Source organism: Pseudomonas sp. QLc11A (assembly GCF_052112305.1).
Classification (GTDB): Bacteria; Pseudomonadota; Gammaproteobacteria; order Pseudomonadales; family Pseudomonadaceae; genus Aquipseudomonas; species Aquipseudomonas laurylsulfatiphila.
Window position 1 is genome coordinate 57268 of record NZ_JAVAJJ010000004.1, and the last position, 110926, is coordinate 168193.

Genomic DNA, 110926 nt, shown 5'->3' on the forward strand with positions numbered 1-110926 from the left:
CTGCTGATTCATTTGTTTCATCAAATTGCGCTGGACCCGAAAACCCGACGCATCAATGAGATTCTTTTTCATAAGTGCGAATTCACCGATGAAATGTGCGACCTGCGCCAACAGCGTGTGTCAGCCAGCCTCGAATGCAACGTGCGACTCGGTCTGGCCCTGAGCAATGCCGTCAATCGAGGGCAGTTGCCGGAAAATCTCGACACCGCCCGCGCCGCGATCAGCTTGCATGCTTACATTGACGGCATCCTGTACCAGTGGTTGCTGGCCCCCGACAGTTTTGAATTGCACACCGAAGCCGAACGATGGGTCGATACCGGGCTGGACATGCTGCGCTTGAGCCCCAGCCTGCGCAAATGAAACAAAATGAAAAACTGGCTCCCGGCAAGTCAACCGTTGAAATCCCCCCGAGGATCATTTTGCTTCATGCGCCTTTTTGTAATGGGGTGCTTTTATATATGGGCTCGTGTCAGGTTGACAGCTATCAAGCTACATAATTTGTAGGGATTTTGTATCGAGCTTGCAGGGGGCATGAACTTCGAACGGATACCACCGCTCGTGAAAAAGAACCCCGGCTTTGCGAGTCGGGGTCTGGAATGTGGCGAAAAAAGACATCAGTAAGCTGGTCTGATACGTTTTTTCATCGGCGTATTTTTGTCTGATTGATATTAACCGATTATCAGGTCGACGCTAAAACTGAAGGGCGCCTCTTCATTCTTTTTCGCGATGTTGGCAGTGACTTTATATGAGCTGCTGCTGTTTCCGGATCGCGTTATTGTTTTTGTCCAGATTGGATTCAGGGTTGGATGCAGGAATCCGTAACCCACTGAAATTGTCAGCTGAATAGCTAGCGTGCAAATTAATCCATCTTCGGTAATGTAAGAGAACTCTTGCAGGATCGGAGGGAACTTCCTTTTTTTGTAATGAATTCCATTACTGGAGAAGTCCCGAAAGTATGGGAGTTCGAGAGTTTGCTCATCGTTCATTTCGATTTCGAAGTCTGACAGCGACGTTCCGGTCAAATCCCAGCCTGCTTTCAAGAGCCGGATCGGGCCATTAGTGTTGTTGGCGATGTTGATGGTCATCACGGTGTACTTATCAGGGTATTTGCTGGCGGAGGCAGAAAAGCTGAAGTCTCCAGCTTCATATTCTGTTTGTGCAATGATGTGGGGCGCGTGTATCGGGCCGTTGTTGTCCATACTGTTAATCCTTTAAAGTTTTTGAGGGGCTTTCCATAGCGCTCGATATGTTGTGGCGAGGCTTTGTGAAGTATTAAGTTGTTTTTTGGGTTTGTCTGGGTTGTAGTTGTAAGTTTGTATGCAGGTGGGTGTGATACTGGTTTGGATGGCAGGTGAGTTGTCAGAAGTTTAAGTCTGGTTAGCGGGTTTTAGCTTATTTAAAGCAAAAAAAGCCCGGCGTCCGAAACGCCGGGCTTTTTGAGTTTGCGCAGTCTTACAATGTTGGATAGTCGATGTAACCAACCGGGCCCTTGGCATAGAACAGCTCCGGGCGCGCTTCGTTCAGCGGCGCGTCGGCCTGCAAGCGTGCCGGCAGGTCAGGGTTGGCAATGAAAGGTACGCCGAAGGCAACTGCATCGGCCTTGCCGCTGGCGAGCAACGCATTAGCGCTGTCCTTGGTGAAACGCTCGTTGGCAATGTAGGGGCCGCCGAAGGCTTCCTTGAGTTGTGGGCCGAGGCTGTCGGCACCTTCTTTCTCGCGCGAGCAGATGAAGGCGATGCCACGCTTGCCCAGTTCGCGAGCGACGTAGGTGAAGGTTTCGGCCAGGTTGTCGTCGCCCATGTCATGCAGGTCGGCGCGTGGCGACAGGTGCACACCTACACGGCCGGCGCCCCAGATTTCGATGGCGGCGTCAGTCACCTCCAGCAGCAGGCGGGCACGGTTTTCCAGGGAGCCGCCATAGTTGTCGGTGCGCTGGTTGGTGCTGCTTTGCAGGAACTGGTCGAGCAGGTAACCGTTGGCGGCGTGGATTTCCACACCGTCGAAGCCGGCGGCCTTGGCGTTCTCGGCACCGACGCGGTAAGCGTCGACGATGTCAGCGATTTCAGCGGTTTCCAGGGCGCGCGGCACCGGGAAGTCGGCCAGCGGACGAACCAGGCTGACGTGGCCTTTGGGCTGGATGGCACTCGGGGCGACCGGGGCTTCATCGTTCAGGTACAAACCGTGGGAAATACGACCCACGTGCCACAACTGCAGGAAGATCTTGCCGCCCGCGCCATGGATGGCCTTGGTCACGTTGGACCAGCCACGTACCTGATCGTTGGACCAGATGCCCGGGGTGTCCGGGTAGCCGACGCCCATCGGTGTCACCGAAGTCGCCTCGCTAAGGATCAGCCCGGCGGACGCACGCTGCACGTAGTACTCGGCCATCAGCGCATTGGGTACGCGGCCTTCGTCGGCGCGGCAGCGGGTCAGCGGTGCCATGATGATGCGGTTGGCCAACTCGAGGTCGCCCAGTTTGATTGGATCGAAAATAGTCGTCATGAAGTACAACCCTCGTGAGGTTTCAGGTGATTAGTTGGTAGCAGGTGCCAGATCGGGGTTGCCGCTCTGGCGGAAAGTAATCAGGGTGACCAGCAGGGCGAGTACTGCCAGTACGGCTGCGGCGAGCGGCACGCTGGTCAGGCCGAAGCCATGGGCGATCACGCTGCCGCCGACCCAGGCACCCAAGGCGTTGCCGATGTTGAAAGCGCCGATGTTCAGGGTCGACACCAGGTTCGGTGCGGCTTTGCCGAAGGTCACCACGTTCACTTGCAGCGCCGGTACGGCGGCGAAGCACGCGGTGGCCCAGAGGAACAGGGTGATTTCGGTCGGGATCAGGGCGACGCTGGTCCAGGTCAGCACGGTGGACACCACGGCCATGGTCACGAACACACCGATCAGGGTCGCGGCCATGCCTTTGTCGGCGAGCTTGCCGCCGATGATGTTGCCTACCGTCAGGCCCAGGCCGATGAGCATCAGGGTCCAGGTCACGCCACGGGGCGAGACCCCAGTGACTTCGCCCAACAGCGGCGCGACGTAGGTGAACAGGGTGAACACCGAGGCGGCGAACAGTGCCGTCATGCTCAGGGACAGCCAGATGCCAGCGCCCTTGAGTGCGGCCAGTTCGGCGCGCATGTCGAGTTTTTCTTCATCGCGCTTGGCCGGCAGGAAGCGGATCAGACCGATCAGTGCAATCACACCAATCACGGTCACGGCCCAGAAGGTCGAACGCCAGCCGGCTTCCTGGCCGAGGGCGGTGCCCAGCGGTACGCCAAGGACGTTGGCCAGGGTCAGGCCGGTGAACATCAGGGCCACGGCCGAGGCACGTTTGTTCGCCGGCACCAGGCCGGCAGCCACCACCGAACCGATGCCGAAGAAGGCACCGTGGCACAGCGCGGTGACCACACGGGCAAACATCAGCACGTTGTAGTCGCCCGCTACTGCGCAGAGCAGGTTGCCGATAATGAAGATGCCCATCAACGCCACCAGGGCGGCCTTGCGCGGCAGCCTGGCGGTGGCCAGCGCCATGAACGGCGCACCGATGGCCACGCCCAGGGCGTAACCGGTCACCAGCCAGCCGGCACCGGGAATCGACACTCCGAGGTCGGCCGCCACGTTGGGCAGCAGGCCCATGATGACGAACTCGGTGGTGCCGATGGCGAAAGCGCTCAAGGCCAGGATGAGTAGCGAGAGGGGCATTGTTTAATTCCTTTTGGCTGACTGACGTGGGGGGCGTTCTCAATTGGTTTTCCCGGCGTTATGTGAAAACCAATTGAGAACGCCCCCACAGGGTCAGAGCTCTTTACTGAAGGTTTTGAGGAACTCCTGAATGGTTTCCTCATTGCGTTTGAAAAAATGCCACTGGCCGACTTTGCGGCTGCTGATCAGGCCGGCGCGTTGCAGGGTCGCCAGGTGTGCCGACACCGTGGACTGCGACAGGCCGCAACGTTGATCGATCTGCCCGGCGCAAACGCCGTGCTCGTTGCTGTGGGACTGGTCGGGAAATTCGACGGTTGGGTCCTTGAGCCAGTGCAGGATTTCTCGCCGTACTGGGTGTGCCAGGGCTTTTATTATTTCGTCGAGATTGATGGTCATGATGTGGGCTCGTGATGTTTAAAACGCTATATCGCGATGAGGCGAACTTTAAATCGGTATTTCGCGATATACAAATATGATTTGGCTCTGACCAGCTCACATTTCGGTATATCGAGTTATAACGATACGTTGAGTGTAACAAGACAAGGGGGCAGTGCTAAGCTGCGCCCATGAACTATCTCGCACATCTTCACCTCGGTGGCCAGCGTCCCGGCCAATTGCTCGGCAGCCTGTATGGCGATTTCGTCAAGGGGCGGCTGCAAGGGCAGTTCGCTCCGGACATCGAGGGGGCTATCCAGTTGCACCGCAGCATCGACGTGTTCACCGATCGCCATCCGCAGGTGGATGTCGCGTTGTCGCGTTTCTCCCTGACCCGTCGTCGCTATGCGGGGATCGTGCTCGACGTGTTTTTCGATCATTGCCTGGCCCGGGACTGGAGGCTGTATGCCGACCGGCCGCTGGAGCTGTTCACCTCGGACGTGTATCGCGTGCTGTCCAGCGAGCGGCAACTGCCGGAGCGGCTGGCGAAGATTGCGCCGCACATGATGGCCAATGACTGGTTGGGCTCGTATCAGGAATTTGAAGTGCTGGAGCAGGTGTTGCGCGGGATCTCGCGGCGCCTGACCCGGCCGGAGGAACTGGCGGCGGCGATGCAGGAGTTGCGACGGTTGTATGAACCGTTGAGCGAGGACTTTCGGTTGTTCTATCCGCAGTTGCAGGATTTTGCGCGGAGCTATCCAGCAACTTAAAACCACTGTGGGAGCGGGCTTGCCCGCGATAGCGGATCAACATTCAACGATGATGCTGAATGACCCACCGCTATCGCGAGCAAGCTCGCTCCCACAGGGCATTTCAGTGAATCAAGGATCGCGTCACGCCGCAATGGCAGGGCGCATCGGTGCTCGCTGAGGTTCAACGACAGTCCCAAACAACGCCTTCTGCACCGCCTGCTGCGCCTCGAACGCCAGTGCCGCGCGCTCCCGACCTTCACAGGCGATTGGCTTGAGCAGATGAATCTCCACGCCGCCACGGTCATTGGCGAACAGGCGCATCAGGTGCGACAGCAGATCATCGTCGCCAATGAACGGCGCCAGCGCGCAAGGCTGGCCGTCACGCACATAACGGATCGCCACCGGCTGCAGCGCCACTTCGGAGTCGATGGCGGCGGACAGCAGGCGACCATGGAAGGTGCGCAGCGAACGGCCATCGGTGGTGGTGCCTTCCGGGAACATCAGCAGTGGGTAGGCTTGTTCCAGATGGCGGGTCATCTGCTTGCGGATCAACTGGCTGTCACCCGAGCCACGACGGATGAACAGGCTGCCGGCCTTGGCCGCCAACCAGCCGGCCACCGGCCAGGTGCGCACTTCGGCCTTGGACAGGAACGACAGCGGCGTGAGCATGCCCAGCAGCGGAATATCGGTCCAGGACACGTGGTTGCTGACCCAGAGCATCGGTGTCTTCGGCAGCTCGCCGTGGACGGTCACGTCAAAGGGCAGGGCGTTGCCCAGGCGGGCCATGAAAAAGCGCGACCAGCGCTGACGGCGCGCCATCGAATGGGCCAGGCCCAGGCGTTCGAACACGCCGAACACACTGGCCATGCCCAGGCCCAGGGTCACTACCATCAGCACCCGCGCGATTCGCGCGTACACCCGCAACCGGCTCATTACACAGCCGCCTTGAAGTGTTTGGCGTAGCGTGGGCAGAGTTCGTCGCGCTTGAGCAGGATGAATACGTCGGCGACCTGGAAGTCTTCGTCCCAGCAAGGCTCGCCGCAGATCTTCGCGCCCAGGCGCATGTAGGCCTTGAGCAGCGGTGGCATTTCGGCAATCACGTTGGACGGGATGTCCAGGCTTGGCAGCGGGTTTTTCGGCTCGGCGCGCAGGTGTTCGGTGCACAGGTAGCGTTCGCGCAGACGCTGCATGATCGCGTGGGCCTGTACGCCGCCATCCTGCATCGGAATGCTCGCGCAACCCATCAGGTAGCTGTAGCCGCCCTGGTTCAGGACTTCGGCCAGTTCGCCCCAGAGCACGGCGATGGTGCCGCCATTGCGGTAGGCCGGGTCGACGCAGGTGCGACCGATTTCCAGGATCGGGCCTTGCAGGTGCACCAGACCGTGGAGGCTGAATTCTTCTTCGCTGTAGAATTTGCCCAGGCTACTGGCAGCCGTGTGGTCGAGCAAACGGGTGGTAGCCACCAGGCGCCCGGTGTTCAGGTCACGCACGCCGATGTGGGCGCAGTGGACGTCGTAGTCATCCATGTCCAGACCCAGTTCAGCACCCTTGAGCTTGGCGTTGAATTCGCCGCTGAACACGTTGAAACGCAAGGCCTGGGCTTCCTGCAGTGCCTCGGCGCCCACCAGGCGTTCGGCTTGCAGGCGGCGTTCGTTGGCGGTGTCGCTGATGCGGGCGATCTGAGTCATGGCGAATCTCCGTGCGGGCTGCTCACCCGTCTTTGGGCTACAGCGAATCGACTTTCTTTGTCTAGCCGTGTTGTGCAAAGTCAGGCTATGTAGCCCCGGTGTCATCGCCATTAAGCTTTGGTGATGCTTATATGACAGCCCACGAGGAGCCTCTTATGCCCTGGCAAACCCTGTTGAACCGCCGTGATCGCTTGCCCGCCAACCCGGACCTGGCCGAAGGTTTCGCGACTTTGTTGCAGCAGTTGGGCACGGTCACACCGTTTGAATTGGCCGTGCTGGGCGGGCGGCTGATGGCAACGCCGGGGCTGGCGTTTCTGATGGGGTATCAGGCGGCATTGCGCATGCTCTGGCCGAGCGCGCCATTGAGCCTCGGCGCCTTGTGCGCCACGGAACAGCGCAGCCTGCGACCGGCCGACATGCAAACCCGCCTGAGCGGTTTGCGTCTGAGCGGACGTAAGGATTTCGTCACTGCCGGCGATGCCGCCGACTGGTTGCTGGTGGCGGCACGCAGCGAGGAGCCAGGCGCCGACCCGCGCTTGAGCCTGGCGGTGATCTATCGCGATGAACCGGGCGTGCGGGTGGAAAAACTGGCGCCGATCCCGTTGATGCCAGATATCAGCCACGGCCGGTTGTTTCTGGATAATGCCTTGTGCGAATTGCTCGCCGGGGACGGCTGGGATGCATACGTCAAACCGTTTCGCACGCTGGAAGACATCTATGTACTGAGCGCCATGACGGCGTGGCTGTATGGGGTCGGTCAGGACTGTGCCTGGCCGCCATCCTTGCAATTGCGTCTGCTGGGGCTGTTGGCAGGGTGCGCGGAGGCCAGCCGCCAGCCACCGACCAGTCTGGCCGGGCATGTGGTGCTTGGCGGGTTGTTCGCGCAGTTTGATGCGCTCAAGACTGAGGTGAATGAGGCCCTGGCCGATGGGCCGCCGGAGTGGGCGGCGATGTGGCAGCGCGATCAAGCGGTGATGGATCTGGCGGCGGGGGCCCGGGGGAAGAGGTTGGCCAAGGCGTTGGCGGCGCATTGACGGGCCTCATCGCTGGCAAGCCAGCTCCCACAAGTTCTGTGTCTTGCATGATTTTGTGTGCGCCAGAGATCCCTGTGGGAGCTGGCTTGCCAGCGAAGACGTCTTTATTGGCGCTACAAATTTCAGACTGTCATCAACCTCGACTAGGCTCGGCAAGTTCAATCTCCGAGCCCCCGCCATGCCCAAAGGCTTGTCCCTGATTTTCCTGATGTTGCTCAGCTTCACGGCCCTGGCCGAGTACTGGCCCGCCGAGCAATGGCCGACCGCCCCGACGCCGACCGGCCCGACGCTTCAAGCCCTGGAGGCCTACGCCTTCCCGTCCCGCGATGACAGCACTCGCCAGGGCATTCGCACCGATGCCTTGCTGGTGATTCGCGACGGCCGGTTGCTCTACGAGCGCTACGCTGGCCCGACAACGGCCGAGACGCCGCACCTGACCTGGTCGATCAGCAAGAGCCTGATGGCCGCCGTCCTCGGGGTGGCCTATGGCGAAGGCTTGTTCAAACTCGGTGACCCGGTGGCGAAGTTTTATCCGCCCCTGCAAAAACATCCCGACATGACAATGGCCGACGTGCTGCACTGGGCCTCAGGCCTGGACTGGCAGGAGGACTACGAATACGCACCGCTGAAATCTTCGGTGGTGGCCATGCTCTACACCCGCGGGCGCCACGACATGGCGGCGTTCACTGCGGCGCATGCTGCGTACGCCGCGCCGGGTCAGGCCTTTCGTTACTCCAGCGGCGACAGCAACCTGTTGTCCGCCGCGCTGAAAACCATCGTCGGCCCCGACCGCTATCCCGACTATCCATGGACTGCGGTGTTCGAACCGCTGGGCATTCGCCACGCCGTTTGGGAAACCGATGACACCGGCACGTTCGTCGCGTCGTCCTATGCCTACCTGACGGCACGGGATCTGGCCCGGGTCGGTCTGTTGATGGCCCGCGAGGGGCGCTGGGGAGACAGGCAGCTGCTGCCCAAAGACTGGGTGGCGTTCAACCGCGAGCCGTTCGCTCACTATCATGCCCGGCAAGACGATGCCGTCCCCGGCGGCCAGTGGTGGCTCAATCGAGCGGTTGAGGGCGCGCCACAACCCTGGCCCGATGCCCCCGCCGATACCTTCGCGGCGCTGGGGCATTGGGGGCAGGCGATGTATGTGATCCCCAGTGAACAGCTGGTAATCGTCCGCTACGGCGATGACCGCGACGGCAGTTACCGGCACAACGAATTGCTCAGGCTCGCGCTCAAGGCCTTTGCCGGGAAGGTGCAGCCATGACCGGTTTCATACGCCGTCGACCGGTCAGTTCCCTGTTGCTGACCCTGCTGATCGCCTTGCTCGGCTGGATCTGGCACGAGCGTGATGCGCTGTGGGCGTTCCCCGACATCATCAGCGCGTACACCGCCAAGGAATACTGTTCGTGCCGCTACGTGATGGGTAACGATACCCAGTACTGCCACGGCTATGTGAAGCAATGGCTGCCCACCAGTGGCTTTATCGATGACCCGAGCGCCAGACGCGTAACGGTCAGCGGCATGGGGCGCAGCAACAGCGCCGTGTGGATCGGCGAGCGCCAGGGTTGTCGCCTGCAACCTTGATCACGCTGAAATGGTGAGGCCAGGCGAGGGCTCTTGTGGCGAGGGGGCTTGCCCCCGTTGGGTCGCGAAGCGGCCCCAAAACCTGCAACTTCGGTGAACCAGAAAAACCGCGATCACCGAGTTTACGACTGCTTCGCAGCCGAACGGGGGCAAGCCCCCTCGCCACAAAAGCGGGTTTGGTGCAGTAGATGGCTTGCAATGCGCTGAGGGCCGGTTAAGGTTCAGCACAGGTTTATCTGCCCCCACGAGTCTCTATGTTCAAGCGCTCCACCCTTCAAACCCTCGCTTTCCTGCTGCTGACCGGTGCCGCGTTGTCGGCCCGTGCCGATTGGTACCTGGATGGCGAGTCTTCACGCCTGTCGTTTGTCAGCACCAAAAACGCCAATGTTTCCGAAGTGCAGCGCTTTCTGGTGCTGCACGGCAAAGTCGATCCCCAGGGGCTGGCGCAGGTGGAAGTCGAGCTGGAGTCGATCAACAGCGGCATCCCGTTGCGCGATGAGCGCATGCGCAAGGAGCTGTTCCAGATCGAGCGGTTCCCCGACGCCTTGATCTCCACGAAAATCGATCTGCGCCCGATCAACGACCTTGCTCCCGGTGCGCAGCTGGAGTTGCGCCTGCCGCTGATGGTCGACCTGCACGGCAAACAACACCAATACCAGGCCGAACTGCTGGCCACCCGTCTCGATGACCGGCGCTTCCAGGTGGTGACCCTCGAACCGCTGGTGATCAACGCCGAGGATTTCGATCTGGCACCGGGTCTGGAAACGTTGCGCAAAATGGCCGGCCTCTCGGCCATCAGTCTTTCGGTGCCGGTGGGTGCGGTGCTGATTTTCACGGCGCGTTGACATGGCCGGAGCGATTTTTCCCTGGCGCGAAGGCAACCACTTCGAACTGCTGATCGATGGCCCGCAGTTTTTCCCGCGCATGCTGGTGGCGATTGCCCGGGCTGAAGAACAGGTGGAGCTGGAGCTGTATCTGGTGGAGGCGGGTGCCTGTGCCGAAGCCATGGTCCAGGCATTGGTGCAGGCCGCCGAGCGCGGTGTGCGGGTGCGCTGCCTGTTCGATGATTACGGCAGCCTCGCCTTCACCCTGGCCTTGCGCCAGCGGCTGATGGCCGCCGGGGTGGAGCTGCGTTTCTACAATCGTCTGAGCTGGCGGCGCTGGGTCGGCAACTTCTACCGCGACCACCGCAAATTGTTGCTGGTGGACCAGAGTCTGGCCGTGGTCGGGGGCACGGGCGTCACCGATGAGTTCTGGACGCCGGGCGAAGACGTCAGCGAATGGCACGAAGTGATGGTGGAAATCACCGGCCCGCTGGTGCTCGATTGGCAGCTGCTGTTCGATCGTCAGTGGATCGCCAACCGCCATCGTCGCGCCTGGCGACCGGCCTCGCATTTCGGCTTGCCGCGCTTACCCCGTGTACCGGCCAGTGGCGAGGGTATGGGCCGGGTGGCCTATGCCGATGCCCGTCAACACCGGGACATTCTGCAATCGCTGGTGCGCGCCCTGAACAGTGGTCACCGACGGATCTGGCTGGCCACGCCGTACTTTCTGCCGACCTGGAAAGTGCGCCGTTCCCTGCGCCGGGCGGCTGCCCGCGGCGTGGATGTGCGCCTGCTGCTGACCGGCCCGCGTACCGATCACCCCTCCGTGCGCTACGCCGGCCATCGCTACTACCCGCGACTGCTCAAGGCCGGGGTGGAGATCTACGAATACCAGCCGTGTTTCCTGCACCTGAAAATGGTCCTGATCGACGACTGGGTGAGCATCGGTTCGTGCAACTTCGATCACTGGAACCTGCGCTTCAACCTGGAAGCCAACCTGGAAGCACTGGACCCCGGATTGACCCGAGCGGTAGCGGCGAGCTTCGAGCACGACTTCGCCCTGAGCCAGCAAGTCAGCCTGGAAGAATGGAAGCGTCGACCGCTGTGGCGGCGGATCAAGCAGCGGGTGTGGGGATGGGTGGATCGGGTGGTGGTGAATCTGCTGGATCGGAGGGGCTGATCTCGGGTTTCTGAACACCACAAACCACTGTGGGAGCGGGCTTGCTCGCGAAGACGGAGTGTCAGTCAACGAAGATTTCGACTGACACTCCGTCTTCGCGAGCAAGACCGCTCCCACATTTGTATTGCGGTGTAACGGGGTTAGAGCAACTCAAAGCTCTGCTGCGTCACGTCCTCTGAATCCAGGCCGATCTGCACGTTGAATTTGCCCGGTTCCGCCGCGTACTTGAGCTGGGTGTTGTAGAACTTCAGGTCGTCCTCGGTGATGGTGAAATGCACGACCTTCTGTTCGCCGGCCTTGATCATCACCTTCTGGAAGTTCTTCAGTTCCTTGATCGGGCGGATCATCGAGCCTGCCACGTCCTGGATGTACAATTGCACCACGGTTTCGCCGTCGCGCTTGCCGGTGTTTTTCACCGTGACACTGGCGTCGAGCTTGCCGGTCTTGTTCAACGTGGTCGACGACAGCGCCATGTCGCTCAGGCTGAACTCGGTGTAGCTCAGGCCGTAACCGAACGGGTACAGCGGGCCTGTGGTGTCATCGAAGTACTGCGAAGTGTAGTTGCCCGGCTTGCCCGGGGTGAACGGCCGGCCAATGGTCAGGTGGTTGTAGTAGGTCGGAATCTGGCCGACCGAACGCGGGATGCTGATCGGCAGTTTGCCCGACGGGTTGTAGTCGCCGAACAGCACGTCGGCGATGGCGTTGCCGCCTTCGGTGCCGGTGAACCAGGTTTCGAGGATCGCGTCGGCCTGTTCTTTCTCCTCGAGGATCGTCAGCGGGCGGCCGTTCATCAACACCAGCACCAGCGGTTTGCCGGTGGCTTTCAGGGCACGGATCAGCTCGCGCTGGTTTTCCGGGATGTTCAGGTCGGTGCGGCTCGACGATTCGTGGGACATGCCACGGGACTCGCCAACGGCGGCAACGACGACATCCGCATCCTTGGCCGCTTTCACCGCTTCGTCGATCAGCACGTTCGCCGGACGCGGATCATCCACCACTTCCGGGGCGTCGAAGTTGAGGAAGTTCAGGTAACCGAGGATTTTCGGGTCGCTGGTGATGTTGGCGCCACGGGCGTAGATCAGCGTCGATTTATCGCCCAGGGCGTTGGTCATGCCGTCGAACAGGGTGACGGACTGCGCAGGCCTGCCCGCGGCGGCCCAGCTGCCCATCATGTCGATGGGCGCCTTGGCCAGCGGACCGACCAGGGCGATTTTCGCGGTCTTCTTCAGCGGCAGGGTCTCGTTCCGGTTCTTCAACAGCACCTGGCTGCGGCGTGCCACATCACGGGCCTCGGCGCGGTGCAGGCGGCTGTCGGCGTAGGTGTCGACCGGATCGTCCTCGGCTTTGCCGATGCGCAGGTACGGGTCCTTGAACAGGCCCATGTCGTATTTGGCTTCGAGCACCGCACGCACGGCGTTGTCGATGTCGCTCTGCTGGATCTCGCCAGACTTCAGCAGCCCTGGCAGCTCTTTGCCGTACAGGGTGTCGTTCATGCTCATGTGGATGCCGGCCTTGATCGCCAGCTTCGCCGCTTCGCGACCGTCGGCGGCAACGCCGTGCTTGATCAGCTCGAAAATCGCCCCGTGGTCGCTGACGGCCAGGCCCTTGAAGCCCCACTCCTTGCGCAGCAGGTCGTTCATCAGCCAGGTGTTGGCGGTGGCCGGCACGCCGTTGACTGAGTTCAGCGCGACCATGACCCCGCCAGCGCCGGCATCGATGGCGGCGCGGTACGGTGGCAGGTAGTCCTGGTACATCTTGACCGGGCTCATGTCGACTATGTTGTAGTCGCGGCCACCCTCGACCGCACCGTACAGGGCGAAGTGCTTGACGCTGGCCATGATGCTGTCGGCCGCGTTCGCGCCAGTACCCTGGAACGCCTTGACCATCACGCCGGCAATGCGCGACACCAGGTAGGTGTCTTCGCCGAAACCTTCGGAGGTGCGGCCCCAGCGGGGGTCGCGGGAGATGTCGACCATCGGCGCGAAGGTGATGTCGAGGCTGTCAGCCGCGGCTTCCTTGGCGGCGATGCGCCCGGACAGGCCGATGGCATCCATGTCCCAACTCGAGGCCAGGGCCAGCGGGATCGGGAAAATGGTGCGGTGGCCGTGGATCACGTCGTAGGCGAAGAACATCGGGATTTTCAGGCGGCTGCGCATGGCGGCGTCCTGCATCGGCCGGTTTTCCGGACGGGTGATCGAGTTGAACGTACCGCCGATGTTGCCCGCCGCGATTTCCTTGCGGATCATTTCGCGAGGCATTTCCGGGCCGATGCTGATCAGGCGCAACTGGCCGATTTTTTCATCGAGGGTCATTTGCTTCATCAGGTTGCTGACGAAGGCTTCCTTGTTCTCCAGGGGTGCGGGCGTCGTGGCGGCCAATACGTTATGACTGGCCAGGCTGACGAACAGGCCCAGCAAACACAGCTTCTTCATGAATAGTTTTCTCAAGGGCCCAAACGGCGATATGCACGCCGGCCAGCCAAAATTTAGGGAGCGTCTATTGTTGTTCGGGTGCCGGCTCAAAAAAACAGAGCCAAAAAACGACAGCCAGGTGGCGGATGCGTTTTCACGCAGGGCCTCTTTTTAGCCCATCGGCCCGTTGCAATCCAGAGGCGCGGGCGATTATGCCCCAAGAGCCGGCCCAGAAGGTTTCACGGTCGGTTTTTTCATGAATGTACAAGGGAGCGACATCCTGATGAATGCAAGTCCAACCTATCGCTCGCGTTTGCAGGTCGTCACGCTGCTGATGCTGGCCACGTTGCTGACCGCCTGCGGCATCAACAACATCCCGACCCTCGACGAACAGGCCAAGGCCGCCTGGGGTCAGGTGCAGAACCAGTATCAGCGGCGCGCCGACCTGATTCCCAACCTGGTGGAAACGGTCAAGGGCTACGCAAAACATGAAGAAGAGACATTGACCGCGGTGATTGAGGCGCGGGCCAAGGCCACGTCGATCCAGGTGGATGCCTCGACCCTGGACAACCCGGAAAAACTCAAGCAGTACCAACAGGCCCAGGATCAGCTCAGTGGCGCCTTGAGTCGTTTGATGGTGGTCTCCGAGCGTTATCCGGACCTCAAGGCCAACCAGAACTTCCTCGCCCTGCAATCGCAGCTCGAAGGCACCGAGAACCGCATCAGCGTGGCTCGGCGCGATTTCATCCTCGCGGTGCAGAAATACAACACCGAGATCCGCACCTTCCCCGGTCGCCTGTGGCACACGGTGATGTACAGCGACCTGCCGGTGCGTGAAACCTTCGAAGCCACGCCGGGTTCGGAAAAGGCCCCTGAGGTCAAGTTCTGAGTACAGCTTGTGCGTCACTACGGAAGAGGTAGCCAATGCGCGTGTTGAAAACGGGCCTGATGCTGTTGTTGTGGATGGTGGCGATCACGGCCCGGGCCGAACTGAGTTTTCCGGCGCTGACCGGGCGCGTGGTCGACAACGCGCAGATGATCGAACCTGTGGTGCGCGATCAGCTCAGCCAACAGCTTCAGGCCCATGAACAGGCCACCGGCGAGCAGCTTGTGGTCGTGACGTTGCCGGACTTGCAGGGCACCGACATCGCCGATTTCGGTTACCAGCTCGGTCGCCACTGGGGTATCGGGCAGAAGGACAAGAACAACGGCGCCCTGCTGATCATCGCCCGAAACGAGCGCCGGTTGCGTATCGAAGTCGGCTATGGCCTGGAGGATCGCCTGACCGACGCCCAGAGTTCAGTGATCATCAACCAGGTCATCACCCCGGCTTTCAAGACCGGTAACTTCAGTAAAGGCATCAGCGACGGCGTGGCGGCGATGCTGGTGGTGCTGGGCGGCAACCCCTTGGACGAACCCTCCACGGCGTATGAGTCCAGAGGCGATCCAGGGGACGATTTCGTCTCGCGACATCCCGGATTGTTGGTGTTTTTGGTGATGCTGTTCATCCTGACTGTTTTTGTGTGTCAGATGCTCGGTATCCTTCCCGCCGGCCGGGGCGGCTCCGGAGGATCCGGGGGCGGTTTTGGCGGTGGTGGATTTGGCGGCGGCGGTGGAGGCGGAGGCTTCAGCGGCGGTGGAGGCAGTTTCGGCGGCGGCGGTTCGTCCGGCGGCTGGTGATCATAAAAATGAGCAGGCAATTCACGACATGGCATTACTGACCGAACACGAACAACGCAAAGTCGCCGAGGCAATCGCCCGGGTCGAGCGCGACACCGACGCAGAACTGGTGACCGTGCTCGCGGCCCGCGCCGACGACTATGCGTACATCCCGTTGCTGTGGGCCAGCCTGCTGGCGCTGCTGGTGCCGGGCATCGTGCATTACCTCACCGGTTGGCTGACCTTGCACAGCCTGCTGCTGGTGCAATGGGCCATCTTCATCGTCCTGTGCCTGGTGTTCCGTCTGCCGAAAGTCACTACCCATCTGGTCCCGCGCTCGGTGCGCCACTGGCGCGCCTCGAACCTGGCGCGACGGCAGTTCCTGGAGCAGAACCTGCACCACACCGAAGGCAGCACCGGTGTACTGATTTTCGTCTCCGAAGCCGAGCGTTATGTGGAGATTCTGGTGGATGAAGGCATTTCCAGTCGCCTGGACAACAAGAACTGGGATGCCATCGTCGCCACCTTCACCCAGCAGGTGAAGCAGGGGCAGACGTTGCAAGGGTTTGTCAGCTGCGTCGAAGCCTGCGGCGAGCTGCTCAAGGTGCACGTGCCCGTGACCCATGTGCGCAATGAACTGCCGAATCGCCTGGTGGTACTCGGCTAAGTCCTCCCTGGCGTTGTGTAGCGCTTGCCGCTACAACTCCCGTCAATTGTCCGGGTTCAGCCTTGTCGTCAGTATTTCTCTCCAACAGTGGACGTCCAGCGACGGGCGTTCCCGCGAAGAGGGATTCTTATGGCAACCCGACAATCGATTGACTCTTTGGCACGTGCAGCCAATGGCGCTGAGGGAAGCAAGCCCAAGGCGAAATTGACGGCCAAAGAAACGCAAGTCCTGATGTGGTGTTTCAAGGGCAAAACTTCCTGGGAAATCGCCAGGATCGAGAATTGCACGGAATCTACCGTCAATTTTCACTTCGCCAATATTCGTCGAAAGTTCGACGTCAGCTCCCGCACTTGCGCACTGCTCAGGGCGATCGAGTCGGGAGCGATCCAGGTGGATTCGGTCGTTGCGCGAGGTGCGCATGAGCCTGACTGATTCGGCATACAACGGCATCAATGGGCTCATGTTGGGAATGGGGATTGCAACGCTGCCAGTGGTCAATGGCGAGGTACTGTTCGGTGCGATGCTCGGCGCGTGGCTGGTCACCACCACTCGCACCAGCTTCAAGGCCTGGCAGCGCATCGGTTCCTGGTTGCTGTCTGCGGGTGTCGGTTACCTCTTTACGCCTGTTGCACATCCGCTAGCGCCATTTCTGACCGAAGGTGTAACGGCCTTTCTTTGCGCGCTGATCGTTATTCCCATCAGCATCAAGCTCATGCAATGGGTCGATGGTGCCGGTATCGGTGAAATCATTCGACACCTGAGAGGACGAAGATGATGGTCCGTGAATGGGTTGTCTTGATATCCGGAACGGGAAGCCATGCAACTTCGGATGACACAGTTCATCAGGTTTCATTCGAAGGTTTGAGTGTTGCCAGGATGGTGGCCATTTCGGAAAGCCTGAGTTCCATATCGCGCAGTCGTTGCTTTTCCTCGAGTGCGTTTTGTATGGCGCAGCGATCGTTTTCGTCGAGCAACCGCCAGAGCGCGAGAATGGTGTTTTCCCGTGTGGTGTTTTCCTGACCAGTCTGCGAAGAATCAGTAATTGTTTGTCTCAAAACCGGCCCTTCGCCCAGCAACAGCCAGTCAAGGGATATTCCCCGGGCTTGCGCGATTTCTACGCATAATGAGTAAGGTGTGCTGTCGCGGCCTCGCCAGCTACTAAGGGTTTGCGGGCTGATCTGTAGCACGGAAGATAAAGAAGCATCGGTTTTTGTACCGGTGACTTGCTTTAGACGAGCCAGAACAGCTTGTGATTTTTTGCTACGCAATTTGAGCCGCTTCCTTTTGACATATGCTTTTTGAGTGCCTAATTTATGCGTAATGAGTACTTTTTTTCTTGTAAGTAATCAATCATCAAAGATGAGTCAGAAGAATACGATGTCGAAACTTCCTAATGGTATCAGGGGGATTTCCTACGAGCATGGCTCGACCCCATTACGCGTCTGCCCGATGCACTTCCTTATGCCTGGCAGACACTGTTCGCAAGCCCGGAGCGCCGCGATGAACGCCTCAAGCAGTATTGCGTTTGATCAGGTTGATTGCCACCCAATGACCCTCGGGATTCAAGCATGAGTACTTATAAAATGGTGTGCCCGCACTGCTTGAGCCGGATGCGCATCCGCACCAGCGAAGGCCGTCATATTTTCCTGCGGGTGGCGTATCTGCAATGCACGTCGGAAGCTTGCGGTTGGTCCGTGCGTGCCGAATTTGAAATGACCCATGAGCTTTCGCCCAGTGGCATGCCTAATCCGGCCGTACGCCTGCCTTGCGCCGGACCCGATTTGCGCCGTGCTTCCCGGCCTGTTGCCGTCGGTCCTGACACGTCAGAAGTGCCACAGGAGACTTGAGCATGAAGATTACCGATGAAAATGCAGGTCTGAATGAGGAGTTATTGGCTATTGCCCAGGCGTTTCTGGGGCGTCATGAAAGTGAAGGGGGGATCGATGATCAAGTCCTGTTCTGTCGCGCGGTGAAGCATCTGCAGAGTATGGATGTACCGATGTTCCTGGCCGAAAGGCTGGTTAGCCGTGCCTATGGCTTACTCAAGTCGTGCAATGATCGTCGGCGCCTGGACATCGATGCAAGTTCCGAAACGGTCGCCGTGGTGACCGACCCTGCCAATGGCCTGACCTGGGCAGTGCCAGTGGGACTGATCGTCAAACACATCATTAATTCACCGAACAATCGCAAGCTTCGTCTGGTGGAACCCTGAGGCTTCAACGTTTGTATCGAGGTCCTGGGCTGCGTGACTGGGACCTGCCACAAAATAACCCCGTGCCCAAAGTCCTCGTCCCCCTTAAAATACCGGCATTCTCCGATTTGCATCGCCTGAGGCCGTTTTTCCATGTCCGTCACCGCCACTCCCGCCAGCCTCGCGCCGGATCATCACGCCCAGTTCATCGAGCTGCTGCAAGCCAGCCTCGAGCACAATGCGTTCATCAAACTGGTGCTGGCCAAGTACGCGGGCGATGAAACGGACCTGCAGCGGATCATCATCAAGCCGGTGACGGTCAAGGCGCAGCCTTGCCTGTCTTTCGTCTATCGCTACAAGACCCGCGATATCACCAAGAACCTGCCGCTGGCCGAAGGCGTGGCGAGCATTGCCGGGTTGCTGCCGGCGTCGTTCAAAAATGCGCATTTGTTGTCGTTGACCGACGAAGCCCAGCTCGAATACAGCAAAAAGGGCAAGTCATCGCTGTTCAAGAGCAAACCTCAACAATTGCGCGAAGTGCCATCGGCCGAGCACAACCGTGAAAAAAACCGTTTTCTTGACCTGAGCCGGCCGTTTCTCGCCGACCTGGGGGTGACCAACAAGCAGCATGAACTGATCCCGGCGATGTCGCGCAAGTGGAAGCAGATCAACAAGTTCATCGAAGTGTTCAGCCATGCACTGACTTCGTCACCCCTGGCGCTGGACAAACCGGTGCGTGTGGCGGACTTCGGCTCGGGCAAGGGGTATCTGACCTTCGCCATCCACGATTACCTGCGCAACACCTTGAAGGCCGAAGGCGAGGTGACCGGTGTCGAGCTGCGTGAAGACATGGTCACCCTGTGCAACACTGCGGCCGCCAGGCTTGAGCACCCCGGCCTGGTGTTCAAGTGCGGTGACGTACGCAGCGTGGCACCGAGCGAGCTGGACGTGATGATCGCCCTGCATGCCTGCGATATCGCCACCGACTATGCGATCCACACCGGCATCCGTTCCGGCGCGTCGATCATCATGTGCTCGCCTTGTTGCCACAAACAGATCCGCCTGCAAATCCAGAGCCCGGCGCTGCTCAAGCCGATGCTGCAATACGGCTTGCACCTGGGCCAGCAGGCGGAGATGGTCACCGACAGTTTGCGCGCGTTGTTCCTTGAGGCCTGCGGCTACGAGACCAAGGTGTTCGAGTTCATCTCGCTGGACCACACCAACAAGAACAAGATGATCCTGGCGGTCAAGCGCGCCGAGCCGGTGGAACCGGCCCAGCTATTGGCGAAGATTCAGGAGCTGAAGGATTTTTACCACATCAGCGAGCATTGCCTGGAAACGTTGCTGCGCGCTGACGGCTACCTCTGATCCTGTGGGAGCGGGCTTGCTCGCGAAGGCGTTGGGTCAGTCAATATTAGTGTTGAATGTGGAGCCGCATTCGCGAGCAAGCCCGCTCCCACACTGGGTTTGATTGCGGTCTTGCGCCCCAGCATCACCGTCACAATGACCCCGGCGGCAAACAGCCAGGTAATCGGCTCCACCTGTTCACCGAAGAACAACGCCGAGAAGGCGATGGTGAAGAAGATCTGCAGCAGCTGAATCTGGCTGACCCGGGCAATGCCGCCCATGGCCAGCCCGGCGTACCAGGCGAAGAAGCCGATGAACTGCGAAAACAGCGAGACATAACCGAAGGCCCACCAGGTCCTGGCGGAAATCCCGCCCTGGTGTTGCAGCGCCAGATACACCACCGGGCCGATCAACAGCGGCGTCGACAGTACCAGCGCCCAGCAGATCACCTGCCAGCCACCCATCTCCCTGGCGAGTCGGCCTCCCTCGGCGTAGCCCAATCCGCCCACCGCAATGGCGCCAAGCATCAGCAGGTCACCGGCCTGAATGCTGCCGGCACCGCTGATCAGCGCATAACCGAGTACCAGCGCACTGCCCAATGCGGCGCAGGCCCAGAACGCTTTCGAAGGCCGTTCATGTGATAACCACGCGGCGTACAGCGCCACGCACAGTGGCTGCAAACCATTGACCAGAGCGCCGTGGGACGCCGGCAAGGTTTGCATGGCCCAGGCCGACAGCACCGGGAAACCGAGAATCACCCCGGCCATCACCAGCGTCAGGCCTTTGACCTGTTTCCAGGTCGGCCACTTTTCCCGGTGCCACAGCAACAGCAACGCCGCCGGAACCGCCGCAAACAGTGCCCGGCCCAGGCCGTTGAGCAGCGGGTGGAGTTCCTGCACGACGATCCGCGTGAAGGGCAGGGTGAGGCTGAAGATCACGACGCCGAGCAGGCCCAGGGCCATGCCGGTGTTTTCGCGCGAGGACATGATGGCAACCAGAATCGTGGGTGATGGGAGATGTGGTTATCTAGCCATAAACCTGGGGCTTTGGCGCTTACAGCTGGCCACAGAAATATCCGTACAGTTTTCGCGCCCCTGTGGCGAGGGAGCTCGCTCCCGTTCGGCTGCGAAGCAGTCGTAAAACCTGTCGACGCGGTGTAACCCAAAGGCCATCGGGGCTGCTGCGCAGCCCAACGGGGGCAAGCCCCCTCGCCACAAGGTAGTAGCCGGTTGTTACCCGCCCCACCAGATAAGGACTACCTTGAATACTCCTGCACGCCCACTTCCAGAGGAGTCCTCCCCATGGCTGCGAAAAAAATTCTGATGCTGGTTGGTGATTACGTCGAAGACTATGAGGTGATGGTGCCGTTCCAGGCGCTGCTGATGGTCGGCCACACGGTGCACGCCGTTTGCCCGGACAAGTCTGCGGGCCAGACCGTGCGCACGGCGATCCATGACTTTGAAGGCGACCAGACCTACAGTGAAAAGCCCGGTCACCTGTTTGCCCTGAACTTCGATTTCGCCAAGGTCAATGCCGCCGATTATGACGCCGTGCTGATTCCGGGTGGCCGCGCGCCGGAGTATCTGCGCCTGAACGAAAAGGTCCTGGAGCTGGTGCGCGCATTCGACAAGGCCGGCAAGCCGATCGCCGCCGTGTGCCATGGCGCGCAGTTGCTGGCGGCAGCGGGTATTCTCGAAGGCCGCGAATGCAGCGCTTATCCGGCCTGCGCTCCGGAGGTGCGCCTGGCGGGCGGTACGTATATCGACATTCCGGTGACGGACGGCCATGTTCAGGGCAATCTGGCCACGGCGCCGGCCTGGCCTGCGCACCCGAACTGGCTGGCCGGTTTCCTGGGGTTGCTGGGTACCAAAATCACGCTGTAACGAGGGACATGTCCATGTGCGAGCTGTACGTCAAAGCCGACCCGATTCTTTACGAATCGCGCTCCCGCTCGCTGCGCATCTGCGGGGTGGTCACCACCCTGCGGCTGGAAAATCAGTTTTGGGACATCCTCAGCGAAATCGCCGAGGTCGACGGCATGACCACCAACCAGTTGATCGCCAAGCTGTATGAAGAGGTGATGGACTATCGCGGCGAGGTGGTCAATTTCGCTTCGTTCCTGCGGGTGAGTTGTACGCGGTATCTGAGCCAGCGGCGGACGCAGGCGCCGGAGTTGTCGGTGGTGCGGGCAGTGGCGAAGTAGTCAAAACTGCGTCGACCCCTTCGCGGGCAAGCCCGCTCCCACAGGGATTACGCTGATCCTGTGGGAGCGGGCTTGCTCGCGAAGGGGCCGGTACAGGCGACAGAAACATTTGGCTGGTCTTTACTGTGAAGCGCACAACCTCTCAATCGCCAAGGAGAAACAGCATGTCCGGATGGTATGAAGTGAGCAAAAGCAGCAATGGCCAGTTCAGGTTCGTCCTCAAGGCGGCCAACGCCGAGACCATTCTGACCAGCGAGCTGTACACCACCCACGCCGCCGCCGACAAAGGCATAGCCTCGGTCCAGGCCAACAGCCCGCTGGATGAGCGCTACGAGAAGAAAACTACCAAGGATGGCCATCCGTATTTCAACCTCAAGGCCGGTAATCACGAAATCATCGGCAGCAGCGAGACCTATTCCTCCGATGTCGCCATGGAGAAAGGCATCGCCAGTGTGAAAGTCAATGGCCCGAGCAAGGTGGTCAAGGACAAGACCCTGCCGGTGCTTTGATCACTACTTTCAAATCCAGTACAAATCCCTGTGGGAGCGAGCTTGCTCGCGATGGCGGTCTGACAGTCAACATCTGTGTTGAATGTAATGGCCTCATCGCGAGCAAGCTCGCTCCCACAGGGGGGTGTTTAACCTGAATTCAGCGTAAGGCTTCGAGTAGGCCTTGAAGCTGACTAACCCCCGCCTCACCCAACGGGAACACCGGCAGCCGCGGATCCCCCGCCTCCAGACCTGTCGCCCGCAAACCCGCCTTGATCGTCGCCGGCAAGCCACCCTTGAGAATGAAGTCCAGCAGCGGCAACTGGCGGTAGAACAGCCCGCGGGCCTTGGCCAAATCATTGGCCAGCACCGCTTCATACAAATCCAGGTTGAGTTGCGGGATCAGGTTCGGCGCGGCGGTGCACCAGCCTTTCGCGCCAGCGGCAAAGGCCTCCAGGGCCAGCGGATTGCAGCCGTTGTAGAACGGCACCTGGCCGTCGCCGAGACGTTGCAGTTGATGCATGCGCTGGATGTCGCCGGTGCTCTCCTTGACCATGGTCACGTTTTCCACGGCCTTGACGATGCGCAGGATCAGATCCACCGACATGTCGGTGCCGCTGGTGGCCGGGTTGTTGTAGAGCATGATCGGCACGCCGATGCTGTCGCCGATGGCGCGGTAATGAGCGAGGATTTCCGCTTCACTGAGTTTCCAGTAGGACGCAGGCAGCACCATCACCACATCGGCACCATAGGCTTCGGCGAAGCGCGCGCGACGCACCGCTTTGGCGGTAGTCAGGTCGGACACGCTGACGATGGTCGGCACGCGTTTGGCCACGTGCTTGATACTGAATTCGCTGACCTGATCCCACTCCGCGTCGCTCAGGTAGGCACCTTCACCGGTGCTGCCCAGCGGGGCGATAGCGTGCACGCCGCCCTCGATCAGGCGGTCGATGGAGCGCCCGAGGGCGTCCAGGTCAACGCCTTCGCCATGGACGGTGAAAGGGGTGATGGTGTAGCCGATGATGCCGTGAATGTTGGCGGTGGACATGGTGTCTCTCCGTTCAAAAAGGTCTGGGGTCAGTTCAGGCAATCGGCGTGTTGGCGCAGGCTCTGCCGGGCGTAGTAGTTGAAAGCGGCGGCGTGACGTTTCGGCCGGGCAATCCAGTCATGGGCTTCACGGCCCAGCGCAGGGATGATCGGCTTGATGGTCCCGGCACTCATCGCCAACAGTTGCAGCTTCGCGGCACGTTCGATCAGTTGCGCGATGACACAGGCTTCCTCGATGGTATTGCCGGTGGACAATTGGCCGTGGTGCGAAAGCAGGATCGCCCGCTTGTCGCCCAACGCCCCGGCAATCAACTCGCCTTCCTCGTTGCCCACCGGCACACCTGGCCAGCCTTCGAGAAACGCACAGTCTTCATAGAGCGGGCAGAGGTCCATGTGGGAAATCTGCAACGGTACTTCCAGCATCGACAAGGCTGCAACGTGGGTCGGATGGGTGTGGATGATGCAGTTCACATCCGGACGGGCGCGGTATACCCAACTGTGAAAACGATTGGCCGGGTTGGGCATGCCGTGGCCTTCTAGCACCTCCAGGTCTTCGTTGACGAGCAGCAGGTTGCCCGCGGTGATTTCGTCGAAACCCAGGCCCAGTTGTTGAGTGTAGTAAGTGCCGGGCTGCGGGCCACGGGCGGTGATTTGCCCGGCAAGACCGGAATCGTGACCGTGCTCGAACAGAATGCGGCAGGTCAGGGCCAGCTTTTGCCGGGCGGTCCACGTATTATCCGCCAGGGTATTTTGCATTTGGCTCAGCGCGTGCTTGACCAGTTGCTCTTTGGGCAGTGCTAATGTCTTGGCCATATCGGTGTCCTTTGGGTGATTCAATGGACGTCGGGTTTGCCGCTCACCGGTTCCTCGCAAAGTCGTCGGTGAGCGCAAATGACACTAAAGAGCCTAAATGACACAATGTGTCATTGGCAAGGACAAATCGTTGCCTCCTTGATGGATTAATCGCTCCACATGTCTATCCGTTTGAAATTACTAAGAAAAAAACTTGGCGTGACGTTGGAAGCGCTGGCCGAACAATCCGGCATGACCAAGAGTTACCTGTCGAAAGTCGAGCGCGGGTTGAACACGCCATCGATTGCGGCGGCGTTGAAACTGGCCAAGGCGCTGAATGTGAAGGTCGAGGAATTGTTCTCTGAAGACAACGCCAGCCTCGACAGCTACAGCCTGGTGCGCAGCCACGAGCGGCAACCTTTGGGGGCCAGCGGCAACAATCCGGGTTACGCGGTGCTGGCCCATCAGGTCAGTGAACGCAGCCTGCTGCCGTTCATCATTTACCCGCCGGCGGAGTTCACCGACAAAACCTTCAAGGAGCATCTGGGCGAGGAGTTTCTGTTCGTCCACGAGGGGCGGGTGGAAGTGGACTTCATGAGCGAGCGCGTGCTGCTCGATCGTGGGGATGCGCTGCACTTCAATGCGCAAAAACCGCACCGGATTCGTTCGGTGGGTGAGGTACAGGCGCAGTTGCTGGTGGTGGTGCACAGCACCGAGGAATGAGTTGACTGCAAAAGCTTCGCGAGCAAGCCCGCTCCCACATGGGATTTGTGAACGACACAGATCCCATGTGGGAGCGGGCTTGCTCGCGAAAGCGTCAGATCGGCCAGTACTAAACTTCGACTGGAACCGATAACTTGGGGCCACCCAACGCATGGCTCTTGGAATCAAAAAACCGCAACTCAACCCCCGTCCCCTCAAACACCTTCGCGTAATGCCGCTTCTGGTGCTGGATGAAGGCCTTGCTGCGCGGGTAAATCGAGATCGCCAGCACCTGCGGTTTCGCCAGGCGCAAAGCATGGATGATGTGGCTGTCCTGCTCCCCCAGCGCATGGCCGAAGATGCACAGCGCCTGGCCGTGACCGAGCAATTGCTCGTAGCAGAACGACAGATAGTCCGAACTGCGAATGGTCTTGAGCTTGTCCGCACTCGGCCCTTCGTTGACGAACAGCGGCACGTCGTCGAGGGTCTTGATCGTGTTATTGATCGCGAAGTTGCCCAGCAAGGTGCCCTCGGTCGACATCAGCTTGCGCGCCGTGCCGTCCTGGTTGCGCACCAGGTGCAGACCGCCGTGCAGGTACAGCAAACGGGTTTTGTCGGTGGCCGTGTCGCTCAGGTCGAAAGCGGGTTCGGCCCCCTGGAACAGATCGGTGATCGCCTCGGGCTGGTGTTGCACCGCCCAGTAGTTGATCAGGTCGTAATTGGTGGTGAATACCGTGCGGTAGCTGGCCAGTTCCTGATTGATCGTCGCCAGCGTCGAAGGCACCACCAGCCGCCACGGGATATGCACCGCATGCACGGTGTTGATCAGCGCTTCCTTGATCGCGTAATAGCGATTGCGCGGGGCGGCGGAGCTGACGGCCAGCGCCTTGTTGACCCGGCTGGTGGTTTTCAACGCGCTCAGTACCTGCTCGAAACTGCGGGTCTGCATCGCGTCGAACACGCTCAGCTCGGATGGGCTCAAGGGTTTTTCTTCAACGGTGCGGGCATTTTCGAACAGCGACTCGTAGCCGAAATCGTCCCATACCGCGCGACTGGCACCGTTGCCCACCAGCAAACCACTGAACGAAGCGCTGCTGCGCAAGGCGTTCCAGTCTTCAAGTTGGGCGTCGACATCCTGGAAATCGGTCATTGCGGTCTTCGTCTCACGGCAAAAGGTCTTCGGGCGGCGACTTTATCACGACCGGCTGCCGGACCACGGCACGACGCGGGCGAAGAACGTTATGCTGCGACTTCGCCCGAGCCGACTTCGCCGAGTACCCGATGCTGCAAAAAAGCCTGATCCGCCGTCTCGACCTGATCACTCTGCAACTGTTCGTCGCCGTCCATGAAGAGGGCACGCTGACCCGTGCCGCGTCGCGCGAGGCGATTGCTGTCTCGGCGGCGAGCAAGCGCCTGATGGAGCTGGAGGAGGCGCTGGGCATCAGCCTGTTCGTGCGCCAGGCCAAGGGCATGTCCCTGACACCGGCCGGTGAAACCCTGCTGCACCATGCCCGGCAGATGCTGTTCAACGTCGAGAAAATGGGCCTCGAACTGGGCGAGCACAGCCATGGTGTGCGCGGCTATGTGCGAATGCTCGCCAACCTGTCGGCGATCATTCAGTTTTTGCCAGAGGACTTGCGGGACTTTTCCGAACGTCACCCACAGGTCAAGACCGACCTCGAAGAACGTCCCAGCGCCGGGGTGATTCAGGGCGTGCTCGACGGGGTGGCCGACTTCGGCATCTGTTCCATCGACAGCGACATCAAGGGCCTGCACAGCGTGCTGTATCGCCAGGACAAACTGGTGGTGCTGATGCCGCCGCACCATCCCTTGGCGAACCGGTCGAGCGTGGCGTTCGCCGATACGCTAGACAGCGATTACGTTGGGCTGCATGCCGCCAGTTCGATCAACATGCGTACCCATGCAGCGGCCCGCGAAACCGGCAAGGTGTTGCGGGTGCGCATTCATGTGCCAGGGTTCGATGCCATGTGCCGCATGGTCCAGGCCAACATGGGGGTCGGCATCCTTCCGCAGCGGGCCTATGAATTGTTTGGCCGGGCGCTGGGTTTGCGCGCGGTGCCGTTGACGGACGAATGGTCCGATCGGGCGCTGATTCTGGTGGTGCGCGATGAGGCGCTACTGTCGCCGGTGAGCCGGATGTTGTTTGAGCATTTGCGGGGTTGAGCCTGAAAGTTCTTCGCTGACTGTGCCGGCCTCATCGCGAGCAAGCTCGCTCCCACAGGGGATGTGTGAGTGCCGAAGATCCAGTGTGGGAGCGAGCTTGCTCGCGATGGCGGACTACAGGTCACGATAATCTCCCCGAGCGTTCGCATTTCGCGAACGCCCGTTGCCAACTGAAGGTTGGATTCCTCAGGCATCACTCCTCTAGCCTTGGCTCATATTCCAAGAACAAGAGGTACCCCGCGATGACTGCCCCCCTGAGTGCAATCAAGGTGATCGAGATCGGCACGCTGATCGCTGCGCCGTTTGCCGCGCGCATGCTGGCCGAGTTCGGCGCCGAGGTGATCAAGATCGAAGCCATGGGGCAGGGCGATCCCCTGCGCAAATGGCGCAAGCTGCACGAAGGCACCTCGCTGTGGTGGTACCTGCAATCGCGCAACAAGAAGTCCCTGGCGCTGAATCTCAAATCCCCCGAAGGCATCGAACTGGTCAAGCAACTGGCCACCAGCGCCGATGTGCTGATTGAAAACCTGCGCCCCGGCACCCTGGAGAAACTGGGCCTGGGTTGGGACGTGTTGCACGCCCTCAACCCCAACCTGACCCTGGTGCGGATTTCCGGTTACGGCCAGACCGGCCCGTACCGCGATCGCCCGGGTTTCGGTGCCATAGGCGAGGCCATGGGCGGGATTCGCTACACCACCGGCACCCCCGGTTCGCCGCCGGCTCGGGTCGGCGTGAGCCTCGGTGATTCCCTGGCTTCGCTGCATGCGGTGATCGGTGCGCTGATGTCATTGCTGCGGGTCAAGACCGGGCAGGGCGGCGGGCAGATCGTCGATGTGTCCCTGGCCGAAAGCGTGTTCAACGTCATGGAAAGCCTGGTGCCGGAATACGACATGCTCGGCCATGTGCGTGAACGCAGCGGCGGTGCCTTGCCGGGGATCGCACCATCCAACACCTATTTGACCGCCGACGGCGCCTATGTGGTGATTGCCGGCAACAGCGATCCGATCTTCAAGCGGCTGATGCACACCATCGGCCGCGCCGATCTGGCCGAGGCGCCGGAATTCGCCCACAACGACGGGCGTGCCGCCAAAAGCAATCAGCTTGACGCCGCCATCACTCACTGGACCAGCAGCCTGCCCATCGACGAGGTACTGGCCGCGCTGGAAGCCGCCGAAGTCCCGGCCGGACGCATCTACTCAGTGGCTGACATCGTCGCCGATCCGCACTATCAGGCACGGGACATGCTGCTCAATGCCGAACTTCCCGGAGGCGCCACGGTAAAAATGCCGGGCATCGTGCCGAAACTCTCCGAGACACCCGGCGGCGTGAACTGGTCCGGCCCCGGACTGGGCCAGCACACCGACGGCATCCTCGCGCAATTGGGCCTCACCGCGATGGACATCGAACGCCTGAAAGTCGAAGGAGTGGTGCAATGATCAGCGATTATTCCGACAGCCTGATCGTGCAGGAAGTGTCCCCGCGCGACGGTTTGCAAATCGAGCCGACCTGGGTTGAAACCCACGACAAGATTGCCCTGATCGATCAATTGTCGCTGGCCGGGTTCAGCCGCATCGAAGCCGGTTCGTTCGTGTCGCCCAAGGCCATTCCTGCGCTGCGCGATGGCGAGCTGGTGTTCAAGGGCATTACCCGGCAGCCGGGGGTGATCTACGTCGCCTTGATCCCCAACCTCAAGGGGGCGCAACGGGCGTTGGCGTGCAGTGCCGATGAGCTGAACCTGGTGATGTCCGCCAGCCAAACCCACAACCTGGCGAACATGCGCATGCGTTGTGAGGATTCATTGGCAGCGTTCGGCGAGATCGTGCGGTTCGTTGGCGAAAGCCCGGTGCGTCTCAACGGCAGCATCGCCACCACCTTCGGCTGCCCGTTCGAGGGCACGATCGATGAGGACCGCGTCCTGCAAATCGTCGAGGCCTATCAGGAACTCGGCATCCAGGGCATCACCCTCGCCGACACCACGGGCATGGCCAATCCGCGCCAGGTCGAGCGACTGGTGCGCCGGGTGCTGCAGCGGGTGTCCCCGGCGGATTTGACCCTGCATTTCCACAACACCCGTGGCCTTGGTCTGTGCAATGTGCTGGCCGCCTACGAGGCCGGTGCCCGGCGTTTCGACGCCGCATTGGGCGGCCTCGGCGGCTGCCCGTTTGCACCGGGAGCGTCGGGCAACATCTGTACAGAAGACCTGGTGAACCTGTGCGATGAAGTCGGCATTCACACCGGCATCGATCTGCCGCTGCTGCTGAAACTGTCCCGAGGACTGTCGGCGTTGCTCGGCCACGAAGTACCGGGGCAACTGGCCAAGGCCGGGCGCAACTGTGACCTGCATCCAATCCCCTCCTGATCCACCACGACCCCCTGTGGGAGCGAGCTTGCTCGCGATGGCGGTGTGTCAGCAGACATCATTGTTGGATATGACTCAGTCATCGCGAGCAAGCTCGCTCCCACAGAAAAGCACCCAAATAAATCGCCACAACCAGACAACAAAAACAATCGGACACCCACGGGAAGTCCGCCTGGAGAACCGCAATGAGCCTGAATGCACTGGAGGCGAGCGCGAGCCCGTCTGTTAGCCACGACACCGAAAAAACCCTGGTCAGCAAAGTCGCCTGGCGCCTGATGCCGCTGATCATGGTCTGCTACCTGTTCGCCTTTTTCGACCGTATCAACATCAGCTTCGCCAAGTTTCAACTGCAGGCTGACCTGAGCCTGAGCGACACCGCGTACGGCCTGGGTGCCGGGTTGTTCGTGGTCGGTTATGTGATTTTCGAAGTGCCGAGCAACATGATGCTGTACAAGGTCGGCGCCCGGCGCTGGATCGCCCGGATCATGATGTCCTGGGGCTTGGCCACGGCAGCCATGGTGTTCGTCAACAGCGAATGGCAGTTCTACGTGCTGCGCTTCGTGATCGGCGCGATGGAGGCGGGATTCGCCCCGGGCGTGCTGTATTACCTGACCCTGTGGTTCCCGCAGCACTATCGCGGGCGCATCACCTCGATGCTGTTCCTGTCGTCGGCGTTCGCAGGCCTGGTGGGCGCGCCGTTCTCGGGCCTGGTGCTGCAACACCTCGACGGTGTGCTGCAAATGCGCGGCTGGCACTGGCTGTTCCTGCTCGGCGGCGTGCCGTGCATCGGCCTCGGTTTGCTGGTGCTGACCCTGCTCAAGGACCGCATCGAAGACGCCCATTGGCTGACGCCTTCGGAGAAGACCTTGCTGGCCAGCCGCATCGCCCAGCATGAGCCGCACAAGAGCGGTGGCTCGTTGCTCGCCGCACTGCGGATTCCGGGTTTCCTGACACTGGGGCTGATCTACTTCCTGATCCAGGTGGCGTCCTACGGCCTGAATTTCTGGGCGCCGCAACTGATCCGCAGTGCCGGCACCGAAAGTCCGGTGATGATCGGCCTGCTGACCGCCATCCCGTACATCTGCGGTGCCATCAGCATGGTGGTGATCGGACGCCTGTCCGATGCTTCCGGTGAGCGACGCAAGTTTGTCGCCGGTCTGGTGGCCGTTGGTGCAGTCGGGTTCTTCTGTGCGGGGATCTTCGCCAGCCACACGACCTTCCTGATCGTCGCGCTGGGCCTGCTCGGCGCCGGGATCATCGCCTCCATCCCGAGCTTCTGGACCCTGCCGCCGAAACTGCTGGCCGGTGCCGGCGCGGGTGCGGCGGGCGGGATTGCGGTGATCAACACCCTGGGCCAGTTCGGTGGCATCGTCAGCCCGGTGATGGTCGGCCGGATCAAGGACCTGACCGGCAGCACCACGCCAGCGCTGTATGTCATTGGTGTCTGTGCACTGATCGCGGTGGCGCTGTTGCTGTGGGGGTTGCCGCAGAAGTTGCGCACACTCGACAAGTTTTAAAAGATCGCAGCCTTCGGCAGCACCTGCCCGGACCACGCATCCCCGTAGGCGCTGCCGGAGGCTGCGATCTTTTGATCTTCAAGACGTCGCTGTCATCGCTTTTTCCGCAGCGTCACTAAACTGAATCAACACCACCCCGCCCATCAACAGCACCACCCCAAGCACCTTGGGCAAGGTGACCTGCCGCTCCATCAATCCAAACCAGCCGAAGTGATCCAGCAACAACGACGCCACCACTTGCCCCGCCAGCGCCAATGCCATGAACCCCGCGGCACCGAGCTTGGGCAGCAGCACCAAAGCCAAAGAAATAAAGCACACCCCAAAAGCGCCACCGGCCCACATCCAAAGCGGCGCCTTGCTGATGAATGACAGTGAAGGCAACGGCAAGCGCAGCGCAACGATGATCGGCAACAACACCACAACGCTCACCAGCAACGAGGCGAGCGTCGCCCACAACGGATGGCCCAACCCGCGCCCGAGGTTGACGTTGATCGCGCTCTGAAACGGCACCACCGCCCCGGCAATCATTGCCAGCACCACCAGGCCGGCCCAATGCAACGTACTCATGATCGTTCTCCAACAGGTTTTGCTGGACTCTAGAGTATTCGTCGCGCAGATTTAAATTCCGTTTTGTTATCTAGAACATGCAGCAAATGAATGATCTTCGACGTATCGACCTCAACCTGCTGGTGATCCTCGACGCCTTGCTCACCGAGCAACACGTGACCCGGGCGGCTGAGCGTTTGCACTTGAGCCAGCCTGCGGTCAGTCATGCGCTGGCGCGATTGCGCGACCTGCTCGGCGATCCGCTGCTGGTGCGCGCCGGAGCCGGCCTTGTGCCGACGCCGCGAGCGCTGGAGCTGGTGGCACCGCTGGCCGAAATCCTGGCCCAGGTGCAAGCGCTGCTGGCGCCGAACGCGTTTGATCCGGCTACCGCCAGGCGCACCTTCCGCCTGGCGATGTCCGACTATGGCGCCGCCATTGTCCTGCCGGGACTGATTCGGACCTTGCGCCGCGATGCGCCGGGCATCGACCTGCAAATCAGCCATGGCAGCCGCGAAAGCATGCTCGACGGCGTGCTCAACGGTGATATTGACGTCGCCATTGGTGTGTTCCCGGAAATGCCCAACGAATTGCGCAGCACACCGCTGTTCGAAGAGCACTACGCCTGCCTGGTGGACCGCAGAAGCCTGCCCGCCTACGGTGTGCTCGACCTGCCCACCTACCTGGCTCGACCCCATGTGCTGCTGGAAATGCGCGGCAGCGGCACCCCGGAAATCGAGCGCGCGTTGACCGCAATGCGTGAACGTCGTCGTGTGGCTGTCAGCCTGCCGCACTGGAGCGTGGCCCCGGAATGCATCAGCGGCACCGACCTGATCCTCACCGTCGCCTCGCGCGGCTTGCGCGATATCGATGAACAGTCGCTGATTGTCGTCCCGCCGCCCTTTCACATCCCGTCGTTTACCTTTGTACTGGTCTGGCACAAGCGGCGGGGCGGGGATCAGGCGTTGAACTGGCTGAATGAGCAGATTGGTGCAGGGGCCGATGAGTTTTATCTTCGGCGGTGATGCTCGCTGAAATCACCAAAGGACGGGAGGTAGCCTCGTTCGTTTGTCGTAACAAAATGGTATGCGGTAGTGTTGAGTCCTTTCATCTGCCGTGTGCAGATTCAGACGTTTTTCGTTGTCAGCCCCATAAGTGAAACCTGCATCGCACCTGAAAACCTCAAAGGTCTTTAACCCCCATGCTCACAGGCCTCAACCACCTGACCTTCGCCGTCACCGACCTGAACCGCAGCGTGGCGTTCTACCAGAACCTCCTGCAACTGCACCTCGACGCCACTTGGGATACCGGCGCCTACCTGTCGCTGCCGGGGTTGTGGTTGTGCCTCTCCCTAGACCCGTTACGCGATCCCGAGCCCGCCGCCGACTACACCCATTACGCTTTCAGCCTCGATGCGGCGGATTTTCCGCGTTTCGTCGAGCGCCTGCGATCCGCCCGGGTGCAGGAGTGGCGCGACAACCGCAGCGAGGGCGCATCGTTCTACTTCCTCGACCCGGATGGCCACAAGCTGGAAGCCCATGTAGGTGATCTGGCTTCGCGGCTGACGGCCTGCCGGCAGCGGCCGTATGCGGGGATGAAGTTCTTCGACGATCTGTAAGTCGATGTTGCGGGGCCTGATATAGACTGGCCACCATTCACCCAGCAGTACAAAAGGACGCCCCATGACCCCATCGCTACTAATGGCCGTGCTTGCCTCGGGATTTATCTACGGCATCACCCCGGGACCGGGCGTGCTGGCGGTGTTCGGCATTGGCGCAGCCCATGGGCGACGGGCCGGGGCGGGGTTTCTGTGCGGGCATTTACTCGGCGATGTGGTGTGGTGCAGCACCGCGTTGATCGCGATTGTCGGTGCGCGGGAGATCGGCAGCACCGCGTTCGACGTGCTGGGTGTGCTCAGCGGCCTGTACCTGTTCTGGCTCGGCTGGCGTGCGGTGCGCGCCAGGCGCAGCAATGGCGATGCGCCACAGGGTCCGGCGCGGCAGCCGTTCTGGCATGGCATTCTGTTCGGCCTGACCAATCCCAAGGCTTATCCGGTGGCGGTGGCGACATTCACGGCGCTGTTGTCGAGCCGCGCGGAACTGCTCAACTGGTCAATGCTGCCAGCACTGATCGGTCTGAGCTTTGTCGGTGGATTGCTCGCCTACGCTATCCTCATCGGCATCGTTGGGGCTCGGCGGGTGCGCACTTTGTATCAACGTCATGAACTGGCGATCACCCGGTTGTGCGGGGTAATGTTCATCGGCTTTGCCATCAACGCGCTGGTCCATGCGTTGCCGGGGCTGATGCCGAACAAGGCTTGAATGTGATCACAAGGAAGCAAGGCCGACCGGGCAGGGATGATTGATGAGCGCTGCATTATCGGGACACCCACGCTGAACCATGGAAAACCGTAATTCCGCGCCACTGGCGAGCTATATCGATCTGTTGCTGGACGCCGTTTGTGCAGTGGACAAGCAGGGCCGCTTCGTCTTTGTCAGTGCGGCGTGCGAGCGCATTTTCGGCTACTGCGCCGATGAAATGATCGGTCAATTGATGATCGACATGGTGCACCCCGCAGATCGCTTGCGTACCCTTGATGCCGCCCGGGAAATCATGGGCGGCGAGCCCAAGCTCAACTTCGAAAACCGCTACCTGCGCAAGGATGGCCAGGTGGTGCACATCCTCTGGTCGGCACGTTGGTCCGAGGTCGACCAGTTGCGCATTGCCGTGGCACGCGACATCACCGAACGCAAGCAGGCCGAATCCCGGCAGGCCGCGTTGTATGCGATATCCGAAGCGGCCCACGCGGCGGAGGATCTGCTGGCGTTGTTCAGGCGCATCCACATGATCATCGGCGAGTGGCTGCCGGCGCTGAATTTTTCCGTGGCGCTGTACGACGAGCATTGTGCGCAGCTGAATTTCCCTTATCACGTCGATGACCAGGAGCCGCAACCCGAACTGCCCGGGACCATGACCGGGCGGGTGTGCACCGAAGTGATCCGCACGGGGCAGCCGATCCTTTTGACCCCGAACCCGAACCCGTGCACGCCGCCTGCCGGCTTCGAAGCGCTGATGACCGGGCAGAACGCACCCTGCTGGCTGGGTGTGCCGCTGAACTCGCAGAACGGCACCATCGGCGCGTTGATCGTCAAAAGCGTTCCGGGCGGCGAGCGCTACACCGAGCAGGACAAGGAGTTGCTGCAGTACGTCTGCGCCCAGGTCGCGACGGCCATCGAGCGCAAGCAGTTGCACGCCCGCCTGCAACATTTGGCCCAGTACGACCAACTGACTCAGTTACCCAACCGTGAACTGTTGCGCGACCGCCTCAAGGCGTCACTGCAATTGGCCCGCATGGACGGCGGGCGCATGGCCCTGTTGTACGTCGACCTCGACCGCTTCAAGCAAGTCAATGACACCCATGGCCATGCGGTCGGCGACATGCTGCTGCAATCGGTGGCCAACCGGCTCAAGGGCTGTGTGCGGGAAACCGACACCGTGGCCCGCATTGGCGGTGATGAATTCGTGGTGTTGCTGCACAGCATTCATGCCGCAGACGATACCGACATCGTGGTTGGAAAAATCCGTCAGGTCCTGGCCCGGCCCCTGCGTCTGGACGGGCACAACCTGAGCATCCATCCAAGCATCGGCGTCGCCCGATACCCCGATCACGGCACCGAAGAGAAGCAGTTGTTCCGGCATGCCGACGAGGCGATGTACTGCGCCAAACGTGAGCATCACCTACGAATGGTCTGATAGTCCGTACACCGTTCGTCGTGCTATCCACGCATTTTTCTAAACCTTTTGCGACGCGCAAATTCAGATTCTATGCGGGCGCCAGCTCGCCGCGACTATCACCAAGAGGAAGAGAATCATGCCTAATTCAAGAAACTCGAACTCGGGAAACTTCGCCAACGATCGAACGAAGGCGTCTGAAGCCGGTCGCAAGGGTGGGAAAACCACCACCACGACTGTCGATAAAGAACCTGCGAAACCCGATATGGGCCGCAAACCCGGACAGAAATCCAAGTAATGGATGCAGGTGGTTTTGATTGAGAAGCGGGAGCGCAAGCTCCCGTTTGAATTTGAAAAAGGAGGGCGCGACCATGAAACGGATGGCCACCCGATTATGTAATGCCAGTATTGCCACGTTACTGGGCCTGTTTGCCAGCAACGTCTTCGCCCAATCCCCTGCCGAATTCATCGACGATGCGTCGGCCCAAGGCATGGCCGATATCGAGGCCAGTCGCCTGGCACACCAGAAGTCCGAGTCCAAAGAGGTCAAGGACTACACCATCGTCGTCATCAACGACCGCACCACGGCGAACCAGCACCTGGCGAAAATCGCCAGACAACTGGATTTACCGGTAGCGCCGCGCGAAGAAATTGTCGAAAAGGCCAAAGCCCTGATGCCACAAGTCATGGACGGGGCAACCTTCGATGAGGCCTATACGGCCAGCCAGGTGAAGACCACGCAGCAAGCCATCGAACGGTTGCAGCAGGAAGCGCAGACCACCGACGTGCCGCAAATCAAGGCGTTCGCCGAAGAAACCCTGCCAAAACTGCAAAATCATCTGCAAATGGCCAAGGCCCTGCAAGCCAGAAGCTGATCATCAGCAATTATTCAGGTTTTGCTGACCTTTTTCCTGGACGACGGTGCCGTCCAGGTCAATGGTCAGGCCTTCGCCGAGGCTGCGGTAGTGCTTCCTCAGCTTCTCCAGCTCCTTGAGGTCCAGCGCTTCAAGCCCGAGCATCGCGTTCTGCGCCTCTTTCGTCACCCTAAGCAACTCATCGACCTTCAAATGCAAAATGTCCGTGTCACGGTTCTGTGTGTTCTGGATCAGGAACACCATCAGAAACGTGATGATGGTGGTCGAGGTATTGATGATCAGCTGCCACGTATCGTTGAAATCAAAAATCGGCCCGCTCAGCCCCCACAGAAAGATCAGAGTGATCGCTCCCAGGAACGTCTTGGGGCTACCGGCCCAGAGGGCGAGTTTCTGCGCGATTTTTGCGAACTTCATGACCGTGTTCCTTATAGGGAGGACGCCTGAATTTGTGACCGCGGCAGTGGGGCGAAAATTCGGTTGGAGTTGCAACCCATTGAAGCGGGGGAGTGGGCAAGATCTGATCTCTCGGTGGGAATCTTCCTTTGTGTAGGTTTGTGTCTAGTATCAATGGCAGTCAATTTGCCAGCATGTGTTCATACGGATCGAAACCGGAAAAGAGGCTACTCATGGAATTCTTCGAAAAGTTAGCAAGTCTCGCTGCCAAAGTTCGTTTGCAGAGCTCTGCCATTCAAACGGAGGAAGCGACCAAGAATGCTTTTGTCATGCCCTTTATCAGTACGGTACTGGGCTACGACGTTTTCGATCCGACGGAAGTGACACCTGAATTCGTTTGCGATATTGGAACGAAAAAAGGCGAGAAAATTGACTACGCAATCATGAAGGCTGGCGAGGTTCAGATCCTCATTGAGTGCAAAAAAATTGGTGAGCCGCTGCACATCAATCACGCCTCCCAGCTGTTCCGCTACTTCCATGTCACCAGCGCTCGAATCTCCATTCTCACCAATGGTCAGGTCTATAAATTTTTCACTGACCTGGACGCACCCAACAAAATGGACGAGAAGCCGTTTCTCGAACTCGACCTGCTGGATATCGACGAGTATTCCGTCCCAGAACTGGTGAAACTCACCAAATCTGCATTCGATGTGGAGTCAATCATCAGCGCAGCAGGTGAGTTGAAGTACGTCAGCCAAATCAAAAAGGTGATTGCATCCCAGGTCAGCAAGCCTGACGACGATTTTGTGAAAGTGTTTGCTTCGCGGGTTTACGACGGGGTGATTACTCAGAAGGTCCGTGAGCAGTTCCATGAGCTGACGAGAAAGGCTGTGGTGCAGTTTCTCAATGACCAAATCAATGACAGGCTAAAGTCGGCTATGAGTGGTGCCATCCAGCCTGCGCTGGCCTCTTTACCAGCCGCTACTGGTGACTCTGAACAGACAGATGTTCGAGATGAGTCAGAGGACAAGGTTCTGACGACATTGGAAGAACTGGAGGGCTATCACATCGTCCGGGCCGTGGTTCGGTCGGTTGTTGATGCCAAGCGGATTGTTCAGCGCGACACACAGAGTTACTTTGGCATCCTGCTCGATGACAACAACCGTAAACCGATCTGCCGACTGCACTTCAACCGATCGCAGAAATATATCGGCATATTTGACGAAGAGAAGAATGAAACCCGGCATGCAATCAATTCCGTCGATGACATTTACGAGTACTCCGATCATTTGAAGAAAACTGTCGGGTATTACGATTAAGGCCCGTATCAAATAAAAAAAGCCGGCTAATCACGCCGGTTTTTTTTTGACATGCTTAGCGAAGATTCCCACCAAAAGTGGAATGGAGCAGTGTTTGTCAGTCGAGGTATCGTAGCGATCCGGTTGCTGGCCTCGACCAGGACAACGCACCGACAGGAGAGAAAACGCAATGAGTTGGTCCGCCAAACAGTACGTCGCTTTTGAAGATGAACGCACCCGTCCCGCCCGTGACTTGCTGGCGGCCATCCCCGTCGGGGATGTGCGTTCGGCCATCGATATCGGTTGTGGTCCCGGTAACTCCACCGAGTTGCTGGTCGAGCGTTTTGCCAACGCCACCGTCCGAGGCCTGGACAGTTCGTCCGACATGATCGAGGCCGCACGCAAGCGCTTGCCGCAGGTGCAGTTCGACATCGCCGATATCGACACCTGGAACGACGCAGGCCCCTTCGATGTGATTTTCGCCAACGCTGTATTGCAGTGGGTTCCGGATCACGCAAGCTTGCTGCCGTCGCTGGTGAGCAAGCTTGCGCCCGCAGGCAGCCTGGCCGTCCAGATGCCTGACAACCTCAATGAGCACTCGCACCGTTTGATGCGTGAGGTCGCCGCTGATGGTCCATGGGTCGGCAAACTGGCAGGCGCAGCCGGGCAGCGGACCGAGATGGCCGATGCCAGTGGTTATTACTCGATACTCAAGGCCTGTTGCTCGCGCGTCGATGTGTGGCGCACCACCTACCATCATCCGCTCGCGGGCGGCGCGTCTGGCGTGGTGGAGTGGTTCAAGGGCAGTGGCTTGCGGCCGTTTCTGGAACCGCTGGACGAGGCGGAGCGGGCGCAGTATCTGAAGCAATACCAGGCGGCAATCGAGCGGGCGTATCCGGCCTTGGCCGATGGGTCGGTGCTGTTGCCGTTCCCGCGACTGTTTATCGTCGCGACTCGCTGATGCGAAAAAGGGACAGTTGATGAGTATCTTCCGTCCCTTTTTCAGGCTCTTCATGTATTCCCGGGATACATGGATAGCGCAATACCTGTGGGAGCTGGCTTGCCAGCGAAGGACTCGAGTGCGCCGCGTTTATCCAGTTCGCCCGCGTTATCGTTGACGACCATCGCCAGCAGGCTGGCTCCTACTTTTTTTTCGAGCGTCGGGCGCTCAAGTATTCAAAAGCAAATGAGGCAAAGCCGAACAACCCGATCAAAGAAATGATCATGATTCCCAACTCTGAATTGTGCATGTCGATCTCGGGGTGAAGGATGAGCCGGGAGAATAAGGGATCTGTTTCCGGGCTCAACGCCGCGCTACGGTTTCTTTATTCCCGTGCCGGGATCTATACGCAAAAGATACGCGCGTGGCTCAGCGCTGAACGCCGACCAACATCATCATCGGCCGCTCGCGCTCTTCGGCCAGCGCCGGTTGCGCCGCCACCTCGGCATCGCTCGGCCCCCATTCGTTGACATGGCGAATGCTGAAACCCGCTGCAATCAGCAGGTTGAGCAAGGTGCCAATGGTGCGATGCTGCTTGATCACACCCTCGGCCAGCCAGTTGGTCACGCGCTCGCCTTCACGCTGATAACCGTCCACCGGCCAACGCTTGTGGCCCTCGGCATCGATGATCCAGCCAGGATTACGTGGTGCCATGAAGATCGGGTGCTCGATGGAAAACACGAACGGCGAACCTGGCTTGAGCGCCGCGTGGACATTGGCGAACAACCCCGGCAAGTCCTTGATGTAGTGCAGTGCGAGGGAGCTGTAGGCTAGATCGAAACCGCCAGCCGGCAGATCGAGGGCTTCCAGGTCGGCGCGCTCATAACGGATGTTTGATGCGGCGGTGGTTTTGCGCGCCTGCTCCAGCATCTTTTCCGAAACATCCAGCCCGAGCACGCTGTCAGCGCCTTGCCCACTGGCCCAACGGCAAAACCAGCCGTAACCGCAACCGAGATCCACCACCTTCAAGCCCTGCATGGGCGGCAGCATGGCCCTCAGTGCCGGCCATTCCGGCGCGGCATCGAGACCGCCGATGGAGCGGGCCATCTGGCTGTAGCCATGGAAGAACTGAGGGTCGTCGTAGATGTTTTGGGTCATGTTCGGGTTGCTCTGTTGAAGTGTTCACATGATAAGTGAAGGCACCTGTGGCGAGGGAGCTTGCTCCCGTTGGGTCGCGAAGCGACCCCGAACAGGGACTGCTGCGCAGTCCAACGGGACGGTGCGGCGATCCGACAAGCTCCCTCGCCACAACAGCATGCCGCCCGGTGCAATCTTAGGACGGCTCTGCATCCATACGTCGAGCGATCACATCTAGCACATCGCAACCATCGCGCAACGGCACGCAGCAGAGCAATGCGAAGTCGCTCAGCACCAAGGTGTCAGAGGTCAGGTCGCCGCGCATTGCGAGGTTTTCGAGGAGTTGCGTTACCGCTCGGATGCGGTAACTGGCGGTGCTGAGAGTGAGTGCAGAGGTTGTGTGGTGTTGACGAACAGCGAGGGGAGGTCGTCGGCGTTGCTGGTTAAAGCCATGTATTCTTTCATGAGTGATTCCTTGAATTGAGGTGAACCACCACTCAGTGTCGCCAAACAAAGGGTGGTAGCTGTACGCAGGTTGGCGAACCGGGACAAGGCAAACCGGTAGACCCAAAGGTCTCCCACGCACAGCCACCATAAACAGGTAGCCAAGTGCGTTCAGAAACGCTCCGAGATGGCTCGGAGGTTTCTATGCTTTGCCATCGAGTCGCCAAACCCGATACGCCATTTGGGCGCGGTCGGACTATAGGGCTCATGACAAAGGCACAGCAATGCGCAAGTGTACGGACAATTCCCAGTGTCGTGTAGGACGTTGCTTTTTAAAGCGTTGTCTTCGTCCATGCCTTTAAAATGGGCCGTTCGCACTGATGATTGCCTCATTTCCACCCACAAAAAACCGGTCACATCGGACCGGTATTTTTGTGTATTCATATCTCCCGCACTCAACTCTCAAATGCTGAACGCACTGCATTCACAACACGTTGCGCCATGCCTTCATCTTCAAGCAACGGGTATCCTTTCTTCAGCTTTCCGGACACCACCCAGCCGTTCTCCTTGATCGAACGGATGATCCGGTTCGCATCCTGATCCGGCATTTCGAACACTTCTTTGAGTTGTTCCTGCGCTCGCTGAAAGATCATTAAAACGCGTGCTTCATCCGCCATCTCCGTACGAATCGTGTGCTCGACGACGCGAGCGGTGTACAGGACGTGTTCGGTCAGGTCTGGGTAGCGCCAGGCAAAGCCTGCGTCTTTGTATTCATCGAAGATGAAATTGCTGTGAGTTCCGTCCTCATAGGTCACGAGTTCGCCAAACCGATAGGCCGCCGCGTAACGGCGCATAAACGGTCGTGAAAACACCTCGAGCGTACGGTCGTAGCCTGCCCTGAAATCGATCGAACTGGTGATAGTGGCTGAGACGGGCAGGATCACTCCGTCGGGCACTGCCTTGTCCCTGATCAAGGTGTCGTTGATCAGGAAGCGATGAATCCGGCCATTGCCGTCACGCATGGGATGGATGTACACGAAGCCGAATGCAAGCACTGCGGCGCGTGCCACGGACTCGGCACCCCGCGTTGCGATCTCGAACTCGTTGAGGCCTTCCAGTAGAGGGGCAAGTTCTTCAAAGTGCGGGGCAATGTAATGCACGATGTCCTCGCGCATTGTGGCCTGACCTACAAATACCGGGGAGCGCCGCAAGCCGAGCCCAATGGCATCTCGCCCCAGAATGCCGGCTTGCAGGGAACGCAGGCTGTCATTGCTCAATGGGGCTTCGATATGGCCGCAGTGCTGGGCAATGACATGCGCAAAACGCTGGATGCGATCAGCCTGGTCGGCCTCTTTTTCGATGAGAAAGCTGGCTCGTGACTCCTTGAACGTCAACCAACTGGCCGTACGCATCAAGATATCGGCACCAAAGGTTCGATCCAACTCCTTCAACGCCGCGCCGAGATCGAATTGCAGAGCCTCTTTGACTGCCGTCGTACGACGAACCAAAGGGCAAAAACCGGGTGTACCGGGCAGGTTGTTTTTGACTCGCCAACGTCGAACTCGTGGTGCTTCACTACGGGTGAGGTAGTCCTGCGCAGAAAGTGCATCGACATAGCCACCGTTGGTTACGTCTGGCACATCCAGACTTTGCCCTGTCAGCCATTCGTAGAGAAACCCTGTGCGGCGAGCATATTGGCCAAAAGGCTCTCGCCGGCACCAGGCTTCGACAGGGTCGGGGCCGGTCTTTGCAAACAAGCGAGCAAAGAATTCGAGATGGATTTCTTCGTACTTGAGGCCGAATTCGAAATGCCCTGAGAAATCGTCGGCAGGCCGGTAGCTCGGGGGATACTGATTCTGCGTATGCCCGCTGCTTTCGCGACGGACACGTGTCGTGCCAATCGTCGATTCGACGCGCAGTGGCTGTGCCAGAACGATGTCGTACTGGTTTGCGAGTGCCTTTAAACCGACCTGCATTCACGAAATCCTTATTGACGCGATAAAAACGCTAACAAATAACTAATCTTACGCGAAAACGTTAATTTCTCGGGGCGTGAAAGGGCTAACGGTCACCGAAATTCGCTAACAAATCACCATTATGCGAAAAAAACGCTAACGGGACTTTTATAGTAGCCGCTTCTGCACAGGAGCGCTTTGCGTATGGGGGGCGCCGGGTAAGTTCGGATGAGGAGGAGTCCCTATACCAGCGAGTCCCCCCCAAATCGCGGGCATAAAAAAAACGGCCATCAAGACCGGTTTTTTGTCTCTGCATCCCCCGTCAAAACCACCCTGACGTGAGACTAATATTCGATTGGAGCGGGTGAAGGGAATCGAACCCTCGTTATCAGCTTGGGAAGCTGGAGTAATGCCATTATACGACACCCGCTCAGAGCGCTGACTTTGTACCAGATACGGCCGGCGATTTGAAGTTTTTCTTTACGTGGGGCGGGTTTATCGCGATGTACCGACAAGGCGTGGGGCGCATGGCGGTCGATCGCGGGCAAGCCTGGCGTCTGCAGAATAGGTTTGATTCAGCAGGGCGGGGCTTGCTCGCGATGACTCTATTTCAGATTGCCAATGCATGGTGGTCCTGGACGTAGTGGTAACGCGGTCGGCTATCGTGCTGGGCCGGTTTCAGGAATCCCATCAGTGCGTTGCGGCTGTCTCGGCAGGCGGCTTTGTGCTCCATGTCGAGAAAGTGGCCGGTGGCCTGAAGGGTCGTGAAGGTGGCGTGTTGCACGTGGTTGGCGAACAACCGTGCGCCATCGGCGGCGGTGTATTCGTCCCATTCGCCGTTCATGAACAGCACCGGCACGTTGATTTTTTCCGCCGCTTTGAAAAAGCATTGGCGATCGCTGTGCAGCAGGTCGCTGATGTGGAAGTGCATCTGCCCGTATTCATGATCGGCCAGGCTGCTGACGTGCCGATAGTTGAAGCGCTTGAACAGGGTCGGCAGGTGTTTGCCGATGGTGCTGTTCACCAGGTTGCCGACGCGGTCGCCATCCCGGCTGCCGAGGTAATCGACGCCGCGCTCAAGGTAGTCGAGCATGTGCGCGTTGATCTCCGGGGAGAACGAGCTGATCACGGCTTTTTCGATGCGTCGTGGCCGTTGGGCCAAGGCGACCAGGGTCGCGGCGCCACCCCAGGAAAACGACAGCACGTGTTCGGCGGCGAAGTGGTCGATCAGCTCCAGGAGGATCTGCCCTTCGACTTCCTTGGTCAGCAATTTCTCGTGCAGGTTGTGGGCTTTTGACCGGCCCGCATAGGGCTGGTCGTAGCAGACGACGTTGAACTGCGGATGGAGGTTTTTCACGGTTTGTGCAAACGACGCAGTCGTGGCCATCGAGCCGTTGACCAGGATAATGGTCTTCTCTGCGGCGTCTGCGCGATAGAACTCCGTGTAAACCCGATACTGACCCTGTATATCCAACACAGCGATTTCTGGCCTCATGTCATAAGACTCCTGGCAAGCGGGTATGCGCGCAATAGAGATTGCACGAGCTTTGTGACAGGTAGGCATACGCCTGGAATTTGAGAGGCCCATGTCGATCCATTGCAGTCCGGTCGACGGGTATTGTTATTGGCGGGCAGTCTGCCGGGTGAGGCCGGAACCCTTGGGTTCCTACCGGCAAAAAGTTTCTTAGAAGTATGGGGTGACTCATCGGTCACATTTCGGCCGACGTCCTGATTCAAGCAGGGGTCACGTCATCGCGCAAGTGCCTTTGGTAAATTGTTCGACAACTTCTGCTGAGCGGTCGCAGGCTTAGATCAATCCGATCTCTTCAGCGCTCAGTGGGCGGTATTCGCCCGGTTTCAACGTATCGTCGAGCGCCAGCGGGCCCATGCGCTCGCGGTGCAGGCGCATCACCTTGTTGTTGAAGTGGCCGAACATGCGCTTGACCTGGTGATACCGGCCTTCGACGATGCTCAGGCGCGCGCATTTCGGCCCGAGCAGCTCCAGCCCGGCGGGTTGCGTGGTGAGGTCTTCGAAGGCGAAGTACAGCCCCTGGCTGAACTTGATCGCGTATTCGGGGCCGATCTCCTGTTCGGTTTCGACGTAGTAGACCTTGGGCAGTTTGGTCTGCGGTTGGGTCAGGCGCCGCGACCAGCTGCCGTCGTTGGTGATCAGCATCAGGCCGGTGGTGTTGAAGTCCAGGCGTCCGGCGATGTGCAGCTCGTCCTTGTCCGGCTCATGGATCAAATCGAGCACGGTCGGGTGCTGCGGATCCCGGGTGGCGCTGACGCATCCGGCGGGTTTGTGCAGCATGAAATGGCGCAGGGGTTTACCGACTTGCAGCACGTCGCTGTCGACTTCGACGCGGCTGAACTCGCGGACTTCGCTGTGCGGGTCGCTGACGACTTTTCCGTCGATCCTGACGCGTTTTTCCACCAGCAACAGGCGCACCTGCTTACGGTTGAAGCACGGCAGGTTGCTGAGGAATCGGTCGACACGCATGACTAAGGATCAGTGAAGAAAGGGGCGCGCATCTTACTTGATCGACTCGGACGCTGCTTGCAACTGCGCCTCGACCTCGGCGCAGCGCGGGCACAGGCACGAGGCATTGCGCAGTTGCGCCGGCAGCGCCTGGAGCACGGCCGGGTCGATGCTGACGCCGTAGCACCAGCAGGCGCGGTCGGCGGTTCGCGGGTCGGCCAGGGTGCAGTCGTTGGGTGCGCCGCAGGCGGGGCAGAGGTCAGGCTGGTTCATGGATCGAGTGAGACATTTCCGCGCAGGTTCGGTTACGGCCACTTTGCTTGGCCCGGTACATCGCATGATCCGCCCGTGACAGCAGGGTGTGCAAGGTGTCATCGGGCTGCAGGGTGGTCAGGCCGATGCTGACGGTCACTCGCAAGATCTGGCCGTTGTAGGTGTAGCTCTGTTGCTCCACGTACCGACGAATTTTCTCGGCGATTATCAGACCGGTCTGACCATCGGTGTCCTTGAGCAGCACGATGAACTCTTCACCGCCCCAGCGGCAGACGATGTCGGAGTGCCGCAGGCAGCTTTTCAGATCCTGGGCAAAGCCATTCAATACCTGATCGCCGGCCAGGTGGCCATAGGTGTCGTTCAACACCTTGAAGCGGTCGAGGTCCAGCAGCAAGGCAGTCAGCGGTTTGGGCTCGCGCCGGGCTTCGTGCATGGCCTGTATGGCCAGCAGGTCGAAGCCGCGACGGTTGGGCAGTTCGGTCAGGCTGTCGAGGGTGGCCTGAGCCTGGATCTTGTCCTGAAGGCGCTTGATGACCTGGTTGAGCAGGACCAGCACGATCAGCGTGACCAGCAAGCAGATCAGCAGGTTGAGGTACAGCGACTGGCGGATTTCACCCAGGGCGCTGTCCTCGCGTTTGTCGACGAACAGGTACCAGTTCAGTTCCGGGATGAACCGCACATTGAGGAAATGCCCCTGGCCGTGCACGGAATATTCGTAGCTGCCGCTGTGGGGTTTGGGCAGCCGACTGACCAGGTCCTTCATGCCGTCCAGTTCACCGAGTTTCTGCCCGATGCGCGCACCCTGCGGACCGCCTTCGGCGCCTGTCAGCACGAGGCGTCCGAAGTTGTCGACGAAATATACGCTGCGCTGATAACGCTGCTGGTACTTGTCGATCAGCTTGATCACGGCGTCGACGGTCAGGCCAACGCCGGCCGCGCCGATGAACCGGTCGTTGTAGTCGTGCACTTTGTAGTTGATGAAAAAGGTCAGGTTGTCCTTGTTGGCGAGGTCTGGGTCGACGTTGATCTCGTACGGATCCTTCATGTCCCGCACGCGGAAATACCAGGCGTCGCGGGGCTCGGTGGCCTTGACCTGCTTGAGCACACCCTTGGCGTGGTAGTAAGTCAGGCTGGTGTTGGAGACGAAGAACGCGGTGTAGGCGCCGTAGTGGGTCATGACTTCGTTGAGGTAACGGGTCATCTGGTCGGAATCCTTCTCGCCATTGACCACCCAGTCGCGCATGAAGGTGTCGCGGGCCATCATCGAAGAGATCAGGATCGGCCTGACCAGGTCTTTCTGGATTTCCGAGTAGACCGTGTCCGACGTCAGCGGCAGTTCGGTGTTGACGATGTTGTCGCGGATCGAAGCACGGGAGGCGTAGTAACTGAGAAAGGAGGTAGCGAGGAAGCCTGCGCCCAGCAATGCGACCAGCGTGAGCACCAACGAGCGTTGAGAGTACAGCGGCGAGCGAAGCGGCATGGCAGTTCCATTGGCAGTCATCCGATGGCAGGCATTCTAAGGGTACTGCCGGGAAATAACTGCTCCATGTGCGCTGCGAATGGTCGTAAATCTTGCACGGACCTTGTGGGAGCGAGCTTGCTCGCGATGGCGGCGTGTCTGCCACATCAAGGCTGAATGTCACACCGCTATCGCGAGCAAGCTCGCTCCCACAGGGTTATGAGTCTGGTGTTTAGCCCAGTGTTTTCAGGTACATCCGCCAGCCGCCGAAATGACTGATGTTCACCGCCCCCTCCAGCCCATACGCCTCGCAGATAAACCCGCTCTCCCAGCGACCATCCGCCAGTTGCACCTTGCCCAACCCCAGCGGAGCCGGTATCCCGGTCAGGAACGAACCCAGTTCTCGGCTGGGCAACTCCCATACTTCCACGGCAATCGCCACGCCGCCATCCTTCACGCGGACCATGCCCGGACGCAACGGCGGGCCGCCGGGCAGGGCATAGAGTTGATAATCCGGCGAGCTGAAGGTCGTTTCCAGCAATCGGGCGCCGCGCTGCTTCAGTTGCCAGTTCAACGCCAACCCGTCCAGATGCGCGCCGCAGACCACCAGCCGCGCCCGATCATGGCGGGCAACCGGTACCGGTGCGGGAGCGACCAGGCCTTGCTGGCGCTGCAAGGTATCCGCCACGCTCAACAGATACTGATCGGTGAAGGCCCGGCCAAACAATGTCACGCCCCATGGCAGGCCGTTGTCCATGAACGCGCTGGGCACGGCGACGGCGGCGTAGTCGAGCAGGTTCATGAAGTTGGTGTAGTAGCCGAGGTCCGAATTGCGCAGCACCGGTTCGGCCTTGAGTTCCGCCAGCGACACCGGGCGGCCGATGGTGGGCGTGACGACACAATCGAGACCTTCCAGTGCTGCGTCGCACAGGGCCTTGAGCGCTTGCAGCCGGTATTGGGCGCGGAAGGTCTGCACGCCGTCGACGGCGGGTGCCTTGGCCAAGACAGCGCGAATCACAGGCAACACGGCCTCGGGGTTTTGTGCCATCAACTCCCCGGCCACGCTGTAGCGCTCGGCCACCCACGGGCCTTCATAGAGCAAGCGTGCGGCCTCCAGAAAGGGTGACAGGTCCAACTCCACCGCTTCGCCGCCCAAGGCCTTGAGACGGTCGATGGCATCACCGAACAACAGCGGGCCTTCAGGGCATCCAAAGAATTGCAGGTCCTGTGCACGTGGTACGCCGAACCGGAACGGCCGTGGTGTGCCGAACGCCGAGCCGTCATTCCACAGCGGGTTGCTGCGGCTGTATTCGTCCCGCGGGTCGAAGCGTGCGGTGAGCGCCAGCAACTGACTGGCCTCCCGCGCCGTGGCGGTGAACGTAGTGACGCAATCGAGGGTACGACAGGCCGGCACCACGCCGGCCGTCGAGATCAGGCCCTTGGTGGCTTTCATGCCGACCAGGTTGTTCAACGCCGCTGGCACACGCCCGGAGCCGGCGGTGTCGGTACCCAGGGAAAAGCTCGCGACCCCGAGCGCCACCGCCAGTGCCGAACCGGCGCTGGAGCCGCCCGACGGATACTCCGGCAACACGCTGTTGGGGCACACGCCATAGGGTGAGCGGCTGCCATTGAGCCCGGTGGCGAACTGGTCGAGATTGGTCTTGCCCAACGGAATCGCACCCAGGGCTAGCAGTTGTTCGACGATGGTCGCCGAACGCTGCGGCACGTAGGCAAATGCCGGGCACGCTGCCGTGGTCGGAATGCCCGCCAGGTCGATGTTGTCCTTGATCGCGAATGGCACGCCGTATAGCGGCAGGCTGTCGAGGTCGCGACCGTCGAGGGCGGCGAGGTACGGCTCCAGTTCCTCGGCGCTGAGCAGGTGGATGAACAGGTGATAGTCCGGATTCAGCGCCGCAGCTTTGTCCCGCAGGTTCGCCAGCAATTGCCGGGGGGTGAGGCCGCCGTCGCGGTAGGCGCTGCGCAGGGCGTCGAGTTGCAGATTGATATTCATGGCATGCGTCCTTTTCAAAATGGGTTCAGTCAAGTTCCAGCACCACGACGCGCTGTCCGGCGCGCACCGCCGAACCCGGTTGCACGCGCACCTCGCGCACCACGCCGGCCATGGGGGCGAGCAGGGGGATTTCCATCTTCATCGACTCCAGGATCACCAGCACATCACCGGCCGCGACGCGCTTGCCAGCCTCGACCTGAACCTGCCAGAGGTTGCCGGCGATGTGGCTGTCGACACTCTGTTGACCGCTGGCCAGCGGTGCCTCCTCGGTCGTCTCCGGGGCCGGCTCTTCGCTGTCGAAATGCGCCTGGCCGCTGGCGATCCAGCGCTCACGCTCGGCATTGAACGCGCTTTTTTGCTGCTCGCGAAACGCGCCGATGGTCTCGGCTTCCTGCGTCAGAAACGCCTGGTAATCCGCCAGGTTCAACTGACTGTGTTCGATGTTCAGGTTGAAGCGCCCGAGGGGGAAATCCTGGCGAATGCGCAGCAGTTCATCGGCGCTGACCGGGTAGAAACGGATCTGGTCGAAAAACCGCAGCAACCATGGCTTGCCATCGAACGCGGCGACTTCGCGGTAGCGGTTCCACATCTGTAGCGTGCGCCCGACAAACTGATAACCGCCTGGGCCTTCCATGCCGTAGACGCACATGTAGGCGCCACCGATGCCCACCGAGTTCTCGGCAGTCCAGGTGCGCGCCGGGTTGTACTTGGTGGTGACCAGGCGATGGCGCGGATCGAGCGGGGTGGCGACCGGTGCGCCGAGGTAAACGTCGCCCAGCCCCATCACCAGGTAACTGGCGTCGAACACCGTGCGTTGCACTTCATCGAGGTTCGGCAGGTCGTTGATGCGGCGGATGAACTCCAGGTTGCTCGGGCACCAGGGCGCGTCCTTGCGCACCGTGGTCATGTATTTCTCGATGGCCAACTGGCACGCCGGGTCGTCCCAGGACAGTGGCAGATGGACGATGCGCGAGGGCACTTGCAGGTCTTTGGCGGCGCACACGGCGTCCCATTCGCCGGCGACGATGCCGAGCAGGTCGGCCAGCGGCAGTTGTTCGGGTTGATAGTGGACTTGCAGTGAGCGGATGCCTGGCGTCAGGTCGATCACGCCGTGCAGGTGTTGGCTTTCCAGGGCTTGCATCAGGGCGTGGGCGCGGAAGCGCAGGACCAGGTCGAGTTCCGGTGCGCCGATCTCCAGCAGCAAATGCGTGTCGCCCGACAGTCGTGCAACCAGCCGCGTATCTCCCTGCCCGATATCCAGCACCACAGGCGACTCAATCCCCTGTAGGAGCGAGCTTGCTCGCGAAGGTGTGTCAGTCGACATCAGGGTGGCTGACACACCATCGCGAGCAAGCCCGCTCCCGCAGGGGGTATTCCATTTCAGGGCCAGGGTGCGGGCGGTCTTGATGTCGATGGGGGAGAACTGCACCTTGTCCCCCGCCTTCAGTTGACCAAGCTGCCAAAGATCCGCCTCGATCACCGTCACCGGGCACACGAACCCGCCAAGGCTTGGGCCATCCGGGCCGAGGATGACCGGCATGTCACCGGTGAAATCCACTGCGCCGATCGCATAGGGATTATCGTGGATATTCGACGGATGCAGCCCGGCCTCCCCACCGTCGGCACGCACCCATTCAGGCTTCGGCCCGATCAGGCGCACACCGGTGCGGCTGGAGTTGAAATGCACTTCCCACTGCGTGGTGAAGAAGGTACCGATGTAGTTTTCCGTGAAGTATTCCGGCGCACCGTGGGGGCCGTAGATCACGCGAATCTGCCGAACCGCCGGCAACTCGGTGACCTGATCTTCTGCCAGTTGTTGACCGGCGCTGCGGTCATTCAGCGCTGGCAGGTGCAACACGTCACCGGCCCGCAAGGCGCGGCCACCGTGCCCGCCAAATTGCCCCAGGGTGAAGGTGCTTTTGCTGCCCAGATAGTCCGGCACCTGCAGGCCGCCACGCAGGCACAGATAACTGCGCGCGCCTGCGCCGGCAATGGTGCCGAGGCTCAAGCTGGCGCCTGCCGGAACCACCAGCGCAGTGTTCATCGGCACGCTTTGGCCGTCGAGCAGCAATGGAATCACCGCACCGGTCACCGCCACCACCGCCTCGCAATTGAAGCGCAGCAACGGCCCGCTCATGGTGATTTCCAGCGCCGCCGCGCCTTCGTCGTTGCCTAGCAAGCGGTTACCCAGGCGCAGCGCCCGACTGTCCATCGGCCCTGAAGGCGGCACGCCGACCGCCCAGTAACCGAGGCGCCCCGGATAATCCTGAACACTGGTTTGCGTACCGGCGCTGAGTACCTCGAACGTGTTGGCCTGATACACCAGGCCTTCCAGGCAACGGGTCCACGGCTGGCCGCTGGCGAAAGGCGTATCGAGCAGTATCTGGCGCAGGTAATCGCGGTTGGTTTCCACGCCGTAGAGCAGGCTGGCACCCAGCGCTTGATGCAGATCCGCAGCAGCCTCTTCGCGCGTCGGCGCCCAACTGATGACCTTGGCGATCATTGGGTCGAAGTAGGGCGGGATCTCGCAGCCCGCTTCGACCCAGGTGTCGATGCGCAGTCGTTTGCCGTCGGCGTCAGGGAAATTCACCGCCGTGAGCAAACCGGGGCTTGGCTGGAAATCGCGCCCCGGATCCTCGGCATACAACCGCGCCTGAATCGCATGACCCTGCGGCTTCAAACCCTGTACCAGATCGCTCAGCGGCGGCAGCTCACCGGCCGCCAGTTGCACCATCCAGCGCACCAGGTCGACGCCCCACACCTGTTCGGTGACGCCGTGTTCCACCTGCAAACGGGTGTTCACTTCCAGGAAATAGAAACGCCGGGCATCGCTGTCGAAGACGAACTCCACGGTGCCGGCGCTGCGGTAGTTCACCGCTTTGGCCAGTTTGATCGCCGCCGCGCACAGTTCATCGGCCATGCCCTCGGGCAGGTTCGGTGCCGGGGTTTCCTCAAGGACTTTCTGGTTGCGACGCTGCACCGAACAGTCGCGTACGCCAAGGGCGATCACTTCGCCGTGGCCGTCGCCGAATACCTGCACTTCCAGGTGACGGGCACGCTGGATGTACTTCTCGATGAACACCCCGGCGTCGCTGAAATTGTTCTGGCCCAGGCGCTTGACCGCTTCGAAGGATTCGCTCAACTCGGCTGCGCTGCGGCACACGCGCATGCCGATGCCGCCACCGCCGGCGGTGCTCTTGAGCATCACCGGGTAGCCGACCTGCTCACCGGCGATAAGTGCTGCGTCGAGGCTCTCGAGCAACTCGGTGCCTTCAAGCATGGGCACACCCTGTTGCCGGGCCAGGGCGCGGGCGGTGTGCTTGAGGCCGAACACCCGCAGTTGTTCCGGTGTCGGGCCGATGAAGGCGATGTCGACGGCTTCGCAGGCTTCGGCGAATGTGGCGTTTTCCGAGAGGAAGCCGTAACCGGGATGGATCGCGGTGGCGCCGCTGGACTTGGCGATGGCGAGGATTTTATCGATCGCCAGGTACGTGCCGGCGGCTGCGCCTTCACCGAGGCTGTGCGCTTCGTCGGCCTGCAGGATGTGCAGGCTGGCCGCGTCGGCTTCGGAGTAAACGGCGACACCCCGCACGTGCAGTTCACGCAAGGTCCGCAGGATGCGGCAGGCAATGGCGCCACGGTTGGCGATCAGGACTTTTTCGAACATGGCATAACCCCCGGAGGCGATTGCGCATCAGCCTCGACTGGGATGCGGGCCGTCCCGCAGTTTTTCGAAATGCATCGGGGTCGTCCCCGGTGGCAGAATCAATTCGTTCCAAAACACCATTGGCCCCATGTAGGAGCGAGCTTGCTCGCGATGGTCGTGAACGATTACGCGTAAAACCAGATACCCAGCGGCGCTCTTGGGTTTTTCGCGAGCAAGCTCGCTCCTACAGGGGGCGGTGGTGGCTTTTACTTTCTGAGGCACTGGCCGGACCGGGCCTGGCACAGGGTGAACAGCCAGCGGCGCAAACGTGCGAGTTTCAGTTCCATACCAGTAGCTCCGCCGGTGTCGGGTTGTAGGCGTTGCACGGGTTGTTCAGTTGCGGGCAGTTGGAGATCAGCACGATCACGTCCATCTCGGCGCGCAGGTCGACGTACTTGCCCGGCGCGGAAATCCCGTCTTCGAACGTCAAGCCGCCGTCGGCGGTGACCGGCACGTTCATGAAGAAGTTGATGTTCGGCCCGATGTCGCCCTTGCCCAGGCGTCCGTCGTGGACACAGGCGCGCAGGTAGTTGTCGCGGCAGCTGTGCATGTAGCGTTTCTCAAGGGCGTAGCGCACGGTGTTGCTCTCTTGCGCACAGGCGCCGCCGAGGGTGTCGTGACGCCCGCAAGTGTCGGCGACGATGGTCAGCATTGGTTTGCCGAGGTTGGAATACAGCACGCTGCCGGTGCTCAGGTACACGCTGTTCTGCCGGCGCAACGTGCGCTGTACGTCGTAGCGTTCCTTGGGATTGGCAACGCTGTAGAACAAGGTGTCGACGGCCTGATTGCCTTCAAGGTCGAGGATGCGCAGGGTTTGGCCGGCCTTGACCTCCATCAGCCAGGGTTCGCCGGCGGGGATGGTGGCGCGGTAGATCGCGGTGTCTGGTTGCCTGCTTGTGTGAACGGCAGCGGTAGCGATTGCGAGTGACATGGCAGCGATCCTCAGGCGAACAGACGGTCGGTGTTGATGAAGCCGCGCTCGTTCTCCGGGCGCGAGGTGCGGCAGTGTTCGGCGACGCTGGCGTCGGCGTTCATCCAGCTGATCTTCAGCGGTTTCGGTGCATATTCCGGCGATGGATCCATCGGGTGCTGCAGAGCGGTGAGCACCACCAGGGTGTCCATCGGTGCGTACAACTCGATGTAGTCGCCAGCCTTGGAATTGCCCTCGACGAAATGGAAGCGTCCGGCGTCATCAACGTTCACACGACTGAACAGGTTGAGCGTCATCAGCAGATCGGACAGGCCCAACCCCCACTTGCCCAGTTCCACCAGCAGGTTGTCGGTGCCGTTGCGGAAGAAGCCGTTACGCAGTTCCTGATAGCGTCCCGCGCCGTATTTTTCTGCGACCTCTTCGGCGCAGAGCACGCCGCCCAGGCTGTCGCTCCAGCCGCAGGTGTCGGCGGTGATGGCGGCCAGCACGCGGCCCATGTCCGAGTACAGGCAATGGCCGGCGGTGAGCTTGGCGGTGTGTTGGCATTTGAGGCTGTCGGGCAGGTTCAGGCGCTCGGTTTTTTCATTGGCGTTGAGCAGTGTCAGGCTGACGTTGGCGCCGCCGCGCAGGTCGGTCAGGCGCAGCAATTGGCCGCGCTTGAGCACGAAGGAACGATGGCCGCCGCCGGGGAGCATTTCTTCGGCGAAGGGCGGGAACAGTTGAGTCGAATCAGTCATTGTGAAAAATCCTCTAAGCGATACGAAGCGTGCCCGCCACCGGCAGCGGCAGGGCGTCGACGGCTTTGCACTGGGCGCGGCGGTCGCTGTTCAAAGGGATGTCGTAGGTGATGCGTGCGCCATAGGCGCCGGGGGCATGCGGGTCGAGGCGGACCTTGTCGAACACCAGCAGGCGCGTGCCGAGGCTGAACCCTTCGGACAGGTCATGGGTGACCATGAACACTGTCAGCCGGGTCTCGCGCCACAGCTCCAGGAGCAAGGCGTGCATGTCTTTGCGGATGCCCGGATCGAGGGCGCCGAAGGGTTCGTCGAGCAGCAACACCCGCGGCTTCATGATCAGCGCCTGGGCAATGGCCAGCCGTTGTTGCATGCCGCCGGAGAGCTGCGCCGGGTACTTGTCCAGCGAATGGCCGAGGCCGACTTTGTGCAGCAGCACCGAGGCCTGTTCGCGGGCCTCTTTTTTCGCGCTGCCGAACAGGCGCCCGAGCAAGGGCGAACGCGGCAGTTCGAGGCCGAGGGCGACGTTGTCCAGCACGCTCAGGTGCGGGAACACCGAGTAGCGCTGGAACACCACGCCACGGCTGGCGTCCGGTTCACCGGCCAAGGGCTGGCCATCGAGCAGGATCTCGCCGCGACTGGCGCGTTCCTGGCCGAGCAGCAGGCGCAGGAAGGTCGATTTGCCGCAGCCGGACGCCCCCACCAGTGTGCAGAACTCACCCTCGTTGACGTTCAGGTTGAGGCCTTCGAGCACCACCTGATCGGCGTATTGTTGCCAGACGTTTTTAACCGTGATGAAGCTCATTTGGCGGCCCCCTCATACCAGGGGAACGCCCGACGCGTCAGGCGTTTAAGGCCCCAATCCATCAGCCAGGCGAGCAGGGTGATCCACACCACGTAGGGCAAGATCACATCCATCGCCAGGTAGCGGCGCACCAGGAAGATCCGGTAGCCGAGGCCATCAGTGGAGGCAATGGCTTCGGCGGCGATCAGGAACAGCCATGCCGAGCCGAGCATCAAGCGCAACGAGATCAACAGCCGTGGCAACAGTTGCGGCAGCACCACCCGCAGCATCAGGGTCCAGGTGGAGGCGCCGAGGGTCTGGGCCTTGATCAGCAGTTCCACGGGAATTTCCCGGGCACGCTGTTCCAGGTCCCGGGCCAGCGCCGGGGTGATGCCGATGACGATCAGCATCACTTTCGACAATTCCCCCAGGCCGAAGACGATGAACAGGATCGGCAGGATCGCCAGCGGTGGCACCATCGACAGCACCGTCAGCAGGGGGGACAACGGCGCACCGAACAGCGGCAGGGTGCCGGCGGCGATACCCAGGCACAGCCCGGCCAGGGCGCTGATGCCCAGGCCGATGGCCAGGCGTTGCAGGCTTGAGGCTGTGTCCTGCCAGAGCAGGTAGTCGCCGGTGCGGGTGTCGGCCACGAAGGCCAGGCGTTTCACCGCATCGGCCATCTGCACGGCGCTGGGCAGCAGCTTGTCGTTGGGGTTGTCCAGTAGTCGCTCGGCCGAACCCATGAAATAGGCGAACAGCACCAGGGCGAACGGCAGGATCACCAACAACAGGCGACTCGGGCGGTCCGGATGACGGTTGATCAGGCGCATGGCCGGTTCTCCTGATTACAGCTTGGCGTCGGCGGCCATTTGCACGTAGCTCGGGTCGAAGCGCAGCTTGAGGTTGCCTTTGTCGCCGCTGGTCACGCCGTTGGCGAAGGCCATGCCGACAGCGCTGGTGTCCTTGGCGCCTTCACCCAGCAAGCCGTGCTGGAAGGAGAACTCGGCGACTTTGCGCATGGTTTCCGGCAGTTGCTTGCTGGTGCTGAACGCCAGGGCTTCCTTGGGCGTGGCGAACAATCGGGTGGTGTCCAGTTGCGCCTGGAAACCCGCCAGGTCAGTGCCCGAGGCCTTGGCCATGTGTTCCAGTGCGGCTTTGCCGGCGGCGTTTTTCGCGTTCATCAACTCGACCACTTCAAACCAGGCACCGGTCAGTGCCTTGCCCAGGGCCGGGTTGTCTTTGAGGGTGGCGCTGTTGACCACCATCATGTCCATGATTTCGCCGGGGATCTGGCTCGAATTGAACACTTCGGTCACCGCGGGCTTGGCCTTGATGTCCGAGAGCATCGGGTTCCAGGTGGTGACGGCGTTGACCTGTTCGGTGTTGAAGGCGGCCGAGATATCGGCGTCGGAGGTGTTGACCACTTTCAGGTCTTTCTCGGTGAGGTCCACCGAATCCAGCGCCCGGGCCAGCAGGTAATGGGAGACCGAGAGCTCTACCAGGTTGACGTCCATGCCCTTGAGGTCGGTGACTGTCTTGCCTTCACCCTTGAGCACGATGCCGTCGTTGCCGTTGGAGAAATCACTGACGATCAGCGCGGTGCTGTCGACGCCGCCGGCGGCCGGAATGGTCAGCGCGTCCATGTTGGTCATGGTGCAGCCGTCGAACTGGCCGGCGGTGTACTGGTTGATCGATTCGACATAGTCATTGAGCTGCACCACGTCGATCTGGATGCCGTACTTCTTCGCCCATTTGTCGACGATGCCCTGGCTGCCGGCGTACTCCCACGGCATCCAGCCGGCGTAAATGGTCCAGCACACGCTGAAGTGGTCTTTCTGGGCAGCCTGGGACGAGAAGCTCACGAGGGCTGCGAACGCAGCGGCTAGCAGGGCGGGTAAACGAAGCTGGGACATGGTGGTTCTCCAGTTGATCAAGGACGGACAGGACGGCAGCGACACCGCTAACGGTGGCTTGTCTCCCGGGCTTTTGTCCCGCCGTGTAACCTCAACTGGAGGTCGCCAACTCTCGGACCAGTCACTCGCGTTTGCGAGCCGGAACCCTAGTCAGCCATTTGCAAATTGTGGTGCCGCGAACCTGTAGTGACTCCTGCACCCGGTTGTTAAAGCGAGAGGCGTGCCAAGTTGGCCCGAGCGCTCTAGTGTGGGAGACAGGGAGGTTGACGGTGTTGATTGGAAAGGCGCACTGCCTTGTGATGGTGCGCGGGTGCACCGCTTTGGAACCTGTCCGCCGCTGATCAGACGGTGGGTGCGACATCGCACTTGGCAGGGGATTGCCAGTCAAAACAGGTGTCAGCCGGTGTGTGCCGACTGCTGTCACAGGTCTTTACGGAGGCCGCCATGTTACGTCGATTGTTGTTGGCTGCAGTGCTTGGTCTCGGACTGTCTGGCTGCTACTACTACGACGGTCCTGTCGACGTCTACGGGGGATCTTATTACTACCCCGGCTATTACTCGCCCTATTACTACGGTTACTACGGTCCGCGCTATTACGGTGGTTATCGCGCCTATTACTACGGCGGGTATGGTTATTACCGTGGTCACGGTGGTGGACATCATGGCGGTGGACACCATGGCGGTGGACATCGTGGTGGACACCGTTGATCAGGGCGTGAATGGATGAAAAACCTTTCATCGGGCAGATGTTTCTACTTGTTTCGGGGACGCACCAGATTCCGAATTCGGTGTCTGATCTTTCGACAGTCACCGAACATTTGACTGTCGCCTGCCAGCGTCGCTGGTGTGGCTCATCCGCGGTCCAGGAGGCCGCCATGCTCTGTCAAAAAAAGCTGCGCCGAATTCTACTGCTTGCAGTGTTGGGATTGTCCCTTGGTGGGTGCGTGCCTTACTACGATGAAGGAGGCAGTTACTACAGTTCCGAGGTCTATACCTCGCCATCGCCAACCTATTACGCCGGAGGGAGTTCCTACTACTCCAATGGTGGCGGTTACTACACACCGCCGCCCCGGTACTACGTGCCTCCAGCGCGGTATTACCAGCCGACACCGCGCTATTACTCACAGCCGCGGATATATCAACCGTCGCGCTATTACTCGCAGCCGCGGATGCATCAATCGTCGCGCCATTCCCAGTCGGCCACTCGTTATTATCAGCCGTCGCGGGGCGACTACCGCACGCATCAGAACCATGGCTGGGACGGCCGTAACCGCGGGAACTGGAACAACGACTATCGCGGTAACGGTCGCGGCTATCGCAACGGGCGGGGCGGCCACCGATAGCTTTGTATAAAACACAACTCTGAATGTGGGAGCGGCGGTGCGACGATTCGACTTGCTCGCGAAGGTGGAGTGTCAGTCAACATCAATGTTGCTGAGATGACGCCTTCGCGAGCAAGCCCGCTCCCACAGTGTTGTGTGCAGTTTTCAGTATTCGGACAAATCCGCCAGCGGATGCCGACCTTCCCAGGCCTTGTGAAAATGCGCCTCGACCACAGCGTCCGGCACGGTGTTGATGTCCGGCCAGTGCCAGTGCGGCTTCTGGTCCTTGTCGATCAACCGTGCACGCACACCTTCGCTGAATTCCGGATGACGGCAGCAGTTGAGGCTCAGGGTGTATTCCATCTGGAAGACTTCGGCCAGCGACAGGTGCCGGGCCCGGATGATCTGTTCCCATACCAGATGCGCGGTCAGCGGCGCGCCTTCACTCAGGGTCCTGGCCGCGCGACTGAACAACAGGTCGCTGTGGTCGCGCAGGGCGCTGATGGCCTTCCAGGCGCAACGCACATCGCTGACATCCAGTAGCTCGTCGATCTGACGACGACGTGGCAGCCACTGGGCTTCGGGCATCTGCGCCACGGCTTCCTGCTGCAAGGCCTTGAGCAGGCTGTTGAGCTGCATGGGTGTCTGTTCCTGCCAGTTCAGTTGCAGCAGGCCTTCGATCAACTTCGGCTGCTGCTCATCGAGCATAAAACGATCCGCCAGGTCCAGATCGATGGCATCGCGGCCGTTCATGTGCGCGCCGGTCAGGCCCAGGAACAACCCGAGCTTGCCGGGCAGGCGCGACAGGAACCAGCTGGCGCCAACATCCGGGTACAGGCCGATGCTGATCTCCGGCATGGCCAGGCGGCTGCTCGGCGTGACGATACGGGTGCTCGCTCCTTGCAACAGTCCCATGCCGCCGCCGAGCACATAGCCGTGCCCCCAGCAGATCAACGGCTTGGGGTAGGTGTGCAGTTTGAAGTCCAGGCGATACTCCGCCGCAAAAAACTGCGCAGCCAGTGGCGGTACTTCACCCGGATGGACGCGACAGGCTTGCACCAGGCTGCGCACTTCACCGCCGGCGCAAAAGGCCTTGGCGCCATTGCCGCGCAACAGGACGCAGACGATCTGCGGGTCCTTGGCCCAGGCTTCCATGCGGTCGCGCAGGGCGTTGATCATGGGCAGGGACAGGGCGTTCAGGGACTTTTCGGCATCCAGACTGGCGATGCCGATGCGTGCGCCGTCGGTGCCGGTGAGTTCTTCGAAGTGCAGATTCATCGTGACCTCGATCGGGAATTTGAGGGTTAAGTATGATCGCTGTGTGGGAAAGTGCCGGATCTGTATCAGATCAATTGACAAGCGTGGTGAGCTTTCCTAGGGTTCGCCCCATTGTTTTTGCCGGATGTAACCATGACTGCTGACGACCGTATCAAACTCGAACCGGGCTGGAAGGAGGCACTGCGTGCCGAATTCGACCAGCCTTACATGGCAGAGTTGCGAAACTTCCTGCAACAGGAACGGGCGGCCGGCAAGGAGATCTATCCGCCGGGGCCGATGATTTTCAACGCGCTCAATTCCACGCCGCTGGACAAGGTCAAGGTGGTGATCCTCGGTCAGGATCCCTATCACGGCCCGGGCCAGGCCCACGGTTTGTGCTTCTCGGTGCAACCTGGCGTACCGGCGCCACCGTCGCTGGTGAACATCTATAAAGAGCTCAAGCGCGACCTGAACATCGACATCCCCAACCATGGCTACCTGCAGAGCTGGGCCGATCAGGGCGTGCTGATGCTCAACACCACCATGACCGTCGAGCGCGCCAACGCCAATGCCCACAAGGACAAGGGCTGGCAGTTTTTCACCGATCGGGTCATTGAAGTGGTCAGCCAGCAGCAGCCGCACCTGGTGTTCATGCTGTGGGGCGCCCATGCCCAGAGCAAGCAGAAGCTGATCGATGCGACCAAGCACCTGGTGCTGACTTCGGTGCACCCGTCACCGCTGTCCGCCTATCGCGGCTTCCTCGGTTGCGGGCATTTCAGCCGGACAAACAAGTTTCTGGAGCAGAATGGCGAGACGCCGATCGAGTGGCGGTTGCCGCCGGTTTGAGTATTGACCTTAAGGGCCCCATCGCGGGCAAGCCCGCTCCCACAGGGTTTGCGCGGTCCTTGTGGGAGCGGGCTTGCCCGCGATGGGGGCGACTCGGATTAGTTGTCTGAATCCGGATCACGATTCCAGTACTTGAACAACGGCTCCGCCAGAAACAGCACAAACAACAACCTCATCACCTGCATCGCCGTCACCAGCGGCACCGACAATTGCAGGGTCTCCGCCGTCAGGCTCATCTCGGCAATACCGCCCGGCATCATGCCCAATGTCAGTGAGCGCAGATCCAGGTGGGTCAGCGCACTCAAGCCCAGTGCTGCGGCAGTCGCAATCAGCATGGACAGCACCGTGCCGATCAAGGTGCGGCCCATGAACGATGGCGCACGCCGGAAAAACTGCCGGTTGAAGTGACAGCCCAGACCGCTGCCGATCAACCACTGGCCGATCTGGCTGCCGCCGTTGGGCAGGCCGATGTGCAGATCCCAGCCGATGCTGACCGCCGCACTGACCAGCAACGGCCCGAACAGCCAGGGGTTGGGTTGACGCAGGCGTTCCCAGATCCAGGCCGCCAATGCGCCAGCAGGAAACAGCACCGCCAGCCAGCGCCAATCGATGCTGCCCGCGTGGGAAATCGGCGCACCGTCACCCAGCAGATACTTGAAGGCTGCTGGTACGCACAGCACCACCACCAACACCCGCAAACTTTGCCCCGCCGCGACACGGCTGAGCACCGCACCATTACGCGCGCCGAGGTTGACCATCTCCCCGGAACCGCCGGGCATGCTGGAAAAGAAGGCTGTGGCGCGATCTTCACCGGTGCGGCGCATCAGCCACACGCCGACCACGGCGGACAGGCTGGTGACCAACGCCCCGAAGAAGATCAGACCGAAATGACTCAGTACCTGCTCCATCACCAGCGGGGTGAAGTGCAGGCCGATACCGATGCCGACGATCCACTGGCCGCACTTGCGGCCGCCAGGGATTTCGGCCAGTTGCCAAGGGGTCAGGCAGCGCACGAGGATGATCGCCAGCAACGAGCCGACCATCCACGGCAAAGGCCAGCCGACCTGGCTGGCGAGGTAACCGCCCAGCAGGCCGACCAGCGGGGTTCCCCACCAGGCTTTGAAAGGTGTTCGATCAGACATCGGCGATAACGCGCCGGGTAACCGAACGTTTACGCCAGATACGCACAATGGGCACCAGCAACATGACCACGATCAACCCCCAGACACCGACGGTGATACCGCTCGACCAGAGAATATCCAGCGAACCGTTGGAAATCGACAGCGCCCGACGCAGGTTCTGCTCCATCAAGCCACCGAGGATGAAACCCAGCAACACCGGGGACAACGGGAAGTCCAGCTTGCGCAGGATGTAACCGAAGATGCCGATGCCGATCATCAGGAACAGATCGAAAGTCGTGGCATGCACGGCGTACACGCCAATGGCGGTGATGATTGCGATCATCGGTACCAGCGCCCAGTTTGGTACGGCAAGGATTTTGGTGAAGATCCGAATCATCGGAATGTTGAGGATCACCAGCATGATGTTGGCGATGAACAACGAAGCGATCAGGCCCCAGACGATGTCCGGTTGCTGTTGAAACAGCAGTGGACCCGGCGTGATGTTGTACAGCGACAACGCGCCGATCATCACGGCCGTGGTGCCCGAGCCGGGAACGCCAAGGGTCAGCATCGGCACCAGTGCACCGCACGCTTCTGCGCCAATGGCGGTTTCCGGTGCCGCCAGGCCACGCTTGTCGCCTTGTCCGAATTTTCCGCTTGGGCCAGCGATACGTTTCTCGGTCATGTAGGCCACGGCGCTGGCCAGTGTGGCGCCCGCACCCGGCAACACGCCCATGATGAAACCGAGCACACCGCAACGCATGTTCACCCAGAACACCGAAGCGGCTTCCTTGAAGTTGAACAGCATCCGGCCGGTGGCCTGGAAGGCTTCCTGGCCACGGTGGGTTTTTTCCAGCAGCAGGAGAATTTCGCTGATGGAAAACAGGCCCAGCACCAGGACTACGAATTGAATGCCGTCGGTGAGGTGGATGTTGTCCCCGGTGAAACGGTAAACGCCACTGTTGGCATCAATGCCGACGGTCGACAGGAACAGGCCGATCAGCGCCGCGATGAAGGTCTTGAGCGGCCTGTCACCCGCCATGCCGCCGAGGCAGACAATGGCGAACACCATCAGTACGAAATACTCCGCCGGACCGAAGGCAATCGCCCATTTCGCCAGCATCGGCGCGAACACGACCATCCCGCAGGTCGCAATGAAGGCGCCGATGAAAGAACTCCAGGCCGACAACGACAACGCCACACCGGCCAGACCCTGGCGGGCCATCGGGTAGCCATCGAGGGTGGTCATGACGGTGGAAGCTTCGCCCGGGATGTTCAACAGGATCGAACTGATACGACCGCCGTATTCGCAACCCAGGTAAACCGCGGCCAGCAGGATCAGCGCCGACTCCGGTGGCAGGCCGAGGGCGAAAGCGATCGGGATCAACAACGCCACGCCATTGATTGGGCCCAGCCCCGGAAGCAGGCCGACGACCGTACCGATCAGCGTGCCGCTGAGAGCGGTCACCAGGTTGTAAGGGGTGAGTGCGACGCCGAAGCCGTGACTCAAGTAACCAAGCGTATCCATATCAGTTCTCCAGAACGTCGAGCAGGCCCAGAGGCAGTGGCACGTCCATGACTTTGTCGAACAGCAGGTACAGGCCGACGCTCATCAGGCTGATGATGATCGCGCCCGGCAGCCAGCGCCCGCCGTACAGGCGAGCCATTGGAATGCCAACCAGCATGCTGCTGAGGATGAAACCCAGCGGTTCGAACAGCCCGGCGAAGACGAGCAGCAACAGCACGCAAACACCAATTTTGGTCAGGGTCTCGCGATCCATCGGCGGATCTTCATCGGTGTGCTTGATCGGCGAGGGCCGATACACCATGTAAACCAGCGCCAGGCCCATCAGCCCCAGCATCAACAGGGGGAACGCGCGTGGGCCGATCGGTTCGTAGGAAAAAGGTGCCTGATAGGGCAAGGCCATCAGCACCAGGCTGAGACAGGCCAGCAACAGCACCGAAGCAAAAATGCGTTGTAAGAGCATGAGGAACTCCTGTGCCGCGACTCCGCCAAACGGAGTCGCAGCCGCTAGACAGAGGCGATCACTGGATCAGGCCGAACTCTTTGGCCAGCACTTTGTAGTCCGCGACCTGCTTCTTCACATAGGTGTCCAGCTCCGGGCCGGTCATGGCGAACGGGAACAGTTCACGCTGGTCGCGCAACTTGGCGAACTCCGGTGAAGCCAGCAGTTTGTCGAAGGAGTCCTTCCACCAGGCGTAGTCCTCGTCGCTGACTTTCGGCCCCAGGTAGAAACCGCGAACCACCGGCCAGACGATGTCGTAGCCTTGTTCGCGGGCGGTCGGGATGTTCTTCATTTCCGGCTCGTCCAGACGCTTGTCGGAGAACACCGCCAGCAGACGCATGTCACCACTCTGGATGTGTGGCATGGAGTCGGAAATATCGGTGCTGCCAACCTGGATGTGACCGCCAAGCAGGGCCGTGGCGATCTCGCCACCACCTTCGAGGGCGACGTAACGCAGGTCACGCGGGTTGATCCCGGCGGCCTTGGCGATCAGCGCGGTCTGCATCCAGTCCTGGCTGCCGACGGTGCCGCCGGAACCGATCACCACTTTGCTCGGATCTTTCTTCAGGGCCTGGACCAGATCGTCGAGGGTCTTGTAGGGCGAATCGCTCTTCACCGCGATGGCGCCGTAGCTGGTGCCGACGGCGGCCAGCCAGCGCACATTGCTTTCATCGAAACGACCGAACTTGCCTTGGGCCAGGTTCAGCAGCGAACCACTGGACCAGGCCACCAACGTACCGGCATCGGCCGGACGCTGGGCGACCACCGCGTTGTACGCCACCGCGCCGACACCGCCGGGCATGTAGGTCACCCGCATCGGTTTGGTCAGCAGTTTTTCGTTGACCAGCGCGCTTTGCGCCAGTTTGCAGGTCAGGTCGAAACCACCACCGGGCGAGGCCGGGGCGATGCATTCCGGGCGTTTAGGCTCGGCCATGAGTTGGCCGGCGAACAGCACACAGCTGGCGGCGAGGGCGAAACGGCGCATTGAACGATTCATTTTTGTCTCCAGTGGAGTTGTTGTTTTTCGGGATGATTCAGATGCGACGATTTCGCGCGGCGCTGGCGTGTTCGAATCCGCACGGATCGAGCGACGGGCAGCCGGCTTCGGCGCTGGCAAGCGTAAACATCGGGGAACAAGAGAAAGGGCGGGGCGGGCAAGCCTGAAGCTGTGTGGACAGCATGGTGCAGTACCTCGTTTATTGTTCTTATTGACGAAAACGCTTCGAGGCGTTTTTCGGTAGTTACATGTCAAAGCACGTTTTCAAACTACGATTCGATGGTCGGCAGTCGAAACCATCCGTGGTGCGACTCTAACCACCCAACCTTTCGCTAACCTTTCAGCGGGCTTTCACGGTTTTTCGGGCTTCACAGCGGTGATTGCGGCTGTAAACTCCGCGCCAAAGAATGGCGTCGGCCATCCCTGAACGAGGTATAGATCCATGCGTGTCCTGCTCGTCGAAGACCATTTGCAGCTCGCCGAAAGTGTCGCCCAGGCGCTCAAGAGCACCGGGTTGACCGTGGACGTTCTGCACGATGGCGTGGCCGCCGACCTGGCGCTGGGCAGCGAGGAATACGCCATGGCGATCCTCGATGTCGGCTTGCCGCGCATGGATGGTTTCGAAGTGCTGGCGCGCCTGCGGGCGCGGGGCAAGAACCTGCCGGTACTGATGCTGACCGCCCGCAGCGACGTCAAGGATCGGGTCCATGGCCTGAACCTGGGCGCCGACGATTACCTGGCCAAGCCGTTCGAACTGACCGAACTCGAAGCCCGGGTCAAGGCGTTGCTGCGCCGCAGTGTGCTGGGCGGTGAACGTATCCAGCGTTGTGGTGTGCTGGCCTATGACCTGGAAACCCGGCGTTTCACCCTCGGTGAAGAATTGCTCACCCTGACCTCCCGCGAACAGGCGGTACTCGAAGCCCTGATCGCGCGCCCCGGTCGGGTGATGAGCAAGGAGCAACTGGCGTCGCAAGTGTTCGGCCTGGATGAAGAGGCCAGTCCCGATGCGATCGAAATCTACGTGCACCGCCTGCGCAAGAAGCTTGACGGCCAACCGGTCGCCATCGTGACCTTCCGTGGCCTCGGTTACTTGCTGGAAAGCCGCGATGCATAAGCCCAGCAGCTTGCGCTGGCGGTTGTTGTGGAACCTGGCGCTGTTGCTGGTGGTGTTGATGCTGGCCAGCGGGTTGAGCGCCTACTGGAACGGTCGTGAAGCCGCCGACACGGCCTATGACCGGACCTTGCTGGCCTCGGCGCGCACCATCGCCGCCGGCGTTTCCCAGCGCGACGGCACCCTGAGTGCCGACGTGCCCTACGTGGCCCTCGATACCTTTGCCTACGACAGTGCCGGGCGAATTTTCTACCTGGTCAACGACATCAACCAGAAGCTGATTTCCGGTTACGAAAACCTGCCCGCGCCACCGCCGGGAACGCCGCGCACCGATGACTACCCGGCGCTGGCGCGTTTCTACAACGCCCAGTACCGCGGGCAGAACGTGCGCGTGGTGAGCCTGCTCAAGCCCGTGAGCGAGCCCAACATGAACGGCATGGCGGAAATCCGCGTGGCGGAAACCGATGAGGCGCGCGTCAGCATGGCCCGCAGTCTGGCGGCGGATACCTTGCTGCGCCTGGGCATGCTGGCAATCGGTGCGTTGATGCTGGTGTGGTTTGCGGTGAGTGCCGCGTTGCGCCCGCTGGAGCGCCTGCGCACGGCGGTGGAAGAGCGCCAGCCGGACGATCTGCGCCCCTTGCCATTGGTGGAAGTGCAGCGCGAATTGTGGCCGCTGGTGCGCGCCCTCAATCACTTTACCGAGCGTCTACGTGGACAGTTCGAGAAGCAGGCGCAATTCATAGCCGATGCCGCCCACGAACTGCGCACGCCATTGGCAGCCCTCAAGGCGCGACTGGAGCTGGGCATGCGCTCATCCGAGCCCGATACCTGGCGCAGCACGCTGGAGACCGCCGCCCAGGGCACTGACCGCTTGACCCACCTGGCCAATCAGTTGCTTTCCCTGGCACGGGTCGAAAATGGCGCCCGGGCGATTGCCGAGGGTGGCGCGCAGTTGCTCGACCTCAGTCAATTGGCCCGGGAGCTGGGCATGGCCATGGCGCCGTTGGCCCACAAGCGCGGCATCGCGCTGGCGCTGGAAGCGGATGAACCCGTCTGGTTGCGGGGCGAGCCGACGCTATTGAACGAACTGCTGAGCAATCTGGTGGATAACGCCCTGGCTCATACCCCGCCAGGCGGCAACGTGATTCTGCGGGTCTCGGCCCCCGCCGTGCTGGAAGTCGAAGATGATGGCCCCGGTATTCCTCTTGAGGAGCGCGACCGGGTATTCGAGCGCTTTTACCGGCGCAATCAACAAGTGGCCGGTTCAGGGTTGGGTTTGGCGATTGTCGGCGAGATCTGCCGCGCGCATCTGGCGCAGATCAGCCTGCACGATGGTGAACGGGCGGGGTTGAAGGTGCGGGTGAGCTTTGTTGCAGGGGAGTGATGCGGTGTCTGTTCTGGCCCCTTCGCGAGCAAGCCCGCTCCCACATTGAACCGAGTCGCCGCAGATCAAATGTGGGAGCGGGCTTGCTCGCGAAGGGGGCGACGCGGTCTTTGATCAGTAAAACATCGTGCGGGTTTCTTCCAGGTCGGCGCACATCGCCTCGTCGTCGATGTCGATGCCCAGTGCATTGAAGGCCGGCACGCTCAGCGGGTCAATACGAGCGAACGGATGGTCGGTGTCCTTGTGGCAATACAGGCTGGCCACCTGCACCAGATCCACATAGTCGATCTGCGCCGACTGGCGTTTGAAATTCAGGTAGAGCTGCGGTACCTGCACCAGCATGTCGGGAAAGTCCCAGACCTTGAGCAGTTTTTCGCCGATCAGGGGATGAATCCGGTCGATCACATGGTTGAGGCTGACCGGGTCGGACAGCAGTTCATAGTGATCTTCGGCGTAGGTCAGGATCGGCAGTACGCCGATCTGATGCACCAGCCCGCCAAGGGCGGCCTGGTCGGGCTTGAGCCGGGTGTAACTGCGGCACAGGGCATAGCTGACACCGGCGATTTCCAGGCTTTTGCGCCAGACTTCGCGCATTTTCTGTTCCACCACGTCGGAGCGGGCGTGGAAAATCTGCTCCATGACCAGGCCGATCGCCAGGTTGCAGCTGTAGTTGATGCCCAGGCGAGTGATCGCGGTGTGCAGGTCAGTCACTTCCTGGGTCGCGCGCAACAGCGGGCTGTTGACCACTTTGATCAGGCGCGCCGACAGCGCGGTATCACGGCCGATCACTTTGCTCAGGGTACTGACGCTGACTTCCGGGTTTTCCGCAGCCTTGCGAATTTGCAGGGCCACTTCCGGTAACGTGGGCAGAACCAGGTCATCGTTGTTGATGGCCTCAACCAAATCCTGTTGGACCTTTTCCGCCAGCTCGCTCATTTAGTCTCTCTGGGGGCGTTCTCAATTAGTTTTCCCGTCGCGTTGTCGCCTTAAAGCGGGCCAGGCAAGGCGCAGGCCGCTGGGAATGGTTGTTCCCTTTGCAAGGCCTGCAACGCAGCCTGGCCCGCTTTAAGGCACAACCCGAAGGGCCGGGCCTGCTGTTGTGCAGGGCTGCGTTGCTCGAAGCTTATTTGGAATGACCAAACCACGCTTCTCGCGCCTTGCCCTGCACAACAGCAGGCCCGGCGCGACGTGAAAACTAATTGAGAACGCCCCCTGGGTGTAACGCCAAGTGCTGCCGTTATTGCTGGATTTCGCGATCGCGATCCAGTTCATAAGGCAGGTCGAGCAGCTGCAAGGACGGCCCTTCGAGCGCCCCCAGGTGGATGTCTCCACTGTCTGCCGCTTCGGCTTGCAACACCGCCAGGAGTTCAATGCCTTGCCCGGCGCGGGCAGCCAGCACCACTTCGCCGATAGAGCTGCCATGGGTCGGGGAGAACAGCGCGATACCCGGTTCCGGCAGCTCGCCGGCCGCCAGTTGCAGGCGATACAGGCGACGCTTGAGTTTGCCCAGGTACTGCATGCGCGCGACGATTTCCTGGCCGGTGTAGCAACCTTTCTTGAAGCTCACGCCACCGACCGCTTGCAGGTTGAGCATCTGCGGGATGAACAACTCGCGGGTGCCGGGCATGACCTGGCCGATCCCTGCACGGACCTGGCCCAGCAACCATTGATTCAGGTCACCTTCGCTCAGCACCGCCGACAGCTTGCCTTTGACCGCATCGGCAAGACCTGCGGCGACCCACAACTCGGCGCGTTGCGGCGAAACACGGATGGCAATCAGTCCATCGCTGCGCACGACGCTGTCGGTTTCTGCCGCCAGGTCCAGGCCGAGGCTGGCCAGTGCGGCGTCGCCATGGTCAATGCCGAAGCGGACCCAGGCGGCACTCTCGTCGGTCAGTTTCGATTTGGAGAACACCGCGTACTTTTTCAGGTCCGCCAGTTGCGGTTCGAGCAATTCGCTGGCCATGGCCAGGACCACGCCGTCACCCTCGAGCAGGATGCGAAAGCTCGATTGCATCCGGCCTTTTTGCGTGCAGCGCGCACCGAGGCTGGCCTGGGTATCGCTCAAGTAATTGAGATTGCAGGTCAGTTGGCCTTGCAGGAATTTGCTGGCGTCCGCGCCGCGGACCGCGAGAACGCCTTCATGAGAAAGAGTGCAGAAAAAAGCAGAATCGGCCATGGGTCATCGCAGGGTAAAAAGTCTGGAGGACATCATAAGGGGCTGCCTTGGAAATGGGTAGTTAACAAAGGTTCGTCGGTGCCCGACCAAAGCCGACTGTTCGACGGTGCGCGGGCCTGTATACTTGCGGCCTATTTGAGGAGCGCTCCATGGTCGAAGATGTTGAACTGAACCGCCTCTTTTGGCACAGCCGCCGTGGCATGCTTGAGCTTGACGTGTTGCTGGTACCGTTCACGAAAGAGGTTTACGCAACGCTCAACGAGGTGGATCGCGCGTTGTACGTCCGACTGCTGACGTGTGAGGATCAGGACATGTTCGGCTGGTTCATGGAACGCAGCGAATCGGAAGATCCCGAGCTGCAACGCATGGTCCGCATGATTCTGGATCGTGTCCAGCCCAAGTAATTCGTTCGAATGCCGCTGGCATGCCTCACGGCAGTTGCTGGCGGCGTATCTGCTGGCCCAGCTGTTCGCGCTGGGTTCGTTGTTTTTACTGTCGATTCCGCTCTGGGCCAGCTCGCTCGGCGTTGTGCTGTGCGTGGCTCACGGTGTCTGGCTGCTGCCCCGGGGGATTCTGTTGACGCACCCGCAGGCCATTTGCGGCTTGCGGCGCGATGCCGATGGCTGGCAGTTGTGGAGCCGGGCCAAGGGTTGGCAGCCCGTGCAGCTGAGGCCGGACAGCCTGGCGCTGCCGTTGGTGGTGGTCTTGCGTTTCCGTCTGCGGGGCGAGCGCCGGGTCAGGGCCATTTGCGTGCCCCGGGATGCGCAGGCGGCGGATGTGCACCGACGCCTGCGGGTCCGGCTCAAATTCAGCCGACGTAGGTGGGCGGCACCAGAATAGTGTCCAGCGCGACCGGCAACATGTCCGGGTAGTCGAGGGTGTAATGCAGGCCACGGCTTTCCTTGCGCTCCATGGCTGACAAAATCATCAGCTCGGCCACCTGGGCCAGGTTGCGCAGCTCGATCAGATCCCGGCTGACCTTGTAGTTGCTGTAGAACTCGTCGATTTCATCCAGCAACAGTTGTACGCGGTGTTGTGCCCGTTGCAGGCGCTTGTTGGTGCGCACGATGCCAACGTAGTCCCACATGAACCGCCGCAGCTCATCCCAGTTGTGCGCAATGATCACGTCTTCATCGGAATCGGTAACCTGGCTCGCATCCCAGGCGGGAAGGGGGGCGGGCATTGGAACCCGGGGCAACTGTTCGAGAATGTCCGTGGCCGCCGAGCGGGCATAAACGAAACATTCAAGCAGGGAGTTGCTGGCCATGCGGTTGGCGCCGTGCAGGCCGGTGAAACTGGTTTCGCCAATGGCGTACAGCCCCGGCACGTCGGTGCGGCCCTGTTGATCGACCATCACGCCACCGCAGGTGTAGTGCGCCGCCGGGACCACCGGAATCGGCTGTTTGGTGATGTCGATGGAAAATTCCAGGCAGCGTTCGTACACCGTCGGGAAGTGCGTCTTGATAAAGGATTCGGGCTTGTGGCTGATGTCCAGATAGACGCAATCGATACCCAGGCGTTTCATTTCATGGTCGATGGCCCGGGCGACGATGTCCCGTGGCGCCAGTTCTGCCCGTGGATCGAAGCGCTGCATGAAGCGCTCGCCGTTGGGCAGCTTGAGGTGGGCACCCTCGCCGCGCAGGGCTTCGGTGATCAGGAAGCTCTTGGCCTGCGGGTGATACAGGCAGGTGGGGTGAAACTGGTTGAACTCCAGGTTCGCCACCCGGCAGCCTGAGCGCCAGGCCATGGCGATGCCATCGCCGCAGGCGCCGTCGGGGTTACTGGTGTACAGGTAAACCTTGGCCGCTCCGCCGGAGGCGAGGATCACAAAGCGGGCGCCATAGGTATCGACTTCGCCAGTACCGCGATTGAGCACATAAGCACCGAGGCAGCGATCACCTTCGAGTCCCAGGCGTTTCTCGGTGATCAGGTCTACCGCAACCCGCTGCTCCAGCAGTTCGATGTTCGGTCGTTTCCTGGCCTGCTCGAGCAGGGTTGTGAAAATGGCAGCGCCCGTGGCATCGGCGGCGTGGATGATGCGCCGATGGCTGTGACCGCCTTCGCGGGTCAGGTGGAATTCGAACCCGCCATCTTCATTGCCCGACTGTTCATCGCGGGTAAAAGGCACGCCCTGGTCGATCAGCCATTGAATCGCTTCCTTGCTGTGCTCGACGGTAAAGCGCACCGCGTCTTCATGGCACAGGCCGCCGCCGGCATTGAGCGTGTCATCGACATGGGATTCAACGGTGTCGGTGTCGTCCAGCACGGCGGCAACGCCACCCTGGGCCCAGAACGTCGAGCCATTGGCGAGGTTGCCTTTGCTCAATACGGCAATGCGCAAATGACCGGGCAAGGTCAGCGCAAGGCTCAAGCCGGCAGCACCGCTGCCAATTACCAGAACATCGTGTTGAAACTGTTGGCTCATTTCAGGATTCCGCTCAAAGCGACCCGGGTCGGGGGTGGCGCAGCTGGATTGGCGAGTCAGGTCAGCCGCACAGCCCACTAGTATATAGAGGGGGGGGACGGCACAATACCCGAGCCAGCATGGCATTGTGAAACTACTGTGACGCAAAATGTCGGGCGCTTCGTCGGATGTTTTTCTGCCCGTTGCGCGCGAGAACGACTGTATCGCCGATTTAACAGTCTTTTTCGCTTCACGGTTGCACAATGTCGGTTCGGCGCAGCTATAAATATTTGGAACTTTTGCCAAAGTGCCAAGATCAATAGACCGTTGCCTGAAACAAGGGACAGCGTCGGATTCAGTACAGGATTGCAGTTCGATCCCTGGCGAAGAATCCGATGACAAGATTATTCGCGCAGCCGGGCCCACTCGCGCTGCGCTTTTCGTGCGTGCCAAATCAGAGCCCGCAGGAAACTTGCCTGGAGGGGGAGAACTTTTGCGAAAAGCCCGAGTCTATGTTTGCAAGTCTGGTGGTTTACTTCTGCAAGCCTCCTCCGAGCTCATCGAGGAGTGTTCATGCTAACCCAGGAAGAGGATCAGCAACTGGTCGAACGCGTTCAGCGCGGCGACAAGCGTGCTTTCGATCTGCTAGTGCTGAAATACCAGCACAAAATTCTCGGGTTGATCGTGCGTTTTGTGCACGACACCCATGAAGCCCAGGATGTGGCACAAGAAGCCTTTATCAAGGCGTACCGTGCACTTGGAAATTTTCGCGGAGACAGCGCGTTTTATACGTGGCTTTACCGCATCGCCATCAACACGGCGAAAAACTATCTGGTTTCACGCGGCCGTCGGCCGCCGGATAGCGATGTCAGTTCCGAAGATGCAGAGTTCTACGATGGCGATCATGGCCTCAAGGATCTCGAGTCGCCAGAACGGGCTTTGCTGCGGGATGAGATCGAAGGCACTGTCCATCGAACCATTCAGCAACTGCCGGAAGATTTGCGTACGGCTTTAACTTTACGTGAGTTTGATGGTCTGAGTTACGAGGACATTGCGAGCGTCATGCAATGTCCGGTAGGCACCGTGCGCTCCCGGATTTTCCGCGCCCGGGAGGCCATCGACAAAGCCCTGCAGCCGTTGTTGCAGGAAAACTAAAGACAGCGGCGACAGCCAAGAGAGGAACGCCATGAGTCGTGAAGCCCTGCAGGAATCGCTGTCCGCAGTGATGGATAACGAAGCGGACGAATTGGAATTGCGTCGGGTATTGAATGCCTGCGACGATGTTGAAACCCGTGAAACCTGGGCTCGTTATCAGATCGCTCGGGCAGTGATGCACAAGGATCTGCTGCTTCCACGCCTGGACATCGCTGCGGCTGTTTCTGCTGCCCTGGCTGACGAAGCCTCTCCGGCAAAAGCTTCCCGCGGTCCATGGCGCAGCCTGGGTCGTCTGGCGGTCGCAGCTTCTGTGACCCTGGCGGTACTGGCCGGTGTGCGTCTGTACAACCAGGATGAGATCGCCGGTACCGAACTGGCCCAGCAATCCAGTCAACCCGCACTGGCCGCTCCTCAAGTAAAAGGCCCTGCTGTTCTGGCAGGCTACAATGAGAGTTCGGAAGCTACAGGCCCAATGGCCAATGGCGTTTTGCAAGGTCAGCCAGGCTGGCACGATCAGCGTCTGCCAGGCTACTTGCGCCAACATGCACAGCAGGCTGCACTGAAAGGTACTGAGAGCGCTCTGCCTTACGCTCGTGCGGCAAGTCTGGAAAACCGTTAAGGAGGATCATGCGCGCCATACCTCTACTTTCGCTTCTGCTCAGCGGCTGGTTCATCGTTCCAGCCCAAGCTGATGATGCCCAGGACTGGTTGACCCGCCTGGGCCAGGCAGAGCAGCAGCAAAGCTTTCAGGGTACTTTCGTCTACGAGCGTAACGGTAGTTTTTCTACCCATAACATCTGGCACCTCGTCCAGGATGGAAAGGTCCGCGAGCGATTGATCCAGCTCGACGGCTCCGCTCAGGAAGTCGTTCGCATTGATGGGCATACTCAATGCGTCAGCGGCACACTGATAGCAGGGCTGGGGGACTCCCCCAACTCCGCTGCCCGTGCACTCGATCCTCAAAAGCTCAAGAATTGGTATGACCTCGCCGTCATCGGCAAGTCGCGTGTTGCCGGGCGTTCGGCGGTGATCGTATCGCTGAAACCCCGCGATCAACACCGCTACGGTTTTGAACTGCATCTGGACAAAGAAACCGGCCTGCCTCTGAAGTCTTTGTTATTGGACGACAAGGGACGGTTGCTGGAGCGCTTCCAGTTCACGCAACTGGATACGGCCGACGTTCCTTCCGAAAAGGATCTGCAGGCCAGCAATGATTGCAAGCCAGTCAACCTCGACAGTGACAAGGCTTCTGCCGTCAAGACTGCCCAGGTCTGGCATTCCGACTGGTTGCCTCCCGGCTTCGAGCTGACCAGCAGTACCGCTCGCAAGGATCCGCAGACCAAGACCCTGGTCAATAGCCTGATGTACGACGATGGTCTGGCGCGTTTTTCGGTATTCCTCGAGCCGTTGAATGGCGCAACCGTCACCGATACCCGTACTCAGTTGGGGCCGACCGTTGCGGTTTCCCGGCGCTTGACCACGGCGCAGGGCGACATGATGGTGACCGTCGTCGGCGAGATACCGGTAGGTACTGCTGAACGGATAGCGCTTTCAATGCGCACCGACGCTACTGCAACCAAGCAGTGAGCTAAATTCGAAATGTTTCGTGAGCATTTCAATTTGCAAAAAAACCTTAAATTTCTTATAGGTCAGAGCCCCTCGGCTCTGGCCTTGTTTGTTGTTCCCGGAACAAAAATACCGGCGTATTGTTCCCGGTGTTCCTTGCTCCATATCGCTTAACCCTGCTCGTCGTAACGGGAGCCGTATGTCGATACCACGCTTGAAGTCCTACCTTTCCATTATTGCCACCGTGCTGGTGCTCGGTCAGGCGGTCACCGCCCAAGCGGTCGAATTGCCTGACTTTACGCAACTGGTCGAACAGGCCTCGCCCGCGGTCGTGAACATCAGTACCACGCAAAAGCTGCCGGATCGCAAAGTCAGCCAGCAAATGCCCGACCTCGAAGGCCTGCCGCCAATGCTGCGCGAATTCTTCGAGCGGGGCATGCCGCCGCAATCGCGTTCTCCTCGTGACCGTCAGCGCGAGGCAACTTCCCTGGGCTCGGGTTTTATCATCTCGTCTGATGGCTACATCCTGACCAATAACCACGTGATCGCCGACGCAGACGAAATCCTCGTCCGTCTGGCCGATCGCAGCGAAATGAAGGCCAAGCTGGTCGGTACCGATCCACGTTCCGACGTGGCGCTGCTGAAAATCGAAGGCAAGGATCTGCCGGTGCTCAAACTCGGTAAATCCCAGGACCTGAAGGCAGGCCAGTGGGTGGTTGCTATCGGTTCGCCGTTCGGCTTCGACCACACGGTGACCCAAGGCATCGTCAGCGCCGTCGGTCGCAGCCTGCCGAATGAAAACTATGTGCCGTTCATTCAGACCGACGTGCCGATCAACCCGGGTAACTCGGGCGGCCCGCTGTTCAACCTCAACGGTGAAGTGGTCGGGATCAACTCGCAGATCTATACCCGCTCCGGTGGCTTCATGGGCGTGTCGTTTGCAATCCCGATCGATGTGGCCATGGATGTTTCCAATCAGCTGAAATCCGGTGGCAAGGTCAGCCGTGGCTGGCTGGGCGTGGTGATTCAGGAAGTGAGCAAGGATCTCGCCGAGTCGTTTGGCCTGGAGAAACCGGCGGGTGCGCTGGTGGCTCAGATCCAGGATGATGGCCCGGCTGCCAAGGGTGGCCTGCAAGTGGGCGACGTGATCCTGAGCATGAACGGTCAGCCAATCGTCATGTCGGCCGATCTGCCACACCTTGTTGGCGCATTGAAGGCTGGCGCCAAGGCTGATCTGGAAGTGATTCGTGACGGCAAGCGCAAAAATGTCGAGCTGACCGTCGGTGCCATACCGGATGAAGACAAGGAAATGGGCGCCGAGCCGAAATCCAGCATCGAGCGCAGCAGCAATCGCCTGGGTGTTTCCGTGGTCGAACTGACTGACGACCAGAAGAAAACCTACGACCTCAAAGGTGGTGTGGTGATCAAGGAAGTGCAGGACGGTCCTGCCGCCATGATCGGCCTGCAGCCGGGTGATGTGATCACCCACCTGAACAACCAGGCCATCGGTTCCGCCAAGGAGTTCGCGGACATCGCCAAGGCGCTGCCAAAGAACCGTTCGGTGTCGATGCGGGTACTGCGTCAAGGTCGTGCGAGCTTCATCACCTTCAAACTGGCTGAATAACCCGGTTGATGGCTGAATAAAAAACCGCCTTGAAAGAGGCGGTTTTTTTATGTCCGGACTTTTTGTCTGCAGGGGCGTCAGCCCATCATGTCCTTGATCAAGCGCTCCTGTTCCATCAGCTCGCGTTGCCGTGCGTCGATCCGCGAAGACAGCGGGAAGTTGCTGCCGGCCTTGCGTTTGGCGAAGTCCAGTTGCTGAATGGCCTGTTTGTAGTCCCCGACCAGGGCAAAATATTCGGCGCGCGCCTGATGCAGGCCGATGATATTGCCCGACAGTCCGCGCGTCTCGGCAACCTGATACCACACGTCCGGGTCATCCGGCCGTGACTTGAGCAGGCTTTCGAGGGCTTTCTCCGCATCTGCGGTGCGGTTTTGCTTGAGCAGCAGGTCGACGCGCACCTGGTTAAGCGGGTAGTTGCCAGGGTACTGGGTCATCAAGCGGTCAACCCGGGACTGGGCATCCGCCAGGCGATTGTTGGTGATGTCCAGATCGACCTGAGCGAGGTTGTAGATGATTTCGTTAGGTGACTTGGCCAGCAACTGCTTGAGGTTTTCCCGTGCTTCGTTCAGTTGGCCGCCCTTGATCTGGGCGATCGCCAGGCCGTAGCGTGCCACGTCGTTTTTCGGGTTCTCGTCGAGTTGGGCGCGGAAGCGCTTGGCGCCGAGCCCCGGGGTTTCTTCATAGATCAGCTGTACGCGTGCGCGGATCAGCTGGTAGCGCATGCTGTCTTCAATGCCGCCCGTTGGAAACTGTTCGGCGCGGTTGCGGGTGTCGGCGATACGCGATTCGGTGACCGGGTGAGTCAGCAGGAACTCGGGTGGCTTGGCATCGTAGCGGTACTGACGCCCCAGGCGCTCGAACATGGTTGGCATCGAGCGGGGATCGTAACCGGCCTTTTCCAGATTGAGGAGGCCGATACGGTCGGCTTCCTGTTCGTTCTGGCGGGAGAATCGCCGCTGTTCCTGAATGGCTGCTGCCTGTGTGCCGGCAATGGCTGCGATCCCGGCGTCACCGCCACCTGCGGCCGCTACCACGATACCCGCCAGCAATGCAGCCATCATGGGAACTTGCATGCGTTTTTGTGCTTCGATACCCCGGGCAAAGTGGCGCTGCGACAAGTGAGCCAGTTCGTGCGCCAGTACCGAGGCGTATTCGCCTTCGGTCTGGGCGTTGAGGAACAAGCCACCGTTGACCCCGACGATCCCGCCCGGCGCCGCAAAGGCGTTGAGCTGCGGGCTGTTGATCAGGATGAATTCCAGGCGCCGGTCAGTGACCTGGCTGGTCTCCAGCAGGCGGTAAACGCTGGATTCCACGTAATTCTTGAGTTGCGGGTCGTTGAGTTGCGAAACCTGGCTGCGCAACATGGCCAGCCATGCGCGGCCGAGTTGGTATTCCTGTTGTGGCGAGACAATGGCAGAACTGGCGTCGCCGAGTGACGGCAGGTCGTCGGCGAAGCCCGGTGAGGCGAGCAGGCAAGCGAGCGTCAGCAGGGTAGGGCGCAAAAATGTCATGCACAAAGCCTTAGTCGACAAAGACCTTACTGTAGCCGGACACCGGCGTTGCGACCAGATATTCTAGGCAGCTCAACCACCTGATCCGGAGTGATGCAATGACCGATGCTGTAGAGCATGACGTTGAACTGGACGCCAGCGGCCTGAATTGCCCGTTGCCGCTGCTCAAGGCCAAGATGGAGCTCAATCGGCTGGCCAGTGGCGCGGTACTCAAGGTCATCGCCACCGATGCAGGTTCGCAGCGCGACTTTCGCACCTTTGCCCGATTGGCCGGTCATACCCTGCTTCGTGAAGAAGATGAGGCGGGTGTTTACCGTTACTGGTTGAAAAAAGCCTGAAGTCTGCAGCGTTTGCTCCTAAGGATTATTGATGTTCAAAGTGTTACGCGACTGGATTCAGCGCTATTTTTCCGATGAAGAAGCGGTGGTGCTGGCTGTCCTGCTGTTTCTGGCGTTCACCGCCGTATTGACCTTGGGCGGCATGCTGGCGCCGGTGCTCGCCGGGATGGTGCTGGCGTACCTGATGCAGGGGCTGGTGGTGACGCTTGAACGCCTGCGTGTGCCGGGCGGGGTCGCGGTGGGGTTGGTCTTTGCGTTGTTCATGGGGCTGTTGCTGGTGTTTATCGTGGTGGTCGTGCCGCTGCTGTGGCATCAACTTATCACCTTGTTCAACGAGTTGCCCGGCATGCTCGCCAAGTGGCAGTCACTGTTGCTGCTGCTGCCCGAGCGCTATCCGCATCTGGTGTCCGATGAGCAAGTGCTGCAGGCGATCGAAGTGGCGCGCGGCGAAATCGGCAAGTTTGGTCAGTGGGCACTGACGTTCTCGCTGTCGAGCCTGCCATTGCTGGTGAACATCATGATCTACCTGGTGCTGGTACCGATCCTGGTGTTTTTCTTCCTCAAGGACCGGGCCATGATCGGCCAGTGGGTGCGCGGTTACCTGCCCCGTGAGCGGGCGTTGATCACCCGGGTCGCCCATGAGATGAACCGGCAGATCGCCAACTACATTCGCGGCAAGGTCATCGAAATTTTCATCTGCGGTGGTGTGACCTACATCGCCTTTGTCGTGCTTGAACTCAACTACGCGGCGTTGCTGGCACTGCTGGTGGGGATTTCGGTGGTGGTGCCTTATGTCGGCGCCGTGGTGGTGACTGTGCCCGTGTTTCTGATTGCGCTGTTCCAGTGGGGCTGGAGCGATCAGTTCATCTACCTGATGGCGGTCTACGGAATCATCCAGACGCTCGATGGCAACGTGCTGGTGCCCTTGCTGTTCTCGGAGGCGGTCAACCTGCACCCGGTGGCGATCATCTGCGCGGTGCTGCTGTTTGGCGGGTTGTGGGGCTTTTGGGGGGTGTTCTTTGCGATTCCCCTGGCGACGCTGTTCAAGGCTGTGCTGGATGCCTGGCCGCGCAAGGAGCCGGAAGTCGCGCCGTTGCTTTAGCGGCCAGCCTTGATTTTTCAGTGAGGCTGATGGCCTCTTCGTCGGAACGCCGCCCGGACCAAGCCCGCTCCCACAGTTGACCGAGTTGTTCAGGCGAACAAGATCCAATGTGGGAGCGGGCTTGCCCGCGTAAGCGTCCGGATAGGCGCTATATGAATCAGGCTTTGTCGAGGGCCTGAGCCGCAGCCAAAACAGCATCCACATGCCCCGGCACCTTCACACCACGCCATTCCTGGCGCAGCACGCCATTCTTGTCGATCAGGAAGGTGCTGCGATCCACGCCCATGTATTCCTTGCCGTAGAGCTTTTTCAGCTTGATCACGTCGAACAGCTGGCAGATGGCTTCGTCCTTGTCGCTGATCAGCTCAAAGGGGAATTCCTGTTTGCACTTGAAGTTCTCGTGGGATTTCAGGCTGTCGCGAGACACGCCGAACACTTCGGTGTTGGCGGCCTTGAACGCGGCATGCTGATCACGAAAGCCCTGGCCCTCGGTGGTGCAGCCCGGCGTGCTGTCCTTCGGATAGAAGTAGATCACCACCTGCTTGCCCTTCAGGCCTGCGAGGCTGACGGTCTGCCCGCTGGTGGCGGGGGCTTCGAAATCGGCAACCGGTTGGTCGATGGCAACGGCCATGGAAAGCTTCCTTACATTGGGTTCTGTGGGCGCCAGGGTTCGATCAGGGCGTCCAGGTTCAGCGCGTCGGCGAAATCCAGGAACTGATCGCGCAGCCAGCTGATCTGCACGCCGGCCGGCAAGGTCACGGTGAACGTGGCATTGAGCATGGTGCCGCCGGTCTGCGGAGCCTGATAGGTGTCGCAGGTCAGGTTCTCCAACTCGACATTGTGGTCCATGAAGAACTGGCACAACTCGTTGATGATGTCCGAGCGGTAGGCCGAGCTGACATAAGCGACGTACGGCAGGGCCTGGGGGCGGTTTTCCAGGGCGGCGCTGCGCACCACGTTGACCGTGAACGCATGCCGCTTGGCCAGCACTGGCAGGCTGCCTTCCAGACGCGCCAGGGCATCCCAGCTACCGGAGATTTCCAGCACCAGGGCACTGCATTCGCCATGGCGGGTCAGGCGAGAGGTGACAACGGCGCAGCGGTTTTCATGGCTGGCGCGGCACAGGACGTTGGTCAGCTCCATGGGGTTGGCGCCGAGGGCACTGATAACAAGGAATTGTTCGCGAACTGTGGGGGTGGACATGCAGCATTCCTAAAGCGATGAGCGGTCGGTACATCTAAGGGCTGATTGGCCGGGAGCGAGCCTGCGGATGCGAACTCAGAAAGTCCTGAGTGACAGGTTGCGAACAGGCTCCGCCGGGGCGGGAGCGAGACGTGGCAACGCTGGATCAGGACTTGTGATGCCGAAAATGGAGGCTGAAACCCGACGGACGAGCTTGTCTGTAACGATCAAAGTCTGAAGGGTAGCGAAAACCGGCGCCAAGGGGAATGGCGGCAGCACAGTACTTCGCTTGTGCAAGCAACTTGGCGCCAGTACCATTACGGCTCTCTTTTTCCGGCAGGAGCGGTTTCATGATTGCGGGCAGTATGGTGGCACTGGTCACTCCCATGGATGCACAGGGGCGTCTTGACTGGGACAGCCTCAGCAAACTCGTGGACTTCCACCTTGAAAACGGCACCCATGCCATTGTCGCCGTCGGTACCACCGGCGAATCGGCCACCCTTGATGTCGATGAACACATCGCCGTCATCAAGGCGGTAGTCAAGCAGGTCAATGGCCGCATTCCGGTGATTGCCGGTACCGGCGCCAATTCGACCCGCGAAGCCGTCGAATTGACCCGCAATGCCAAGGAAGCCGGCGCCGATGCCTGCCTGCTGGTCGTGCCGTACTACAACAAGCCGACCCAGGAAGGCCTGTATCTGCACTTCAAGCACATCGCCGAAGCGGTCGACATCCCGCAGATTCTCTATAACGTGCCCGGCCGCACCTCCTGCGACATGCAGGCCGAGACCGTGATCCGGCTGTCCACCGTGCCGAACATCATCGGTATCAAGGAAGCGACCGGCGACCTCAAGCGCGCCAAGGCCATCCTCGATGGCGTCAGCAAGGACTTCATCGTGCTGTCCGGCGATGATCCGACCGCGGTCGAGCTGATCCTGATGGGTGGCAAGGGCAACATCTCCGTCACCGCCAACGTCGCGCCGCGTGAAATGGCCGATCTGTGCGAGGCCGCCCTCAAGGGTGATGCCGAGACTGCACGGGCAATCAACGAAAAACTGATGCCGCTGCACAAGGACCTGTTCATCGAAGCCAACCCGATTCCGGTGAAGTGGGCTTTGGTCGAAATGGGCCTGATGCACGAAGGCATTCGCCTGCCGCTGACCTGGCTGAGCGCACCTTGTCACGAAACGCTCCGCACGGCCCTGCGCCAGTGCAGCGTCCTGGTTTAATTGAGGAAGTACAACGCATGAAGCGAATGGCCGGACTTTCCGCACTTGCCTTGATTATCTCCAGCACCAGTGGCTGCGGATGGATCTGGGGCCCGGAAGGTTATTTCCGTGACCGTGGTAGCGATTACCTGGAAGCGCAACAGACTGCACCGATGCAAATTCCGCCGGATATCCATACCGCCAAGCGTCTGGATCCGCTGTTGCCGATCCCGCGCAACGTGGCCGATGACACGGCCACGGGCGAATACATCGTTCCACGTCCCCAGCCGCTGACCGCGGCTGCCGACGCCAGTCCCTATTCGCTGCAGAAGAGCGGCGGCACCAGCTCCATCCTGGCGCAGAACCCGCCGGCCGAAATCTGGCCTGTGGCCGTTCAGTTCTTCCAGGACAACGGTTTCCGTCTGGATGAACAGCGCCCGCAAACCGGCGAATTCACCACGACCTGGCAGCATTCCGATGAGCTGTCTGCGGCCATGGCCAAGCGCCTGAGCGCGGCCGGCGTCAGCACCGACAGCGAAACCCGCGTGCGGGTGCGCATCGAGCCGGGCGTGCAGCGCAACACCAGTGAAGTCTACGTGGTCAGCGCCGAGCGTCCTGCCGGCAGCACCGCCGACGTCGAGTTCACCAACCGTTCGGTCAACACTGGCCTGGACGCGGCACTGGTCGACGACATGCTCGCGAGCATGAGCCGTATCTCGGAGAAGGGCGGTTCTGTCTCCATGCTGGCTTCGCGTGATTTCGACGCGCCCAGCCGTGTCAGCCTGAGTGAAGACGGCAGTGGCAACCCTGTGCTGAACGTCGGTACCGACCTTGACCGTGCCTGGTCGAGCGTAGGTCGTGCGCTGGAGCAAGGCGAATGGCGCGTTGAAGACATCAACCGCAGCCTGGGTCTGTACTACATCAACCTGGCCGAAAAAGCCGAGAGCAAGGACGACAAGCCAGGCTTCCTCAGCAGCCTGTTCGGCAGTGCGCCGAGCAAGGAAGAGCTTGAAGCCCGTGCCGAGCGTTATCAGGTTCGCCTGAGCAAGGTTGGCGAGAACGTCCAGGTCACCGTCGAGAAGAACATCAACACCGTGGCGCCAGCAGATGTGGCGCGTAAAGTGTTGAGCATGATTCAAGACAACCTGGGCTGATCCTATGCGTTTTGCCGTTCTCGGCAGCGGCAGTCAAGGGAACGGCACGCTGATAGCCAGCGCTGATACGTACGTGCTGGTCGATTGTGGTTTTTCCCTGCGGGAAACCGAAAAACGCCTGCTGCGACTGGGTGTGAACCCAACGCAGCTGAGCGCGATACTTGTGACCCACGAACATGCCGACCACGTGCATGGCGTGGGTTTGCTGTCTCGGCGCTACAATCTGCCTGTCTACCTCAGTCGCGGGACCTTGCGCGGGATGCGCAAACCGATTGAACCCGCAGGCTTTCTGGCCGGCGGCGAGCAGTTGCAAATCGGCGACTTGAGCATCGGTGTCATTGCCGTGGCCCACGATGCACAGGAACCGACGCAGTATGTCTTCAGTGACGGTTCACGGCGTTTTGGCCTGTTGACCCACCTGGGCTCCTATTGCGACAAGGTGCTGGACGGTTACCGGGACCTCGATGCATTGATGATCGAGTCCAACCATTGCAGGGACATGCTGGCTCGCGGTCATTACCCGTACTTTCTCAAGCAGCGGGTGGGCGGTGAACTGGGACATTTGAACAACCATCAGGCGGCATTCCTGGTGGCCGAGCTGGGCTGGAAGGACCTGCAACACCTGGTCCTGGCCCATCTGAGCAGCAAGAACAACCTGCCGCAGCTGGCCCGGCAATGTTTTGTCGACACTCTTGGGTGCGACCCGGACTGGCTGCAACTGGCCGATCAAGATTCAGGGCTCGACTGGCGACACATCGCCTAGCCCATCTACTTAGCAAGCGGAGCCCATCATGGAAAAACGTGAAGAACTCTACCGCGGCAAAGCCAAGTCGGTTTACAAGACCGACGACGCTAACCGTTTGATCCTGCTGTTTCGCAACGACACTTCGGCGTTCGACGGCAAGCGTATCGAACAGCTCGACCGCAAGGGCATGGTGAACAACAAGTTCAACGCCTTCATCATGCAGAAGCTCGAGGCGGCCGGCGTGCCGACCCAGTTCGACAAACTGCTGGGCGACAACGAATGCCTGGTGAAGAAGCTGGACATGATCCCGGTCGAGTGCGTCGTGCGTAACTACGCCGCGGGCAGCCTGGTCAAGCGCCTGGGTGTCGAAGAGGGCATGAAGCTCAATCCTTACACCTTCGAATTGTTCCTGAAGGACGACGCCAAGGGCGACCCGTTCATCAACGAATCCCACGTCGTGGCTTTCGGTTGGGGCACCGCCGAGCAACTGGTTCGCATGAAAGAGCTGTCGCTCAAGGTCAACGAAGTCCTGAGCAAGCTGTTCGACGACGCCGGCCTGCTGCTGGTCGACTTCAAGCTGGAATTCGGCGTGTTCCACGATGGTTCCATCGTGCTGGGCGACGAGTTCAGCCCGGACGGCTGCCGTCTGTGGGACAAGGCCACCGGCAAGAAAATGGACAAGGACCGCTTCCGTCAGGGCCTCGGTGACGTCATCGAAGCCTACGAAGAAGTCGCCAACCGTCTGGGCGTACCGCTTTAACCGACGCAAGCATCTGAAAGCACAGAAATATTTCGCTCAGGGGGTTCGCTTCCGGCGAAAGTGTTGTTATGATGCGCGCCGTTGGAGAGATGCCAGAGTGGCCGAATGGGACGGATTCGAAATCCGTTGTACCTTCACCGGTACCTAGGGTTCGAATCCCTATCTCTCCGCCATTATTGAATAAGACTAAGCCCCTGTAATCGTTGATTACAGGGGCTTTTTCGTTTCCGACATGTCGGTCAGGGCATCAAACCTGGCCATATGAAGTCGCCGGAGCGCAAAAAACTGGTTTGGTTGTTCAGCGATCTGGAGGCATGCATAGCCACTTATCTGGCGCTGCGCGAGAGGTGCAGGATTTGGGTGAAGGTGCCATCGGCATTGGGCTCCGTGCTCATTTCACCGCTGAACCCGGCGTATTTCCCCGTGGTGCCAATCACCGCGACAATCGACTGACCTGATTCATGCTCCTGTCCGGCCACGACGATACTGTCGGCGGTTTTGCCAGTTGCGTCGCTGAATAGCAGGGTCCATTGGCACTGGCTGTGTTTTTCGGGGAGGGTATTGACGCAGTAACCGCTATTGCTGCCGATATCTTGTCGTTGCTCGTTCATCAGCGGCTGGTCGAAGACAAACAAGTCACCTTGCGATGGGCCGGGCGGACCAATGTCAATCGGGGTCTTGATGCCGCGGGTGCCGTCGGCATAGGTGATCAGGGTGAGTGTCTCTGGTTCATGGGCGTGCGCAATGACGGGCATGCTGATCAACATCAGGCTTAACGCGCGAAGGGTAAAGACGTTCATGTTTTTCGGCTCGGGTTTTGAACAGTGAGCAGCAAAGAGTAACGGGCGGACTTGGGTGGCGCGAACCCTACAATGTGAGTGCATATGACGGCGGCGTAGCTGATTCAGTGGAGCCCCGACGATCAGGCCCCGATCAAGGAAATCTGGTTTGCAGCGGTGAAGCTGCTCGTTCGAGGCCGCTTTCTTTCGAGCTGGAAACGGTCTGCATTCCTGCTCAATCCATTAGACGTGAACCGCATCAGGCTGTTGAACTTGAGTTGAATGGACGGCAGTTGCCCCGGCTACCTAAACTGTCAGCAGATTTGGGGAACGGGGACACTGGATGAATCGCAACGAACTTCGCAAGGCGGATATCAACCTGATGGTGGTATTCGAAACGCTGATGCTGGAGCGCAATGTCACTCGGGTGGCGGAGAAACTGTTTCTCGGTCAGCCGACCATCAGTTCTGCACTCAACCGCTTGCGTGCGATGTTCAATGATCCGCTGTTCATCCGTGTTGGCCATCGCATGGAGCCGACGGCACGGGCAGAGGAGATCATCAGGCACCTGTCGCCGGCGCTGGATTCCTTGTCCGTGGCCTTGAGCCTGACCCATGATTTTGACCCGGCCAGCAGCACGATGACGTTCCGCATCGGGTTGTCCGACGATGTCGAGTTCGGCCTGTTGCCGCCGTTGCTGCGAACGCTGCGCCAGGAAGCGCCAAAGGTGGTGTTTGTGGTGCAGCATGTCGATTACTGGCGGATTCCCGACTTGCTGGCGTCCGGCGATATCACGGTGGGTATCAGCCAGACCCGTGGCTTGCCGGCCAATGCCAAGCGCAAGTTGCTGCGGCATATCCAGCCCAGCATTTTGCGCGCCGATGCTTGCGACACTCCGCTGACGCTCGACGAATATTGCGCGCGACCGCACGTGCTGGTGTCCCATACCGCCAACGTCAGTGGCTACGCCGACGAGTGGCTGGCGGAAATCGGCCGCACGCGCCAGGTGGTGCTCTCTGTGCCGCAATACAGTTCGTTGCCGGCACTGCTCGCCGGGACGGACCTGATCGCCAGCCTGCCGGACTACACCGCCGAGGCGATGGCGGCTTCCGGAATGCTGTTCAAGGAGCCCTTTCCATTCAAGACACCGACCCTGGATTTGTCCATGGTCTGGCTCAGTCATGTCGATACCGACCCTGCCGAGCGCTGGTTGCGTTCGCGCCTGGAGGCGTTCATGAGTGAGCGTGCCGTTTTGCCGCTGCCCGAATGAACAGGGCGTGTTATACGTACGACCTTTCCATCCCCCTTCCAGGAGCCAACTCATGCCTCACCTGCACATGGAATACACCGCCAACCTGTCCGACCTGAATGCCGATGTGGCGTTGATGCGGTTGAACAATACGCTGGTGGGTTCCGGTCAGTTTGCTGCCGAATTCGACATCAAGAGCCGCGCGGTCAGGGTCGAGACGTTCAAGGTCGGTACTGCTTTGTCTGAGCGGGCGTTCGTGCATGTGAAACTGGCACTGTTGAGTGGTCGTTCCGCACAGATCAAGAAACAACTTTCCGAAAGCCTGCTGGCGGTGGTTCAGGACCTGTGTGAGTGGCCGAGCGGCGTTGAAGTCCAGTTGTGCGTGGAAATTCTCGACATCGATCGCGATTCCTACAGCAAGACCGCCATCAGCCACTGAGTATCAGGCCGTTTCCTGCACGGCGCAGGCCTGGATCACTTGCGCTCGCAGCCAGGTATTGGCGCTGTCCTGATCGACACGCTGGCTCCACTGCATGTCGAGGGTGAAACCCGGTAAACCCTCGGGCGCTTCACAGTGATTGAAGGTGTCGGTACTGGCCAGCAGCCGCTGGATGCGCCGGGGCAGGGTCAGGGCATAGTCGGTGCCGGTAATCAGCTTCAGCGCCGCACTGTAACTGTTGGCGCGCGCGACGATCTGGCGCTGTTTGGCCTGATGCGCGAGCCAGCCGTCGACCATGTTGGTGGCGGACGTCCAGGGTGTCGGGAACACGTGTCGACGTTCGACATAGGTTTGCAGACTCAAACGCAGTTCCGCCGGGGTGGCGCGTTTGTCGAACACACAGACCAGATCATCTTCGAGCAGCGTCCGGGATTTGAAATCGACGTGGCTGCGATGAAAGTTCGGGCCGAAACACATCACCAGGTCGAGGCTGCCTTCGCGCAACGCTTCGGCAGGGATATCGGCTTCGAGTTTGAGCACATTGACCGTCACCGGAAGATCGGCGAGGGCGAAGGTTTTCAACAGGCGCGGCAGGATCAACTGCTCGAAATACTCCGGTGCGCAGAGGTTGAAAGTCACGGCTTGCAGGCCTGGGTCGAACGCGGGTGAGCCGGCGTGACACAAGTTGATGCTTTCCAGGATTTTCAGCGCGTGAGGGTACATCGCGCTGGCTTTGCCGGTGGGTTGCATGCCGCCGGTACGGGTATTGATGAACAGTTCGTCCTCGAAGCTGTTGCGCAGTTTTTTCAGGCAGTAACTCACTGTGGACTGGCTGACGCTAAGCATCTCGGATACGCCGGTGACGCTGTTCTGCTCGTACACGGCGACGAACACCAGGAGGTCCTGCATGTCGAGTTTTCTGAGCGAATTACTGTTGAGCATCCATTGCGTCTCGCTGCATCCCTTGCGCTGACCCTGTGCAGGGTGGGTGAATTATCCTAACGGAATGAGCGAACAGGGAAAATGCCTTGCAGGAAGTTTCCCCCTGGAGCCCTTCAACTCTGGACCATCGCCGACACGGCGCGGCGGCTGGAGATCAACAGCGCGAACATGCCGATGCTCACCAGCAGTGCGCCGGCCAACTCCAGCGGCAGCGGCATCTGGCGTCCCCAAAACCAGTGAAACAAGGTGATGAACAGCGTGCTCAGGTAGATGTAGGAAATCACCGAGGATGGCGCGATCACGCCGATGGCCCGATGCAGCAACCAGAACGTCGCCAGGGTGGCGAACACTGCCAGGTACATCAGCCAATAGAAATCCTTGAGCGTCAGAAATGATGCCGAGCGCCAACCACCACTGAATCCGCAGAACACCAGCAGGAACAGCGCGCCGAACAGCATGTTCCAGAACGTCATGGGCACCGGCCCGCGTCCCTTGAGGCTATTGGCTTTCAGGCGTTGGCTGAGCGGGGCGTAGAGTGCCATCGCCAGGCAACCGATGCCGTACACGGTCAGTGCATACGGCGATGGCAACTCGCCGGGGCCGGTGCCTTTCATGATCAGTAACACCGCCCCGGCAGCGGCGAGCAGCATCGGCACAATCCGTTGTTTCAGGCGGCTGTCAGGTATGAGTACGGCCTCGAAAGCCAGGGTCATCAGCGGCACCAGCGTAAACATCGTCCCGGTATTGACGGCCGAGGTGTAGCGCAATGCTTCGAACAGTGAGCCGAAGTACAACGCCAACAGCAGGCCGAGCACCGCATGACCGAGCAGCCCGCGGGCGGTCATGGCGGCGTTGCCTTCACGCAGCAACAGCGGCAGAAACACCACCGCGCAGAACAACAGGCGCAAACCGGTCAGCAGGATCGGGTCGATGGCCTGGCTGACTTGCGCCGCCGCGGAAAACGAGGCGGCGATCAGCAAGGCCCAAAGCAGCATGCTGACGTGAGCGGCGGCGAAACCGGTGGTTTTCATGGCAGGCTCCGGGTCAGTGGATGTGGCGGCTGTAGTGCCTTGGGTTGAAGCGCAAAACCATCAACATCATCAGCGCCATGACCGCCGTCAGTGACCACCAGGCCCATTCAAAGCTGCCGAGCCGGTCGCGGATGATCCCCGCCAGCAAAGGCGACAGGCTGGCGATCAGGTAGCCGATGCCTTGCACGAATGCGGTCAGGCCACCGGCGCGCAATGGATTGTCCAGGTGATCCAGCGATACGATCAGGCTCATCGGAAACAGCCCGCCAATGCCCAGCCCCAGCAGACATGGCCACATCAGGCTCAAGTGCCGCGGGCTCAGAATCAGTCCGCAGAAACCGGCGATGATCAGTGCCAGCAAGGCCATCAGCACGACTCGGCGGTCGCGGCTGCGATTGGCGATGAAGGGCGTCAGCAGGCCCGACAGCACTTCCATTGCGGTCAGAAACCCGAGCAGCAATCCGGCGTGCTGCTCGCTCCAGCCCTTTTCCACGTAGTACGGCGCCAGCCAGGCCAGAACGCAGGTGTAGGACGCAGTGCCCAGGCCAAAGAAGATCGCGAGTAACCACGCGCGGGAATTGGCGAAGAACGATCCTTTGCTGGATGCCCTCGAATTCGGTGTCGGCATCCCGGTGCTTTGGCTGCGCCAGAAGAGCAATGCCAGCACGGCGAGAACGGCCCAGATCGCCAGGCCCATACGCCAGCTGCCGCTAGACGCCATCACCAGCGGGGCAAAGGACGCACCCAGGGCGGCACCGCCCATGATCGACGTGACGTAGAGCCCCATGCACAAGGCAACGTGGTCGCTGAAGCGGGATTTGATCAGCGCAGGCATCAGGGCCTGGATCAGGGCGATGCCGATACCTGCCAGTACGGCGCTGAGGATCAATTCGGCGACTGAATCGAGAAACAGGCGCGACACCGTGGCCATGCCTATGATCAGCAACGAAAGGACGACCGTGCGCTGTTCACCGAGACGCTGGCTGACACGCAGTCCGAAAAACATCGCCAGTCCCATGGCCATGACCGGCAGCAGGGTCAGCAGTGATGCCAGGCTGAAACTCAGCGGGATCTCCTCGCGAATTGCCGAGAGCAAAGGTCCGACGGCGGCCATGGAGGGACGCAGGTTCTGGGCGACGAGAACAATGCTGAACATCAACCAGAGGGCAGGGCGGGTAGTCGCGCGGGTGTTTTCCATGATCGGACCTTGAACGGTAGAGGTGCGATTAGGCGCGCGAGGCCGCAAGGCCGCAAATCAGAAAGTCTGGTGATGTATTTGGAAATTAAATAGGCGTGCGGTCATACGGACACCGTTGAATGTTTAGCCAGACGACATCCAAGGTTCTTCAAATCCTGATTTAACGACCGAACCCATCGTGTGACGCTGCCGGTCATCTGTTTTCTGCGGTTCTCTCTATGGACGGTTGGCCAGTCGCAATCCACTTCAAGGCAACCATCGGCGCTCGTGCGTCGAGCCTTGGTCGTCGATTCACGCCTGCCACCGCGCCAAGCCTCTCTGCACTTCCTTCTGAGCTGGCCTTCTGGGCGCTGTGGCATTGCCGCCATGCGCGCCCGCCGGATTCCCGCTTTTTCCGCTGATTGCTCCTACATATTCCGGTAGATACCGGAATTAAAGTGCGGGTGCCTTTGCGCACCCGTCAAACACGGAAAAAGAGAGTTTCCATGAGTACTGCCACGACCTCGTTTGCCACCCGGCTTGAAGCCCTGACCTTTCTGGAACAGAACCCGGATATTGAAATGTTCGAGCTGTTCATCCTCGACAACAACGGTGTGCCGCGGGGCAAGCTGCTGCACCGTGACGAGTTGCTGGCGGTTTATGAAAGCGGACGGCCATTGCCGAGCACCATCCTCGGCCTGACCATCAACGGCGATGACGTGGAAAACTCCGGGCTGGTCTGGGATGTCGGCGATATCGACTGCCGGGCCTATCCGATCAGCGGCAGCCTCACGCGTATGCCGTGGCGTCTGATACCGACCGCGGCCGTGCAGGTCAGCATGCACCCGACTGAGGGGATGCCCGCTACAATTGCCGATCCCCGTCACTTACTGGCGAAAGTCATCGAAGGGTTGCAGGCTGACGGCTATTACCCGGTCATGGCGGCGGAACTGGAGTTCTACCTGCTGGATCAGCAACGCGACAGCAATGGCCGGCCGCAACCGGCACGGGATGTCGATGGCGGGCGTCCGCGCGGCACACAGGTCTATGGATTGCGCGAGCTTGAGCAGATCGAACCCTTCCTTGCCGATCTCTACAGCGCCTGCAAGCTCCAGGGGATTCCGGCGCGCACGGCCATTTCCGAATACGCGCCGGGGCAAGTGGAAATCACCCTCGAACACCGCACCGACGCGTTGCAGGCCATGGACGAAGCGGTGCGTTACAAGCGTCTGGTCAAAGGGGTGGCGCACAAGCACGGCATGACAGCGTGCTTCATGGCCAAGCCATTCGATGACCTGGCCGGCACCGGGATGCATATGCACGTGAGTCTGGCGGACAAGGACGGCAACAACCTCTTTGCCAGCGAAGCCCCGGATGGAACGCCCCTGCTCAAGCAGGCTGTTGCCGGCATGCTCAGTACCTTGCTCGACTCGCTGTTGCTGTTCTGCCCCAACGCCAACTCCTACCGTCGATTCCAGGCCAACAGCTATGCGCCGCTGGCAGCCACCTGGGGTGTGGACAATCGCACCGTGAGTTTGCGTGTCCCTGGCGGGCCGGCGTATTCGCGGCACATCGAACATCGAATTTGTGGCGCGGATGCCAACCCCTATCTGGCGGCTGCGGCGATTCTGGCCGGTATCCATCGCGGTATCCGCGAACAACTCGACCCGGGTGCGCCGGTAGAGGGCAATGGCTACGCCCAGGCCGCGAAACTGTTGCCGACGGACTGGCTGACCACATTGCGTTCGCTGGAAGGCTCCAGTTGGGCCAGGGAAGCCTTCGGCGGTGAATTCCTCGGTGTCTACCTGGCGGTGAAACGCGCCGAGTACCGCCAGTTCATGGGGGAGGTGGGCGAGCAGGACTGGCGCTGGTATCTGCATCAGGCTTGAGCCGAAACTGAACCAAAGCTGAACTCTTCTCAAATAGTCTGAAGTTTCAGGCAGGTGTTATAAGCCAACTAATTGTTGGCTTCTTTTTCACAAAAAATTGATGGTTGGCTTCCTAAAATTTGAACTGTCTCGATAAATGAAATTTTCACATTGACCGAAGACACTTCTTTTCAGGACTCGCCGAACCTCATGTTTAAGATTAAAGCCGTGCGCCCCGAATGGGTGACACTCATTGCCAGTGCGTTTTTGTTGGTTGGTTTCAACTTTGTACTCTGGCAACACCTGTTCGAAATCACCACGTCCGATGGTAAAGGCATCGTTATGCGCGTGGCCTTCGGGGTGATGATCTTCGCGGCCTTCAACATCGTGCTGACGCTGCTGGCCTTCCGCCCGGTGCTCAAGCCGGCCCTGACCCTGTTGTTCATGATCAGCGCGGGCGTGGCGTATTTCATGAGCCAGTATGGTGTTCTGATCGACGCCGGCATGTTGCGTAACTTCGCTGAAACCAATGCCACCGAAGTGCGTGACTTGCTGTCGATAAAGTTGTTCGCCTATCTACTGTTGCTCGGTGTTTTTCCAGTCTGGTTATTGTGGGCAACCCCGATTGGTTATCGTCGCTGGCATCGCGAGCTATTAAGTAAGGTATTGGTGATCTTTGCTTCTGTGGCGGTTATCGGTGGTATTGCGCTGATCAATTATCAAGGCCTGTCGTCGCTGTTTCGCAACCACCATGAGTTGCACCTGATGGTGGTGCCGACTAACTACATTGGTGCCTCGCTCGGTTACTTGCGTGAGCAGGTTGCGTCTGCGCATCAACCTTTTATGAAACTTGGTGAAGATGCCCGGCGCAATACGCTCTGGCAAACTCACGGGCGCAAATCCCTGACGGTGCTTGTCGTGGGGGAAAGTGCCCGGGCAGAGAACTTCGGTATCCTTGGCTATAGCCGCGACACCACGCCAAAACTGAGCAAGGAAGATGGCCTGATCGCTTTCACCGATGTGCACTCCTGCGGTACGGAAACCGCCGTATCGGTGCCTTGCATGTTCTCCAACATGGGGCGCAAGGACTACAACGCCAGCAAGGCCAAGAACGAAGAAGGCCTGCTGGATGTGCTCAAGCATGCGGGTATCGACGTGATCTGGCGTGACAACCAGTCAGGCTGCAAGGGTGCATGCGATCGCGTCACCCTCCAGGACGTCAGCAATCTGAAAGACCCGGTGCTGTGCGCCAACAGTGAATGCCGCGACGAAATCCTGCTGCAGGGACTTCAACATTTCATCGATACCCTGGACAAGGACACCGTGCTGGTATTGCACCAGATGGGTAGCCACGGTCCGGAGTACTTCAAGCGTTATCCGAAAGAGTTCGAGCACTTCACCCCGGTCTGCGAGAGTAATGCCCTGAACAATTGCAGTCGCGAAAGTATCGTCAATGGTTACGACAACACCTTGGTCTATACCGACCATGTGCTGTCGACCTTGATTGATCTGCTGCGCAGCAACCAGTCCAAAGTGGACACCGCGATGCTGTATCTGTCGGACCACGGTGAGTCCCTGGGCGAGTACAACTTGTTCCTCCACGGCACGCCTTACATGCTGGCACCGGAGCAGCAAAAACATGTAGCCATGTTTGCCTGGTTCTCCGACAGCTATAAACAGTCGTTTGCGGTAGATACCCGCTGCCTGCAACAGAGTCGTGAAAAGCCCCTGAGCCAGGACAACCTGTTCCATTCGATGCTTGGACTGCTGGAGGTCAACAGCAAGGTCTACAACCAGGATCTGGACATGTTTGCCGGATGTCGTGGCCCGGTGACCGACGGTGTGTTGGCCAAGGATTGAGTGCTCCGGTTTTGTTTCACGCGGCGGCTGCCGACCTGCGGCCAGTAGAACGTTTATCAAGAGCCATTGCACATGTCCGCTCAGCCCCCATCCGCCATCGAGCTTGAGATTGCCCGGCGCTACGACCAGGAACACGCACGCGTCTGCCTGCAGCCGCAAGCGCCGGGCCTGACCGGGTGTCTGCTGTTCTGGCGTGAGGCGCGTCTGGTGCGCAATGCACTCAAGGTCGCCGGCGAACCGGGGCTGATCCTCGACGTGGCCTGCGGGGTGGGGCGTTTCTGGTCGGTGCTGGCCGAACATGCCAATCGGGTGATCCTCGCGACGGACCCGTCCCAGGACATCCTCGATCATGCCCGCACACATCACCCGCAAAGCCTGTTGAAGCGGTTCAAGACCTTTCAAAGCTCCGCCTTCTCGATTGGTTTGTCGGAGAACGCGGTCGACTGCATTTTTTGCATGCAGCTGTTTCAGCACCTTTACAGCCAGGAGCATCGTCTGGCGATGCTGAGCGAGTTTTACCGGGTCAGTCGCGATACGGTGATTGTCGCGGTGCGCCTCGACGGACGTTTCAAGGGCGCGCATTCAAGCGTGGAGGGAGCGCTACCGAGCAAGGCCGGGGTCGAAAGCGAGTTCAGGCAGGCGGGATTCCGTTTGCTCAGCCATCAGGATTTTTTTCCCGGTTGTGCACAAATGCGGGTCTACGTGCTGGGTAAGACCCGCTAGGCCGACCTTGTCGGACTATTCTTCATGTCACGCAGTCATTTTCGCTAACGCTCTTGTTCAGTGGATGCGCGGAAATCGCCGGGGGCGATATATACTGCGCGCCATTCTTCAAGGGAGAGCCGTGTGGCCATCGATATTCACTGGATTCGCGACAACGATAGCCTCGGTCGGTTTTGTGCCGAGTGGCAGCAACTGCCATTCGTTGCCCTCGATACCGAATTCATGCGGGTCGACACCTTCTACCCGATCGCAGGCCTGCTGCAGGTCGGCGATGGCGAACGTGCCTACCTGATTGATCCGCTGACCATCGACAACTGGCAGCCTCTGGCCGCGTTGCTGGAAAATCCGGCCGTGCTCAAGGTTGTCCACGCGTGCAGCGAAGACCTCGAAGTCCTGCTGCGCCTGACCGGTAGCCTGCCGGCGCCACTGTTCGATACGCAATTGGCAGCCGCTTACCTGAACCTCGGTTTCTCCATGGGCTATTCGCGCCTGGTGCAGGAAGTGCTCGGCATCGACCTGCCCAAGGGTGAAACCCGTTCTGACTGGCTGCAACGTCCGCTCTCCGAAACCCAGATCAGCTATGCCGCCGAAGACGCCGTGCACCTGGCCGAAGTCTTCGTAAAGCTGCGTCCAAAGCTGTCTGACGAGAAATACGCCTGGGTTCTGGAAGACGGTGCCGAACTGGTGGCCAACCTGCGCCGCGAGATCGATCCGTACGAGGTCTATCGCGATGCCAAGCTGGCCTGGAAGCTGTCCCGCGCCCAACTCGCGGTATTGCGTGAGCTCTGCGCCTGGCGCGAAAAGGAAGCCCGTGCCCGCGACCTGCCGCGCAACCGGATCATCCGCGAGCATTCGTTGTGGCCGCTGGCGCGTACGCAACCGGATAATCTCGGCGCCCTGGCGAAAATCGAAGACATGCACCCGCGTACCGTGCGTCAGGATGGTGAGTTTCTGCTTGATCTGATCAAGCGCTCTGGCAGTGTGTCGCCAGATCAATGGCCGCCAGCCGTGCCGGAGCCGCTGCCGGTGGATGCTGCCGTGTTACTCAAGCAGCTCAAAGCCATCGGCCAGGCCGAGGCCGAGCGCCTGAACATTGCGCCGGAACTGATGCTGCGCAAGAAAACCCTGGAAGCGCTGCTCAAGAGCGGCTTCCCCAATGGTCCCTACCAATTGCCTGATTCGCTGCGTGGCTGGCGCCGCGAATTGATGGGCCAGGCGCTGCTAGGCAGCCTGGTCACCGCCGGAGAACAGCCTTGAAACGTATTTGCTCCATCTACCGCAGCTCGAAAAGAAACGAAATGTACCTGTATGTGCTCAAGAGCGATGCTCTGGAGCGCGTGCCGGAACCCCTGATGGCAGCCTTCGGCAAGGCCATCCACGCGTTCGACCTGGTGCTCAGCCCCGAGCGCAAGCTGTCGCGCGAGGACATCACCGTCGTGCTGGATAACCTCGAAAAACAGGGTTATCACCTGCAAATGCCGCCAGCCGAAGACGAGTACATCGAGCACTTGCCGGAAGAATTGTTGCGCCGCAACGATCCGGTGTGAATGGCAGACAGGCTCTGTTCAGAGTGGTTATGAAACACTGATTGATTTTAGCGATGGCAGCATCGACCGAGCAGCGCTCTGTCGGCTGCCGTCTGCATCGTTTTTGAAAGGTTTGAAGCATGCGCGTCCTGATTGCTGAACACGACCACCCCGTGTACGCCCAACTGTTGCGCGAGGCGGCACCGGATCTGGAGGTGCTGACCAGCGGTGACTCCGCCGAGCTGGCCGGCCAGGCCGCTGATTGTCCGGTGTGGCTCGGCCAGCCTGATCTGCTGGCGACCCTGTTACGCCAGGGCCATCAACCGCAATGGCTGCAATCGACGTGGGCCGGCATTACGCCGCTGCTGGCCGATGGCTTGCCACGGCACTATCGCCTGACCCGTGCAGTCGGCATCTTCGGGCAAGTCATGGCCGAGTACGTGCTCACCTATATGCTCGGTCACGAACGCGAAGTGCTGGCGCGACTGGTCAGCCAGGTCGAGCGCAAATGGGACAGCCGCCATGGCCAGAGCCTGGCGGGGCGCAAGGTGTTGATCGTCGGCACCGGTGATATCGGTCAGAGTGTCGCGCAGTTCCTCGTGCCGTTCGGTGTCGAGCTGTATGGCGTTGCCAGCAGCGCGCGGGAACAGGCACCGTTTATCGAAGTCGGTTCACTGGCGGATCTGCCGCGGCTGGTCGGTGAAGTCGATTACGTGGTCAATCTGCTGCCGAACACGCCGCAAACCCACGATATCTACGACGCGGCGCTGTTCAAGCAATTCAAGCCGACCGGGTTGTTCATCAATGCCGGGCGCGGTGTGGCGGTGGTCGATGCGGATCTGGTGGAAGCCTTGAAGGAAGGGCATCTGGCGGGCGCGGTGATCGACGTGTGCCGTCAGGAGCCATTGCCCCAGCGGCATCCATTCTGGACAGCCTGGGGCCTGCTGCTTACAGGCCACAGTTCGGCACCGACTTCGCCGTCGATGATGGTGAAGCTGTTTGTCGAAAACCTGCGGGCGTTTCAGGCGGGAGAGGCGTTGCGCGGGGAAGTGGATTTCGATCGCGGGTACTGAAATCACTCTCAAAAACTGTGGGAGCGAGCTTGCTCGCGATGAGGCCATTAGCTTCAATATCAATGTTGACTGACTGGCCGCCATCGCGAGCAAGCTCGCTCCCACAGGGATTTTCAGTATGGCTTAGAGACTGAAGTCGCCTTCAGCCGCCAGCTCGCTCAACGGACGACGCGGGCTTGGTACTTCACGGGCCTGCAGGTACTCCGCCAGGTTGGCCTTGTCCCCCAGCTTGCCCACCGCGACGGCGGCGTGCAGGGCGTAGCCTTCAGGAATGTTCAGCTCCTTGCGGGTCAGCTCCTGGTCGAAGCCGGCCATGCCGTGGGTGTGCCAGCCGCTGAGGCTTGCTTGCAGGGCCAGGTGGCCCCAGGCGGAACCGGTGTCGAAGGTGTGCCACAGGGCCGGGGTTTCTTCGGTGGCGCCAGGCGCGACGAAGGTGGTTTTCGAAATCACGATCACCAGGGCCGAAGCATGTTGCGCCCAGCTGCGGTTGAATTCGTTCAGCAGTCCCAGGTAGCGCTCCCAGTTCGGCGTATCGCGACGTGCGTAAAGGAAGCGCCAGGGTTGCGAGTTGTAGGCCGAAGGTGCCCAGCGCGCAGCTTCGAAGAAGCTCAGCAGGGTTTCTTCGGCAATGGCTTCGCCAGTGAAGGCGCGGGGCGACCAGCGATCGGTGAACTGAGGGTCAATGGTGTAATCGGCAACGCGTGGGTTGGCACTCATCAAGAGATTCCTTGCTACGTTTGAAAGTGGAAGCGACGAAAAACCCTACTTGGCAGCGCAGAAACTGACAAGCCCGTTCTACCGACAGTCGCCAATGCTTGGCCCACGGGGTTTCGGGCACTAGACTGGCGGCCTTTTCACCACCTGATGTCGATGCTCGAACCATGGCCGCCAAAGTAGAACCGTTCTGGATACGCAAGACCCTCGATCAACTCGATCAGGAGGAATGGGAGTCGCTGTGCGACGGCTGTGGATTGTGCTGTCTGCAAAAGCTTGAAGACGAAGACGACAACAGCGTCTATTACACGCGCATCGCCTGCAAACTGCTGGACCTGAAAACCTGCCAGTGCACGGATTATCCTAACCGTCGCGACACTGTGCCTGACTGCATCCAGCTCACGCCGGGCAAGGCCGACGAATTCAAATGGCTGCCGCCGACATGCGGCTATCGTCTGGTCAGCGAAGGCAAGGACCTGCCGTTGTGGCATCACCTGGTGTGCGGTGATCGCGATGCCGTGCACCATGAGCGGATCTCCCAGTCCGGGCGCATGCTCGCCGAAGGCAGCGTGCCGGAAGACGACTGGGAAGATCACCTGATTTTCCGCGCAGGCTGACTGCCAGAGGCTCAACCTTTCACGAAGGAGTGTGTATGGCTGTGGGATGGCGGCAGGCGTGGGGCGTTGGATTACTGGCCGTGAGCGCGCCCGTATGGGCAGCGAACAAGGTCGATCTGGATTATCACGTGCGCCTGTTGCCGAAGAACGATCAGGCCGAAGTGCGCCTGACGCTCGCCCAGGGCTCGGCGGTTCGCAGTCTGGATTTCGACCTGGGCGATGGCAGCCACTACAGCGATTTCAAGGCCGACGGCCAATGGCAACTGACCTCTGGCAAAGCGGTGCGGGGTGTCTGGCGTCCAGCGGCTGACAAGGCCAGCCTGACGTATCGGGTGAATATCAACCACGAACGCAAGAACGGCAGTTTTGAAGCTCGCATGACGCCAAACTGGGCATTGATGCGCGGCGACGATCTGGTGCCGCCTGCCAGACTCGATCAACAAGATGGCATCGAACTGGTTTCACGCCTTGAATTCGAGCTGCCCGGTGGCTGGAAAAGCGTCGAAACCGCGTGGCCACGGATCGGCCAGAACAAGTTCCGTATCGATAACCCTTCCAGGCTGTTCGACCGGCCCACGGGCTGGATGCTCGCCGGCCAGCTTGGCAGCCGCCGTACCCGTCTGGGCGAGACTGAAGTCACCGTCGCCTCGCCGCTGGGGCAGGGCATGCGGCGTATGGATGTGCTGACGATGCTGACCTTCGTCTGGCCGCAAGTGCAGGCGCTGTACCCGCGACACCCGGGCAAACTGCTGATCGTCGGGGCCAATGATCCGATGTGGCGTGGCAGCCGGTCGGCGCATGAGTCGATCTACCTCAACAGTCGCCTGCCATTGGTCAGCGAAAGCGGCTCCAGCGCTCTGGTTCGCGAGTTGGCCCAGGTGTTCGGACGGATCAACGGCACAAAGCGCAGTGACTGGATCAATGAAGGCTTTGCCGAGTATTACGCCATCGAACTGGTGCGGCGGGCCGGCGGCATGAGCGATGAACGCTACGAGAGCCTGCACGGCAAACTGGTCGGGACCAGCCAGAAAGTCACCACGCTGCGCAGTGATCGGGTCAACCCGGCGCAGGTGGCCAGGGCGGTGGTGTTGCTGCAGGAACTGGATCGCGAGATTCGTCTGAAAACCCACAACAAGCGTTCACTGGACGACGTGTTGCGCGGGGCGATGCAGCAGGGGGAAATCGATACCCAGGCGTTTGTTCAGCTCAGCGAGAGCGTGATAGGTGGGTCTTCAAAAGTACTCAGTACCGAGTTGATTCAGTAACACCGTCATTCGCGAGCAAGCCCGCTCCCGCATCAGATTTCTGATTTCTTCAAAAAATCAAATTGACACACAATCGTATGATGATTAGCGTGGTCCTCCATCGCATACGGCTTGGAGGTGCTCATGTCCAACAGCTTTCATGCTACGACGGTCGACTGGCTGGGATGCTGGCTGGCCACGGGGCAGGTCAGGCCGGGTGAGTCACTCAAGGTCGAAGCCGACCTCGGCGAACAACTTGGCGTGAGCCGTACGGTCATCCGCGAAGCGATCAAAACCCTGGTTGCCAAAGGCATGCTCGAAGTCGGCCCGAAAGTCGGCACGCGAGTGTTGCCGGTGCGGCGCTGGAACCTCTTCGATCCACAAGTCGTCGGCTGGCTGTCGCGCAGCGGCTTGCCGGAAAACTTCGTCGACGATCTGCTCGATCTGCGTCGCACCATCGAACCGATGGCCGTGCGCTGGGCTTGTGAGCGCGCAACCGGCGAACAGGTGGACGCGATCCTGTTGGCCTGCAACGCGCTGGAACGGGCGGTGGACAGCGGCATCGATTACAACCGTGCCGACCAGCTCTTCCACGAGTGCATCCTGGCCGCCAGCCACAATCAATTCATCGAACAAATGGTTCCCGCCCTCGGCGCGTTGCTGGCGGTGGCCTTTGAAGTGTCCGCCGCCGACCCGGATGAACTGCGTCGCACCTTGCCGATTCACCGGGACCTGGCCGAGGCTATTGCGGCCCGTGATACCGCTCGGGGCGTCTGGGCCTGCATGACCCTGATCGATAACGCCGCCCTGGCGATCAAGCGTTACTACCCGCAAGTCATGGCCGATAAAAAGGCCAGCTGAGCACTCGAACCCCTGTAGGAGCGAGCTTGCTGGCGATGGTTTATCAGCTACCACGAGACCGACTGACACACCATCGCCAGCAAGCTGGGTCCTACATCATAAAAACAAGAACCATGCAGGAGGTTTCATGACGTTGACGGCGGTTACCGGGCATCGGGCGAAACTGGGCGAAGGTCCGTTCTGGGATGCGCCGACCCAGGCCCTGTATTGGGTGGATATCGCGGGTAAACAGGCGTTGCGGTTGATCGGCGCTAACGTGCAGATCTGGCAGATGCCGGAACATGTGTCAGCTTTCATCCCCTGTGAAAGCGGCGACGCGCTGGTGACATTGAGCAGTGGCGTGTATCGGCTCGATCTCGATTCACCGGGCCTGACGCCGCGCCTGACATTGTTCTGCGTGGCCGATCCGCAACCGGGCAACCGCCCCAACGAAGCCCGCTGCGACGCCCAGGGTCGGCTCTGGCTCAGTACCATGCAAAACAATATCGGAGAACAGGGCGAAGACCTGCCCATCGTGCGCCGTTCGGGTGGACTGTTGCGCATCGATCGTGCCGGGCGGGTTGTGCCGTTACTGCGCAACCTGGGCATTCCCAACACGCTGTTGTGGAGCGATGACGCCACCAGCGTTTATTTCGGCGACAGCCTCGATGGCACCTTGTATCGACACTTCATCCGTAGCAACGGCGCCCTTGATGCGCCGCAGGTCTGGTTTGGCCCGCACGGGCGCGGCGGCCCGGACGGCTCGGCGATGGATGCCGAAGGTTTTATCTGGAATGCCCGTTGGGATGGCCACTGTCTGCTCAGGTTGAGCCCTGACGGCAAAGTCGACCGGACCATCGAACTGCCGATCAGTCGTCCCACCAGTTGCGTGTTCGGTGGTGCAGACCTGAAAACCCTGTACATCACCAGCGCGGCGAGTCCACTGGGCCATCCCCTGGATGGGGCGGTGCTGTCGATTCCAGTGGATGTGCCCGGGAAGCGTTGTACGCGTTTTGCGGGTTAATTCCCATAATATGGGATATGAATATATATATTGAGATTTGTCGCGGGCCAGGTTTATAGTCGGCCTCACCAGTTACATGCACTCACACTCAAAAAAACAAAACAGGTGAAGTGATGCAGCGAAATTCCCCCGTGCTCCCTTGCGCAGACAGTGCCGCAGAGCGTTTTCAAGCTGAAACGTTTTCGCTTTCACCTGTTTTCTTCCACAACGCCTTTTGACCGGCCATCGACTGATGTCCGGTTTTTGTCGTGTTTTCGAACAGGAGTCTTGAACCATGGCTGAACCGCTGTCATTGCCCCCGGTGCCAGAGCCGCCCAAGGGTGAGCGCCTCAAAGACAAAGTCGTGTTGCTGACCGGTGCCGCCCAGGGCATTGGCGAGGCCATTGTGGCGACCTTTGCGTCCCAGCAGGCCAGGCTGATCATCAGCGACATCCAGGCCGAGAAGGTCGAGAAGGTCGCGGCGCACTGGCGCGGACAGGGCGCCGACGTGGTGGCGATCAAGGCTGACGTTTCACAGCCGCAGGATCTGCAGGCGATGGCAAGGCTGGCGGTCGAGCGACACGGCCGGATCGATGTGCTGGTCAACTGCGCCGGGGTCAACGTGTTCCGTGATCCGCTGGAAATGACCGAGGAAGACTGGCGTCGCTGCTTTGCCATCGATCTGGATGGCGCCTGGTATGGCTGCAAGGCGGTGCTGCCGCAGATGATCGAGCAGGGCATCGGCAGCATCATCAATATTGCCTCGACCCATTCCTCCCACATCATTCCGGGCTGCTTTCCCTACCCGGTGGCCAAGCACGGCTTGCTCGGCCTGACCCGCGCGCTGGGCATCGAATATGCGTCCAGGGGCATCCGCGTCAACGCCATCGCACCGGGCTATATCGAAACCCAGATCAATATCGATTACTGGAACGGTTTTGCCGACCCTCACGCTGAGCGCCAGCGTGCGTTTGACCTGCATCCACCCAAACGCATCGGCCAGCCGATTGAAGTGGCGATGACTGCGGTGTTCCTGGCCAGTGATGAAGCGCCGTTCATCAATGCCTCGTGCATCACCATCGATGGTGGGCGCTCGGTGATGTACCACGACTGAGTGGTCGGGCTTTCAGGCGTCTTGGTACGCCTGAAAGTCAATCATCATACGATATGACTATTGGCAGTACGGTTTACCGCCCAGGCTTTACAGAACGCTTTCAAAGAACGCTCAAGAAAAATAACAAGGAGTCAGCTTATGAATCGTCGTCGTGCTATCCGTTCCCTATGCTGTGCCGCGTTGGCGGTCTCGGCGGTCAGCCTGAGCAGCACGCTGCTGGCGGCCGAGGAAGTGAAAATCGGGTTTCTGGTCAAGCAAGCGGAAGAGCCCTGGTTCCAGACTGAGTGGGCGTTTGCCGAAAAGGCCGGGAAAGAGAAGGGCTTCACCCTGATCAAGATCGCCGTGCCGGACGGTGAGAAAACCCTGTCGGCCATCGACAGCCTCGCGGCCAACGGCGCCAAGGGCTTCGTGATCTGCCCGCCGGACGTGTCCCTCGGCCCGGCAATCATGGCCAAGGCCAGGCTCAACGGGTTGAAGGTGATCGCCGTCGATGACCGTTTCGTCGATGCCAGCGGCAAATTCATGGAAGACGTGCCGTACCTCGGCATGGCCGCGTTCGAAGTCGGCCAGAAGCAAGGCCATGCCATGGCCACCGAGGCGAAGAAACGCGGCTGGGACTGGAAAGACACGTACGCGGTGATCAATACCTACAACGAACTCGACACCGGCAAGAAGCGCACTGACGGTTCGGTCAAAGCCCTGGAAGACGCCGGCATGCCAAAGGACCACATCCTGTTCTCGGCTCTGAAGACCCTCGACGTGCCGGGCAGCATGGACGCCACCAACTCGGCGTTGGTGAAACTGCCGAGTGCAGCGAAGAACCTGATCATCGGCGGCATGAACGACAACACCGTGCTCGGCGGTGTGCGCGCCACCGAGAGCGCCGGGTTCGCTGCGGCCAACGTGATCGGCATCGGCATCAACGGTACCGACGCCATCGGCGAGCTGAAGAAGCCCGACAGCGGCTTTTATGGTTCGATGCTGCCGAGCCCGCACATCGAGGGCTACAACACCGCAAGCATGATGTACGAGTGGGTCACCACCGGCAAAGAACCGGCGAAGTACACCGCCATGGATGACGTGACGCTGATCACCCGCGACAACTTCAAGCAGGAACTGGAAAAGATCGGCCTGTGGAACTGACGGCCATTGGTTTCAGCGGCGGTCTCGGCGACGAGGCTGCCTGTCCGGTTTGAAGAGGTGGGTTATGCACGCGCAAACACATACACAACAACACAGCGGCAGCTTGCGTTTCAACGGGATCGGCAAGACCTTTCCCGGGGTGAAGGCGCTGGACAACATCAGCTTCGTCGCCTATCCGGGGCAGGTTCATGCCTTGATGGGCGAGAACGGCGCCGGCAAATCGACGCTGCTGAAAATCCTCGGCGGGGCCTACATACCCAGCAGCGGAGCCTTGCAGATCGGCGAGCGGACGATGGACTTCAAGTCCACCGCCGACAGCATCGGCAGTGGCGTCGCGGTGATCCACCAGGAGCTGCATCTGGTGCCGGAAATGACCGTGGCTGAGAACCTGTTTCTCGGGCATCTGCCAGCCAGTTTCGGCCTGATCAATCGCAGCGCCCTGCGCCAGCAGGCACTGGCCTGTCTCAAAGGCCTGGCCGATGAGATCGACCCGCAGGAGAAAGTCGGGCGCCTGTCTCTCGGCCAGCGGCAACTGGTGGAAATCGCCAAGGCGCTGTCCCGTGGCGCCCATGTGATCGCCTTCGACGAGCCCACCAGCAGCCTTTCGGCGCGGGAGATCGACCGCCTGATGGCGATCATCGGCCGGCTGCGGGACGAGGGCAAAGTGGTGCTCTACGTCTCCCACCGCATGGAAGAAGTGTTCCGCATCTGCAATGCGGTGACGGTGTTCAAGGACGGGCGATACGTGCGCACGTTCGATGACATGAGCGAGCTGACCCATGATCAACTGGTCACCTGCATGGTCGGGCGCGACATCCAGGACATCTACGATTACCGCCCGCGCCAGCGCGGTGCGGTGGCGCTCAAGGTCGACGGTCTGCTCGGGCCGGGGTTACGCGAGCCCGTGAGTTTCGAGGTGCACAAAGGCGAGATTCTCGGGTTGTTCGGGCTGGTGGGCGCCGGTCGCACCGAGCTGCTGCGCCTGCTCAGCGGCCTGGCGCGAAACCGCGCCGGACAGCTGAAACTGCGTGGCCATGAACTGAAGCTGCGTTCACCCCGGGATGCGATTGCCGCCGGGATCCTGTTGTGCCCCGAGGACCGCAAGAAGGAAGGCATCCTGCCGCTGGCCAGCGTCGCCGAGAACATCAACATCAGCGCCCGCGGCGCCCATTCCGCCTTCGGCTGCCTGTTGCGTGGCCAGTGGGAGAAAGGCAATGCCGACCAGCAGATCAAGGCGCTCAAGGTGAAAACACCACACGCCGGGCAGCCGATCAAGTTTCTATCCGGTGGCAATCAACAGAAGGCCATTCTCGGCCGCTGGCTGTCGATGCCGATGAAAGTGTTGCTGCTCGACGAACCCACCCGTGGCATCGACATCGGTGCCAAGGCCGAGATCTACCAGATCATCCATAACCTGGCGGCCGAGGGGATCGCGGTGATTGTGGTGTCCAGCGACTTGATGGAAGTCATGGGCATTTCCGACCGCATCCTGGTGCTGTGCGAAGGCGCGCTGCGTGGCGAACTGAGCCGCGACCAGGCCAACGAATCCAACCTGCTGCAACTGGCTTTGCCGCGCCAACGCGCTGACGGCGTGGCGAACTGAGAGGTGACTATGATGACAACCCAAAACAACACCCTGCCGACCACGCGCAAACCGCTGGACCTGCGGCGCTTCCTCGATGACTGGGTGATGCTGCTGGCCGCCGTCGGAATCTTCGTGCTCTGTACCCTGATGATCGACAACTTCCTATCGCCACTGAACATGCGTGGCCTGGGCCTGGCGATTTCCACCACCGGGATCGCTGCGTGCACCATGTTGTATTGCCTGGCGTCCGGGCATTTCGACTTGTCGGTGGGTTCGGTGATTGCCTGTGCCGGGGTGGTTGCGGCGGTGGTGATGCGCGACACCGACAGCGTGTTTCTCGGTGTCTGTGCGGCGCTGGTGATGGGCCTGATTGTCGGGCTGATCAACGGCATCGTCATCGCCAAGCTGCGGGTCAACGCGCTGATCACCACGCTGGCGACCATGCAGATCGTGCGCGGCCTTGCCTACATCTTCGCCAACGGCAAGGCGGTGGGGGTGTCCCAGGAGTCGTTCTTCGTGTTCGGCAACGGCCAGATGTTCGGCGTGCCGGTACCGATCCTGATCACCATCGTCTGCTTCCTGTTCTTCGGCTGGCTGCTGAACTACACGACCTACGGGCGCAACACCATGGCCATCGGCGGCAATCAGGAGGCGGCGTTGCTGGCCGGGGTCAATGTCGACCGGACCAAAATCATCATCTTTGCCGTGCATGGCGTGATCGGCGCGCTGGCCGGGGTGATCCTGGCGTCGCGCATGACCTCCGGGCAACCGATGATCGGCCAGGGTTTCGAGCTGACCGTGATCTCGGCCTGTGTACTGGGCGGGGTATCGTTGAGTGGCGGGATCGGCATGATCCGGCACGTGATTGCCGGGGTGTTGATTCTGGCGATCATCGAGAATGCGATGAACCTGAAGAATATCGATACGTTTTATCAGTATGTGATTCGCGGTTCGATCTTGCTGCTGGCGGTGGTCATTGACCGACTTAAGCAGCGCTGACATTCATTTCCTCCGTAGGCGCGGGCTTGCCCGCGAAGGTCTGTCTGAAATGTAAATGTTGGATATGACGACGCCTTCGCGGGCAAGCCCGCTCCCACAGGGTTCTGCCTTCACACATTGAGTGTTGGTGTGGCATAGATCCTGTGGGAGCGGGCTTGCTCGCGAAGGGGCCGTCAGCTTCAGTACATTTATCCTGGCTTCACTATTGGCTGATGTTGCTGTCCTCGTCCTCGGTGGTGCTCGAGCCGAGACCACCGCTGCCGGGCGTTTTTCTGTTCGGCAAGTCCGCCCCTCCCTGACGCCCCATGTCATTGCCCTGGATGCGCGGGTCGGTGCCGGTGGACGGAGGCAGGTTGTGATCGATCGTGGTGCCGTCGGTGTTCATGCCGGGGGCACTCTGGATGGCCGGCGCCCTGGGCTTTTCCACCGGGTTGGTCGGGCCGGTACTCGAGCCGAGGGTCCCGGCGAACGAGGCACAAGACAGCAGGGCGCAGAGGGCGAGGGCGGTCAACCTGGACAGGATCATGGTGTTGTCTCCAACGGGTAGAGTCCTTACCTGATTAGTCCGTCCTCGACCGGGATAGGTGCGTTGTTAGCGACGGACGGCTCAGGCCTGTGTCAATGCCCTGACCGCTGTTGCCCTTCGCCAGATCAATCGGCCTGCGGTGATCAACCAGTTGAGCGCAGCAACCGCCAGCACGGTGAGCAGCAGTGTGGCCATGCCTTGCTCGACGATGATTTTCCCGGCCAGCAAGGGGAAGCCGAACACACCGATGAAGTACGACAGGCTGAACAGCAGCAAGGATTGTGCGGTGGTGCCAGTCGGCGCCTCATTGGCGGCCAGGCCGTTGATCACCGAGTAGGTCAGGCCGTAACCGGTCCCGAGCATCACCGCCGCGAGCACGTAGCTGAAGCTGCTGTCGACGACAAAACCGAACATGACGATTGATGCCAGCATCAGCCCCGACAGCAGGCACGAGGCACGCAATGGATCGCGCTTGACCACGAACCCGGCAACCAGCATTCGGCCACTGATCGCCGCGCTCATGAAGCCGAGGAAGAACAGCGAGTAGTCGAGCGAGTGCGCTGCGGCATAACTGGTTTGAAAGCTCGACAGGCCGCCGAACACGCAGCCGCCAAGACCGACCATGATGATCGCAAAGACAGCCCTGGACGACAGCACCTGACCCGCTGCACGCCACGAAATCCGCGACACGCTGCCCGATGGCAGAGGGGCCTGATTCAATTTTTGCTGCAGTCGCCAGAACAGCACCACACCGACCAGGCTGGCCAGTGCCGCCAGATAAAACGCAGCGGTTACCGGATACCCGAGGGCACTCGCCGCGCGGCCGAGCAGCGGGCCACTGCCGATCCCGGTCATCATGCTGCCCGACAGCAGGGCGAAGTATCTGGCGCGCTGTGCGGGTGTCACCAGGCTTGCCACGATGATCGGCCCGAGGGTGTAGAACACGCCCCAACCCAGGCCCAGCAGCAGGCCGAAAAACAACAACAGAGGGCCGAAGCCCGGGGTCAGGGCGAAGCCCAGGCTGGCCGCTACCAGCAACACACCGAACAGCGCCACCGACCGGGCGGCACCGAGCAGGTCGGACAAATGACCGGAAACGATCACCGCCGCAAAGGTGCTGAGCATCGCCGCCGAAATCACACTGCCGGCATCGTGTTCGTTGCCGCCACGCGCGTTGATCAGCAGCGACAGCAGGAAGGTCGAGCCATAGGACAATGACAGCAGGTAACTGGCAAGGCAAAACAGGCCGAACAATTTGCTTGAGACTGGGGGTGTTGCGGTAGACATGACGCGGTTCCTTGACCGGATAAGTGAGCAGCGCCTCTATCTAACCACGCAGTGCCTGATTGTCAGGTCCAAGGTTATCGATGCCAGGGTTAGTGGCGGCCGGAGTGAAGCCTCTGCGTTGTTGTGGTGAGGGAGCTTTTGTGGCGAGGGAGCTTGCTTGTGGTGAGGGGGCTTGCCCCCGTTGGGTTGCGCAGCAACCCCAATAAGAAAACTGCAATCTTTCTGGTGTAATGCGATCGCTGAGAAAGGGCCTGCTTCGCAGGCCAACGGGGGCAAGCCCCCTCGCCACAAATATCGTGTCGCCTTAGTATGGCGTTTTCAACTTTTGACAAGGCACGTCCATGACGATCGAAATCCGCCCGGCGACCCCCAGTGATGCACCGCAAATCCTCGCGTTCATCACTGAACTGGCCGACTACGAACGTGCCCGCCATGAAGTCATCGCCAGCGTTGCCGATATCGAACGCAGCCTGTTCAGCGAAGGCGCCACGGCCCATGGCCTGATCTGCCTGCGCGACGGCGCAGCCATCGGTTTCGCGGTGTTCTTCTTCAGCTATTCCACCTGGTTGGGCAGCAATTGCCTGTACCTCGAAGACCTTTACATCACTCCGGAGCAGCGCGGCGGTGGCGCAGGCAAGACCCTGTTGCGGCATCTGGCGAAAATCGCCTGCGCCAACGACTGCGGCCGTTTCGAATGGAGCGTGCTGGAGTGGAATACGCCGGCCATCGACTTCTACAAATCCCTGGGTGCGCAGCCGCAGGAGGAGTGGGTCCGGTATCGGATGGATGGGAAAGTATTGCGCGAGTTCGCCGAGGGCAGTTGAGCCGTATCCCCTGTAGGAGCGAGCCTGCTCGCGAAGAAATCGAAAGCACCACGGGGTGTCAGGTTTTCCGCTTAATCGTTGACGACCATCGCTAGCAAGCTAGCTCCTACACGGGAATGCATTCCAGGGAGCTACCGTAGGCGGTGGTTTTTTTTGTCTATGTCTCAATATATGGGATTAGTATTTATATATTGAGATTTTGCAGCGCATGGGTTTATAGTCCCGCTCACTCACTGCCAAAAACCAAAACAGGTGAAGCGATGCAGGCGCAATTGATCGCGCTCGACTGGGGGACAACCTCATTACGTGCTTACAAACTGGCCGAAGGCGGGCAGGTGCTCGAACAGCGTTCGCTGGCGTCGGGGATCATGCAGTTGCCCAAGGCGCCTCGAATCATCGGCGGCCGGGAGTGCACCGACGGTTTTGAACTGGCCTTCGAAGAGGCATGCGGTGACTGGCTCGATGCCCAGCCGCAATTGCCGGTGATTGCCTGTGGCATGGTCGGCAGCGCCCAGGGCTGGTGCGAAGCGGCGTACCGCGACACGCCGGCGAACGTCGCCACGCTCGGCACTTCCTTGCAAACCGTTCGCAGCCTGCGTGGCGTCGATGTGCACATCGTGCCCGGCGTCATCGAGCGTTCACGTCTGCCGAACGTGATGCGCGGCGAAGAAACCCAGGTGCTCGGTGTGCTGCAAAACCTGCCGGGCGAGGCGAGTGCGGATCTGCTGATCGGCCTGCCGGGCAGTCATTCGAAATGGGTGGAAGTGGCCGACGGCTGCATCGTGCATTTCGATACCTTCATGACTGGCGAAGTCTTCGCCGTGCTCAGCGAGCACAGCATTCTCGGGCGCACCCAGCAGCGTGGCGGGTCTTTCGAGGGGGATGCGTTTGATCGTGGCGTGCAGGTCGCGTTGTCGGCGGACGGTGAAACCGGTCCGCTGTCGACGCTGTTCAGCGCCCGTAGCCTGGGCCTGACCGGCGAATTGAGCGCCTGCGCCCAGGCCGATTATCTGTCCGGCCTGCTGATCGGCCACGAGTTGTCGGCCCTGGCCAATGTCCAGCGGCGTCGGCGCAACAGCGTGCACCTGCCGTCGATCATCCTTATCGGCAATACCCAACTCTGTGCCCGCTACCGCCGTGCGCTCGACGCCTGCGGCTTTACCCGGGTGACCCTGGCCGAACAGGCCACCGAACGCGGATTGTGGCAACTGGCGCTCGCCGCCGGTCTGGTCTCGTCCACCGCATCCCGTTAAACCTGCCTGGAGGTCTGACATGCTCAAACAAGCGCTGGCGCAAAACGGCTTGATCGCGATCCTGCGCGGCTTGCGTCCACAGGAAGCTGCCGCTATCGGCGAAGTCCTGTACGCCGCCGGATTTCGCGTCATCGAAGTGCCGCTCAATTCCCCTGAACCGTACGACAGTATCCGCATCCTGCGCAGTACCTTGCCTGCCGATTGCCTGATTGGTGCCGGCACGGTGCTGACGCCGGAACAGGTCGAACGGGTGAAAGCGGCGGGGGGCCAGGTGATCGTCATGCCCCATAGCGATCCGAAGGTCCTGCGTGCGGCGAAAGCGGCGGGGCTGTCTCTGTCGCCCGGTGTCGCCACACCGACCGAAGCCTTCGCGGCGCTGGCCGAAGGCGCGGACATCCTCAAGTTGTTCCCGGCCGAGCAAATGGGACCGGCAGTCGTCAAGGCCTGGCTGGCGGTACTGCCGGCCGGGACGATTCTGGCACCGGTCGGTGGCATTACCCCGGACAACATGCAGGTGTTTATCGACGCGGGCGTCAAAGGTTTCGGCCTCGGCTCCGGTCTGTTCAAACCGGGCATGACGTCTGCGCAGGTGGCGGTCAATGCCAAGGCCTATGTCGCTGCCTGGAAAGCCCTTCGCTAAGACTTTTTGGCGCTGCGAGCGCTGCATCCATAAGAGAGACAACAGATGAAAATCACCAAATTGACCACCTTCATCGTTCCGCCACGCTGGTGCTTCCTCAAGGTCGAAACCGACGAGGGCGTCACCGGTTGGGGCGAGCCCGTGGTCGAAGGCCGCGCCCACACCGTTGCCGCTGCCGTTGAAGAATTGTCCGATTACCTGATCGGTAAGGACCCGCGCAACATCGAAGACATCTGGACCGTGCTCTATCGCGGCGGATTCTACCGTGGCGGTGCGATCCACATGAGCGCCCTGGCCGGTATTGACCAGGCCTTGTGGGACATCAAGGGCAAGGCGCTGGGCGTGTCGGTCAGCGACCTGCTGGGTGGTCAGGTGCGGGACAAGATTCGCGTCTATTCGTGGATCGGCGGCGACCGTCCGGCGGACACGGCGCGTGCTGCCAAAGAAGCTGTCGAACGCGGTTTCACTGCGGTGAAAATGAATGGCACCGAAGAGCTGCAATTCCTCGACACCTTCGACAAGGTCGACCAGGCCCTGGCCAATGTCGCCGCCGTGCGCGATGCGGTCGGCCCGAACGTCGGCATCGGCGTGGACTTCCATGGCCGGGTGCACAAGCCCATGGCCAAGGTGCTGATGAAGGAACTCGACCCGTACAAACTGATGTTCATCGAAGAGCCGGTGCTCAGCGAAAACTACGAAGCGCTGAAAGAACTGGCACCACTGACCAGTACACCGATTGCCCTCGGGGAGCGCCTGTTCTCGCGCTGGGATTTCAAGCGCGTGCTCAGCGAAGGCTACGTCGACATCATCCAGCCGGATGCGTCCCACGCCGGTGGTATCACCGAAACCCGCAAGATCGCCAACATGGCCGAAGCCTACGACGTGGCGCTGGCGTTGCATTGCCCGCTGGGGCCGATTGCCCTGGCGGCCTGCCTGCAACTGGACGCGGCTTGCTACAACGCATTCATCCAGGAGCAGAGCCTGGGCATCCATTACAACGAGAGCAACGACCTGCTCGACTACGTGAAAGACCCACGGGTGTTCGACTACGACCAGGGCTTCGTGAAGATCCCGAACGGCCCGGGCCTGGGCATCGAGATCAACGAGGAATACGTGATCGAACGCGCCGCCATCGGCCACCGCTGGCGCAACCCG

At 60.3% G+C, this 110926-nt stretch carries 113 protein-coding genes, 2 tRNA genes, 1 pseudogene and 1 riboswitch (2 of these 117 running past the window's edge); of the genes and pseudogenes, 69 read left to right on the forward strand and 47 right to left on the reverse strand.

Annotated elements, in window-relative coordinates; genetic code table 11:
* Window positions 1-360: the 3' portion of an efflux system transcriptional repressor EmhR gene (gene emhR / locus Q8X48_RS07770; RefSeq protein WP_407802465.1), read on the forward strand. 273 nt of this gene lie to the left of the window's left edge; 360 of the gene's 633 nt are visible here — the last part of the coding sequence; its start codon lies off the left edge, out of view; the stop codon is at window positions 358-360.
* Window positions 361-668: 308 nt separating this feature from the next.
* Here the strand turns inward: emhR and Q8X48_RS07775 are convergent, their stop codons facing one another.
* The 4 genes from Q8X48_RS07775 to Q8X48_RS07790 form a co-directional block, all read right to left on the reverse strand.
* Window positions 669-1199, reverse strand: a complete 531-nt coding sequence (locus tag Q8X48_RS07775; protein WP_407802464.1) for a hypothetical protein — start codon at window positions 1197-1199, stop codon at window positions 669-671.
* Window positions 1200-1452: 253 nt separating this feature from the next.
* Window positions 1453-2502: an alkene reductase gene (locus tag Q8X48_RS07780; RefSeq protein WP_015093859.1), complete on the reverse strand. Its 1050-nt coding sequence runs from the start codon at window positions 2500-2502 to the stop codon at window positions 1453-1455.
* Window positions 2503-2532: 30 nt separating this feature from the next.
* Window positions 2533-3699, reverse strand: a complete 1167-nt coding sequence (locus Q8X48_RS07785) for an MFS transporter (RefSeq protein WP_217837427.1) — start codon at window positions 3697-3699, stop codon at window positions 2533-2535.
* A gap of 93 nt (window positions 3700-3792) precedes the next feature.
* Entirely contained in the window at window positions 3793-4095 is a 303-nt protein-coding gene (locus tag Q8X48_RS07790; protein WP_007983055.1) for an ArsR/SmtB family transcription factor, read from the reverse strand.
* A 170-nt stretch (window positions 4096-4265) separates the two neighbouring features.
* Between Q8X48_RS07790 and Q8X48_RS07795 the strand changes: the two genes are divergently transcribed.
* Complete coding sequence (locus Q8X48_RS07795) at window positions 4266-4844, forward strand: acyl carrier protein phosphodiesterase (protein WP_407802463.1); 579 nt, start codon at window positions 4266-4268, stop codon at window positions 4842-4844.
* A gap of 123 nt (window positions 4845-4967) precedes the next feature.
* Here the strand turns inward: Q8X48_RS07795 and Q8X48_RS07800 are convergent, their stop codons facing one another.
* The gene (locus Q8X48_RS07800) at window positions 4968-5759 is read right to left on the reverse strand and encodes a lysophospholipid acyltransferase family protein (RefSeq protein ID WP_095965117.1); all 792 of its coding nucleotides are present in this window, start codon (window positions 5757-5759) and stop codon (window positions 4968-4970) included.
* The gene (gene olsB, locus Q8X48_RS07805) at window positions 5759-6514 is read right to left on the reverse strand and encodes an L-ornithine N(alpha)-acyltransferase (protein WP_007976720.1); all 756 of its coding nucleotides are present in this window, start codon (window positions 6512-6514) and stop codon (window positions 5759-5761) included. The genes Q8X48_RS07800 and olsB overlap by 1 nt, the downstream gene beginning before the upstream one ends.
* A 155-nt stretch (window positions 6515-6669) precedes the next feature.
* Between olsB and Q8X48_RS07810 the strand changes: the two genes are divergently transcribed.
* The 5 genes from Q8X48_RS07810 to Q8X48_RS07830 all read left to right on the forward strand — a co-directional run bounded on the left by Q8X48_RS07810 (window position 6670) and on the right by Q8X48_RS07830 (window position 11145).
* On the forward strand, window positions 6670-7548 hold the full coding sequence (locus Q8X48_RS07810) for an acyl-CoA dehydrogenase family protein (protein ID WP_407802462.1): 879 nt from the start codon (window positions 6670-6672) through the stop codon (window positions 7546-7548).
* Window positions 7549-7726: 178 nt separating this feature from the next.
* Entirely contained in the window at window positions 7727-8821 is a 1095-nt protein-coding gene (locus Q8X48_RS07815) for a serine hydrolase domain-containing protein (RefSeq protein WP_407802461.1), read from the forward strand.
* On the forward strand, window positions 8818-9141 hold the full coding sequence (locus tag Q8X48_RS07820; protein ID WP_407802460.1) for an amidase: 324 nt from the start codon (window positions 8818-8820) through the stop codon (window positions 9139-9141). The genes Q8X48_RS07815 and Q8X48_RS07820 overlap by 4 nt, the downstream gene beginning before the upstream one ends.
* A gap of 254 nt (window positions 9142-9395) precedes the next feature.
* Window positions 9396-9986: a YceI family protein gene (locus Q8X48_RS07825; protein ID WP_015093866.1), complete on the forward strand. Its 591-nt coding sequence runs from the start codon at window positions 9396-9398 to the stop codon at window positions 9984-9986.
* A 1-nt stretch (window position 9987) separates the two neighbouring features.
* Window positions 9988-11145: a phospholipase D-like domain-containing protein gene (locus Q8X48_RS07830; RefSeq protein WP_126049778.1), complete on the forward strand. Its 1158-nt coding sequence runs from the start codon at window positions 9988-9990 to the stop codon at window positions 11143-11145.
* Between the two features lie 140 nt (window positions 11146-11285).
* Here Q8X48_RS07830 and bglX read toward each other — a convergent pair whose 3' ends face one another.
* Window positions 11286-13577, reverse strand: coding sequence for a beta-glucosidase BglX (gene bglX / locus Q8X48_RS07835; RefSeq protein WP_126049780.1), 2292 nt, complete (start codon window positions 13575-13577; stop codon window positions 11286-11288).
* Window positions 13578-13839: 262 nt separating this feature from the next.
* On the opposite strand from bglX, the gene Q8X48_RS07840 reads away from it, so the two are divergent.
* From Q8X48_RS07840 to Q8X48_RS07860, 5 genes are all read left to right on the forward strand, one after another.
* Window positions 13840-14445 carry a LemA family protein gene (locus Q8X48_RS07840; protein ID WP_007976733.1) on the forward strand — a complete coding sequence of 202 codons (606 nt, stop codon included), beginning with the start codon at window positions 13840-13842 and terminating at the stop codon, window positions 14443-14445.
* 35 nt (window positions 14446-14480) lie between these two features.
* Window positions 14481-15236 (forward strand): TPM domain-containing protein, encoded by a 756-nt coding sequence (locus tag Q8X48_RS07845; RefSeq protein ID WP_217837434.1) that lies wholly within the window; start codon window positions 14481-14483, stop codon window positions 15234-15236.
* Window positions 15237-15264: 28 nt separating this feature from the next.
* On the forward strand, window positions 15265-15882 hold the full coding sequence (locus tag Q8X48_RS07850) for a TPM domain-containing protein (RefSeq protein WP_095966228.1): 618 nt from the start codon (window positions 15265-15267) through the stop codon (window positions 15880-15882).
* 129 nt (window positions 15883-16011) lie between these two features.
* Entirely contained in the window at window positions 16012-16314 is a 303-nt protein-coding gene (locus Q8X48_RS07855) for a helix-turn-helix domain-containing protein (protein WP_407800576.1), read from the forward strand.
* Entirely contained in the window at window positions 16301-16657 is a 357-nt protein-coding gene (locus Q8X48_RS07860) for a putative holin (protein WP_015093872.1), read from the forward strand. Before Q8X48_RS07855 ends, Q8X48_RS07860 begins: the two co-directional genes overlap by 14 nt.
* 67 nt (window positions 16658-16724) lie before the next feature.
* Here the strand turns inward: Q8X48_RS07860 and Q8X48_RS07865 are convergent, their stop codons facing one another.
* Complete coding sequence (locus Q8X48_RS07865; protein ID WP_407800575.1) at window positions 16725-17150, reverse strand: helix-turn-helix domain-containing protein; 426 nt, start codon at window positions 17148-17150, stop codon at window positions 16725-16727.
* 300 nt (window positions 17151-17450) lie between these two features.
* On the opposite strand from Q8X48_RS07865, the gene Q8X48_RS07870 reads away from it, so the two are divergent.
* From Q8X48_RS07870 to Q8X48_RS07880, 3 genes are all read left to right on the forward strand, one after another.
* Complete coding sequence (locus Q8X48_RS07870; RefSeq protein WP_095966231.1) at window positions 17451-17729, forward strand: ogr/Delta-like zinc finger family protein; 279 nt, start codon at window positions 17451-17453, stop codon at window positions 17727-17729.
* A 2-nt stretch (window positions 17730-17731) separates the two neighbouring features.
* Entirely contained in the window at window positions 17732-18094 is a 363-nt protein-coding gene (locus tag Q8X48_RS07875; RefSeq protein ID WP_126049792.1) for a hypothetical protein, read from the forward strand.
* A gap of 132 nt (window positions 18095-18226) precedes the next feature.
* A complete protein-coding gene (locus Q8X48_RS07880) occupies window positions 18227-19441 on the forward strand; it encodes a class I SAM-dependent methyltransferase (RefSeq protein ID WP_015093876.1) in 1215 nt (404 codons plus the stop codon).
* On the opposite strand, the gene Q8X48_RS07885 is transcribed toward Q8X48_RS07880, so the two are convergent.
* Entirely contained in the window at window positions 19432-20406 is a 975-nt protein-coding gene (locus tag Q8X48_RS07885; protein WP_407800574.1) for a DMT family transporter, read from the reverse strand. The genes Q8X48_RS07880 and Q8X48_RS07885 overlap by 10 nt on opposite strands.
* A gap of 315 nt (window positions 20407-20721) precedes the next feature.
* Here Q8X48_RS07885 and Q8X48_RS07890 point away from each other — a divergent pair, with 315 nt between their 5' ends.
* From Q8X48_RS07890 to Q8X48_RS07900, 3 genes are all read left to right on the forward strand, one after another.
* Window positions 20722-21303: a DJ-1/PfpI family protein gene (locus Q8X48_RS07890; RefSeq protein ID WP_015093878.1), complete on the forward strand. Its 582-nt coding sequence runs from the start codon at window positions 20722-20724 to the stop codon at window positions 21301-21303.
* Between the two features lie 14 nt (window positions 21304-21317).
* Entirely contained in the window at window positions 21318-21623 is a 306-nt protein-coding gene (locus Q8X48_RS07895; protein WP_015093879.1) for a ribbon-helix-helix domain-containing protein, read from the forward strand.
* A 164-nt stretch (window positions 21624-21787) separates the two neighbouring features.
* A complete protein-coding gene (locus Q8X48_RS07900; RefSeq protein WP_126049802.1) occupies window positions 21788-22132 on the forward strand; it encodes a YegP family protein in 345 nt (114 codons plus the stop codon).
* 139 nt (window positions 22133-22271) lie between these two features.
* On the opposite strand, the gene Q8X48_RS07905 is transcribed toward Q8X48_RS07900, so the two are convergent.
* Together Q8X48_RS07905 and Q8X48_RS07910 are read right to left on the reverse strand one after the other, a co-directional pair.
* On the reverse strand, window positions 22272-23159 hold the full coding sequence (locus Q8X48_RS07905; RefSeq protein WP_407800573.1) for a dihydrodipicolinate synthase family protein: 888 nt from the start codon (window positions 23157-23159) through the stop codon (window positions 22272-22274).
* A gap of 29 nt (window positions 23160-23188) precedes the next feature.
* The gene (locus Q8X48_RS07910) at window positions 23189-23971 is read right to left on the reverse strand and encodes an aldolase (RefSeq protein ID WP_015093882.1); all 783 of its coding nucleotides are present in this window, start codon (window positions 23969-23971) and stop codon (window positions 23189-23191) included.
* 159 nt (window positions 23972-24130) lie between these two features.
* Here Q8X48_RS07910 and Q8X48_RS07915 point away from each other — a divergent pair, with 159 nt between their 5' ends.
* A complete protein-coding gene (locus Q8X48_RS07915) occupies window positions 24131-24673 on the forward strand; it encodes a helix-turn-helix domain-containing protein (RefSeq protein ID WP_407800572.1) in 543 nt (180 codons plus the stop codon).
* 109 nt (window positions 24674-24782) lie between these two features.
* Here the strand turns inward: Q8X48_RS07915 and Q8X48_RS07920 are convergent, their stop codons facing one another.
* Window positions 24783-25802 carry a DUF4917 family protein gene (locus Q8X48_RS07920; protein WP_407800571.1) on the reverse strand — a complete coding sequence of 340 codons (1020 nt, stop codon included), beginning with the start codon at window positions 25800-25802 and terminating at the stop codon, window positions 24783-24785.
* 131 nt (window positions 25803-25933) lie between these two features.
* Between Q8X48_RS07920 and Q8X48_RS07925 the strand changes: the two genes are divergently transcribed.
* The 4 genes from Q8X48_RS07925 to Q8X48_RS07940 all read left to right on the forward strand — a co-directional run bounded on the left by Q8X48_RS07925 (window position 25934) and on the right by Q8X48_RS07940 (window position 30712).
* Window positions 25934-26836 (forward strand): LysR family transcriptional regulator, encoded by a 903-nt coding sequence (locus Q8X48_RS07925; RefSeq protein WP_407800570.1) that lies wholly within the window; start codon window positions 25934-25936, stop codon window positions 26834-26836.
* Between the two features lie 242 nt (window positions 26837-27078).
* Complete coding sequence (locus tag Q8X48_RS07930; protein ID WP_407800569.1) at window positions 27079-28272, forward strand: CaiB/BaiF CoA transferase family protein; 1194 nt, start codon at window positions 27079-27081, stop codon at window positions 28270-28272.
* Window positions 28269-29195 carry a hydroxymethylglutaryl-CoA lyase gene (locus Q8X48_RS07935; protein WP_407800568.1) on the forward strand — a complete coding sequence of 309 codons (927 nt, stop codon included), beginning with the start codon at window positions 28269-28271 and terminating at the stop codon, window positions 29193-29195. Before Q8X48_RS07930 ends, Q8X48_RS07935 begins: the two co-directional genes overlap by 4 nt.
* 185 nt (window positions 29196-29380) lie before the next feature.
* Window positions 29381-30712, forward strand: coding sequence for an MFS transporter (locus Q8X48_RS07940; RefSeq protein WP_407800567.1), 1332 nt, complete (start codon window positions 29381-29383; stop codon window positions 30710-30712).
* Window positions 30713-30790: 78 nt separating this feature from the next.
* Here the strand turns inward: Q8X48_RS07940 and Q8X48_RS07945 are convergent, their stop codons facing one another.
* The gene (locus Q8X48_RS07945; protein ID WP_407800566.1) at window positions 30791-31279 is read right to left on the reverse strand and encodes a DMT family transporter; all 489 of its coding nucleotides are present in this window, start codon (window positions 31277-31279) and stop codon (window positions 30791-30793) included.
* Window positions 31280-31356: 77 nt separating this feature from the next.
* On the opposite strand from Q8X48_RS07945, the gene Q8X48_RS07950 reads away from it, so the two are divergent.
* The 6 genes from Q8X48_RS07950 (at window position 31357) to Q8X48_RS07975 (ending at window position 35862) form a co-directional block, all read left to right on the forward strand.
* Window positions 31357-32280 carry a LysR family transcriptional regulator gene (locus Q8X48_RS07950; protein WP_407800565.1) on the forward strand — a complete coding sequence of 308 codons (924 nt, stop codon included), beginning with the start codon at window positions 31357-31359 and terminating at the stop codon, window positions 32278-32280.
* Window positions 32281-32456: 176 nt separating this feature from the next.
* A complete protein-coding gene (gene fos, locus Q8X48_RS07955; protein WP_407800564.1) occupies window positions 32457-32873 on the forward strand; it encodes a fosfomycin resistance glutathione transferase in 417 nt (138 codons plus the stop codon).
* Window positions 32874-32937: 64 nt separating this feature from the next.
* The gene (locus tag Q8X48_RS07960) at window positions 32938-33576 is read left to right on the forward strand and encodes a LysE family translocator (protein WP_407800563.1); all 639 of its coding nucleotides are present in this window, start codon (window positions 32938-32940) and stop codon (window positions 33574-33576) included.
* Between the two features lie 79 nt (window positions 33577-33655).
* On the forward strand, window positions 33656-35008 hold the full coding sequence (locus Q8X48_RS07965; protein WP_407800562.1) for a sensor domain-containing protein: 1353 nt from the start codon (window positions 33656-33658) through the stop codon (window positions 35006-35008).
* Between the two features lie 118 nt (window positions 35009-35126).
* The gene (locus Q8X48_RS07970) at window positions 35127-35285 is read left to right on the forward strand and encodes a KGG domain-containing protein (RefSeq protein ID WP_007976786.1); all 159 of its coding nucleotides are present in this window, start codon (window positions 35127-35129) and stop codon (window positions 35283-35285) included.
* Window positions 35286-35358: 73 nt separating this feature from the next.
* Entirely contained in the window at window positions 35359-35862 is a 504-nt protein-coding gene (locus Q8X48_RS07975; RefSeq protein ID WP_126049816.1) for a DUF4142 domain-containing protein, read from the forward strand.
* 3 nt (window positions 35863-35865) lie between these two features.
* Here the strand turns inward: Q8X48_RS07975 and Q8X48_RS07980 are convergent, their stop codons facing one another.
* Window positions 35866-36276, reverse strand: coding sequence for a low affinity iron permease family protein (locus Q8X48_RS07980; protein ID WP_126049818.1), 411 nt, complete (start codon window positions 36274-36276; stop codon window positions 35866-35868).
* 212 nt (window positions 36277-36488) lie between these two features.
* On the opposite strand from Q8X48_RS07980, the gene Q8X48_RS07985 reads away from it, so the two are divergent.
* On the forward strand, window positions 36489-37574 hold the full coding sequence (locus Q8X48_RS07985; RefSeq protein WP_126049820.1) for a type I restriction endonuclease: 1086 nt from the start codon (window positions 36489-36491) through the stop codon (window positions 37572-37574).
* 169 nt (window positions 37575-37743) lie between these two features.
* A complete protein-coding gene (tam, locus tag Q8X48_RS07990; protein WP_407800561.1) occupies window positions 37744-38514 on the forward strand; it encodes a trans-aconitate 2-methyltransferase in 771 nt (256 codons plus the stop codon).
* Window positions 38515-38922: 408 nt separating this feature from the next.
* On the opposite strand, the gene Q8X48_RS07995 is transcribed toward tam, so the two are convergent.
* From Q8X48_RS07995 to Q8X48_RS08065, 15 genes and pseudogenes are all read right to left on the reverse strand, one after another.
* Window positions 38923-39651, reverse strand: a complete 729-nt coding sequence (locus Q8X48_RS07995; protein WP_407800560.1) for a class I SAM-dependent methyltransferase — start codon at window positions 39649-39651, stop codon at window positions 38923-38925.
* Window positions 39652-39826: 175 nt separating this feature from the next.
* Window positions 39827-40095: pseudogene (locus tag Q8X48_RS08000) on the reverse strand (short-chain dehydrogenase).
* A 434-nt stretch (window positions 40096-40529) separates the two neighbouring features.
* Entirely contained in the window at window positions 40530-42050 is a 1521-nt protein-coding gene (locus Q8X48_RS08005) for a Fic family protein (RefSeq protein WP_407800559.1), read from the reverse strand.
* 335 nt (window positions 42051-42385) lie between these two features.
* Window positions 42386-42459 (reverse strand) — tRNA-Gly (locus Q8X48_RS08010).
* Window positions 42460-42639: 180 nt separating this feature from the next.
* Window positions 42640-43524: an alpha/beta fold hydrolase gene (locus Q8X48_RS08015; RefSeq protein ID WP_095966260.1), complete on the reverse strand. Its 885-nt coding sequence runs from the start codon at window positions 43522-43524 to the stop codon at window positions 42640-42642.
* 312 nt (window positions 43525-43836) lie between these two features.
* Window positions 43837-44529, reverse strand: coding sequence for a pseudouridine synthase (locus Q8X48_RS08020; RefSeq protein WP_407800558.1), 693 nt, complete (start codon window positions 44527-44529; stop codon window positions 43837-43839).
* Window positions 44530-44562: 33 nt separating this feature from the next.
* The gene (locus Q8X48_RS08025; RefSeq protein WP_007979840.1) at window positions 44563-44781 is read right to left on the reverse strand and encodes a cysteine-rich CWC family protein; all 219 of its coding nucleotides are present in this window, start codon (window positions 44779-44781) and stop codon (window positions 44563-44565) included.
* Window positions 44768-46261, reverse strand: a complete 1494-nt coding sequence (locus Q8X48_RS08030; protein WP_407800557.1) for a sensor domain-containing diguanylate cyclase — start codon at window positions 46259-46261, stop codon at window positions 44768-44770. Before Q8X48_RS08030 ends, Q8X48_RS08025 begins: the two co-directional genes overlap by 14 nt.
* A 211-nt stretch (window positions 46262-46472) precedes the next feature.
* Window positions 46473-48251 (reverse strand): allophanate hydrolase, encoded by a 1779-nt coding sequence (gene atzF, locus Q8X48_RS08035; RefSeq protein WP_407800556.1) that lies wholly within the window; start codon window positions 48249-48251, stop codon window positions 46473-46475.
* Window positions 48252-48276: 25 nt separating this feature from the next.
* Complete coding sequence (gene uca, locus Q8X48_RS08040) at window positions 48277-51918, reverse strand: urea carboxylase (protein WP_407800555.1); 3642 nt, start codon at window positions 51916-51918, stop codon at window positions 48277-48279.
* A gap of 316 nt (window positions 51919-52234) precedes the next feature.
* On the reverse strand, window positions 52235-52888 hold the full coding sequence (locus Q8X48_RS08045) for an urea amidolyase associated protein UAAP2 (protein ID WP_007979832.1): 654 nt from the start codon (window positions 52886-52888) through the stop codon (window positions 52235-52237).
* An 11-nt stretch (window positions 52889-52899) separates the two neighbouring features.
* Entirely contained in the window at window positions 52900-53625 is a 726-nt protein-coding gene (locus Q8X48_RS08050; RefSeq protein ID WP_126049828.1) for an urea amidolyase associated protein UAAP1, read from the reverse strand.
* Between the two features lie 13 nt (window positions 53626-53638).
* Entirely contained in the window at window positions 53639-54427 is a 789-nt protein-coding gene (locus Q8X48_RS08055; protein WP_407800554.1) for an ABC transporter ATP-binding protein, read from the reverse strand.
* Window positions 54424-55239 carry an ABC transporter permease gene (locus tag Q8X48_RS08060; protein ID WP_102675318.1) on the reverse strand — a complete coding sequence of 272 codons (816 nt, stop codon included), beginning with the start codon at window positions 55237-55239 and terminating at the stop codon, window positions 54424-54426. Before Q8X48_RS08060 ends, Q8X48_RS08055 begins: the two co-directional genes overlap by 4 nt.
* Before the next feature lie 15 nt (window positions 55240-55254).
* Window positions 55255-56322, reverse strand: a complete 1068-nt coding sequence (locus Q8X48_RS08065) for a putative urea ABC transporter substrate-binding protein (protein ID WP_126049832.1) — start codon at window positions 56320-56322, stop codon at window positions 55255-55257.
* 60 nt (window positions 56323-56382) lie between these two features.
* A riboswitch (guanidine-I (ykkC/yxkD leader) is annotated at window positions 56383-56483 on the reverse strand.
* Between the two features lie 283 nt (window positions 56484-56766).
* On the opposite strand from Q8X48_RS08065, the gene Q8X48_RS08070 reads away from it, so the two are divergent.
* Both Q8X48_RS08070 and Q8X48_RS08075 read left to right on the forward strand, forming a co-directional pair.
* Complete coding sequence (locus Q8X48_RS08070) at window positions 56767-57030, forward strand: hypothetical protein (RefSeq protein ID WP_407800553.1); 264 nt, start codon at window positions 56767-56769, stop codon at window positions 57028-57030.
* 167 nt (window positions 57031-57197) lie between these two features.
* On the forward strand, window positions 57198-57665 hold the full coding sequence (locus Q8X48_RS08075) for a hypothetical protein (RefSeq protein ID WP_217837460.1): 468 nt from the start codon (window positions 57198-57200) through the stop codon (window positions 57663-57665).
* A 144-nt stretch (window positions 57666-57809) separates the two neighbouring features.
* Here the strand turns inward: Q8X48_RS08075 and Q8X48_RS08080 are convergent, their stop codons facing one another.
* Window positions 57810-58922, reverse strand: a complete 1113-nt coding sequence (locus tag Q8X48_RS08080; RefSeq protein WP_407800552.1) for an enoyl-CoA hydratase/isomerase family protein — start codon at window positions 58920-58922, stop codon at window positions 57810-57812.
* A 132-nt stretch (window positions 58923-59054) separates the two neighbouring features.
* On the opposite strand from Q8X48_RS08080, the gene ung reads away from it, so the two are divergent.
* On the forward strand, window positions 59055-59747 hold the full coding sequence (ung, locus tag Q8X48_RS08085) for a uracil-DNA glycosylase (RefSeq protein WP_008050720.1): 693 nt from the start codon (window positions 59055-59057) through the stop codon (window positions 59745-59747).
* Between the two features lie 98 nt (window positions 59748-59845).
* Here the strand turns inward: ung and Q8X48_RS08090 are convergent, their stop codons facing one another.
* The 4 genes from Q8X48_RS08090 to Q8X48_RS08105 are packed head-to-tail and all read right to left on the reverse strand — an operon-like array spanning window position 59846 to window position 63892.
* Complete coding sequence (locus Q8X48_RS08090) at window positions 59846-60889, reverse strand: AbrB family transcriptional regulator (protein ID WP_126049836.1); 1044 nt, start codon at window positions 60887-60889, stop codon at window positions 59846-59848.
* A complete protein-coding gene (locus tag Q8X48_RS08095; RefSeq protein WP_008050724.1) occupies window positions 60882-62396 on the reverse strand; it encodes a tripartite tricarboxylate transporter permease in 1515 nt (504 codons plus the stop codon). Before Q8X48_RS08095 ends, Q8X48_RS08090 begins: the two co-directional genes overlap by 8 nt.
* Window position 62397: 1 nt before the next feature.
* Window positions 62398-62856, reverse strand: coding sequence for a tripartite tricarboxylate transporter TctB family protein (locus tag Q8X48_RS08100; RefSeq protein ID WP_102698996.1), 459 nt, complete (start codon window positions 62854-62856; stop codon window positions 62398-62400).
* 58 nt (window positions 62857-62914) lie between these two features.
* A complete protein-coding gene (locus tag Q8X48_RS08105) occupies window positions 62915-63892 on the reverse strand; it encodes a Bug family tripartite tricarboxylate transporter substrate binding protein (RefSeq protein WP_015093906.1) in 978 nt (325 codons plus the stop codon).
* A 442-nt stretch (window positions 63893-64334) separates the two neighbouring features.
* On the opposite strand from Q8X48_RS08105, the gene Q8X48_RS08110 reads away from it, so the two are divergent.
* Window positions 64335-65006 (forward strand): response regulator, encoded by a 672-nt coding sequence (locus tag Q8X48_RS08110; RefSeq protein WP_007979804.1) that lies wholly within the window; start codon window positions 64335-64337, stop codon window positions 65004-65006.
* Window positions 64999-66387 (forward strand): sensor histidine kinase, encoded by a 1389-nt coding sequence (locus Q8X48_RS08115; RefSeq protein ID WP_015093907.1) that lies wholly within the window; start codon window positions 64999-65001, stop codon window positions 66385-66387. The genes Q8X48_RS08110 and Q8X48_RS08115 overlap by 8 nt, the downstream gene beginning before the upstream one ends.
* Window positions 66388-66501: 114 nt before the next feature.
* On the opposite strand, the gene Q8X48_RS08120 is transcribed toward Q8X48_RS08115, so the two are convergent.
* Window positions 66502-67323 carry an HDOD domain-containing protein gene (locus Q8X48_RS08120; RefSeq protein ID WP_407800551.1) on the reverse strand — a complete coding sequence of 274 codons (822 nt, stop codon included), beginning with the start codon at window positions 67321-67323 and terminating at the stop codon, window positions 66502-66504.
* A 301-nt stretch (window positions 67324-67624) separates the two neighbouring features.
* Window positions 67625-68566, reverse strand: coding sequence for a CAF17-like 4Fe-4S cluster assembly/insertion protein YgfZ (gene ygfZ, locus Q8X48_RS08125; RefSeq protein ID WP_407800550.1), 942 nt, complete (start codon window positions 68564-68566; stop codon window positions 67625-67627).
* A 149-nt stretch (window positions 68567-68715) separates the two neighbouring features.
* Between ygfZ and Q8X48_RS08130 the strand changes: the two genes are divergently transcribed.
* The gene (locus Q8X48_RS08130) at window positions 68716-68970 is read left to right on the forward strand and encodes an FAD assembly factor SdhE (protein WP_007979797.1); all 255 of its coding nucleotides are present in this window, start codon (window positions 68716-68718) and stop codon (window positions 68968-68970) included.
* Window positions 68954-69406: a protein YgfX gene (locus Q8X48_RS08135; RefSeq protein WP_095966279.1), complete on the forward strand. Its 453-nt coding sequence runs from the start codon at window positions 68954-68956 to the stop codon at window positions 69404-69406. The genes Q8X48_RS08130 and Q8X48_RS08135 overlap by 17 nt, the downstream gene beginning before the upstream one ends.
* Here Q8X48_RS08135 and nadB read toward each other — a convergent pair.
* Window positions 69375-70991: an L-aspartate oxidase gene (nadB, locus tag Q8X48_RS08140; protein WP_102674434.1), complete on the reverse strand. Its 1617-nt coding sequence runs from the start codon at window positions 70989-70991 to the stop codon at window positions 69375-69377. The two genes, Q8X48_RS08135 and nadB, sit on opposite strands and share 32 nt — an antisense overlap.
* A gap of 552 nt (window positions 70992-71543) precedes the next feature.
* Between nadB and rpoE the strand changes: the two genes are divergently transcribed.
* From rpoE to Q8X48_RS08160, 4 genes are all read left to right on the forward strand, one after another.
* Entirely contained in the window at window positions 71544-72125 is a 582-nt protein-coding gene (gene rpoE, locus Q8X48_RS08145) for an RNA polymerase sigma factor RpoE (protein ID WP_003172477.1), read from the forward strand.
* Window positions 72126-72156: 31 nt separating this feature from the next.
* A complete protein-coding gene (locus Q8X48_RS08150; protein WP_015093912.1) occupies window positions 72157-72744 on the forward strand; it encodes a sigma-E factor negative regulatory protein in 588 nt (195 codons plus the stop codon).
* An 8-nt stretch (window positions 72745-72752) separates the two neighbouring features.
* Window positions 72753-73712, forward strand: coding sequence for a MucB/RseB C-terminal domain-containing protein (locus Q8X48_RS08155; RefSeq protein WP_407800549.1), 960 nt, complete (start codon window positions 72753-72755; stop codon window positions 73710-73712).
* Window positions 73713-73890: 178 nt separating this feature from the next.
* Window positions 73891-75315: a DegQ family serine endoprotease gene (locus tag Q8X48_RS08160; RefSeq protein WP_095966283.1), complete on the forward strand. Its 1425-nt coding sequence runs from the start codon at window positions 73891-73893 to the stop codon at window positions 75313-75315.
* A gap of 77 nt (window positions 75316-75392) precedes the next feature.
* Here the strand turns inward: Q8X48_RS08160 and Q8X48_RS08165 are convergent, their stop codons facing one another.
* Complete coding sequence (locus Q8X48_RS08165; protein ID WP_095966284.1) at window positions 75393-76826, reverse strand: M48 family metalloprotease; 1434 nt, start codon at window positions 76824-76826, stop codon at window positions 75393-75395.
* A 98-nt stretch (window positions 76827-76924) separates the two neighbouring features.
* Here Q8X48_RS08165 and Q8X48_RS08170 point away from each other — a divergent pair, with 98 nt between their 5' ends.
* Both Q8X48_RS08170 and Q8X48_RS08175 read left to right on the forward strand, forming a co-directional pair.
* Window positions 76925-77164, forward strand: a complete 240-nt coding sequence (locus Q8X48_RS08170; RefSeq protein ID WP_007979782.1) for a sulfurtransferase TusA family protein — start codon at window positions 76925-76927, stop codon at window positions 77162-77164.
* Between the two features lie 31 nt (window positions 77165-77195).
* A complete protein-coding gene (locus Q8X48_RS08175) occupies window positions 77196-78266 on the forward strand; it encodes an AI-2E family transporter (RefSeq protein ID WP_007979780.1) in 1071 nt (356 codons plus the stop codon).
* A 157-nt stretch (window positions 78267-78423) separates the two neighbouring features.
* Here Q8X48_RS08175 and Q8X48_RS08180 read toward each other — a convergent pair whose 3' ends face one another.
* On the reverse strand, window positions 78424-78897 hold the full coding sequence (locus tag Q8X48_RS08180; RefSeq protein ID WP_126049850.1) for a peroxiredoxin: 474 nt from the start codon (window positions 78895-78897) through the stop codon (window positions 78424-78426).
* Between the two features lie 11 nt (window positions 78898-78908).
* Window positions 78909-79469, reverse strand: coding sequence for a glycine cleavage system protein R (locus Q8X48_RS08185; RefSeq protein WP_007979776.1), 561 nt, complete (start codon window positions 79467-79469; stop codon window positions 78909-78911).
* Between the two features lie 329 nt (window positions 79470-79798).
* Here Q8X48_RS08185 and dapA point away from each other — a divergent pair, with 329 nt between their 5' ends.
* The 5 genes from dapA (at window position 79799) to Q8X48_RS08210 (ending at window position 83488) form a co-directional block, all read left to right on the forward strand.
* Window positions 79799-80677 carry a 4-hydroxy-tetrahydrodipicolinate synthase gene (gene dapA / locus Q8X48_RS08190; protein ID WP_007979774.1) on the forward strand — a complete coding sequence of 293 codons (879 nt, stop codon included), beginning with the start codon at window positions 79799-79801 and terminating at the stop codon, window positions 80675-80677.
* Window positions 80678-80694: 17 nt separating this feature from the next.
* Window positions 80695-81810 (forward strand): outer membrane protein assembly factor BamC, encoded by a 1116-nt coding sequence (gene bamC / locus Q8X48_RS08195; protein WP_407800548.1) that lies wholly within the window; start codon window positions 80695-80697, stop codon window positions 81808-81810.
* 4 nt (window positions 81811-81814) lie between these two features.
* Window positions 81815-82573 (forward strand): MBL fold metallo-hydrolase, encoded by a 759-nt coding sequence (locus tag Q8X48_RS08200; RefSeq protein ID WP_407800547.1) that lies wholly within the window; start codon window positions 81815-81817, stop codon window positions 82571-82573.
* Between the two features lie 28 nt (window positions 82574-82601).
* Window positions 82602-83315 carry a phosphoribosylaminoimidazolesuccinocarboxamide synthase gene (gene purC / locus Q8X48_RS08205; protein WP_007944067.1) on the forward strand — a complete coding sequence of 238 codons (714 nt, stop codon included), beginning with the start codon at window positions 82602-82604 and terminating at the stop codon, window positions 83313-83315.
* A gap of 83 nt (window positions 83316-83398) precedes the next feature.
* A tRNA-Ser gene (locus Q8X48_RS08210) sits at window positions 83399-83488 on the forward strand.
* 153 nt (window positions 83489-83641) lie between these two features.
* On the opposite strand, the gene Q8X48_RS08215 is transcribed toward Q8X48_RS08210, so the two are convergent.
* Complete coding sequence (locus Q8X48_RS08215) at window positions 83642-84115, reverse strand: hypothetical protein (RefSeq protein ID WP_407800546.1); 474 nt, start codon at window positions 84113-84115, stop codon at window positions 83642-83644.
* Between the two features lie 322 nt (window positions 84116-84437).
* Here Q8X48_RS08215 and Q8X48_RS08220 point away from each other — a divergent pair, with 322 nt between their 5' ends.
* Entirely contained in the window at window positions 84438-85364 is a 927-nt protein-coding gene (locus tag Q8X48_RS08220; protein WP_033048393.1) for a LysR substrate-binding domain-containing protein, read from the forward strand.
* Between the two features lie 52 nt (window positions 85365-85416).
* On the forward strand, window positions 85417-85782 hold the full coding sequence (locus Q8X48_RS08225) for a 5-carboxymethyl-2-hydroxymuconate Delta-isomerase (protein ID WP_015093921.1): 366 nt from the start codon (window positions 85417-85419) through the stop codon (window positions 85780-85782).
* A gap of 3 nt (window positions 85783-85785) precedes the next feature.
* On the opposite strand, the gene Q8X48_RS08230 is transcribed toward Q8X48_RS08225, so the two are convergent.
* From Q8X48_RS08230 to Q8X48_RS08240, 3 genes are all read right to left on the reverse strand, one after another.
* Window positions 85786-86724, reverse strand: coding sequence for a LysR substrate-binding domain-containing protein (locus tag Q8X48_RS08230; RefSeq protein WP_407800545.1), 939 nt, complete (start codon window positions 86722-86724; stop codon window positions 85786-85788).
* Window positions 86725-86837: 113 nt separating this feature from the next.
* Window positions 86838-87755 carry a DMT family transporter gene (locus Q8X48_RS08235; RefSeq protein WP_407800544.1) on the reverse strand — a complete coding sequence of 306 codons (918 nt, stop codon included), beginning with the start codon at window positions 87753-87755 and terminating at the stop codon, window positions 86838-86840.
* Window positions 87756-87768: 13 nt separating this feature from the next.
* Window positions 87769-88953: a cyanate transporter gene (locus Q8X48_RS08240; RefSeq protein ID WP_407800543.1), complete on the reverse strand. Its 1185-nt coding sequence runs from the start codon at window positions 88951-88953 to the stop codon at window positions 87769-87771.
* A gap of 485 nt (window positions 88954-89438) precedes the next feature.
* Here Q8X48_RS08240 and Q8X48_RS08245 point away from each other — a divergent pair, with 485 nt between their 5' ends.
* From Q8X48_RS08245 to Q8X48_RS08270, 6 genes are all read left to right on the forward strand, one after another.
* Window positions 89439-90821: a glutamine synthetase family protein gene (locus Q8X48_RS08245; protein WP_407800542.1), complete on the forward strand. Its 1383-nt coding sequence runs from the start codon at window positions 89439-89441 to the stop codon at window positions 90819-90821.
* A 189-nt stretch (window positions 90822-91010) separates the two neighbouring features.
* On the forward strand, window positions 91011-92660 hold the full coding sequence (locus Q8X48_RS08250) for a phosphoethanolamine transferase (RefSeq protein WP_407800541.1): 1650 nt from the start codon (window positions 91011-91013) through the stop codon (window positions 92658-92660).
* Window positions 92661-92732: 72 nt separating this feature from the next.
* A complete protein-coding gene (locus tag Q8X48_RS08255) occupies window positions 92733-93383 on the forward strand; it encodes a class I SAM-dependent methyltransferase (protein ID WP_407800540.1) in 651 nt (216 codons plus the stop codon).
* Between the two features lie 123 nt (window positions 93384-93506).
* Window positions 93507-94640: a ribonuclease D gene (rnd, locus tag Q8X48_RS08260; RefSeq protein ID WP_126049867.1), complete on the forward strand. Its 1134-nt coding sequence runs from the start codon at window positions 93507-93509 to the stop codon at window positions 94638-94640.
* Entirely contained in the window at window positions 94637-94930 is a 294-nt protein-coding gene (locus Q8X48_RS08265) for a YcgL domain-containing protein (protein WP_102698976.1), read from the forward strand. The genes rnd and Q8X48_RS08265 overlap by 4 nt, the downstream gene beginning before the upstream one ends.
* A 119-nt stretch (window positions 94931-95049) precedes the next feature.
* Window positions 95050-95982 carry a D-2-hydroxyacid dehydrogenase gene (locus tag Q8X48_RS08270; RefSeq protein WP_217837481.1) on the forward strand — a complete coding sequence of 311 codons (933 nt, stop codon included), beginning with the start codon at window positions 95050-95052 and terminating at the stop codon, window positions 95980-95982.
* Between the two features lie 123 nt (window positions 95983-96105).
* On the opposite strand, the gene Q8X48_RS08275 is transcribed toward Q8X48_RS08270, so the two are convergent.
* The gene (locus tag Q8X48_RS08275; protein ID WP_407800539.1) at window positions 96106-96699 is read right to left on the reverse strand and encodes a nitroreductase family protein; all 594 of its coding nucleotides are present in this window, start codon (window positions 96697-96699) and stop codon (window positions 96106-96108) included.
* Window positions 96700-96863: 164 nt separating this feature from the next.
* Here Q8X48_RS08275 and Q8X48_RS08280 point away from each other — a divergent pair, with 164 nt between their 5' ends.
* The 8 genes from Q8X48_RS08280 to araH all read left to right on the forward strand — a co-directional run bounded on the left by Q8X48_RS08280 (window position 96864) and on the right by araH (window position 105241).
* Window positions 96864-97313, forward strand: a complete 450-nt coding sequence (locus Q8X48_RS08280) for a YcgN family cysteine cluster protein (protein ID WP_007984794.1) — start codon at window positions 96864-96866, stop codon at window positions 97311-97313.
* 35 nt (window positions 97314-97348) lie between these two features.
* Window positions 97349-98578: a hypothetical protein gene (locus tag Q8X48_RS08285; protein ID WP_407800538.1), complete on the forward strand. Its 1230-nt coding sequence runs from the start codon at window positions 97349-97351 to the stop codon at window positions 98576-98578.
* A 123-nt stretch (window positions 98579-98701) separates the two neighbouring features.
* Complete coding sequence (locus Q8X48_RS08290; RefSeq protein ID WP_095966307.1) at window positions 98702-99418, forward strand: FadR/GntR family transcriptional regulator; 717 nt, start codon at window positions 98702-98704, stop codon at window positions 99416-99418.
* Between the two features lie 127 nt (window positions 99419-99545).
* Window positions 99546-100421: an SMP-30/gluconolactonase/LRE family protein gene (locus Q8X48_RS08295; RefSeq protein ID WP_407800537.1), complete on the forward strand. Its 876-nt coding sequence runs from the start codon at window positions 99546-99548 to the stop codon at window positions 100419-100421.
* A 274-nt stretch (window positions 100422-100695) separates the two neighbouring features.
* On the forward strand, window positions 100696-101514 hold the full coding sequence (locus Q8X48_RS08300) for an SDR family oxidoreductase (protein ID WP_007977027.1): 819 nt from the start codon (window positions 100696-100698) through the stop codon (window positions 101512-101514).
* Between the two features lie 138 nt (window positions 101515-101652).
* A complete protein-coding gene (locus tag Q8X48_RS08305; protein ID WP_015093936.1) occupies window positions 101653-102657 on the forward strand; it encodes a substrate-binding domain-containing protein in 1005 nt (334 codons plus the stop codon).
* Window positions 102658-102721: 64 nt separating this feature from the next.
* Complete coding sequence (gene araG / locus Q8X48_RS08310) at window positions 102722-104260, forward strand: L-arabinose ABC transporter ATP-binding protein AraG (protein ID WP_407800536.1); 1539 nt, start codon at window positions 102722-102724, stop codon at window positions 104258-104260.
* A gap of 12 nt (window positions 104261-104272) precedes the next feature.
* The gene (araH, locus tag Q8X48_RS08315; RefSeq protein ID WP_126050913.1) at window positions 104273-105241 is read left to right on the forward strand and encodes an L-arabinose ABC transporter permease AraH; all 969 of its coding nucleotides are present in this window, start codon (window positions 104273-104275) and stop codon (window positions 105239-105241) included.
* 202 nt (window positions 105242-105443) lie between these two features.
* Here araH and Q8X48_RS08320 read toward each other — a convergent pair whose 3' ends face one another.
* On the reverse strand, window positions 105444-105767 hold the full coding sequence (locus Q8X48_RS08320) for a hypothetical protein (protein ID WP_126049879.1): 324 nt from the start codon (window positions 105765-105767) through the stop codon (window positions 105444-105446).
* 81 nt (window positions 105768-105848) lie between these two features.
* A complete protein-coding gene (locus tag Q8X48_RS08325; protein WP_407800535.1) occupies window positions 105849-107054 on the reverse strand; it encodes an MFS transporter in 1206 nt (401 codons plus the stop codon).
* Window positions 107055-107395: 341 nt separating this feature from the next.
* Here Q8X48_RS08325 and Q8X48_RS08330 point away from each other — a divergent pair, with 341 nt between their 5' ends.
* The 4 genes from Q8X48_RS08330 to dgoD form a co-directional block, all read left to right on the forward strand.
* Window positions 107396-107878: a GNAT family N-acetyltransferase gene (locus Q8X48_RS08330; RefSeq protein WP_007977016.1), complete on the forward strand. Its 483-nt coding sequence runs from the start codon at window positions 107396-107398 to the stop codon at window positions 107876-107878.
* Window positions 107879-108138: 260 nt separating this feature from the next.
* Window positions 108139-109131: a 2-dehydro-3-deoxygalactonokinase gene (locus Q8X48_RS08335; protein WP_407800534.1), complete on the forward strand. Its 993-nt coding sequence runs from the start codon at window positions 108139-108141 to the stop codon at window positions 109129-109131.
* 19 nt (window positions 109132-109150) lie between these two features.
* The gene (locus tag Q8X48_RS08340; protein ID WP_407800533.1) at window positions 109151-109771 is read left to right on the forward strand and encodes a 2-dehydro-3-deoxy-6-phosphogalactonate aldolase; all 621 of its coding nucleotides are present in this window, start codon (window positions 109151-109153) and stop codon (window positions 109769-109771) included.
* 45 nt (window positions 109772-109816) lie between these two features.
* On the forward strand, window positions 109817-110926 hold the 5' portion of the coding sequence (gene dgoD, locus Q8X48_RS08345; protein WP_007977010.1) for a galactonate dehydratase. It continues 39 nt past the right edge of the window; only the first 1110 of its 1149 coding nucleotides appear in the window; it begins with the start codon at window positions 109817-109819; the stop codon falls past the right edge of the window.

Bases quoted from the DNA above. Each gene is read 5' to 3' on its own strand.
- Q8X48_RS07850 (WP_095966228.1), top strand. From the start codon at position 15,265: ATGGCATTACTGACCGAACACGAACAACGCAAAGTCGCCGAGGCAATC.
- Q8X48_RS08025 (WP_007979840.1), bottom strand. From the start codon at position 44,781: ATGAACCAGCCTGACCTCTGCCCCGCCTGCGGCGCACCCAACGACTGC.
- Q8X48_RS07830 (WP_126049778.1), top strand. From the start codon at position 9,988: ATGGCCGGAGCGATTTTTCCCTGGCGCGAAGGCAACCACTTCGAACTG.
- Q8X48_RS08065 (WP_126049832.1), bottom strand. From the start codon at position 56,322: ATGTCCCAGCTTCGTTTACCCGCCCTGCTAGCCGCTGCGTTCGCAGCC.
- Q8X48_RS08175 (WP_007979780.1), top strand. From the start codon at position 77,196: ATGTTCAAAGTGTTACGCGACTGGATTCAGCGCTATTTTTCCGATGAA.
- Q8X48_RS08070 (WP_407800553.1), top strand. From the start codon at position 56,767: ATGTTACGTCGATTGTTGTTGGCTGCAGTGCTTGGTCTCGGACTGTCT.
- nadB (WP_102674434.1), bottom strand. From the start codon at position 70,991: ATGAGCCAACAGTTTCAACACGATGTTCTGGTAATTGGCAGCGGTGCT.
- Q8X48_RS08005 (WP_407800559.1), bottom strand. From the start codon at position 42,050: ATGCAGGTCGGTTTAAAGGCACTCGCAAACCAGTACGACATCGTTCTG.
- Q8X48_RS07910 (WP_015093882.1), bottom strand. From the start codon at position 23,971: ATGGCCAAGACATTAGCACTGCCCAAAGAGCAACTGGTCAAGCACGCG.
- Q8X48_RS08220 (WP_033048393.1), top strand. From the start codon at position 84,438: ATGAATCGCAACGAACTTCGCAAGGCGGATATCAACCTGATGGTGGTA.
- Q8X48_RS07890 (WP_015093878.1), top strand. From the start codon at position 20,722: ATGGCTGCGAAAAAAATTCTGATGCTGGTTGGTGATTACGTCGAAGAC.
- Q8X48_RS07815 (WP_407802461.1), top strand. From the start codon at position 7,727: ATGCCCAAAGGCTTGTCCCTGATTTTCCTGATGTTGCTCAGCTTCACG.
- Q8X48_RS07940 (WP_407800567.1), top strand. From the start codon at position 29,381: ATGAGCCTGAATGCACTGGAGGCGAGCGCGAGCCCGTCTGTTAGCCAC.
- bglX (WP_126049780.1), bottom strand. From the start codon at position 13,577: ATGAAGAAGCTGTGTTTGCTGGGCCTGTTCGTCAGCCTGGCCAGTCAT.
- fos (WP_407800564.1), top strand. From the start codon at position 32,457: ATGCTCACAGGCCTCAACCACCTGACCTTCGCCGTCACCGACCTGAAC.
- Q8X48_RS07785 (WP_217837427.1), bottom strand. From the start codon at position 3,699: ATGCCCCTCTCGCTACTCATCCTGGCCTTGAGCGCTTTCGCCATCGGC.
- Q8X48_RS08325 (WP_407800535.1), bottom strand. From the start codon at position 107,054: ATGTCTACCGCAACACCCCCAGTCTCAAGCAAATTGTTCGGCCTGTTT.
- Q8X48_RS08215 (WP_407800546.1), bottom strand. From the start codon at position 84,115: ATGAACGTCTTTACCCTTCGCGCGTTAAGCCTGATGTTGATCAGCATG.
- Q8X48_RS08100 (WP_102698996.1), bottom strand. From the start codon at position 62,856: ATGCTCTTACAACGCATTTTTGCTTCGGTGCTGTTGCTGGCCTGTCTC.
- ung (WP_008050720.1), top strand. From the start codon at position 59,055: ATGACTGCTGACGACCGTATCAAACTCGAACCGGGCTGGAAGGAGGCA.
- Q8X48_RS07950 (WP_407800565.1), top strand. From the start codon at position 31,357: ATGCAGCAAATGAATGATCTTCGACGTATCGACCTCAACCTGCTGGTG.
- Q8X48_RS07870 (WP_095966231.1), top strand. From the start codon at position 17,451: ATGAGTACTTATAAAATGGTGTGCCCGCACTGCTTGAGCCGGATGCGC.
- Q8X48_RS07825 (WP_015093866.1), top strand. From the start codon at position 9,396: ATGTTCAAGCGCTCCACCCTTCAAACCCTCGCTTTCCTGCTGCTGACC.
- Q8X48_RS08055 (WP_407800554.1), bottom strand. From the start codon at position 54,427: ATGAGCTTCATCACGGTTAAAAACGTCTGGCAACAATACGCCGATCAG.
- Q8X48_RS08320 (WP_126049879.1), bottom strand. From the start codon at position 105,767: ATGATCCTGTCCAGGTTGACCGCCCTCGCCCTCTGCGCCCTGCTGTCT.
- Q8X48_RS08285 (WP_407800538.1), top strand. From the start codon at position 97,349: ATGGCTGTGGGATGGCGGCAGGCGTGGGGCGTTGGATTACTGGCCGTG.
- Q8X48_RS07915 (WP_407800572.1), top strand. From the start codon at position 24,131: ATGTCTATCCGTTTGAAATTACTAAGAAAAAAACTTGGCGTGACGTTG.
- Q8X48_RS08090 (WP_126049836.1), bottom strand. From the start codon at position 60,889: ATGTCTGATCGAACACCTTTCAAAGCCTGGTGGGGAACCCCGCTGGTC.
- Q8X48_RS07875 (WP_126049792.1), top strand. From the start codon at position 17,732: ATGAAGATTACCGATGAAAATGCAGGTCTGAATGAGGAGTTATTGGCT.
- Q8X48_RS08300 (WP_007977027.1), top strand. From the start codon at position 100,696: ATGGCTGAACCGCTGTCATTGCCCCCGGTGCCAGAGCCGCCCAAGGGT.
- Q8X48_RS08235 (WP_407800544.1), bottom strand. From the start codon at position 87,755: ATGAAAACCACCGGTTTCGCCGCCGCTCACGTCAGCATGCTGCTTTGG.
- araH (WP_126050913.1), top strand. From the start codon at position 104,273: ATGACAACCCAAAACAACACCCTGCCGACCACGCGCAAACCGCTGGAC.
- Q8X48_RS07810 (WP_407802462.1), top strand. From the start codon at position 6,670: ATGCCCTGGCAAACCCTGTTGAACCGCCGTGATCGCTTGCCCGCCAAC.
- Q8X48_RS08225 (WP_015093921.1), top strand. From the start codon at position 85,417: ATGCCTCACCTGCACATGGAATACACCGCCAACCTGTCCGACCTGAAT.
- Q8X48_RS08060 (WP_102675318.1), bottom strand. From the start codon at position 55,239: ATGCGCCTGATCAACCGTCATCCGGACCGCCCGAGTCGCCTGTTGTTG.
- Q8X48_RS08305 (WP_015093936.1), top strand. From the start codon at position 101,653: ATGAATCGTCGTCGTGCTATCCGTTCCCTATGCTGTGCCGCGTTGGCG.
- Q8X48_RS07980 (WP_126049818.1), bottom strand. From the start codon at position 36,276: ATGAAGTTCGCAAAAATCGCGCAGAAACTCGCCCTCTGGGCCGGTAGC.
- Q8X48_RS07795 (WP_407802463.1), top strand. From the start codon at position 4,266: ATGAACTATCTCGCACATCTTCACCTCGGTGGCCAGCGTCCCGGCCAA.
- Q8X48_RS08075 (WP_217837460.1), top strand. From the start codon at position 57,198: ATGCTCTGTCAAAAAAAGCTGCGCCGAATTCTACTGCTTGCAGTGTTG.
- Q8X48_RS08255 (WP_407800540.1), top strand. From the start codon at position 92,733: ATGTCCGCTCAGCCCCCATCCGCCATCGAGCTTGAGATTGCCCGGCGC.
- tam (WP_407800561.1), top strand. From the start codon at position 37,744: ATGAGTTGGTCCGCCAAACAGTACGTCGCTTTTGAAGATGAACGCACC.
- Q8X48_RS08270 (WP_217837481.1), top strand. From the start codon at position 95,050: ATGCGCGTCCTGATTGCTGAACACGACCACCCCGTGTACGCCCAACTG.
- rpoE (WP_003172477.1), top strand. From the start codon at position 71,544: ATGCTAACCCAGGAAGAGGATCAGCAACTGGTCGAACGCGTTCAGCGC.
- Q8X48_RS07985 (WP_126049820.1), top strand. From the start codon at position 36,489: ATGGAATTCTTCGAAAAGTTAGCAAGTCTCGCTGCCAAAGTTCGTTTG.
- Q8X48_RS08105 (WP_015093906.1), bottom strand. From the start codon at position 63,892: ATGAATCGTTCAATGCGCCGTTTCGCCCTCGCCGCCAGCTGTGTGCTG.
- Q8X48_RS08180 (WP_126049850.1), bottom strand. From the start codon at position 78,897: ATGGCCGTTGCCATCGACCAACCGGTTGCCGATTTCGAAGCCCCCGCC.
- Q8X48_RS07935 (WP_407800568.1), top strand. From the start codon at position 28,269: ATGATCAGCGATTATTCCGACAGCCTGATCGTGCAGGAAGTGTCCCCG.
- Q8X48_RS08165 (WP_095966284.1), bottom strand. From the start codon at position 76,826: ATGACATTTTTGCGCCCTACCCTGCTGACGCTCGCTTGCCTGCTCGCC.
- Q8X48_RS07885 (WP_407800574.1), bottom strand. From the start codon at position 20,406: ATGTCCTCGCGCGAAAACACCGGCATGGCCCTGGGCCTGCTCGGCGTC.
- Q8X48_RS08080 (WP_407800552.1), bottom strand. From the start codon at position 58,922: ATGAATCTGCACTTCGAAGAACTCACCGGCACCGACGGCGCACGCATC.
- ygfZ (WP_407800550.1), bottom strand. From the start codon at position 68,566: ATGGCCGATTCTGCTTTTTTCTGCACTCTTTCTCATGAAGGCGTTCTC.
- Q8X48_RS07975 (WP_126049816.1), top strand. From the start codon at position 35,359: ATGAAACGGATGGCCACCCGATTATGTAATGCCAGTATTGCCACGTTA.
- Q8X48_RS07790 (WP_007983055.1), bottom strand. From the start codon at position 4,095: ATGACCATCAATCTCGACGAAATAATAAAAGCCCTGGCACACCCAGTA.
- Q8X48_RS08150 (WP_015093912.1), top strand. From the start codon at position 72,157: ATGAGTCGTGAAGCCCTGCAGGAATCGCTGTCCGCAGTGATGGATAAC.
- Q8X48_RS07845 (WP_217837434.1), top strand. From the start codon at position 14,481: ATGCGCGTGTTGAAAACGGGCCTGATGCTGTTGTTGTGGATGGTGGCG.
- Q8X48_RS08330 (WP_007977016.1), top strand. From the start codon at position 107,396: ATGACGATCGAAATCCGCCCGGCGACCCCCAGTGATGCACCGCAAATC.
- Q8X48_RS08110 (WP_007979804.1), top strand. From the start codon at position 64,335: ATGCGTGTCCTGCTCGTCGAAGACCATTTGCAGCTCGCCGAAAGTGTC.
- dapA (WP_007979774.1), top strand. From the start codon at position 79,799: ATGATTGCGGGCAGTATGGTGGCACTGGTCACTCCCATGGATGCACAG.
- Q8X48_RS08020 (WP_407800558.1), bottom strand. From the start codon at position 44,529: ATGCGTGTCGACCGATTCCTCAGCAACCTGCCGTGCTTCAACCGTAAG.
- Q8X48_RS08240 (WP_407800543.1), bottom strand. From the start codon at position 88,953: ATGGAAAACACCCGCGCGACTACCCGCCCTGCCCTCTGGTTGATGTTC.
- Q8X48_RS08275 (WP_407800539.1), bottom strand. From the start codon at position 96,699: ATGAGTGCCAACCCACGCGTTGCCGATTACACCATTGACCCTCAGTTC.
- Q8X48_RS08170 (WP_007979782.1), top strand. From the start codon at position 76,925: ATGACCGATGCTGTAGAGCATGACGTTGAACTGGACGCCAGCGGCCTG.
- olsB (WP_007976720.1), bottom strand. From the start codon at position 6,514: ATGACTCAGATCGCCCGCATCAGCGACACCGCCAACGAACGCCGCCTG.
- atzF (WP_407800556.1), bottom strand. From the start codon at position 48,251: ATGAATATCAATCTGCAACTCGACGCCCTGCGCAGCGCCTACCGCGAC.
- Q8X48_RS08200 (WP_407800547.1), top strand. From the start codon at position 81,815: ATGCGTTTTGCCGTTCTCGGCAGCGGCAGTCAAGGGAACGGCACGCTG.
- Q8X48_RS07855 (WP_407800576.1), top strand. From the start codon at position 16,012: ATGGCAACCCGACAATCGATTGACTCTTTGGCACGTGCAGCCAATGGC.
- Q8X48_RS08030 (WP_407800557.1), bottom strand. From the start codon at position 46,261: ATGCCGCTTCGCTCGCCGCTGTACTCTCAACGCTCGTTGGTGCTCACG.
- bamC (WP_407800548.1), top strand. From the start codon at position 80,695: ATGAAGCGAATGGCCGGACTTTCCGCACTTGCCTTGATTATCTCCAGC.
- Q8X48_RS08120 (WP_407800551.1), bottom strand. From the start codon at position 67,323: ATGAGCGAGCTGGCGGAAAAGGTCCAACAGGATTTGGTTGAGGCCATC.
- Q8X48_RS08340 (WP_407800533.1), top strand. From the start codon at position 109,151: ATGCTCAAACAAGCGCTGGCGCAAAACGGCTTGATCGCGATCCTGCGC.
- Q8X48_RS07920 (WP_407800571.1), bottom strand. From the start codon at position 25,802: ATGACCGATTTCCAGGATGTCGACGCCCAACTTGAAGACTGGAACGCC.
- araG (WP_407800536.1), top strand. From the start codon at position 102,722: ATGCACGCGCAAACACATACACAACAACACAGCGGCAGCTTGCGTTTC.
- Q8X48_RS08290 (WP_095966307.1), top strand. From the start codon at position 98,702: ATGTCCAACAGCTTTCATGCTACGACGGTCGACTGGCTGGGATGCTGG.
- Q8X48_RS08245 (WP_407800542.1), top strand. From the start codon at position 89,439: ATGAGTACTGCCACGACCTCGTTTGCCACCCGGCTTGAAGCCCTGACC.
- Q8X48_RS08335 (WP_407800534.1), top strand. From the start codon at position 108,139: ATGCAGGCGCAATTGATCGCGCTCGACTGGGGGACAACCTCATTACGT.
- Q8X48_RS07880 (WP_015093876.1), top strand. From the start codon at position 18,227: ATGTCCGTCACCGCCACTCCCGCCAGCCTCGCGCCGGATCATCACGCC.
- Q8X48_RS07905 (WP_407800573.1), bottom strand. From the start codon at position 23,159: ATGTCCACCGCCAACATTCACGGCATCATCGGCTACACCATCACCCCT.
- Q8X48_RS07945 (WP_407800566.1), bottom strand. From the start codon at position 31,279: ATGAGTACGTTGCATTGGGCCGGCCTGGTGGTGCTGGCAATGATTGCC.
- Q8X48_RS07930 (WP_407800569.1), top strand. From the start codon at position 27,079: ATGACTGCCCCCCTGAGTGCAATCAAGGTGATCGAGATCGGCACGCTG.
- Q8X48_RS07860 (WP_015093872.1), top strand. From the start codon at position 16,301: ATGAGCCTGACTGATTCGGCATACAACGGCATCAATGGGCTCATGTTG.
- Q8X48_RS07820 (WP_407802460.1), top strand. From the start codon at position 8,818: ATGACCGGTTTCATACGCCGTCGACCGGTCAGTTCCCTGTTGCTGACC.
- Q8X48_RS07800 (WP_095965117.1), bottom strand. From the start codon at position 5,759: ATGAGCCGGTTGCGGGTGTACGCGCGAATCGCGCGGGTGCTGATGGTA.
- Q8X48_RS08045 (WP_007979832.1), bottom strand. From the start codon at position 52,888: ATGTCACTCGCAATCGCTACCGCTGCCGTTCACACAAGCAGGCAACCA.
- Q8X48_RS08130 (WP_007979797.1), top strand. From the start codon at position 68,716: ATGGTCGAAGATGTTGAACTGAACCGCCTCTTTTGGCACAGCCGCCGT.
- Q8X48_RS08050 (WP_126049828.1), bottom strand. From the start codon at position 53,625: ATGACTGATTCGACTCAACTGTTCCCGCCCTTCGCCGAAGAAATGCTC.
- Q8X48_RS07995 (WP_407800560.1), bottom strand. From the start codon at position 39,651: ATGACCCAAAACATCTACGACGACCCTCAGTTCTTCCATGGCTACAGC.
- Q8X48_RS08015 (WP_095966260.1), bottom strand. From the start codon at position 43,524: ATGAGGCCAGAAATCGCTGTGTTGGATATACAGGGTCAGTATCGGGTT.
- uca (WP_407800555.1), bottom strand. From the start codon at position 51,918: ATGTTCGAAAAAGTCCTGATCGCCAACCGTGGCGCCATTGCCTGCCGC.
- Q8X48_RS08185 (WP_007979776.1), bottom strand. From the start codon at position 79,469: ATGTCCACCCCCACAGTTCGCGAACAATTCCTTGTTATCAGTGCCCTC.
- Q8X48_RS07960 (WP_407800563.1), top strand. From the start codon at position 32,938: ATGACCCCATCGCTACTAATGGCCGTGCTTGCCTCGGGATTTATCTAC.
- Q8X48_RS07780 (WP_015093859.1), bottom strand. From the start codon at position 2,502: ATGACGACTATTTTCGATCCAATCAAACTGGGCGACCTCGAGTTGGCC.
- Q8X48_RS08155 (WP_407800549.1), top strand. From the start codon at position 72,753: ATGCGCGCCATACCTCTACTTTCGCTTCTGCTCAGCGGCTGGTTCATC.
- Q8X48_RS07900 (WP_126049802.1), top strand. From the start codon at position 21,788: ATGTCCGGATGGTATGAAGTGAGCAAAAGCAGCAATGGCCAGTTCAGG.
- Q8X48_RS07965 (WP_407800562.1), top strand. From the start codon at position 33,656: ATGGAAAACCGTAATTCCGCGCCACTGGCGAGCTATATCGATCTGTTG.
- Q8X48_RS07895 (WP_015093879.1), top strand. From the start codon at position 21,318: ATGTGCGAGCTGTACGTCAAAGCCGACCCGATTCTTTACGAATCGCGC.
- Q8X48_RS07840 (WP_007976733.1), top strand. From the start codon at position 13,840: ATGAATGCAAGTCCAACCTATCGCTCGCGTTTGCAGGTCGTCACGCTG.
- Q8X48_RS07775 (WP_407802464.1), bottom strand. From the start codon at position 1,199: ATGGACAACAACGGCCCGATACACGCGCCCCACATCATTGCACAAACA.
- Q8X48_RS08115 (WP_015093907.1), top strand. From the start codon at position 64,999: ATGCATAAGCCCAGCAGCTTGCGCTGGCGGTTGTTGTGGAACCTGGCG.
- Q8X48_RS08250 (WP_407800541.1), top strand. From the start codon at position 91,011: ATGTTTAAGATTAAAGCCGTGCGCCCCGAATGGGTGACACTCATTGCC.
- Q8X48_RS08295 (WP_407800537.1), top strand. From the start codon at position 99,546: ATGACGTTGACGGCGGTTACCGGGCATCGGGCGAAACTGGGCGAAGGT.
- Q8X48_RS08095 (WP_008050724.1), bottom strand. From the start codon at position 62,396: ATGGATACGCTTGGTTACTTGAGTCACGGCTTCGGCGTCGCACTCACC.
- Q8X48_RS08230 (WP_407800545.1), bottom strand. From the start codon at position 86,724: ATGCTCAACAGTAATTCGCTCAGAAAACTCGACATGCAGGACCTCCTG.
- Q8X48_RS07925 (WP_407800570.1), top strand. From the start codon at position 25,934: ATGCTGCAAAAAAGCCTGATCCGCCGTCTCGACCTGATCACTCTGCAA.
- Q8X48_RS08160 (WP_095966283.1), top strand. From the start codon at position 73,891: ATGTCGATACCACGCTTGAAGTCCTACCTTTCCATTATTGCCACCGTG.
- Q8X48_RS08280 (WP_007984794.1), top strand. From the start codon at position 96,864: ATGGCCGCCAAAGTAGAACCGTTCTGGATACGCAAGACCCTCGATCAA.
- purC (WP_007944067.1), top strand. From the start codon at position 82,602: ATGGAAAAACGTGAAGAACTCTACCGCGGCAAAGCCAAGTCGGTTTAC.
- Q8X48_RS07970 (WP_007976786.1), top strand. From the start codon at position 35,127: ATGCCTAATTCAAGAAACTCGAACTCGGGAAACTTCGCCAACGATCGA.